The organism is Streptomyces sp. NPDC005266 (assembly GCF_040607655.1).
GTDB lineage: Bacteria > Actinomycetota > Actinomycetes > Streptomycetales > Streptomycetaceae > Streptomyces.
This window is the reverse complement of record NZ_JBEXHC010000002.1, coordinates 112295-224989: the sequence shown is the minus strand read 5'-3', so window position 1 is coordinate 224989 and position 112695 is coordinate 112295. Positions and strand designations below refer to the sequence as shown.

The 112695-nt window shown below is 71.4% G+C and carries 103 protein-coding genes and 5 pseudogenes (2 of these 108 only partly in view); 50 read left to right on the top strand and 58 right to left on the bottom strand.

The genetic code is table 11. The annotated features are described in order from the left end of the window. The 4 genes from bioB to ABZU99_RS04595 all read left to right on the top strand — a co-directional run. On the top strand, positions 1-416 hold the end of the coding sequence (gene bioB / locus ABZU99_RS04610) for a biotin synthase BioB (RefSeq protein WP_356049047.1). The gene continues 841 nt to the left of window position 1, outside the view; only the last 416 of its 1257 coding nucleotides appear in the window; the start codon falls outside the window, past its left edge; it ends in the stop codon at positions 414-416. Continuing rightward, positions 409-1731, top strand: coding sequence for an adenosylmethionine--8-amino-7-oxononanoate transaminase (locus tag ABZU99_RS04605; protein ID WP_356049046.1), 1323 nt, complete (start codon positions 409-411; stop codon positions 1729-1731). The genes bioB and ABZU99_RS04605 overlap by 8 nt, the downstream gene beginning before the upstream one ends. A 59-nt stretch (positions 1732-1790) precedes the next feature. Further along, complete coding sequence (gene bioD, locus ABZU99_RS04600; protein WP_356049045.1) at positions 1791-2495, top strand: dethiobiotin synthase; 705 nt, start codon at positions 1791-1793, stop codon at positions 2493-2495. 70 nt (positions 2496-2565) lie between these two features. Next, complete coding sequence (locus ABZU99_RS04595; protein WP_356049044.1) at positions 2566-3264, top strand: class I SAM-dependent methyltransferase; 699 nt, start codon at positions 2566-2568, stop codon at positions 3262-3264. On the opposite strand, the gene ABZU99_RS04590 is transcribed toward ABZU99_RS04595, so the two are convergent. Both ABZU99_RS04590 and ABZU99_RS04585 read right to left on the bottom strand, forming a co-directional pair. Beyond that, positions 3261-3632 carry a fic family toxin-antitoxin system, toxin component gene (locus ABZU99_RS04590; protein WP_355954627.1) on the bottom strand — a complete coding sequence of 124 codons (372 nt, stop codon included), beginning with the start codon at positions 3630-3632 and terminating at the stop codon, positions 3261-3263. The two genes, ABZU99_RS04595 and ABZU99_RS04590, sit on opposite strands and share 4 nt — an antisense overlap. Next, positions 3629-3856, bottom strand: coding sequence for an antitoxin (locus tag ABZU99_RS04585; protein WP_355954624.1), 228 nt, complete (start codon positions 3854-3856; stop codon positions 3629-3631). The genes ABZU99_RS04590 and ABZU99_RS04585 overlap by 4 nt, the downstream gene beginning before the upstream one ends. Before the next feature lie 101 nt (positions 3857-3957). Between ABZU99_RS04585 and ABZU99_RS04580 the strand changes: the two genes are divergently transcribed. From ABZU99_RS04580 to ABZU99_RS04555, 6 genes are all read left to right on the top strand, one after another. Next, the gene (locus ABZU99_RS04580; protein ID WP_356049043.1) at positions 3958-4773 is read left to right on the top strand and encodes an ABC transporter ATP-binding protein; all 816 of its coding nucleotides are present in this window, start codon (positions 3958-3960) and stop codon (positions 4771-4773) included. A 7-nt stretch (positions 4774-4780) separates the two neighbouring features. Further along, positions 4781-7366, top strand: a complete 2586-nt coding sequence (locus ABZU99_RS04575) for an ABC transporter permease (protein ID WP_356049042.1) — start codon at positions 4781-4783, stop codon at positions 7364-7366. Further along, positions 7363-7488 (top strand): hypothetical protein, encoded by a 126-nt coding sequence (locus ABZU99_RS04570; RefSeq protein WP_356049041.1) that lies wholly within the window; start codon positions 7363-7365, stop codon positions 7486-7488. The genes ABZU99_RS04575 and ABZU99_RS04570 overlap by 4 nt, the downstream gene beginning before the upstream one ends. A 50-nt stretch (positions 7489-7538) precedes the next feature. Then, on the top strand, positions 7539-7964 hold the full coding sequence (locus ABZU99_RS04565) for a GNAT family N-acetyltransferase (protein WP_356049040.1): 426 nt from the start codon (positions 7539-7541) through the stop codon (positions 7962-7964). A gap of 159 nt (positions 7965-8123) precedes the next feature. After that, positions 8124-9479 carry a hemolysin family protein gene (locus ABZU99_RS04560; RefSeq protein WP_355954613.1) on the top strand — a complete coding sequence of 452 codons (1356 nt, stop codon included), beginning with the start codon at positions 8124-8126 and terminating at the stop codon, positions 9477-9479. Continuing rightward, positions 9476-10486 carry a hemolysin family protein gene (locus ABZU99_RS04555; protein WP_355954610.1) on the top strand — a complete coding sequence of 337 codons (1011 nt, stop codon included), beginning with the start codon at positions 9476-9478 and terminating at the stop codon, positions 10484-10486. Before ABZU99_RS04560 ends, ABZU99_RS04555 begins: the two co-directional genes overlap by 4 nt. A gap of 48 nt (positions 10487-10534) precedes the next feature. On the opposite strand, the gene ABZU99_RS04550 is transcribed toward ABZU99_RS04555, so the two are convergent. Then, a complete protein-coding gene (locus tag ABZU99_RS04550; protein ID WP_355954657.1) occupies positions 10535-10759 on the bottom strand; it encodes a hypothetical protein in 225 nt (74 codons plus the stop codon). Between the two features lie 128 nt (positions 10760-10887). Next, complete coding sequence (locus ABZU99_RS04545; RefSeq protein ID WP_355954607.1) at positions 10888-11100, bottom strand: hypothetical protein; 213 nt, start codon at positions 11098-11100, stop codon at positions 10888-10890. Positions 11101-11164: 64 nt separating this feature from the next. On the opposite strand from ABZU99_RS04545, the gene ABZU99_RS04540 reads away from it, so the two are divergent. Continuing rightward, positions 11165-12076: an SGNH/GDSL hydrolase family protein gene (locus ABZU99_RS04540; protein WP_356049039.1), complete on the top strand. Its 912-nt coding sequence runs from the start codon at positions 11165-11167 to the stop codon at positions 12074-12076. A 309-nt stretch (positions 12077-12385) separates the two neighbouring features. Here the strand turns inward: ABZU99_RS04540 and ABZU99_RS04535 are convergent, their stop codons facing one another. Continuing rightward, the gene (locus ABZU99_RS04535; RefSeq protein WP_355954601.1) at positions 12386-13498 is read right to left on the bottom strand and encodes a catalase family protein; all 1113 of its coding nucleotides are present in this window, start codon (positions 13496-13498) and stop codon (positions 12386-12388) included. 487 nt (positions 13499-13985) lie between these two features. Between ABZU99_RS04535 and purB the strand changes: the two genes are divergently transcribed. The 3 genes from purB to ABZU99_RS04520 all read left to right on the top strand — a co-directional run bounded on the left by purB (position 13986) and on the right by ABZU99_RS04520 (position 18443). Beyond that, positions 13986-15419: an adenylosuccinate lyase gene (gene purB, locus ABZU99_RS04530; protein ID WP_356049038.1), complete on the top strand. Its 1434-nt coding sequence runs from the start codon at positions 13986-13988 to the stop codon at positions 15417-15419. After that, positions 15416-15964, top strand: a complete 549-nt coding sequence (gene mug, locus ABZU99_RS04525) for a G/U mismatch-specific DNA glycosylase (protein WP_355954655.1) — start codon at positions 15416-15418, stop codon at positions 15962-15964. Before purB ends, mug begins: the two co-directional genes overlap by 4 nt. 763 nt (positions 15965-16727) lie before the next feature. Next, complete coding sequence (locus ABZU99_RS04520; RefSeq protein ID WP_355954596.1) at positions 16728-18443, top strand: IPT/TIG domain-containing protein; 1716 nt, start codon at positions 16728-16730, stop codon at positions 18441-18443. Positions 18444-18707: 264 nt separating this feature from the next. On the opposite strand, the gene ABZU99_RS04515 is transcribed toward ABZU99_RS04520, so the two are convergent. Continuing rightward, a complete protein-coding gene (locus tag ABZU99_RS04515; RefSeq protein WP_356049037.1) occupies positions 18708-19112 on the bottom strand; it encodes a helix-turn-helix domain-containing protein in 405 nt (134 codons plus the stop codon). A gap of 132 nt (positions 19113-19244) precedes the next feature. Here ABZU99_RS04515 and ABZU99_RS04510 point away from each other — a divergent pair, with 132 nt between their 5' ends. Continuing rightward, positions 19245-20057: an MBL fold metallo-hydrolase gene (locus tag ABZU99_RS04510; RefSeq protein WP_356049036.1), complete on the top strand. Its 813-nt coding sequence runs from the start codon at positions 19245-19247 to the stop codon at positions 20055-20057. Here the strand turns inward: ABZU99_RS04510 and ABZU99_RS04505 are convergent. Then, on the bottom strand, positions 20043-20921 hold the full coding sequence (locus ABZU99_RS04505) for an IS5 family transposase (RefSeq protein WP_356049035.1): 879 nt from the start codon (positions 20919-20921) through the stop codon (positions 20043-20045). The two genes, ABZU99_RS04510 and ABZU99_RS04505, sit on opposite strands and share 15 nt — an antisense overlap. A 167-nt stretch (positions 20922-21088) precedes the next feature. Between ABZU99_RS04505 and ABZU99_RS04500 the strand changes: the two are divergent. Continuing rightward, positions 21089-21918: pseudogene (locus ABZU99_RS04500) on the top strand (IS5 family transposase). Positions 21919-21994: 76 nt separating this feature from the next. Then, positions 21995-23041 carry a hypothetical protein gene (locus ABZU99_RS04495; RefSeq protein ID WP_356049034.1) on the top strand — a complete coding sequence of 349 codons (1047 nt, stop codon included), beginning with the start codon at positions 21995-21997 and terminating at the stop codon, positions 23039-23041. Between the two features lie 107 nt (positions 23042-23148). On the opposite strand, the gene ABZU99_RS04490 is transcribed toward ABZU99_RS04495, so the two are convergent. Both ABZU99_RS04490 and ABZU99_RS04485 read right to left on the bottom strand, forming a co-directional pair. Further along, positions 23149-23580 carry a hypothetical protein gene (locus ABZU99_RS04490; RefSeq protein ID WP_355955321.1) on the bottom strand — a complete coding sequence of 144 codons (432 nt, stop codon included), beginning with the start codon at positions 23578-23580 and terminating at the stop codon, positions 23149-23151. Between the two features lie 24 nt (positions 23581-23604). Beyond that, the gene (locus ABZU99_RS04485) at positions 23605-24849 is read right to left on the bottom strand and encodes an RNA-guided endonuclease TnpB family protein (protein WP_356227716.1); all 1245 of its coding nucleotides are present in this window, start codon (positions 24847-24849) and stop codon (positions 23605-23607) included. Positions 24850-24889: 40 nt separating this feature from the next. Between ABZU99_RS04485 and tnpA the strand changes: the two genes are divergently transcribed. Then, complete coding sequence (gene tnpA / locus ABZU99_RS04480) at positions 24890-25348, top strand: IS200/IS605 family transposase (protein WP_356047995.1); 459 nt, start codon at positions 24890-24892, stop codon at positions 25346-25348. A gap of 67 nt (positions 25349-25415) precedes the next feature. Here tnpA and ABZU99_RS04475 read toward each other — a convergent pair whose 3' ends face one another. Together ABZU99_RS04475 and ABZU99_RS04470 are read right to left on the bottom strand one after the other, a co-directional pair. After that, positions 25416-26153: an ABC transporter permease gene (locus tag ABZU99_RS04475; RefSeq protein WP_356047993.1), complete on the bottom strand. Its 738-nt coding sequence runs from the start codon at positions 26151-26153 to the stop codon at positions 25416-25418. A gap of 3 nt (positions 26154-26156) precedes the next feature. Then, positions 26157-27107 carry an ATP-binding cassette domain-containing protein gene (locus tag ABZU99_RS04470; protein WP_356047991.1) on the bottom strand — a complete coding sequence of 317 codons (951 nt, stop codon included), beginning with the start codon at positions 27105-27107 and terminating at the stop codon, positions 26157-26159. 185 nt (positions 27108-27292) lie between these two features. On the opposite strand from ABZU99_RS04470, the gene ABZU99_RS04465 reads away from it, so the two are divergent. The 3 genes from ABZU99_RS04465 (at position 27293) to ABZU99_RS04455 (ending at position 30604) form a co-directional block, all read left to right on the top strand. Then, positions 27293-28567, top strand: coding sequence for a histidine kinase (locus ABZU99_RS04465; protein WP_356048000.1), 1275 nt, complete (start codon positions 27293-27295; stop codon positions 28565-28567). Between the two features lie 9 nt (positions 28568-28576). Further along, on the top strand, positions 28577-29230 hold the full coding sequence (locus tag ABZU99_RS04460) for a response regulator transcription factor (RefSeq protein WP_355950994.1): 654 nt from the start codon (positions 28577-28579) through the stop codon (positions 29228-29230). Between the two features lie 135 nt (positions 29231-29365). After that, complete coding sequence (locus tag ABZU99_RS04455) at positions 29366-30604, top strand: ROK family protein (protein WP_355950992.1); 1239 nt, start codon at positions 29366-29368, stop codon at positions 30602-30604. A 31-nt stretch (positions 30605-30635) separates the two neighbouring features. Here the strand turns inward: ABZU99_RS04455 and ABZU99_RS04450 are convergent, their stop codons facing one another. Next, complete coding sequence (locus ABZU99_RS04450; protein WP_355950989.1) at positions 30636-31382, bottom strand: GntR family transcriptional regulator; 747 nt, start codon at positions 31380-31382, stop codon at positions 30636-30638. Between the two features lie 173 nt (positions 31383-31555). Between ABZU99_RS04450 and ABZU99_RS04445 the strand changes: the two genes are divergently transcribed. Then, complete coding sequence (locus ABZU99_RS04445; protein ID WP_355950986.1) at positions 31556-32302, top strand: SDR family oxidoreductase; 747 nt, start codon at positions 31556-31558, stop codon at positions 32300-32302. On the opposite strand, the gene ABZU99_RS04440 is transcribed toward ABZU99_RS04445, so the two are convergent. Beyond that, positions 32303-33187 (bottom strand): RNA polymerase sigma-70 factor, encoded by an 885-nt coding sequence (locus ABZU99_RS04440; protein ID WP_355951012.1) that lies wholly within the window; start codon positions 33185-33187, stop codon positions 32303-32305. It lies immediately after the preceding gene. A gap of 130 nt (positions 33188-33317) precedes the next feature. On the opposite strand from ABZU99_RS04440, the gene ABZU99_RS04435 reads away from it, so the two are divergent. Next, positions 33318-34148, top strand: coding sequence for an alpha/beta fold hydrolase (locus ABZU99_RS04435; RefSeq protein WP_356047989.1), 831 nt, complete (start codon positions 33318-33320; stop codon positions 34146-34148). Between the two features lie 30 nt (positions 34149-34178). Here ABZU99_RS04435 and ABZU99_RS04430 read toward each other — a convergent pair. Beyond that, positions 34179-35042 (bottom strand): annotated as a pseudogene (locus tag ABZU99_RS04430) (DMT family transporter); the annotation flags it as partial. Positions 35043-35089: 47 nt separating this feature from the next. On the opposite strand from ABZU99_RS04430, the gene ABZU99_RS04425 reads away from it, so the two are divergent. The 4 genes from ABZU99_RS04425 (at position 35090) to ABZU99_RS04410 (ending at position 40392) form a co-directional block, all read left to right on the top strand. After that, positions 35090-36553 carry a PLP-dependent aminotransferase family protein gene (locus ABZU99_RS04425; RefSeq protein WP_356047987.1) on the top strand — a complete coding sequence of 488 codons (1464 nt, stop codon included), beginning with the start codon at positions 35090-35092 and terminating at the stop codon, positions 36551-36553. 95 nt (positions 36554-36648) lie between these two features. Next, positions 36649-38223 (top strand): alkaline phosphatase D family protein, encoded by a 1575-nt coding sequence (locus ABZU99_RS04420; RefSeq protein WP_356047985.1) that lies wholly within the window; start codon positions 36649-36651, stop codon positions 38221-38223. 99 nt (positions 38224-38322) lie between these two features. Then, on the top strand, positions 38323-38856 hold the full coding sequence (locus ABZU99_RS04415) for a DUF1990 domain-containing protein (protein ID WP_356047983.1): 534 nt from the start codon (positions 38323-38325) through the stop codon (positions 38854-38856). Positions 38857-38982: 126 nt separating this feature from the next. Continuing rightward, positions 38983-40392 carry a GNAT family N-acetyltransferase gene (locus ABZU99_RS04410; RefSeq protein WP_355950971.1) on the top strand — a complete coding sequence of 470 codons (1410 nt, stop codon included), beginning with the start codon at positions 38983-38985 and terminating at the stop codon, positions 40390-40392. Here ABZU99_RS04410 and ABZU99_RS04405 read toward each other — a convergent pair. After that, a complete protein-coding gene (locus ABZU99_RS04405) occupies positions 40331-41557 on the bottom strand; it encodes a PLP-dependent transferase (RefSeq protein WP_356047981.1) in 1227 nt (408 codons plus the stop codon). The two genes, ABZU99_RS04410 and ABZU99_RS04405, sit on opposite strands and share 62 nt — an antisense overlap. Positions 41558-41616: 59 nt before the next feature. On the opposite strand from ABZU99_RS04405, the gene ABZU99_RS04400 reads away from it, so the two are divergent. From ABZU99_RS04400 to ABZU99_RS04380, 5 genes and pseudogenes are all read left to right on the top strand, one after another. After that, positions 41617-42111 carry an Lrp/AsnC family transcriptional regulator gene (locus ABZU99_RS04400; protein ID WP_355950966.1) on the top strand — a complete coding sequence of 165 codons (495 nt, stop codon included), beginning with the start codon at positions 41617-41619 and terminating at the stop codon, positions 42109-42111. A 143-nt stretch (positions 42112-42254) separates the two neighbouring features. Further along, positions 42255-43937 carry a DUF885 domain-containing protein gene (locus ABZU99_RS04395; protein WP_356047979.1) on the top strand — a complete coding sequence of 561 codons (1683 nt, stop codon included), beginning with the start codon at positions 42255-42257 and terminating at the stop codon, positions 43935-43937. A gap of 78 nt (positions 43938-44015) precedes the next feature. After that, positions 44016-44555 (top strand): GNAT family N-acetyltransferase, encoded by a 540-nt coding sequence (locus ABZU99_RS04390; RefSeq protein ID WP_356047977.1) that lies wholly within the window; start codon positions 44016-44018, stop codon positions 44553-44555. A gap of 88 nt (positions 44556-44643) precedes the next feature. Beyond that, a complete protein-coding gene (locus ABZU99_RS04385; protein WP_355950958.1) occupies positions 44644-45090 on the top strand; it encodes an Lrp/AsnC family transcriptional regulator in 447 nt (148 codons plus the stop codon). Positions 45091-45117: 27 nt separating this feature from the next. Continuing rightward, positions 45118-45234, top strand: a pseudogene (locus ABZU99_RS04380) (Lrp/AsnC family transcriptional regulator); the annotation flags it as partial. Here the strand turns inward: ABZU99_RS04380 and ABZU99_RS04375 are convergent. From ABZU99_RS04375 to ABZU99_RS04365, 3 genes are all read right to left on the bottom strand, one after another. Next, positions 45224-48481 (bottom strand): SMC family ATPase, encoded by a 3258-nt coding sequence (locus ABZU99_RS04375; protein WP_356227713.1) that lies wholly within the window; start codon positions 48479-48481, stop codon positions 45224-45226. The pseudogene ABZU99_RS04380 and the gene ABZU99_RS04375 overlap by 11 nt on opposite strands. Then, positions 48478-49659, bottom strand: coding sequence for an exonuclease SbcCD subunit D (locus ABZU99_RS04370; protein WP_356047974.1), 1182 nt, complete (start codon positions 49657-49659; stop codon positions 48478-48480). Before ABZU99_RS04370 ends, ABZU99_RS04375 begins: the two co-directional genes overlap by 4 nt. 420 nt (positions 49660-50079) lie before the next feature. Then, positions 50080-50706, bottom strand: a complete 627-nt coding sequence (locus ABZU99_RS04365; RefSeq protein WP_355950951.1) for a YigZ family protein — start codon at positions 50704-50706, stop codon at positions 50080-50082. 105 nt (positions 50707-50811) lie between these two features. Here ABZU99_RS04365 and ABZU99_RS04360 point away from each other — a divergent pair, with 105 nt between their 5' ends. Continuing rightward, positions 50812-51636 (top strand): LLM class F420-dependent oxidoreductase, encoded by an 825-nt coding sequence (locus tag ABZU99_RS04360; protein WP_356047972.1) that lies wholly within the window; start codon positions 50812-50814, stop codon positions 51634-51636. 557 nt (positions 51637-52193) lie between these two features. On the opposite strand, the gene ABZU99_RS04355 is transcribed toward ABZU99_RS04360, so the two are convergent. Together ABZU99_RS04355 and ABZU99_RS04350 are read right to left on the bottom strand one after the other, a co-directional pair. Continuing rightward, positions 52194-52571, bottom strand: coding sequence for a DUF2267 domain-containing protein (locus tag ABZU99_RS04355; RefSeq protein WP_355950945.1), 378 nt, complete (start codon positions 52569-52571; stop codon positions 52194-52196). A 99-nt stretch (positions 52572-52670) separates the two neighbouring features. Next, entirely contained in the window at positions 52671-54485 is a 1815-nt protein-coding gene (locus ABZU99_RS04350) for an APC family permease (protein WP_356047970.1), read from the bottom strand. 342 nt (positions 54486-54827) lie between these two features. Between ABZU99_RS04350 and ABZU99_RS04345 the strand changes: the two genes are divergently transcribed. Further along, on the top strand, positions 54828-55277 hold the full coding sequence (locus ABZU99_RS04345; RefSeq protein ID WP_355950939.1) for a DUF1931 family protein: 450 nt from the start codon (positions 54828-54830) through the stop codon (positions 55275-55277). A 148-nt stretch (positions 55278-55425) separates the two neighbouring features. Here ABZU99_RS04345 and ABZU99_RS04340 read toward each other — a convergent pair whose 3' ends face one another. The 14 genes from ABZU99_RS04340 to ABZU99_RS04275 all read right to left on the bottom strand — a co-directional run bounded on the left by ABZU99_RS04340 (position 55426) and on the right by ABZU99_RS04275 (position 73053). Further along, the gene (locus ABZU99_RS04340; protein WP_355951009.1) at positions 55426-55857 is read right to left on the bottom strand and encodes a DUF2267 domain-containing protein; all 432 of its coding nucleotides are present in this window, start codon (positions 55855-55857) and stop codon (positions 55426-55428) included. Positions 55858-55934: 77 nt separating this feature from the next. Beyond that, positions 55935-56429 (bottom strand): Hsp20/alpha crystallin family protein, encoded by a 495-nt coding sequence (locus tag ABZU99_RS04335; RefSeq protein WP_355950936.1) that lies wholly within the window; start codon positions 56427-56429, stop codon positions 55935-55937. After that, positions 56426-58258: an FAD-dependent oxidoreductase gene (locus ABZU99_RS04330; RefSeq protein WP_355950933.1), complete on the bottom strand. Its 1833-nt coding sequence runs from the start codon at positions 58256-58258 to the stop codon at positions 56426-56428. The genes ABZU99_RS04335 and ABZU99_RS04330 overlap by 4 nt, the downstream gene beginning before the upstream one ends. Then, positions 58258-58521: a UBP-type zinc finger domain-containing protein gene (locus ABZU99_RS04325; RefSeq protein ID WP_355950930.1), complete on the bottom strand. Its 264-nt coding sequence runs from the start codon at positions 58519-58521 to the stop codon at positions 58258-58260. Before ABZU99_RS04325 ends, ABZU99_RS04330 begins: the two co-directional genes overlap by 1 nt. Positions 58522-58526: 5 nt before the next feature. Continuing rightward, entirely contained in the window at positions 58527-58991 is a 465-nt protein-coding gene (gene trxA, locus ABZU99_RS04320; RefSeq protein ID WP_355950927.1) for a thioredoxin, read from the bottom strand. A 6-nt stretch (positions 58992-58997) separates the two neighbouring features. Further along, positions 58998-61661: an ATP-dependent chaperone ClpB gene (gene clpB, locus ABZU99_RS04315; RefSeq protein ID WP_355950924.1), complete on the bottom strand. Its 2664-nt coding sequence runs from the start codon at positions 61659-61661 to the stop codon at positions 58998-59000. After that, the gene (locus ABZU99_RS04310; protein ID WP_355950921.1) at positions 61652-62032 is read right to left on the bottom strand and encodes a chaperone modulator CbpM; all 381 of its coding nucleotides are present in this window, start codon (positions 62030-62032) and stop codon (positions 61652-61654) included. Before ABZU99_RS04310 ends, clpB begins: the two co-directional genes overlap by 10 nt. Continuing rightward, on the bottom strand, positions 62029-62997 hold the full coding sequence (locus tag ABZU99_RS04305) for a DnaJ C-terminal domain-containing protein (RefSeq protein ID WP_355950918.1): 969 nt from the start codon (positions 62995-62997) through the stop codon (positions 62029-62031). The genes ABZU99_RS04310 and ABZU99_RS04305 overlap by 4 nt, the downstream gene beginning before the upstream one ends. A 6-nt stretch (positions 62998-63003) precedes the next feature. Continuing rightward, positions 63004-63600: a nucleotide exchange factor GrpE gene (locus ABZU99_RS04300; RefSeq protein ID WP_355950915.1), complete on the bottom strand. Its 597-nt coding sequence runs from the start codon at positions 63598-63600 to the stop codon at positions 63004-63006. Positions 63601-63610: 10 nt separating this feature from the next. Then, positions 63611-65533, bottom strand: a complete 1923-nt coding sequence (gene dnaK, locus ABZU99_RS04295; RefSeq protein ID WP_355950912.1) for a molecular chaperone DnaK — start codon at positions 65531-65533, stop codon at positions 63611-63613. A 224-nt stretch (positions 65534-65757) separates the two neighbouring features. Continuing rightward, positions 65758-66927 (bottom strand): glutathione-independent formaldehyde dehydrogenase, encoded by a 1170-nt coding sequence (locus ABZU99_RS04290; RefSeq protein WP_356047965.1) that lies wholly within the window; start codon positions 66925-66927, stop codon positions 65758-65760. Positions 66928-67165: 238 nt separating this feature from the next. Then, positions 67166-69553 carry a SpoIIE family protein phosphatase gene (locus ABZU99_RS04285; RefSeq protein WP_356227711.1) on the bottom strand — a complete coding sequence of 796 codons (2388 nt, stop codon included), beginning with the start codon at positions 69551-69553 and terminating at the stop codon, positions 67166-67168. Between the two features lie 4 nt (positions 69554-69557). Further along, positions 69558-70760, bottom strand: a complete 1203-nt coding sequence (locus ABZU99_RS04280) for a PP2C family protein-serine/threonine phosphatase (RefSeq protein ID WP_356047961.1) — start codon at positions 70758-70760, stop codon at positions 69558-69560. Positions 70761-70830: 70 nt separating this feature from the next. Continuing rightward, positions 70831-73053, bottom strand: coding sequence for an FUSC family protein (locus tag ABZU99_RS04275; RefSeq protein WP_355950900.1), 2223 nt, complete (start codon positions 73051-73053; stop codon positions 70831-70833). Positions 73054-73274: 221 nt separating this feature from the next. Here ABZU99_RS04275 and ABZU99_RS04270 point away from each other — a divergent pair, with 221 nt between their 5' ends. The 5 genes from ABZU99_RS04270 to ABZU99_RS04250 all read left to right on the top strand — a co-directional run bounded on the left by ABZU99_RS04270 (position 73275) and on the right by ABZU99_RS04250 (position 77819). Then, positions 73275-74915: a helix-turn-helix domain-containing protein gene (locus tag ABZU99_RS04270; protein ID WP_356047959.1), complete on the top strand. Its 1641-nt coding sequence runs from the start codon at positions 73275-73277 to the stop codon at positions 74913-74915. A gap of 26 nt (positions 74916-74941) precedes the next feature. Then, positions 74942-75574 (top strand): MEDS domain-containing protein, encoded by a 633-nt coding sequence (locus ABZU99_RS04265; RefSeq protein ID WP_356047957.1) that lies wholly within the window; start codon positions 74942-74944, stop codon positions 75572-75574. 41 nt (positions 75575-75615) lie between these two features. Next, positions 75616-76749 carry an acetate/propionate family kinase gene (locus ABZU99_RS04260; RefSeq protein ID WP_356047955.1) on the top strand — a complete coding sequence of 378 codons (1134 nt, stop codon included), beginning with the start codon at positions 75616-75618 and terminating at the stop codon, positions 76747-76749. 88 nt (positions 76750-76837) lie between these two features. Next, positions 76838-77245 carry a CoA-binding protein gene (locus tag ABZU99_RS04255; protein WP_356047953.1) on the top strand — a complete coding sequence of 136 codons (408 nt, stop codon included), beginning with the start codon at positions 76838-76840 and terminating at the stop codon, positions 77243-77245. Positions 77246-77621: 376 nt separating this feature from the next. After that, positions 77622-77819 carry a GNAT family N-acetyltransferase gene (locus ABZU99_RS04250; RefSeq protein ID WP_356047951.1) on the top strand — a complete coding sequence of 66 codons (198 nt, stop codon included), beginning with the start codon at positions 77622-77624 and terminating at the stop codon, positions 77817-77819. A gap of 16 nt (positions 77820-77835) precedes the next feature. Here the strand turns inward: ABZU99_RS04250 and ABZU99_RS04245 are convergent, their stop codons facing one another. Then, complete coding sequence (locus tag ABZU99_RS04245) at positions 77836-78390, bottom strand: YbaK/EbsC family protein (protein WP_356047949.1); 555 nt, start codon at positions 78388-78390, stop codon at positions 77836-77838. Positions 78391-78428: 38 nt separating this feature from the next. Beyond that, positions 78429-79001, bottom strand: coding sequence for an XRE family transcriptional regulator (locus ABZU99_RS04240; RefSeq protein WP_355950879.1), 573 nt, complete (start codon positions 78999-79001; stop codon positions 78429-78431). Between the two features lie 93 nt (positions 79002-79094). Between ABZU99_RS04240 and ABZU99_RS04235 the strand changes: the two genes are divergently transcribed. Beyond that, positions 79095-79961 (top strand): EamA family transporter, encoded by an 867-nt coding sequence (locus tag ABZU99_RS04235; protein ID WP_355950877.1) that lies wholly within the window; start codon positions 79095-79097, stop codon positions 79959-79961. 31 nt (positions 79962-79992) lie between these two features. Here ABZU99_RS04235 and ABZU99_RS04230 read toward each other — a convergent pair whose 3' ends face one another. Beyond that, on the bottom strand, positions 79993-80733 hold the full coding sequence (locus ABZU99_RS04230; RefSeq protein ID WP_356047947.1) for an alpha/beta hydrolase: 741 nt from the start codon (positions 80731-80733) through the stop codon (positions 79993-79995). Between the two features lie 150 nt (positions 80734-80883). Here ABZU99_RS04230 and ABZU99_RS04225 point away from each other — a divergent pair, with 150 nt between their 5' ends. Together ABZU99_RS04225 and ABZU99_RS04220 are read left to right on the top strand one after the other, a co-directional pair. Next, positions 80884-81387, top strand: a complete 504-nt coding sequence (locus tag ABZU99_RS04225) for a methylated-DNA--[protein]-cysteine S-methyltransferase (protein WP_356047945.1) — start codon at positions 80884-80886, stop codon at positions 81385-81387. 68 nt (positions 81388-81455) lie between these two features. Then, positions 81456-82187 (top strand): 2OG-Fe(II) oxygenase, encoded by a 732-nt coding sequence (locus ABZU99_RS04220; protein ID WP_356047943.1) that lies wholly within the window; start codon positions 81456-81458, stop codon positions 82185-82187. A gap of 492 nt (positions 82188-82679) precedes the next feature. On the opposite strand, the gene ABZU99_RS04215 is transcribed toward ABZU99_RS04220, so the two are convergent. The 3 genes from ABZU99_RS04215 to ABZU99_RS04205 all read right to left on the bottom strand — a co-directional run bounded on the left by ABZU99_RS04215 (position 82680) and on the right by ABZU99_RS04205 (position 84612). Further along, the gene (locus ABZU99_RS04215; RefSeq protein WP_356047941.1) at positions 82680-83219 is read right to left on the bottom strand and encodes a gamma carbonic anhydrase family protein; all 540 of its coding nucleotides are present in this window, start codon (positions 83217-83219) and stop codon (positions 82680-82682) included. 88 nt (positions 83220-83307) lie between these two features. Further along, complete coding sequence (locus ABZU99_RS04210; RefSeq protein ID WP_356047939.1) at positions 83308-83991, bottom strand: DedA family protein; 684 nt, start codon at positions 83989-83991, stop codon at positions 83308-83310. Positions 83992-84159: 168 nt separating this feature from the next. Next, positions 84160-84612, bottom strand: a complete 453-nt coding sequence (locus ABZU99_RS04205; protein ID WP_355950862.1) for a DUF4442 domain-containing protein — start codon at positions 84610-84612, stop codon at positions 84160-84162. A gap of 83 nt (positions 84613-84695) precedes the next feature. Between ABZU99_RS04205 and ABZU99_RS04200 the strand changes: the two genes are divergently transcribed. Further along, positions 84696-85805, top strand: coding sequence for a hypothetical protein (locus ABZU99_RS04200; protein ID WP_356047937.1), 1110 nt, complete (start codon positions 84696-84698; stop codon positions 85803-85805). Positions 85806-85871: 66 nt separating this feature from the next. Beyond that, positions 85872-87209, top strand: coding sequence for an MFS transporter (locus tag ABZU99_RS04195; protein WP_356047935.1), 1338 nt, complete (start codon positions 85872-85874; stop codon positions 87207-87209). Between the two features lie 19 nt (positions 87210-87228). Here the strand turns inward: ABZU99_RS04195 and ABZU99_RS04190 are convergent, their stop codons facing one another. From ABZU99_RS04190 to ABZU99_RS04180, 3 genes are all read right to left on the bottom strand, one after another. After that, positions 87229-88074 (bottom strand): fused MFS/spermidine synthase, encoded by an 846-nt coding sequence (locus ABZU99_RS04190; RefSeq protein ID WP_355950854.1) that lies wholly within the window; start codon positions 88072-88074, stop codon positions 87229-87231. Positions 88075-88276: 202 nt separating this feature from the next. Next, positions 88277-89458 (bottom strand): elongation factor Tu, encoded by a 1182-nt coding sequence (tuf, locus tag ABZU99_RS04185; protein ID WP_356047933.1) that lies wholly within the window; start codon positions 89456-89458, stop codon positions 88277-88279. A gap of 97 nt (positions 89459-89555) precedes the next feature. After that, positions 89556-89723: a hypothetical protein gene (locus tag ABZU99_RS04180; protein WP_356227708.1), complete on the bottom strand. Its 168-nt coding sequence runs from the start codon at positions 89721-89723 to the stop codon at positions 89556-89558. A gap of 205 nt (positions 89724-89928) precedes the next feature. Here ABZU99_RS04180 and ABZU99_RS04175 point away from each other — a divergent pair, with 205 nt between their 5' ends. After that, on the top strand, positions 89929-90669 hold the full coding sequence (locus ABZU99_RS04175; protein ID WP_356047930.1) for a TVP38/TMEM64 family protein: 741 nt from the start codon (positions 89929-89931) through the stop codon (positions 90667-90669). A 3-nt stretch (positions 90670-90672) separates the two neighbouring features. Here ABZU99_RS04175 and ABZU99_RS04170 read toward each other — a convergent pair whose 3' ends face one another. After that, positions 90673-92190 carry an MFS transporter gene (locus tag ABZU99_RS04170; protein WP_355950842.1) on the bottom strand — a complete coding sequence of 506 codons (1518 nt, stop codon included), beginning with the start codon at positions 92188-92190 and terminating at the stop codon, positions 90673-90675. Positions 92191-92469: 279 nt separating this feature from the next. On the opposite strand from ABZU99_RS04170, the gene ABZU99_RS04165 reads away from it, so the two are divergent. After that, positions 92470-93342 (top strand): undecaprenyl-diphosphate phosphatase, encoded by an 873-nt coding sequence (locus tag ABZU99_RS04165; protein WP_355950839.1) that lies wholly within the window; start codon positions 92470-92472, stop codon positions 93340-93342. 232 nt (positions 93343-93574) lie between these two features. Here the strand turns inward: ABZU99_RS04165 and ABZU99_RS04160 are convergent, their stop codons facing one another. The 8 genes and pseudogenes from ABZU99_RS04160 to ABZU99_RS04125 all read right to left on the bottom strand — a co-directional run. Then, the gene (locus tag ABZU99_RS04160) at positions 93575-94213 is read right to left on the bottom strand and encodes an HAD-IIIA family hydrolase (RefSeq protein WP_355950837.1); all 639 of its coding nucleotides are present in this window, start codon (positions 94211-94213) and stop codon (positions 93575-93577) included. A 116-nt stretch (positions 94214-94329) separates the two neighbouring features. Further along, positions 94330-94938, bottom strand: a complete 609-nt coding sequence (locus ABZU99_RS04155; RefSeq protein ID WP_355950834.1) for a flavin reductase family protein — start codon at positions 94936-94938, stop codon at positions 94330-94332. Positions 94939-95422: 484 nt separating this feature from the next. Beyond that, positions 95423-96616 (bottom strand): acyl-CoA dehydrogenase family protein, encoded by a 1194-nt coding sequence (locus ABZU99_RS04150; RefSeq protein WP_356047927.1) that lies wholly within the window; start codon positions 96614-96616, stop codon positions 95423-95425. 155 nt (positions 96617-96771) lie between these two features. Next, on the bottom strand, positions 96772-97530 hold the full coding sequence (fabG, locus tag ABZU99_RS04145) for a 3-oxoacyl-ACP reductase FabG (RefSeq protein ID WP_356047925.1): 759 nt from the start codon (positions 97528-97530) through the stop codon (positions 96772-96774). Positions 97531-97815: 285 nt separating this feature from the next. After that, positions 97816-98013 (bottom strand): hypothetical protein, encoded by a 198-nt coding sequence (locus tag ABZU99_RS04140; protein ID WP_356047924.1) that lies wholly within the window; start codon positions 98011-98013, stop codon positions 97816-97818. A gap of 1276 nt (positions 98014-99289) precedes the next feature. After that, positions 99290-100609, bottom strand: a complete 1320-nt coding sequence (locus ABZU99_RS04135; protein WP_356047922.1) for an aldehyde dehydrogenase family protein — start codon at positions 100607-100609, stop codon at positions 99290-99292. Positions 100610-100735: 126 nt separating this feature from the next. After that, the gene (locus ABZU99_RS04130) at positions 100736-101440 is read right to left on the bottom strand and encodes a type 1 glutamine amidotransferase domain-containing protein (protein ID WP_356047920.1); all 705 of its coding nucleotides are present in this window, start codon (positions 101438-101440) and stop codon (positions 100736-100738) included. A 90-nt stretch (positions 101441-101530) separates the two neighbouring features. Next, a pseudogene (locus tag ABZU99_RS04125) lies at positions 101531-101644 on the bottom strand (zinc-binding dehydrogenase); the annotation flags it as partial. A gap of 117 nt (positions 101645-101761) precedes the next feature. On the opposite strand from ABZU99_RS04125, the gene ABZU99_RS04120 reads away from it, so the two are divergent. Beyond that, positions 101762-102226 carry a MarR family transcriptional regulator gene (locus tag ABZU99_RS04120; RefSeq protein ID WP_356047918.1) on the top strand — a complete coding sequence of 155 codons (465 nt, stop codon included), beginning with the start codon at positions 101762-101764 and terminating at the stop codon, positions 102224-102226. Between the two features lie 253 nt (positions 102227-102479). Here the strand turns inward: ABZU99_RS04120 and ABZU99_RS04115 are convergent, their stop codons facing one another. Both ABZU99_RS04115 and ABZU99_RS04110 read right to left on the bottom strand, forming a co-directional pair. Beyond that, positions 102480-105152, bottom strand: coding sequence for an NACHT domain-containing protein (locus ABZU99_RS04115; protein ID WP_356047916.1), 2673 nt, complete (start codon positions 105150-105152; stop codon positions 102480-102482). Positions 105153-105254: 102 nt separating this feature from the next. After that, positions 105255-106718, bottom strand: a complete 1464-nt coding sequence (locus ABZU99_RS04110) for a protein kinase (protein ID WP_356047914.1) — start codon at positions 106716-106718, stop codon at positions 105255-105257. 147 nt (positions 106719-106865) lie between these two features. Between ABZU99_RS04110 and ABZU99_RS04105 the strand changes: the two genes are divergently transcribed. Next, a complete protein-coding gene (locus ABZU99_RS04105) occupies positions 106866-106994 on the top strand; it encodes a hypothetical protein (protein WP_355950802.1) in 129 nt (42 codons plus the stop codon). A 445-nt stretch (positions 106995-107439) separates the two neighbouring features. On the opposite strand, the gene ABZU99_RS04100 is transcribed toward ABZU99_RS04105, so the two are convergent. Beyond that, the gene (locus ABZU99_RS04100; protein ID WP_355950800.1) at positions 107440-107796 is read right to left on the bottom strand and encodes a helix-turn-helix domain-containing protein; all 357 of its coding nucleotides are present in this window, start codon (positions 107794-107796) and stop codon (positions 107440-107442) included. Between the two features lie 226 nt (positions 107797-108022). Here ABZU99_RS04100 and ABZU99_RS04095 point away from each other — a divergent pair, with 226 nt between their 5' ends. Further along, positions 108023-108352 carry an STAS domain-containing protein gene (locus ABZU99_RS04095; protein ID WP_356047912.1) on the top strand — a complete coding sequence of 110 codons (330 nt, stop codon included), beginning with the start codon at positions 108023-108025 and terminating at the stop codon, positions 108350-108352. Further along, positions 108349-108717: pseudogene (locus ABZU99_RS04090) on the top strand (formate dehydrogenase accessory sulfurtransferase FdhD); the annotation flags it as partial. The gene ABZU99_RS04095 and the pseudogene ABZU99_RS04090, both read left to right, overlap by 4 nt. 352 nt (positions 108718-109069) lie before the next feature. Here ABZU99_RS04090 and ABZU99_RS04085 read toward each other — a convergent pair. The 3 genes in view from ABZU99_RS04085 to ABZU99_RS04075 are tightly spaced (at most 41 nt apart) and all read right to left on the bottom strand, a layout consistent with a single transcriptional unit that may run on beyond the window. Next, positions 109070-110500, bottom strand: a complete 1431-nt coding sequence (locus ABZU99_RS04085) for an NAD(P)/FAD-dependent oxidoreductase (protein ID WP_356047910.1) — start codon at positions 110498-110500, stop codon at positions 109070-109072. Beyond that, positions 110497-112314, bottom strand: coding sequence for a DUF3556 domain-containing protein (locus ABZU99_RS04080; RefSeq protein WP_356047908.1), 1818 nt, complete (start codon positions 112312-112314; stop codon positions 110497-110499). Before ABZU99_RS04080 ends, ABZU99_RS04085 begins: the two co-directional genes overlap by 4 nt. A 41-nt stretch (positions 112315-112355) precedes the next feature. Then, positions 112356-112695 carry the 3' portion of an AMP-binding protein gene (locus tag ABZU99_RS04075; protein WP_356047906.1) on the bottom strand. Its footprint extends 1160 nt past the window's final position, so 340 of the gene's 1500 nt are visible here — the last part of the coding sequence; its start codon lies off the right edge, out of view — the gene reads right to left on this strand; its stop codon occupies positions 112356-112358.

Here is a 112695-nt window from a genome sequence, read left to right as displayed (position 1 = left end):
TGCGGTCGCTCCAGCCGCTCGCCCTGAACCTGGCGAACTCGATCTTCCTCGGTGACTATCTGACCACCGAGGGCCAGGCGGGCAAGGAGGACCTGGCGATGATCGCCGATGCCGGGTTCGAAGTGGAGGGCACCGACGCCACGACGCTGCCCGCGCACCGCGCTGACGCGCTCGCCGCGGCCGGCTGCGGGTCGCACGGCGCGGAGGGCGGGGGCTGCGGCCCGTGCGGTGACGCGGCGCCGGTCGAGGAGGCACCGGCCGTGGCAGCACCCGCCGTCGAAGCACCGGCCGTGGCAGCATCCGCCGGGGCAGCACCGGCCGGGGACGCTCCTGTCGCCGCGGCGGCGGAGGGGCACGCCGGTCTTGTCGCGGTGCGCCGCCGGGGCGTGGGCACGGACCTGCCGCCCAATGCCTGAGTCCGCGTCCCTGACCCCCGAAGAGCTGCGGGCGCTGGACCGGCAGCACGTCTGGCATCCGTACGGCCCGATGCCCGGCCGCCAGGACCCGCTCGTCGTCGAGTCCGCGGCCGGAGTACGGCTGCGGCTCGCCGAACCGGCGGAGGGCCGGCGGGAGCTGGTGGACGGGATGTCGTCGTGGTGGTCCGCCATCCACGGCTACAACCACCCGGCGCTCAATGACGCGGCCCGGGGCCAGCTGGAGCGGATGAGCCATGTGATGTTCGGCGGGCTCACTCATGAGCCCGCCGTACGGCTGGCCGCCCGCCTGGTGGACATCACGCCGGAGCCGCTGCGCCATGTCTTCCTGGCCGACTCGGGTTCGGTGTCGGTCGAGGTCGCGGTCAAGATGTGTCTGCAGTACTGGCGGTCGCTCGGCCGGCCCACCAAGCGGCGGCTGCTGACCTGGCGCGGCGGCTACCACGGCGACACCTGGCAGCCGATGGCCGTGTGCGATCCGGACGGCGGAATGCACCGGCTGTGGTCGGGGGTGCTGCCCGAGCAGATCTTCGCGGACGCGCCGCCGCCCGGCTTCGACGCCGCCCCGGACCCGGCGTACGAGGCCCAGCTGCGCGAGCTGGTGGCCCGCCACGCGGACGAGCTGGCCGCGGTCATCGTGGAGCCGGTGGTGCAGGGCGCGGGCGGAATGCGCTTCCACTCCCCCGCCCTGCTGCGGCTGCTGCGCGAGGTGTGCGACGAGCACGACCTTCTGCTGATCTTCGACGAGATCGCCACCGGTTTCGGCCGCACCGGAGCGCTCTTCGCGGCCGAGCACGCGGGGATCAGCCCGGATGTGATGTGCGTGGGCAAGGCCCTGACCGGGGGTTACCTGACCCTGGCCGCGACCCTGTGCACGCCGCGGATCGCGGACGGCATCTCGCGCGGCGAGCTGCCGGTGCTCGCCCACGGCCCGACCTTCATGGGCAATCCGCTCGCCGCCGCCGTCGCGGGCGCCTCGATCGACCTGCTGCTGTCCTACGACTGGCGGCAGGAGGTCAAGCGGATCGAGACCGGGCTGCGCGACGGTCTGGCGGAGGCCGCCGGGCTGCCGGGCGTACGGGACGTACGGGTGCTCGGCGCGATCGGCGTCGTCCAGCTGGGCCGTCCCCTCGACGACGCGGGGATGGCGGCGGCCACCCGGGCCGCGCTGCGGGAGGGCGTCTGGCTGCGGCCGTTCCGCGATCTGCTGTACACCATGCCGCCGTACATCACCGGCAACGACGATGTGGCCCGGATCTGCGCGGCGGTACGGGCCGCGGCGCGCGCGGCGGCGTAGGGCGGAATTTCCGAAGACGGTCCCTCGATCAAGGGGATCAGGCGAAAGGCACGACGCACATGGCAGTTCTGTTCGTCACCGGCACCGGGACGGAGATCGGCAAGACCGTCACCACGGCGGCCGTCGCGGCTGCGGCGCTGGGGCTCGGCCGGTCGGTAGCGGTGCTCAAACCCGCGCAGACCGGGGTCGCGGAGGGCGAGCCGGGCGACGCCGCGGAGGTGGCCCGGCTCGCCGGGCCGGTGACCGTCCGCGAACTCGCCCGCTTCCCCGAGCCGCTGGCCCCCGCCACGGCAGCCCGCCGCGCCGGCCTGGCGCCGGTGCGGCCGCACGAGGTGGCCGAGGCCGCGGAGAAGCTGGCCACCGAACACGATCTGGTCCTGGTCGAGGGCGCGGGCGGGCTGCTCGTCCGCTTCGACGAGACCGGCGCGACGCTCGCCGACGCGGCCCGGCTGCTCGCGGCCCCCGTGCTGGTGGTGGCCCACGCGGGCCTGGGCACGCTCAACGCGACCGCGCTCACGACGGAGGCGCTGCGCGCACGTGCCCTGGACTGCCCCGGTGTCGTCATCGGCAGCTGGCCCGCCGACCCCGACCTCGCCTCCCGGTGCAACCTGGCCGACTTCCCCGAGTCGGCGGGCGTCCCGCTGCTGGGGGCGCTCCCGGAGGGGGCGGCCGCCCTTCCGCCCGCGGACTTCCGCGCCGCGGCGCCCGGTTGGCTGGCGCCGCGGCTGGACGGGGTGTGGGACGCGGCCCGCTTCGCGGCGTAACGGCACCCCTGGCAGGGGCAGAATCCCGGTACCGGTTACCGACCGTCCCGCCGGGAAAGGGATGTCACCCATGCCCGTACGCCGCAAGTCCCCACGTGACGCCGTCCACCATCCGCTCTTCGCCCGCTGCTACGCCAGACTCGGCCCGCTGGCCGACGAGCGGGCGGGGGTCGGTGAGCTGCGGCAGGAGCTGCTGGCCGGGCTGTCCGGCCGGGTCATCGAGATCGGCGCGGGAGGTGGCCTGAACTTCCCTCACTACCCGGGCACCGTCTCGGAGGTCGTCGCCATCGAGCCCGAGCGCCATCTGCGCCGGCTGGCCACGCGTGCGGGGCTGCGGGCCGCGGTGCCGGTGGATGTGGTGCCTGGGGTGGCGGAGGCGCTGCCGGTCAAGAGCGAGGCCTTCGACGCGGCGGTGGCGTGTCTGGTGCTCTGTTCGGTACGGGACGTCCAGCGTGCGCTGGGAGAGCTGCTGCGGGTCCTGCGGCCGGGCGGCGAGCTGCGCTTCCTCGAACACGGCCGCGCGGACGGCCGGGTCCTGGCGATGACGCAGCGGGCGCTGGACCGGACGGTGTGGCCGCTGGTGTTCGGCGGCTGTCACACGGGGCGTGAGGTGCGGTGGGAGGTGGTGAGGGCGGGATTCGAGCCGATCACCCACCGCCGCCTGCGGATCCCCGACCGAGGTCTGCCGCTGCCGACGTCCCCCTGTGTGCTGGGGGCGGCGCGGCGGCCGGGCGGCGAACGCCAGGGCACGTCCGACCCGGACCTCTAGACGCTCCAGGTGCGCAGCTCGTCGGCGATGGCGTGCACATCCGCCGTGCCGTCCTTCACCAGTCGCGCCAGATCCCGCACCCGTTCCGGTGATGTCGCGATCTTCAGCCCGCTCGCCACAAGGTAGGCGTAGGCGACGGCCGTGGCGAACAGCGCGTTGGACCGCTCCAGCGCCGGGACCAGAAGCAGCAGTTGCAACAGGGCGGCGGCGCGGGTCTGGGGATCGGTATAGATGGGGGTGCCGAATATCTCCGCCTCGTGGCGGCTCACGGCGGCCACGAGCGCACCGTAGTCGATGACCCGGGGGTCTCCCGGAGTGTTGTGTTCGGCGATCATCAGAAGCCAGGCAAGGTCGATACGCACATTCAAGGGCGCGCTTCGCCCTCCTTGCCGAACTCCTCGTCGAAGACGGACTGATACTGCTTCATGAAGTCGGCGGCGGCCTCCACAAAGGTATGACCCGCCTCGCCCGCGTCCTGCCGGACCAGCTCTTCGATATAGCGGTTCATGCTGATCCCCCGCTGCAGCGCGCGCTCCCGGGCCACCTCCGCGGTGACCTCGTCGACCCGGACGTTCAGCTGTGTCTTCGGCACGCCTTCACGCTAGCGCAAATATGCTAGCGACAGCAAGCGCGCGGAGCCGGAGCCGAATCCCTACCATCGAGGGGCAGACCGTTCCGATACGGGGAGGCATCGTGTCCACACCGGCGGCGACGAAGACGGACGGGTTCGCGGACGACGGGTCCCGAGCGGCGGCCCGGGCGGCGGCCCTGACGAAGGCGTACGGCAGCGGCGAGACGGCGGTGCTCGCGCTGGACGCGGTGGATGTCGAGATCGAGCGGGGCAGATTCACCGCGGTGATGGGCCCGTCCGGCTCCGGCAAGTCCACGCTGATGCACTGTCTGGCAGGTCTCGACACGGTCTCCGGGGGCCGGGTCTGGCTGGGCGACACCGAGATCACCGGGCTGGGCGACAAGGAGCTGACCCGGCTGCGCCGCGACCGGATCGGCTTTATGTTCCAGTCGTTCAATCTGCTGCCCACGCTGAACGCGGCCGAGAACATCACCCTGCCGATGGACATCGCGGGCCACAAGCCGGACCCGGAGTGGCTGGAGCGGGTCATCGACACCCTCGGGCTGCGGGACCGGCTGAAACACCGGCCCGCCCAGCTGTCCGGCGGACAGCAGCAGCGCGTGGCCTGCGCCCGCGCGCTCGCCTCCCGTCCCGAGCTGATCTTCGCGGACGAGCCGACCGGCAATCTCGACTCACGAGCGGGCCTGGAGGTGCTGCGCTTTCTGCGGGAGGCGGTCGACGAGCTGGGCCAGACGGTGGTCATGGTCACCCACGACCCGAGCGCCGCCGCCCACTCCGATCTGGTGCTCTTCCTCGCCGACGGCCGGATCGTCGACCGGATGGCGCGCCCCACGGCCGACGCCGTCCTGGAGCGCATGCAGATCTTCAGCCACGCCTACACCTCCACGTCCGGGGGCGGCCCGGACCCGCTGAGCTGAGCCCGAGGTGCTCCGGGCCACGCTGCGCGGCTTCGTCGCCCACAAGGGCAGACTGCTGCTGTCCTTGCTCGCGGTGGTGCTGTCGGTGGCGTTCGTCGCCGGCAGCCTGGTCTTCTCCGACACCGTCACCCGCACCTTTGACGGGCTCTTCGCCTCGACGTCCGCCGATGTGACGGTGGCGCCGAAAACGGAGTTCGACGAGGGCGGGCGCTACGGTTCGGGGCGCACCGCCACCCTGCCCGCCTCGCTCCAGCGGCGGGTGGCCGCCGTCGACGGCGTGGCCGCCGCCTACGCGGACACCACGGTGCGCGATGTCACCGTGGTCAACTCCCGCGACCAGGAGGTCGGGCCGACGACCGGCGCCCCGACCATCGCCTCCGACTGGCACCCCGGGGAGCGCAGCCCGGTCCGGCTGACCTCCGGCCGTCCGCCGCGCGGCGCCCATGAGGCCCTGATCGACGCCGATACGGCGGACAAGCGGCAGCTGGCCATCGGCGACACCCTGCGGGTGGTCGCCGCCCCCGGCACTTTCCCGGTCCGGCTGGTGGGCATTGTCACCTTCACCACCACCAACCCCGGCGCGGCCATGGTCTTCCTGGACCCGGCGACCGCCCCAAAACAGCTGCTGGGCAAGGCCGGCGCCGCGACCTCCGTCAAGGCGGACGCCACCCCGGGCGTGACCGACGCGGTCCTCAAGCGGCGGATCGCCGCCGCGCTCACGAGCACCGGCGGCGCGTACGAGCTGAGGACCAGCGCCGAGCAGGCGACGTCGGACGCCGAGTCCTTCGGCCGGTTCCTCGAGGTCATCAAGTATGTGATGCTCGGCTTCGCCGGGGTGGCGGTGCTCGTCGGCATCTTTCTGATCGTCAATACGTTCTCCATGCTCATCGCCCAGCGCACCCGCGAGCTCGGGCTGCTGCGCGCCCTCGGCGCCGACCGCCGCCAGGTGCGCCGGTCGGTGCTCACCGAGGCGGTGCTGCTGGGCCTCGCGGGCTCGACGCTGGGGCTCGCGGCGGGGATCGGGCTCGCCGCCGGGCTGGTCAGGCTGCTGGGCCTACTCGGGATGAATCTCGACGCCGCGCGGCTGGTCGTTCGGTGGCCGACCCCGGTGGCGGCGTACGCGGTGGGCATCGGGGTCACCTTCGTCGCGGCGTATCTGCCCTCGCGCCGCGCGGCGGCCGTCTCCCCCATGGCCGCGCTGTCCGATACGGAGGTGGCGGGCGCCGGGCAGCCCCTGCGCACGCGGGCGGCGTGGGGGGCGGCCGTCGGGGCGGCCGGGGTCGCGGCGCTGGTGGGCTGTGCGCTGAGCGGCCGGACCGGAACGGCGGCCGTGCTGTTGGGGCTGGGGGTGGCGCTGACGCTGATCGCCACGGTGGTCGCGGGCCCGCTGCTGGTGCGTCCGCTGGTGCGGGTGCTGGGAGCCGCGTTCCCGCGGGTGTACGGCCCGGTGGGGCTGATGAGCCGGCGCAACGCGCTGCGCAATCCACGGCGTACCGGGGCCACGGCCTCGGCGCTGATGGTCGGGCTCGCGCTGGTCACCGGGATGGCGGTGGCCGGGTCGTCGATGACGAAGTCCTTCGACGAGCAGGTCGGCAAGGTACTCGGGGCCGACTTCGTGCTCCAGGACTCCCGGTTCGGCAGCCCGTTCCCCCAGGAGATCACCGCACTGGTCCGGGGCGTGGCCGGGGTCGGCACCCTGGTACGCCAGCGGACCGTGCCGATGAAGCTGGCGCTGCCGGACGGCAGAACGGTCCGGACGCAGGGCTCGGCCTACGACCGGGGGCTCGACCGCGTCGTCCATCTCACCTACACGGCCGGAAACACGGCGTCCGCCCTCGCCGACGACCGGATCGGCATGGAGCGGAGCTTCGCCGCACGGCATCACGTACGCGTCGGCAGCCGTATCGCGGTGACGTTCCCGGAGGGCCGCACGGCCCGCCTCACCGTCGGCGCGCTCAGCAAGCCGGTCTCCGGCAACGGTGTGTTGGGCCCCGAGGGCGGCATCACCCTGGGGACGGCCACCGCACAGCGGTATCTGCCCGGCGGCCAGGACTCGGCGCTCTACGTCCGCGCCGCGCCCGGCGCCGACCCACAGCGGCTGCGGACGGGCCTGGAGCGTGCGCTGACGCCGTTTCCGCAGATCAAGGTCCGTGACCAGGCCGACTACAAGCGGCTGATCCATGACCAGATCGCCGTGCTGCTCTACCTGGTGTACGCGCTGCTGGGGCTCGCGATCGTGATCGCGGTGCTCGGCGTGGTCAATACGCTCGCGCTGGCGGTCATCGAGCGCACCCGCGAGATCGGCCTGTTGCGGGCGATCAGCCTGTCCCGCCGGCAGACGCGCCGTATGGTCCGGCTGGAGTCGGTGGTCATCGCGGTGTTCGGCGCGGTGCTGGGGCTCGGTCTCGGGCTGGTGTGGGGTGTGGCGATGTGGCGGGTGCTGGTCCTGGAGGGGATGAAGGCGCTGGCGATCCCGTGGTCGACGGTCGTCACCGTCGTCGTCGGCTCGGTCGTGGTGGGGCTGGTCGCGGCGGTGCTGCCCGCACTGCGGGCGTCGCGGATGAACGTCCTCGCCGCCATCGCCCATGAATGAGCGGCGCATCATGCCAAACGGAGTGGTTCTCCGGTACGTTCGCGGTATCCGTTTACTTCACCGTGCTGGACCCCGCCATGGAGGCGCTCGCCCCGGTCATCGAGGAGCTGCACGGCGGCTGATACAGGGAATCCCGTCGACCGCGCGGGCCGCCGGATGATGGGATGCGGCCATGGATGATCTTCGGATACGGCCCGCGGTGGCCGCGGACCTCGGCGAGGTGCTGGCCTTCTGGACGCTGGCGGCGGAGGGCACCAGCATCAGCGACGACCGGGACGGGGTGGCCCGGCTGATCACCCGCGACCCCGAGTCGCTGTTGCTGGCCGAGCGGGACGGCGCGCTCGCCGGAACCGTCATCGCGGGCTTCGACGGCTGGCGCTGCCATCTGTACCGGCTGGCCGTCCACCCCGGGCACCGCCGCCGGGGGGTGGCGACCGCGCTTCTGGCGGCGGCCGAGGAGCGGTTCACGGCGCTGGGAGGACGGCGCGGGGACGCGATGGTGCTGGACGAGAACGCACTCGCCCACCACGCCTGGAGCGCGGCCGGCTATGCCCGTCAGCCGCAGTGGAGCCGCTGGGTCAAACCGTTGGACTCCTGACGCCCGGCACCCCAACCACCCCACTTTGCTGATCCTTTACCATGGATGCAGTCATCCGCCGAGTGAAAGGTGTGAGCGTCCGCCCATGGGCGAGCCTCCCAGTAGTCGACATCGCGCATTCCTCCGGTCCCTGCCGGATCATGGGACGGAGGTGAACCGATGACCGAAGTCCTCCTCCTGGCCGTGGCGCTTCTCCTGGCGCTCGCCTGTGGCGCCTTCGTCGCGGCGGAGTTCTCGCTCACCACGGTCGAGCGCGGCGAGCTCGAACGCGAGGCGAAGCGCGGGGACCGGCGCGCGGCGAGCGCGCTGAAGGCCGTCCGGAGCCTCACGTACCAGCTCTCCGGCGCCCAGCTCGGCATCACCGTCACCAACCTGGTCGTCGGTATGCTCGCCGAGCCGTCCATCGCCGTGCTGCTCGCCGGACCGCTGGGGGCGATCGGCGTGCCCCCGTCCGCCGTCCACTCCGTCGCGCTGGTGATCGGCACCATGCTGTCGACCGTCGTGCTGATGGTCGTCGGCGAGCTGGTCCCGAAGAACTGGGCGATCTCCCGGCCGCTGACGGTCGCGAAGGCCGTCGCCACCCCGCAGCGGGTCTTCAGCGCCGCCTTCCGCCCGCTGATCAGCCACCTCAACAACACCGCGAACCACATGGTGCGCCGGATGGGCCTGGAGCCCGCCGAGGAGCTGGCCTCCGCGCGCGGCCCGCAGGAGCTGGTCGCGCTCGCCCGGCACTCGGCCAAGGAGGGGGCTCTGGAGAAGGACACCGCCGAGCTGTTCGTCCGCACCCTCAACCTGGCCGAGCTCACCGCGCAGAACGTGATGACCCCGCGCGTACGGGTCGTGGCGCTGGAGGTACGGGCCACCGCCGAGGACGTCGCCAACGCGACCCGAGCCACCGGGCTGTCCCGCTTCCCCGTCTACCGCGGCAACCTGGACACCGTCGTGGGCATCGTCCACATCAAGGACGTGCTGAGGATCCCCGCCGAGCAGCGGCTCCGCCACCCGGTGTCCGAGCTGATGCGCGAGCCGCTGTTCGTCCCGGAGTCGCTCACCGTGGACCGGCTGCTGGACCGGCTCTCGGGCAAGCACACCATGGCCGTGGTGATCGACGAGTACGGCGGCACGGCCGGCGTCGTCACCGTGGAGGACATCGTCGAGGAGGTCGTCGGCGAGGTCCGCGACGAACACGACCCCAAGGAGAGGCCCCAGCTGGCCCCGGCGGGCGCGGACGCGGAGGGCCGCGCGCTGTACGACGCGGACGGCGCGACCCGCATCGATCAGCTGGAGGAGATCGGGCTGGAGGTCCCTCCGGGCCCCTACGAGACCCTGGCCGGGCTGATCGCGAACCATCTCGGCCGCATCCCGGCCGTCGGCGACACCGTCGAGCTGGCGGGCTGGGTTCTGGAAGTGGTGAACGCGGCGGGTCACCGGGCCGCCCGGGTACGCCTGCGGGCACCGCTGCCCGGCGCCGAGGAGACGGAGCGCCATGACGGCGGCGAGGGGGCGGACCGATGACCGTGGTGCAATTGCTGATCGGCCTGTTGACCCTGGTCGTCAACGCCTTCTTCGTCGGCGCCGAGTTCGCCCTGATCTCGGTGCGGCGCAGCCAGATCGAGCCGTACGCCGAGCGGGGGGACCGCCGGGCGCGGGCCGTGATCTGGGGCCTGGAGCATGTCTCCGCGCTGCTGGCCGCGGCGCAGCTGGGCATCACGCTGTGCACCCTGGTGCTGGGTGCGGTCGCCGAGCCGGCCATCGCGCATCTGCTGGAGCCGGTCTTCCATGTGGTGGGGGTGCCGCTCGGCCTGGTGCACCCCGTCTCGTTCGTCATCGCGCTGACCGCGGCGACCTATCTGCACATGCTGTTCGGCGAGATGGTGCCCAAGAATGTGGCGCTGGCCGAGCCGGTGCGCACCGCGATGCTGCTGGGCCCGCCCCTGATCGGGCTCGCACGCGCCCTGCGTCCGGTGATCTTCGCGGTCAACGCCTTCGCGAACGGACTGCTGAAGCTGTTGCGGGTCGAGCCCACGGGCAAGGTCGCTGCCACGTTCTCGGATGACGAGCTGGCCCGTATGGTCTCCGACTCCAGCCAGGCCGGCCTGCTGGACGACCGGGCCACCGAGCGGCTGCGGGACGCCCTGGAGCTGGGCCGCCGGCGGGTACGGGATGTGGTGCTGCCCATGGACCGGGTGGTCTCGGCCCGGCTCGGGGTGACCCCCGAGGAGCTGGAGCGGCTGGCGGCCCAGTCGGGCTTCTCCCGGTTCCCGGTGGTCGACGACTCCGGGCGGATCCTTGGCTATCTGCACGTCAAGGACGCGCTCGACGCCATACCGCGCGACCGGCCGTTCCGCCCCGAGCAGCTGCGCCCGATCCCCCAGGTGCGGTCCCAGACGCCGCTGGACGACGTGCTCACCGCGATGCGCGACAGCGGCACCCATCTCGCGGCGGTCATCGACGCGAACGGCCGGCTGGAGGGGCTGGTCACGATGGAGGACGTGCTGCGCGAGCTGGTCGCCCGACCGTGAGCCCGGGTGGCCGAGGGGCGCGATGCCCCTGGCCCCCGGGTCCCTCACTCACTCCTCGCCGCGTCTGGACTCATGGGCGATGATGCACGCCTGCCAGTGCGCGAGCGCCTCCTCCCGGCCGCCTCCGCCCTCCTCGGCCACCGCCAGCAGCGCGTCGGCGGCCATCGCGGCGAGCCGGACGGCGACCCGGGCCACATCGCGCGTCCCGAGCGGCTCCAGGAGGGCCGCCGCGCCCTCTCCGTCGTCGGCGAGCGCGGCGGCGACGATGGCCATGGTCGTACGGTCGCATTCAAAGGCATCCACCCGACCAGACTGCCCCGCTCCGCCCCGCCGGGAACCCGGCACGGGCCAACCGGGGTATCCGTCGCATGCCCGCGCGAGGTCGCGCGAGGCCCGGGGGCTCAGGTGCGCGGCCCCGGCCGGGTCCCCGAGGGGTCGTAGCGGAAGACGACATACTCGATCCGCCCGATGACCCTGGTCCGGTTCGTCCGCCGGTACAGCTCGGGCGGCCGGAAGATGTTGTCGTCGTAGATGTCCGCGCCGGGCTCCACATTCCAGCTGACGGTAGTCCCGTTCCGCGCTCCGCCCTCGAAGTAGATGTGGGTCATCGCCATGCGGCTCATCATGCTCGCGCGGGGCGGGAACAGCCACGCGGCACGGGATAGGATCGCCCGAGCCATGCAGACGAACATCCCCTACACCAGTTTTGTGGCGCTCGGCGACTCCTTCACCGAAGGCATGTCCGACGCGCTTGCGGACGGCGCCTACCGCGGCTGGGCGGATCTGCTCGCCGAACGGCTCGCGGCCCACACCCCCGGATTCCGCTACGCCAATCTCGCGGTGCGCGGCAAGCTGATCGGTCAGATCCTCGACGAGCAGACGGGGCCGGCGGCGGCGATGGGCGCCGACCTGGTGACCCTGGTCGGCGGGCTGAACGACATCCTGCGGCCCAAGTGCGATGTGGGCCGGGTGTGCGGGGCGCTGGAGGAGGCGGTGGAGCGGCTCACGCCGAGCTGCAAGCAGCTGGTGCTGATGCGCAGCCCGGGGCGGCGCGGACCGGTGCTGGGACGGTTCCGGCCGCGGATGGAGGAGCTGTTCTCCTTCATCGACGAGCTGGCCGCGCGGCATGACGCGACCGTCGTGGACCTGTTCGCCTCCGAAGCGGTCGGCGACCCCCGGATGTGGGCCGACGACCGGCTGCATCTGAACGCCGAGGGGCATCGGCGGGTCGCCGAGGCCGTATGGCAGGCGCTCGGCCAGGAGCCGGAGGCCGACTGGGACGCACCACTGCCGCCCCCGGTCCGGCCCGGGTGGATCGCCCGCCGCACCTCGGACGCCCGGTTCGCGCGCGAGTACCTCGGGCCGTGGATCGCCCGACGGCTGACCGGCCGTTCCTCGGGCGACAACGTTACGCCATTGATGGTCCCATATTGGGACAAGCCCATCTGTGCAGACCATTGCGGAAAAATAGACTGCTACTGGACATGGGCCGATCTCTGGGCTGAGGGACCGCCACAGTCAACTCCCCACACTCACAGAGAAGTTGGCCCCACAGAGCGGTGCGTCCTCTGTACCGAATCGGCCGGGTGACAGGCAAACGAGAGCGCCCCCAACAGCCGTTGAGCAGGTCGTAAATCAGATCTGTTCCCTGCCCGGCCGTTCCTTGGGCACCGAAGCTAGAAGCGGTACCGGTCGGCCCCGTGGCGCCTGTCGTGGCGTCCAGTATCACGCCGCGCGGCTGAACTCGTTGCCCGCACGGCAGGGCGCCCCGGCCGACGAACAGCAGTGGGACGGCGTCGAGGACGTCGAGCCACCGGCCGGGGCTTTGCTGCATGTCGTGCCGCACGGCCGCGATCCGGATGGCTTCTGTGCAGGGCGGCGGAAAGCGGCCCCGACAGCTCAGCCCAACAGCTCCCCACTGCCAGCCGGTTCGCGTCGCTCCTGGCCATTGATGTGGTGCCGTTCGATGGACGAGCGCCGGTAGACCTCTTGCCGCACCCGCTGGATCTCGCCGATGGGCCGGTGTTCCTCGCGTGTCCGCCACGGTGTGATCGATGTGGCGTCGGCGGCAGCCAGGTTGTCGTCCCCGCTGATGTCCTGGCGGGGGAGATCCACACGCGCGACCGTCACCCAGGGCGACAGGTCCTCGGACCACTTCACGGAGGTGTTGTCCACCGGCATCCGGGCCAGATCGGTGTTGAGCTGCACCTGTAGCTCGAAGGAGTGGTCTCGCTCCGCGACCTCGGGAACGAGGGTGTGGCGGAATGCCTCGTTGTCCGCGTGCACGTCCACGATCTGGTGCGTGAGGGAGGCAAGGGATCCGGCTGTCGGCACGGTACGGATCTTGGCGATGTGTTCGCCGTACCGGAAGGCACCCATGCTGTTGTAGCTGTACGACAGCAGGTTCCTGCGGGGGACGGCGGTGAACGACAACATGGCGAGCAGTTCGTCCCACAGCCAGCTGCCGGGATCGGTGAGTGTCCCCCGCCGGGTCAGGAAATCCGCCATCCAGGTCTTGCGGCGGGCGGGGTTCACCAAAGCCTCGGGCAGTTCGGCGAACAGGTCCTCGATGACCATGTAGTCGTAGGCGGTGTTCGCGAAGAAGACCTCATTGTTGATCAGATTGAGGTCGAAGGTGCCACTGTCTCGTTCGTCGTCCAGCAGAGAGGTGCCCGGAACTCCGAACAGCTTGATGCCCATGCCGCACGCCGCGCCCAGTTGGTGGTCGGGACGGAGGTGGCCCAGGCCGTTCGAGTAGCGGACGACGGCGTCGTACACGGTCTGCCGGGCGAAGATGCCCTGGCCGTACAGGCCGGGGTTGTCACCAACCGTGACTGTCGCCTTGAGGAGGCCGTAGGTCTTGCCGTGGGCGGTGCGGACAGCGTGACCGACGGCCTCGCGCTCGACGGAGGCGCGGGTACGACGCACCACCTGCCTCAACACTGCGTCCAACTCCTGTTGGTACGTCGGAGATTCGGTGGGACGGTAGTCCTCGTAGCGGACGGGATTCATGGCGTCGCCTCCCTGTCGTGATCGGATGATCACAGATGCTAGTGTGCAATTAGATTGTGTACAACGTAACTGACTGTGGTGAATCACACGTGGCCGGAAGTGCTTCCGTCGCCAGGTAGCGTCGGTGCGCCAGTGCTCTCATTGCGCAAGGGCCGACATCGCAGGTGATCGGCCCGGCCACCCCTGCCGCGGCGCATCGCACATATCCGAGGGCGCACCGGACCGTATTCGGACGCCGTGCGGCCTCGGCAAACTCGGAGCATCGGCATGGGCCTGTACAAGCGCCGTAACGAGGTCGAGGCTGACCCCCGAAGCGCGAAGAGGCCCCACCCGGGTGGGGCCTCTTCATGTGGGGCGGTCTCACCGTCGTCTCACACACATCTCACACACTGTTCGCGCCCTACTCGCCTGCGGACCTTTGACCTGGACTTTCTCGGACTGTGTGGACGTGAACGACCGCCATGGACGACAGGTAAGCTCTTGTCACGTGACTGGTAAGCCGCGCATCCCGAACGTCCTGGCCAACCGCTACGCCTCCGCGGAGCTGGCCGTCCTGTGGTCCCCGGAGTACAAGGTGACGCTGGAGCGGCGGCTGTGGCTCGCCGTGCTGCGCGCCCAGAAGGACCTCGGCATCGAGGTGCCGGACGCCGCCCTCGCCGACTACGAGCGGGTCCTGGAGACCGTCGACCTGGCCTCGATCGCCGAGCGCGAGAAAGTCACCCGGCACGATGTGAAGGCCCGGATCGAGGAGTTCAACGCCCTCGCAGGTCATGAGCACGTCCACAAGGGCATGACCTCCCGCGATCTCACCGAGAACGTCGAGCAGCTCCAGATCCGGCTCTCCCTGGAGCTCGTACGGAACCGTACGGTCGCCGTGCTGGCGCGGCTCGGCAAGCTGGCCGCCGACCACGCCGAGCTGGTGATGGCGGGCCGGTCGCACAATGTCGCCGCGCAGGCCACGACGCTCGGCAAGCGGTTCGCGACCGCGGCCGACGAGCTGCTGGTGGCGTACGGGCGGCTGGACGATCTGTTGGGCCGCTACCCGCTGCGCGGCATCAAGGGCCCGGTCGGCACCGCCCAGGACATGCTGGACCTCCTCGGTGGCGACACGGAGAAGCTGGCCGAGCTGGAGCGGCGGATCGCCGGGCACCTGGGCTTCGCCCAGGCGTTCACCTCGGTCGGCCAGGTCTACCCGCGCTCGCTGGACTACGACGTCGTCACCGCCCTGGTGCAGCTGGCCGCCGCCCCGTCCTCCTTGGCCAAGACGATCCGGCTGATGGCCGGGCACGAGCTGGTGACCGAGGGCTTCAAGCCGGGCCAGGTCGGCTCGTCCGCGATGCCCCACAAGATGAACACCCGCTCCTGCGAGCGCGTCAACGGCCTCGCCGTCATCCTGCGCGGCTACGCCTCGATGACCGGCGAGCTGGCGGGCGACCAGTGGAACGAGGGCGACGTGTCCTGCTCGGTGGTGCGCCGGGTCGCGCTGCCGGACGCGTTCTTCGCCTTCGACGGACTGCTGGAGACCTTCCTGACCGTGCTGGACGAGTTCGGCGCCTTCCCCGCGGTCGTCGCGCGGGAGCTGGACCGCTATCTGCCCTTCCTCGCGACGACGAAGGTCCTGATGGGCGCCGTGCGGGCCGGGGTCGGCCGGGAGGTGGCCCACGAGGCCATCAAGGAGCACGCGGTCGCCGCCGCCCTGGCCATGCGCGAGCAGGGTGCCGAGCGCAATCAGCTGCTCGACTCGCTCGCCGCCGACGAGCGGATCCCGCTGGACCGCGCGGGGCTGGAGGCGCTGATGGCCGACAAGCTGTCCTTCACGGGCGCCGCCGCCGACCAGGTCGGGGCGGTGGTCGCCCGGATCGAGGAGATCGTCAAGCAGCACCCGGAGGCCGCGGCCTACACCCCCGGGTCGATCCTCTGACCCCCGAGGAATTGCGGGCCGCCCGCGACCGCCTGGTGCCGGATGTGGTCGCGGACGGCCTGCGCGTCCTGTTCTGCGGTATCAATCCAGGGTTGATGACCGCCGCGACCGGCCACCACTTCGCCCGCCCCGGCAACCGCTTCTGGCCCGTCCTCCACCTCTCCGGCTTCACCCCGCGCCGACTCCACCCCTCCGAGCAATCGGAGCTGCCCGCCTACGGGCTCGGCATCACCAATGTGGTGGCCCGGGCGAGCGCCCGCGCCGATGAGCTGAGCGAGGAGGAGTACCAGGAGGGCGGCCGGATCCTGGCGGAGAAGGTACGGCGGCTGCGGCCACGCTGGCTCGCGGTGGCGGGCGTAACCGCCTACCGGGTCGCGTTCGGCGACAAGCGGGCGAAGATCGGGCCGCAGACGAGGACGATCGGCGAGACCCGGATCTGGGCGCTGCCGAATCCGAGCGGGCTCAACGCACACTGGACACTGGCGACGATGGCGGAGGAGTTCGGCCGGCTGCGGGCCGCTGCCGAGGCGGAAGACACCTCCTAGGCCCATCCTCCGCACTTGACCTGTTCGGATGAAGTGATGATGTGGCCGGTATTTCGGTGGGGGTGGGGCGTTGGGTAGGGCGTGCCGATATCTCGTTCGCGTCGTTCCCGGGTCCAGCGTCCTCGCATGAGTGTGGAGTTGGCTTCTGTGGTGGAGAGGCGTCTGGGCGCTCTGCCTGCCTCTGCCGAGTTTCTGCGCCGGCTGGACGTGGCCGGGATCATCGACGAGCTGTGCCCGGTGCGGGATGTGGCGGCTGCCAGCGTGCAGGGTCCTTGTCAGCTTTCGACTGTTGGAGCGGGCGGAGACCGCGTCGAGCCGCGAGTGGGTGAGGTCGTTGGCGCATGCGCGGCGGTCCTGGGTGCTCCACTGCGCCGCGCCGGACGCCAGGCCTCCTTGAGGGGGACGACGTGGTCGATGTCCAGCTGGGCGGCGCCGTTGGCCGTCACGCCGTCGTACGACGAGACCCAGTTCCCGGACACCGCACGGCACTGGCCGTCCCGGTCGACGTCTTTGGCCGGATGTCAAAAGACGTTCCGGGAGCGGAAAGCACTGTCTCCCTGGCGCCCAGTCGCTCTCCTCTGCCGCGCCGCAGTGCTGAGCCGTTTGGGTGATGTGGTGCGGCTGGCCGTTGTCACCCGTTCAGCGTTGCGTCTTACTTGAAGCATGGGCACTCGGCGGAGCCCTCCCCTGCAGCTGCTTGGACTTGTGCTCTTGCCGCCAGCCTTGGGCCTTGTTTCCCGTACGTGCTCAGGGGGCCTGGGACATGACAACCTTGAACTTGCCTCATCCGCTGCTGGCAGTCGGCACGGCAGCATCGGAAAGCTCCGTGCCGCTGGCCTCTGCTGGCGTCACCGTCCCCGTCGGCGGCGGACCGCTCGGAGTGGCGCTGACCCCGAGCGGGCAACGTGCCTACGTCGCGAACCAGTCCACGAACGACATCAGCGTGATCGACACCGCCACGAATACCGTCACGGTCACCATCGCAGCACCCGGCGGGACAACCGTGCCGACCGTCTTTCCGGACGGCGCCCGCGCGTATGTGACCTTGTTCAACGACGGCAACGTCGTCGTGCTCGACACCACCACCAACACCATCACCGCCACCATCCCGGTCGGCGCCGGAGCCGTCCAGGCGGCGCTCACCCCCGATGGCACCCGCGCCTACGTCACCTGCCAGAACGCCGACGTCGTCAGCGTCATCGACACCGCCACGAACGCGGTGACCGCCACAATTCCCGGTATCAGCGGGCCGACCGGGGCAGCGGTTTCTCCGGACGGTACCCGCGTCTATGTGGCCGGCGTCGGCACCGGCACCGTGGCGGTGATCGACACTGCCACCAACACCGTCACCACCAGCATCCTCGTCGGCGACGTGCCCGTACTGCTCGCCCTTACCTCCGACGGCTCCCGCGCCTACGTCAGCTGCGCCGGTGAGAACGCCGTGAAGGTGGTGGATACGACCACCAGCACCGTCACGGCCTCTATCCCCGTCGGCAACGGCCCGCGCATGGTGGCTATGAACCCGGACGGGAATGCGGCCTACGTGGCCAACCTCGGCGCCAACACCGTCACCGTGATCGACACCGCGACCAACACCGTCGTCGACGCCATCCCGGTGGGCAACGGCCCGATCGGCGTCGCGGTCTCCCCGGATGCGACGCGACTGTATGTCACCAATTCCCTCGACAACACCGTCAGCGTGATCGCGCTGACCCTCGGTCCCGGCCAGGGCTCCACGGCGGGCGGGACCATCGTGACCATCCGCGGCCACAACCTGGCGCCGGCCACCGCCGTGTACTTCGGCAGCAAGGCCGCCACGATTCTGTCCAACACCGCGACCTCGATCACCGTCAGAACCCCGGCCGGATCGGGCGCGGTCCCGGTCACGGTCACCACCCCCGGCGGCACCAGCCGACTGGGCACCTTCTACTACCGCCCCGCCCCGCTGCTGTTCGACATCACCACCACCAGCAACCCCCACGGCGGCGCGGGACCCGCCATGGGCCCCTTCGGCGGCGGAGGCACCGCGGTCATCACCGGCATCAACCTCTCCGGCGTCACGACCGTACGCTTCGGTCCCACCCGAGCCACCGTCCAGTCGGTCACCGACACCGCCGTCACCGTCAGTATCCCCGGCGCCCCCTCCTCCGGCCCCGTCCCGGTCACCGTCATTACCCCTGGAGGCACCGCCGGCGGTCTCACCTTCACCTACCTCGACGCTCCCACCCTGACCGAGGTCAACCCCACCGCCGGGCCGACCTCCGGCGGTACAGAAGTCACCCTCACCGGCACACACCTCGCCACCACCCACACCGTCACCTTCGACACCACCTCCGCACCCTTCACCACCCTCTCCGACACCACGGTCATCGCCACCGCCCCGCCTCACTCCGCTGGTGAGAACATCCCCATCACGATCAACACCCTCGGCGGCAGCTACTCCTGGAATATGTACTCCTACCAAGACGTCCACATCTGATCCCGGTCCGCCCACCCGCCGGTCACCGCCTTGCGGGCCGTCCACCGATCCGGTGAGCGCCAGTTCCACCTCCGCCGCCCAGCGCTCACCCAGATGCCCGGTTCAGGTGACCGCGGCAGCACCATCCACCGGAAGCTGTCCCTGGGAAGCGGCACCTCAACCGACACACCGTCACCTGACCGCCCCCCCATTCCTGCTTACAGGAGATGCACCATGCGCCACCTCAAACGGTTTGGTCTAGGCCCTGTCCGACGGTTCGCGTGATCAACTGCGAGCGTTCCGTTCCGCCATGCCCCACTCCCACATGCTGCGTACCACCGGCTCTAGCGCCCGGCCCTGGCGAGTGAGGACGTAGTGGACCCGGGGAGGCCAACCGGGGGTGCGGTGGCGCTCGGTGACGCCCGCACGGGTCAACTGGGCCAACCGGTCCGAGAGGACTTTGTCCGAGAGGGTCGGCAGGGCGGCGGACAGCTCGGAGTACGTGGCCTGACCGCGGCGCAGGAACTCGCGGATCACCAGCGGCGTCCAACGGCCGCCCAGCGCGGCGAGGGTGATGTCGATGGGGCACTGCGGTTCATCGTCCGGCGGAACGAGGGCGCTGTCCGGGCAGTCCGCCAGCGGGCCGTCCTGATCACTCGTCTGTGCGTGTCCAACCGTTTGGTGAGTCACGAAGGCCCCATTTAACGTCCGTCGGAAACAGCCGCCCACTCGTCTCCAGGGGGCCTAGTGCGTATCCACCACCTCAACTGCGGTTCCCTTCGGAAGATTCCGCCGATCGGCGACGAGCCTGCGGCAGGCGTTGTGAACCGGGAACTGGCCGCTGTCTGCCATTGCCTGCTCATCGAGACGGACGCGGACGGGCTCATCCTGGTCGATACCGGCCTTGGCACCGCCGACCTCAAGCACCCCGACCGATCGCTCGGTGCCGACTGGGTGGCCTACGCCCAGCCCGCGCTGGACCCAGAGGAGAGCGCACTGCGCCAGGTCGTCCGCCTCGGGTACGCGCCACAGGACGTACGGCACATCGTGCTCACGCACCTGCATCGCGACCACACCGGAGGGCTGCCGGACTTCCCCCACGCACGGGTGCACGTGCACCCCGACGAGTACCGGGCCGTCACGGATTCGGCGACAGCACATCACCGGCACAGCCTCGACCGGTTCATGCCGGCCCACCGGGCACACGACCCGTTGCTCACCCCCGCCTTCGTGGACAAGCCCACGGAGTGGTTCGACTTCCCCGGCGTGGCGCGCCCGCAAGGGCTCGCATGCGAGCTGCTGCTCGTACCACTGCCTGGCCACTCGGCGGGGCACGCAGGCGTCGCCGTACCCGACAGCGACGGACGGTGGCTGCTGCACGCGGGCGACGCATACATGTACCACGGCGAGATCGACCACACGCCCCCTCTCTCTCACCCCGCCCTCGACCCAGTCCAGCAGGGAGCACAGACCGAGGCTGCGGCTCGCCTCGCCACGCGTGACCGAGTGCGCGCCCTCCACCGTGACCACGCGGCCGAGGTCACCGTCTTCAGCGCACACGACCCGTGGGAGCTTGCCCTTCTCACCAAGCCCACCGACCGAAGACTGTCGGGGCGGTCCTCATCGGAGCCATAGCCGGATCGCGGCGAGGGTTACGGTGCCGTGGAAGACATACGCTCTCTTGTCGTACCTGGTCGCCACGGCTCGTGACTCCTTGAGGGCATTCACGGTCCGTTCAACCTCGTTCCTGCGGCGATACACCCCGCGGTCGAATCCGGTGGGCCGGCCCCCTCGGCTGCCGCGGTGCCGTCTGTTGGCCCGCTGATTCCTCGGTTCGGGAATGGTGTGCTTGATCTGGCGGCGGCGCAGGTAGCGGCGGTTGCGACGGGATGAGTACGCCTTGTCTCCGCTGAGATGGTCAGGCCGGGTGCGTGGGCGACCACCACCCAAGCGTGGTACGCAAATGCGCTCAAGTACCGGAATCAGCTGAGGCGCGTCGCCCCACTGCCCTGGCGTGATCAGCACCGCCAGGGGGCGGCAGCCGCCGTCTCCGGCCAGATGAATCTTCGTGGTCAGACCTCCCCTGGACCGGCCAAGGGCCTCATCGGGACGGTGCTGAGCGGGCCGAATTCGTTTCCCTGGAATCCGCGGCGGACGCCTTCGAGCCCCGGCCGCATGCTGATGGGCCCGGCAGGTCGTTGAATCAATGCCGACCATGCTCCAGTCGATACGGTTCTCGGCATCGGCGTCGGTTTGGACGGCGCGCAGGACCCTCTCCCAGGTGCCATCCGCCGACCAGCGCCGATGCCGGTCGTGGCAGGTTTTCCACTTCCCGAAGCGCGCCGGCAGATCCCGCCAGGGGATGCCGGTCCGCTGGCGGAAGAGGATGCCGTTGATCACCTTGCGATGGCACTTCCACCGCCCGCCCCGCCCCGCGTTCGTCGGAAGGTGTGGCTCCAACCGAGCCCACTGCACGTCGGATAAATCACCCCGCCCCACATCAACCGGAACGATCCCGCCGGTCGCCGGTCACGTGACCCATCGGACAGGCTCTAGGCACGCTCACCGCCCTGGCCACTGCCCTCTACTGCTCTCCCCTGGCATCAGCCGCCACACCAACTCCCGGCACACCTGGACCCCTCCATGGACAGGAGGAGGTCTTCAACCTGACAGCGAGACCGACTCAGACCAACTTCGTCGATGTGGCGCCTGCTTGGGGTGGCCGCTGGCGGGACCACCGTGAGGTGATCGACGCGATCGCCTTCAAGTTCCGGACGGGAACGCAGTGGGTGCATCTGCCGGAGAGGTACGGCAATTGGCGGGGCGTCTACAACCGGCTGCGGATGTGGGCCGTCGATGGCACCTGGGAGCGGGTGTTCACGGCGCTGATGGCCCAGGCCGACGCCGACAAGGAGCTTGACTGGGTCGTCTCGGTGGACTCCACCATCGTCCGCGCTCATCAGCACGCCGCCGGGGCCCGTAAAAAAGGGCGCCAGCGGCCGAGCCGCACGACCACGCCATCGGCCGGTCGCGCGGGGGACTTACAACGAAAGTCCATCTTGCTGCCGACGGTCGCTGTCGTCCCCTCGCATTCGTCCTGACCGGCGGCCAAGCGGGCGACGCACCCACCTTCATGGACGTCATGGCCGGCCTCCGTGTACCGCGTCGCCGCGGACGGCCCCGAACCAGGCCGGACGTAGTCGTAGCCGACAAGGCATATTCCTCCCGCGCCATCCGCACTCACCTGAGTAAGCGCGGCATCCGTGCGGTGATCCCCGTGCCAGCAGATCAACGTGGCCATCGGCTGCGTCGGGGCAGCCGGGGCGGGAGACCGCCAGCGTTCGACCGCGAGACTTACAAGCAGCGCAACACCGTCGAACGGTGCATCAACCGCCTGAAGCAGTGGCGCGGCATCGCCACGCGCTACGAGAAGACCGCGACCATCTACCTGGCCGGACTCCATATCGCCGGCATCTTCCTCTGGTCCGCCTGCTGACCCAGGGAAGCTGTGCAGTGTCACATGACGTAGGTCGGTACACCCATTGTCGGACGCTGCTGGCAGCATCACCGCTATGAACGCCATATTCACCACCCCGCCGCGGCCGTTCGACATCACCGCGCTCTTCCCTGAACTGGCCCCGCTGGCGCGCACGGCGACCCGACTGCACCCGCGCCCCGGGTCGCCGACCGTGCACGACAGCTCCGTCGGGGGGCCGCTCCTGTGGCCCGCCAACGAGCCGTGGCCGTACTGCGACGAGCCGCACGACAGCCGCGCGGCGCCGGTGGTCCACTTCCCGGACGACGTCCGGCTCCTCCGTCAGGACCGTGCCGCAGCAGCCGAGCGGCGGCGCCTCGACCCCGAGGCACCCCAATGGACTCCCGAGGAACGGGCCACCTGGGAGCGGCTCTCGGACCGCCCGTGGTTCGACGGCCCGATCCCCCTCCTCCCCGTCGCCCAGCTCTACGCTCGCGACATCCCCTTCCCGCGCCCGCCCGACGCGGACCTCCTCCAGGTCCTCTGGTGCCCCTTCGACCACGCGGAACATGCCAGCCCCAAAGCCGCACTGTTCTGGCGCTCCTCCGCCACCGTCACCGACGTTCTCGACGCACCGCCCGAGCCACCCATCATCCAGCGGGACTGCTACCTCCCTCAGCCGTGCCTTTTCTCACCGGAGCAGGTCACCGAATATCCCCACCCCTCGGAACTGAGCAATGAGCTTCAGGACCAGCTGGACGACGAGAGCCGCTGGCAGACAATCGACCCCGAGCGGTACCAGGCGTACGCGGACGACCCGGGCGAGCTCTATCTGAACAACGTCTCCACCGCGCCCGGCTGGAAGACCGGCGGCTGGACCTGCTGGAGCCGCACCGATCCCAAGCCCCTTCCCTGCCCCGAGTGCGGCACCGAGCAGGTCCCGCTCCTCACCATCGCCTCCTGGGAATGGGACGGCGGCAGCGGGACCTGGATCGCCGAGGAGGATCGGACGGACCCGGCCCCGCCTCCCCTGGGCGCCCAGGACGGCAACTTCACGCTCATCGACATCGTCGGCGGCTACAACCTCCAACTCCACGCCTGCCCCGCCGACCCGTCCCACCCCCACATCGAACTGGTCCCGTGAGGTCTTGCGGAAGTCCTCCGCGCCGACGCGCACGCCACAATCGGCACGGCGATCGACTCTCCAGTCAGCAGCCTTGGCCAACTACCAGATGATCCGAACGACGGGCCCTAGGTCTCGCCTATCGCCACCAGTAGTTGGAACGGCAGCTCGCGGTCGCCCTGGCCCACCCCCAGGCCGACCCAGCGGCCGTCCACGCGCCAGATGTGCAGCTCGGGTACGTATCCGCACAGCGCGTCCAGTGGGGGTGGCACCGGCTCGCCCATGGCCTGGCGCTCCAAGTGGTCGGTGAGGTCGAGGACTTGGGGGGCGCCCCACCGTAAGGTCAGCGCCTGGACGAGGACGCTCAGCTCGGCCTCGAACTCCTCCAGCGCCTCCTCCACCCGGGTCAGATCCGCGTCCCAGAAGTCCTCGCTGACCCGCAGATCGGCCACATGGAAGCCGGGGCCGCTCTCCACCCGCCCGGCCGTGCCCCGCCGCGCGGGGAAGTCCCGGAGGCGCAGCTGATCGATCGTGGCCAGGTGGTTCGCCGTACTGGTCATGCTGTCATTGACGTGCTCCCTGGCCTAAAAGTCCAGGGATTTTGGCCTGGGTCGTCTGACCCTGCCGGGGCTTCCTGCTTCCACGCGCTGTGCGGGCACGTGTGCCCGTCTTACCGGCACTCCACAGGCGTTTGGCGTCTCCACCCGTCCGGTGGCGACGATTCGGCGTCCTTCGCAGAGGACGTTGCGGGCTGCGTTGTGGTCGCGGTCGTGCATGGTGCCGCACTCGGCGCACGTCCACTCCCGGACGTGCAGGGGCTTGCGGCCCTCCCTAAATCCGCAGACCGAGCAGACCTGAGAGGACGGGAAGGCCCGGCCCACCTTGGCGAAGGTGCGGCCGTGCTTGACCGCCTTGTACTCCAGCATGCCGACGAACGCGGACCATCCCGCGTCGTGCACGGACTTGGCGAGCCGGGTGCGCCCGAGGCCGGACACCGCGAGGTCTTCCACGTACACCGCTTGGTTGTCGCGAATGATCTGTGTGGATGCCTTGTGGTGCCAGTCCCGGCGCCGGTCCGCCACCTTGGCGTGCTGGCGTGCGACCTTGATGCGGGCCTTGGCCCGGTTCTTCGATCCCTTGGCCTTGCGGGACAGCTCCCGCTGAAGGCGCTTGAGTTTCTTCTCGGCCCGGCGCAGGAAGCGGGGGCTGTCGATCCTGCGTCCATCCGACAGGACGGCGAAGGCGGACAGACCGAGGTCGAGACCGGCGTCGGTCTCAAGGCCGGGGAGGATGTCCGGCTCGGTGTCCACGACGAAGCTGAGGAAGTACCGGCCGGAGCTGTCCTTGGTGACGGTCAGGGACGTGGGGGCGGCCGGAAGCCGGCGGGACCACGTGACCTTGAGGTTACCGGCCTTGGCCACGTACACCGTGCCGTCGTCCTGGAGGGAGAAGGCATTGGTGTTGAGGCGGATCGACTGCCGGGTGTCTTTCTTCGATTTGTAGCGGGGAGGGCCGGCCCTGCGGCCCTCCCGCTTGCCCTTGACCGCGTCGAAGAAGTTCTTGTAGGCGGTGTCCAGGTCCCGCAGAGACTGCTGCAGAACGACCGCCGACACCTCGGCGAGCCAGGCGCGTTCGCCGGTGCGCTTGGCCTGGGTGATGCGCAGCCGGGACAGCTCGGCCGACTTCACATACGGCAGCCCTGCCGCGTGTGCTTCCCTCCGGTCGCGCAGGCAGTCGTTCCACACCACGCGGGCGCATCCGAACGCCCTCGCCAGCGCACGGCGCTGGGAGGCGTCCGGGTAGGCCCGGTAGTTGTAGCGCAGCTGCACACCCACGATCCTACGACGATTGGTCTCATGGATGGGCAGAATGGGGCGGAACGACTACAGGCGGGGCAGACACGTTGTTTCGGCGATGCATGTCCACGTGGTCTTTGTGACGAAGTACCGGAGCGGGGTGTTCAACGACGAGATGCTGACGCGCTGCGAAGAGATCATGCGCAAGGTCTGCGAGGACTTCGAAGCGGAGTTGAAGGAGTTCAACGGCGAACGCGATCACGTCCACCTCCTGGTGCACTACCCGCCCAAGGTCGCCGTCTCGAAGCTGGTCAACAGCCTCAAGGGGGTCTCCGCCCGCCGGATACGGCAGGAGTTCACCGGCCGGATCAACCGCGCCATCATGCACGGGCACCTGTGGTCGCCCTCGTATTTCTCCGCATCGTGCGGCGGACCACCGCCCGCGATCGTCCGCCAGTACATCGAGCAGCAAACACGTCCGCTCCAAGGTGCACGTCAGAGCAGCCTTGAGATGCGTTCATCCCCGGCGTGAACGCCGGGGCTTTCTGCAAGAGCCCCGGTAAACAACCGGAGTCTGACATGTGGCCGCCCGTCAGGCATCAGGCGTCGCGCCGCTTGAGCGCCAGCCAGCCGCCCCACACGGCAACCCCCGCCCAGGCCACCAGCCCCGAGAGCCCCGTCCAGGCGCCGAGGGTGCCCTCGGGGGCGGTGTGCAGGATCTGCTGGCCCGCCCGGTCCGGGAGGAACGGCGTCACGGGTCCGTCACCCAGCACCGGGGAGAGGAAACAGACCAACGGGGTGAGCACACCGATCGCCCCGACCGCGCTGCGCAGCACGGCGCCGACTCCCGCGGCCATCACCGTGAGCAGCGCGAGATAGAGCCCGCAGCCGACGGCCGCGCGCAGGGCGCCCGGGGCGCCGAGGCCCACGCCGTGCTCGCCCAGCAGCGCCTGGCCGCCGAGCAGCGAGGTGAAGCCGGTGAGGAGGCCGACGGCAAGGGCCGAGCCGCCGACGACGGCCAGTTTGCAGCCGTAGTACAGCCCGCGTCGGGGTACGGCGGCCAGCCAGACGCGGAGGGTGTACGAGCCGCCGGAGTACTCCCCCGCGACCGCCAGCACACCGAAGCAGATCGCCGCGACCTGGCCGAAGTTGAGGCCGAAGAAGGAGAAGAAGACGGGGTCGAAGTCCGCGCCCGCCCTCTCCCGGTCGCCTGCCGTCGCGCACGCCAGTGCGGTGATGCCGGTGGTGGCCGCCAACCCGCTGAACAGGCACACCATCAAGGAGCGCAGGGAGCGGACCTTCATCCACTCAGAGCGGAGTACCGCGGTGACCGACATCTCTCACACCTCCTGTGCCAGGGCCGCGAATTCGGCCTCGTCCGCCGTGAGCCGGAGATACGCCTCCTCCAACGACGCTTTGCTGTCAGCGAGTTCGAGGACGGCGATGCCGTGGCGCGCGGCGATCGTGCCGATGTCCTCCGGCGCCGCGCCGTCCACCGTCCAGAACCCCGTCCCGTCCCGGTCCGGTACCGCCTCGAACCCGGCGCGGGCGAGTTCGGCGCGCAGCCGTTCCGGTTCGGTGGAGCGCATGCGTACCCGGGGGTGGCTGTGCCCCCGGATGAAGCTCTCCATGGCGGTGTCGGCCAGCAGCCGGCCGCGGCCCAGTACGACCAGGTGGTCGGCGGTGAGCGCGGTCTCGCCCATCAGATGGCTGGAGACGAGGACGGTACGGCCCTCCCCCGCCAGCCGCTTCATCAGGGTGCGGATCCAGACGATGCCTTCCGGGTCGAGCCCGTTGGCCGGTTCGTCGAACATGAGCACCGGTGGATCGCCGAGCAGTGCGGCGGCGATGCCCAGCCGCTGTCGCATTCCCAGCGAGAAGGTCCGGATGCGCCGGCCCGCGGCGGTGGCGAGCCCGGCCTCTTCCAGGACCGTGTCGACCCGGGCGGCCGGGATCCGGTTGCTGTGGGCCAGACACCGCAGATGGTCGCGGGCGGTGCGGGCACCGTGTGCGGCTCCCGCGTCGAGCAGCGCGCCGACGTGACGCAGCGGCTCGCCGAGTTCCGGGTACGGGCGGCCGCCGAGGGTCGCCGATCCGGCGTCGGCCCGGTCCAGGCCGACGACGATCCGCAAAGTGGTGGACTTGCCGGCGCCGTTGGGGCCGAGGAAGCCGGTGACCCGGCCGGGCAGCACCCGGAACGTCAGCCGGTCGACGGCGCGTACGGCCCCGTATGCCTTGGTCAGTTCCTGGACGTCGATCGACGGTGCCGACGTCATGGTGGTCGTGGTCATGGGCTCGACGGTGCCGTGCGGCGGTGGGGCGCGGCTTCCCCCGCGCGAGGGTTCCCGCTCCCCCGCGCGAGGGTTCCCGCTCCCCCGCGCGGGGGAGGCCGCGGACGTGCGGCGCACGGCACGATGGGCGCGTGCTCCTACCGTCAGCCGTCCCCGCCGCGCCCCTCGTACGTGTCCTCGGCGTGGTGCGCGCCGTGCTCCGCCCGCTGACCCGCGCGGTCACCTACACCCGCTGGCTGCATCTGATGACGGGTGCGGTCGTCGCGGCCGTCTGCGGCATGATCTACCCCGGCTTTGTCGACAGCCGCCCCGTCGAGCAGCTGTGGCTGCTGGTGCTGCCCGTTCCGCCGCTGATCGCCGTCGCGATGGTGCCGGGCACCCGGCTGGCGGAGGGCGTTCAGGCGCGGCTGCTGCTCGTCTCCGGTGAGCACGCCCGCCACCGGCACGGCGATCCCGACTCGGCGATCGCGGCCGCGCCCTCCGCGTCCTGGGGCGACCGGGGACGCACCGCGCTGTGGCTGGTGCTCCGCCTGGAAGCGGGCTGTGTGGTCGCCCCGCTGAGCTTCGTACTGCTGCCCGGCCTGACGTTCGCCCTCATCGACGCGGCCACCGGTGGCACTCCCGAGCCGGTGCTGGAGCTGCGGATCCCCGGCCACCACTGGTGGTACGGGCTGCTCGCCCCGCTGCCCCTGATCGTCCTCATGGCGCTGGTCGTGGGCGCCGGGACGCTGATGGCCACGGTCGCCGCGCGGCTGCTCGGCCCGTCGGCGGCGGAGCGGCTGGCCGCTCTGGAGGAGCGCACGGAACGGCTGCTGGAACACAATCGGCTCGCACGGGAGTTGCATGACTCGATCGGGCACGCGCTCACGGTCGCCGTCGTCCAGGCGGGCGCGGCGCGCGCCGCGGGGTCGGCGGAGTTCACGGACCGGGCGCTGGGCGCGATCGAGGAGACCGGGCGGCGCGCACTGGAGGACCTGGAGCGGGTGCTGCGGCTGCTGCGGGAGGAGACGGGCCGGCGCCCGGCCGACCGGCCCGGACTCGCCGACGCCGAACGGCTCCTGGAGTCGGCGCGGGCGGCGGGCTGCGCGCTGGAGGCGGAGGTGACCGGTCCGTTGGGCGCCCTCCCGGGGCCGGTGTCGCGCGAGGGCTACCGCATCCTCCAGGAGGCGCTGACGAATGTGCTGCGGCACGCGGGCCCGGTGCCGGTCACCGTGCGCGTCGCCGTCGCCGCCGATACGGGCACGCTGGAGCTGGATGTCCGCAATCCGCTGGGTGGACCCGCCACGTCCCCGGCGGCCGGGCGTACCGGCGGCGGGCTGCGGGGCATCCGCGAACGGGCGGCGCTGCTGGGCGGCGAGGCGCAGGCCGGTCCGTACGACGGCGGGTGGCGGGTGAGCGTGCGCCTCCCCGGGCACGGCGGCGCGACGGTGGCGGCCGGGCCTGCCGGTGCCCTCAACTAGGGTGGTCGGGTGCCGATATCCGTTCTCCTCGTCGACGACGAGCAGTTGGTGCGCGCCGGGCTGCGCGCGATCCTGGAGGCTCAGCCGGATATCGAGGTCGCCGGTGAGGCCGCGGACGGCGCCGCCGTGGTCCCCCTGGTGCGGCGGCTGCGGCCGGACGTGGTCGCCATGGACGTACGGATGCCGCTGCTGGACGGCATCGAGGCGACCCGGGCCGTGCTGCGGACCGTTCAGGATCCGCCGAGGATTCTGGTCATCACGACCTTCGAGAACGATAGTTACGTCTACGAGGCGCTGCGCGCGGGGGCCGACGGCTTCCTGCTCAAGCGCGCCCGCCCCGCCGAGATCGTGCACGCGGTGCGGCTGGCCGCGGAGGGCGAATCACTGCTGTTCCCCGCGGCCGTGCGGTCACTGGCGGCGACCCACGGCGGCAATCCACACGCCCGCGAGGCGATGGACCGCGCCGCGCTGACCGAGCGAGAGGCGGAGGTGCTGCGGCTGATGGCGCGCGGTCTGTCCAACGCCGAGATCGCGGGCAGTCTGATCGTCGGCACCGAGACGGTGAAGACCCATGTCAGCGCGGTGCTGGCGAAGTTGGGTGCGAGGGACCGCACTCAGGCGGTGATCGCCGCGTATGAGTCGGGGTTTGTCGCGCCGGGCTGAGCCGCCGGACCGGGGCGGGCGGGCCGGGACGGACGGGCCGGACGAGGGGCGGGCCGGGCCGGACGAGGGTTCACTCGTCGCGTCCGCGTCCAGCAGATACGATCCGGCACATAAACAGTGGGAGGGAGGCCGACGTTGGGGCGGCTCACCGGCGGGGATCCGTCTCTGCTGCGGCGCATCAACTCCGCCGTAGTACTGCACGCACTGCGCGCCGCGACCGCGTCCGGCCCCGCGGCCGGCCCCGCGGCCGGCTCCCGCACCCCCGGCAGCTCCCCCGACGCCTCCCCCGGCTGTGCGAGCCTCACCGATCTGACGCGGGTGACCGGCCTGTCCCGGCCCACCGTCGAGGGCGTCATCGACGGGCTGATCAGCAGCGGTCTCGCGGTCGACGTCCCCGCCGAGGAGGGCGGGGTGCGCCGCCAGGGCCGGCCCGCACGCCGCTTCCGCTTCCGGGCCGAGGCGGGACATCTGCTGGGCATCGAGATAGGCGCGCACCGCGTCGCCGCGCTGCTGTCGGACCTCGACGGCCGCCCGCTCGGCTCGACGGTGCACGAGGTGTCCGAGAAGGCGTCGGCGGAGGAGCGGCTGGATCGGGTACGGACCACCGTCGCGGATCTGCTGCGCCGCGCGGGGGTGGCCCGCTACTCGCTGCGCGCGGTCGGGGTGGGCAGCCCCGGGATCGTCGAGGCCGGCGGCACGGTTCATCTGTGCACCGCCCTCCCCGGCTGGACGGGCCTGCGCCTCGGCGAGCGGCTGCGGCGGTCCTTCCGCTGCCCGGTGCTGGTCGAGAACGACGCGAACACCGCCGCCGTCGCGGAGCACTGGAAGGGGGCGGCCGTCGGGTCGGACGATGTCGTCTTCGTGCTGGCCGGGCTGAGCCCCGGGGCCGGATCCCTGATCGGCGGCCGGCTCCACCGCGGCTTCGGCGGCGCGGCCGGCGAGATCGGGGCGCTCCATCTGCTGGGCCGCGAGGCCACCCCGGAAGAGGTGCTCTCCACGACCGGGGAGCCCCTGAGATCCCTGGACGAGGAGCAGGTCGCGCGCGTCTTCTCCCTGGCCCGGGGCGGTGATACACGGGCACGCGCCGCGGTGGACCGCTTCATCCGCCGGCTGTTGCACGACACGGCGGCGCTGGTGCTGGCGCTCGACCCCGAGGTCGTCGTGGTGGGCGGCTGGGCCGCGGGCCTCGACGAGGTGCTGGGCCCCCTGCGCGACCAGCTGTCCCGCTACTGTCTGCGGCCCCCGCAGGTCGCCCTCTCCCTGCTCGGCGAGGCGGCGGTGAGCACGGGGGCACTGCGGCTGGCCCTCGACCACGTGGAAGCGGAGCTCTTCGCGGTGGAGAGCACGGTGACGGCGCGCCGCGCCGGGCGCTGACGCCTCGGGCGGGGCGGCCGGGGCCCGGCCGTCAGCCCGCCAGCAGCTCCTCGCCCGCCGGGTCGCCGAAGGTGAGACGGCAGGTGTCGGCCCGGTAGGTGGCCACGGCGACCGCGGCGGTGCGGCCGGACGCCGCATAGCGGGTGGTGACGACGAGGACGGGGGCGCCGGGCAGCCGGTCGAGCTCCTTGGCGTCCTCCGCGCGGGCCGAGCCGAGCTCCACGGACTGCTCACGGCCCTCCAGCTCCAGCCGGCTCAGCTCACGCAGCACGGCGCGGGCGCGGGCCAGACCGCTGGGGGCGTCGATGGCGGCGAGGCCGGGAACGGACTCGGCCGGTACGTAGAGCAGCTCGGCGGCGAGCGGTTGACCCTGGCTCATCCGGGTGCGGCGGACGCGGTGCACCGGGGTATCCGGGCCGGTCTCCAGAAGCCGGGCGATCGCCGCGGGCGGAACCGTCTGGACACTGTCGACGGACTGCCAGGTGTCGTCGCCCGCCGTGTCCGTCCAGCTGTGGGCGTACTCGCCGACGGCCACGCCGACCCGGGGCGGGGCGACGGTGGTGCCGACACCACGGCGGCGCTGCAGCCTGCCCTCCAGCTCAAGCTGTTCGAGGGCCTGCCGAAGGGTGGCACGGGCGACGCCGAAGCGGGCCGCCAGCTCACGCTCGTTGGGCAGGATCTCCCCGACCGCGAACTCCGAGTCCAGAGCGTCGCTGAGCACGGTCTTGAGGTGCCAGTACTTCGGCTCCGGCACCGGTTCGAGCTGCGTCGTCCCCACCCTGTCCCCCTTGTCCTCCGCAACAGCAGTTTTGCGCGGTTGTTTATTAAAGGTTGTTGCAGTATCACTGCGACCATAAGACGGTGCGGGAACTTGGTCAAGACCAATCCTCGATCGGCTATCGTCGGTTGATCATCTGATGCGACTGGCGGTTTGAGGCAGGGATTGAGGCAATGGACCAGGTCACGGTGGTCACCGGCGGCAGCCGCGGCATCGGCGCGGCGGTGGCGGTGCGGCTCGCCCGCGCCGGCCACAGCGTCGCCATCGGCTACGAGCGCGCCCGGGACGCGGCCGAGTGCTGCGCCGCCGCGGTGCGCGCGGAGGGCGTCCGGTCGGTGATCGTCCAGGCCGACACGAGCGTCACGGAGCAGGTCGAGGCGCTGTTCGACACGGTGCGGGAGGAACTGGGCCCGATCACCGGCCTGGTCAACAACGCCGGGATCACCGGGCCGCTGGGCCGGTTCACCGAGACCTCCCCGGAGGTCATGCGCCGCGTCGTGGACGTCAACGTGACCGGCGCCCTGATCTGCGCCCGGCGCGCGGCGCGCGAGATGTCCACCCGCCACGGCGGGCAGGGCGGCGCCATCGTCAACATCTCCTCGGGCGGGGCGACGACCGGCAGCCCCGGCGAGTACGTCCACTACGCGGCCAGCAAGGCGGCCGTCGACGCGATGACGGTGGGCCTCTCGAAGGAGCTGGCGGCGGAGGGGATCCGGGTCAACTCCGTCCAGCCAGGCATGACCCTGACCGACATCCACGCCCAGATGGGCGACCCGGAACGGCCGTGGCGCAACCCTGACCGGGTGCCGATGGGGCGGCCCGGGGAGCCGGAGGAGATCGCGGGGGCGGTGGCCTGGCTGCTGTCGCCGGAGGCGTCGTACACCACGGGAGCGGTGCTGCGGGTCGCGGGCGGCTTGTGATCAGCGCGCGAACGCCGTGAGCTTGGCCGGGTTCCGCACGATGTAGATCGACTGAATCCGGCCGTTCACGACATCGACGCTGAGGACCGAGTCCGGTTTGCCACGCGACATGACCAGCAGCGCAGGCCCACCGTTGACCTCCGTCATCAGCAACTCCGGTTCGGCGATGGGTTGGCCCATGACCGCGTGGAGGAAGCGCCCCACCTTGTCCGCCGTCTCCAGCACCCGCAGCGGCGCCTTCGCCTTGCCGCCGCTGTCGCCGACCAGGCGTACGTCGGGGGCCAGCAGGGCGAGCAGTTGCCGGAGGTCGCCACCGGTGGACGCGGCGAGGAACTTCTCCGTCAGCTCGCGCCGCTGCTCCGGGTCCACCTCGAAGCGCGGTGTGCGCTCCTCGACATGGCGCCGGGCCCGCCCGGCCAACTGCCGGACGGCCGCCTCGCTCCGGTCCAGCACCTCGGCGATCTCGCCGTGGGGAAAGCCGAACGCCTCGCGCAGCACGAAGACCGCACGCTCCAGTGGCGAGAGCGACTCCAGCACCACCAGCACGGCGAACGAGACGGTCTCGGCCAGCAGCGCCCGCTCGGCGGCGTCCGGGGCGGTGCGGCCGAGGTCGGTGGCGATGGGCTCGGGGAGCCAGGGGCCGACATACGACTCGCGGCGGGCCTTGATCTGCCGCAGCCGGTCGATGGCGAGCCGGGTGGTGGTGCGCACCAGAAAGGCACGCGGCTCGCGCACCTGCTCGCGGTCGGCGCCGGACCAGCGCAGCCACGCCTCCTGGACCACGTCCTCCGCGTCGGCGACCCGGCCCAGCATCCGGTACGCCACCCCGGTGAGTACGGAGCGGTGCTGCTCGAAGACGTCGGTCGCGGTATCGGCGGAGGCCACGGACCCATCCCAGCCGACATCGCGGCCGTTGTCCAGGCCACGCGTCCCGCTGAGGGCTACCGTGCGGTAACTCCTGCTGAGATGCTGTCTCACACCCCGTCCAGGATGCCGATCGCAAGGAGCCCTTCCGATGCCCGCGACGCTCTCGTTCCCCGTCGACACCCCCGGTGGCCCGCGCACCGCGCGGATCGTCCATGAACGGCGTGGCACCGGGCGGCCCCTGGTGCTGCTGCACGGGGTCGGCCACCACTGGCAGGCGTGGGAGCCGGTCCTGGACATCCTCGCGCTCGACCGCGATGTCATCGCCATCGATCTGCCCGGCTTCGGGGCGTCGGACCCGCTGCCGGCCGGTATCCCCTACGACCTGGGGGGTGTCATACCGGTGCTGGGCGCGCTCTTCGACGCGCTCGGGGTCGAGCGTCCCGACGTCGCCGGGAACTCGCTCGGCGGGCTGATCGCCCTGGAGCTGGGCCGGGTCGGACTCGTACGATCCGTCACCGCGCTCTCCCCAGCCCGGTTCTGGAGCGACGCGGAGCGCCGCTATGCCTTCGGGGTGCTGAGCGCGATGCGGACCGGCGCACGGACGCTGCCGGAGCCGGTCGTGGCCTGGCTGGCCCGCAGCGCGGCCGGGCGGGCCGCGCTGACCGGCGCCATCTACGCCCGGCCCACGCGGCGTTCACCGGCCGCGGTCGTCGCCGAGACCCGGGCGCTGCGCGAGGCCGTCGGCTTCGAGGCCACTCTCGCCGCCGGGGGCGCCGGGCTGTTCACCGACGACATGCCCGATGTGCCGGTCACCATCGCCTGGGGCACGCGCGACCGTCTGCTGCCGCGCCGTCAGGGCGTCCGCGCCAAGCATGTGATCCCGGGGGCGCGGCTGGTGCGGCTCCCCGGCTGCGGGCATGTCCCCATGAACGACGACCCGGCGCTCGTCGCCCGCGTCATTCTCGACGGCAGCAGGTGATCCGAGAGCCACACCGGTGGCGACACCTGCGGCGACCAGCAGGCTGCCTATCGCCTGTGGCGGCCCGTAGCCACCTGTGCCGACCAGCGGCGCGGTGACGGCGGCGGAGACCGGGATCAGGCCCGAGAAGAGCGTGGCCCGCTCGGCGCCGATCCGCTGGATGCCGGCGTACCAGCAGACGAAGCCGATGACCGTGACGACCGCCGCCTGCCACAGCAGCGCCGCCGCCTCGCCCACGTCCGGCATCCGCGGTCCGTCGCCCTGGACCAGGGCGAGCAGCGCCGACTCCACGGCGGCCACACCGCACGCCGCGGCGGACAGCAGCGCGGGCCCCAGCGGCCGCAGGACGGGGACCGCCAGCACCGCGAAGCCCACCTCTCCCGCGAGCGCCCCCATCGACCACCACAGCCCGGCCGCGTCCGTACGCCCCCACCCCTGCACCGTGAACGCGCCCGCCGCCACGAGCAGCGCGCCGCGCACCACGGCCGGGGCGGGACTGCGGCCGTCCAGCGCGGGCACGAGCACCGCCACCACGACCGGCGCGCAGCCGACGAACACCCCGGGTACGGCGGGTTCCGCGGTGCGCTCCGCCGCGAGCACCGCGAGGTTGAAGCCGACCATGCCGATCGCGGCGAGCGCCCCGAGCCGCCCCCACCCGCGAGCGGTGAGCTTCCGCAGCGGGGCGGTGCCGCCTCGGCTCAGCAGCGGGAGGAGCAGAAGGCAGGCGAGGCCGTAGCGGAGGGCCTGACCGGCGGCGTTCGGGTAGTCGCCGAGCACGCTGTTGGCGGTGAACGAGGCGCCGACCAGGAAGCAGGCGGCCGCGGCGAGCAGTGCGCCCGTCCGATGCGGCCGCGCGGTCGGGTCCGGCCTGTCCGGAAGATCGCTGGGTTTCATGGCTGTGACGCTAGGCAGCGGACCGGTACCCCTTAAGGTCCAATCCGATGACCGATACGGGGACCACTTCCGATACCGGCGGCGGGTGGACGGCCGCGTGGGAGCTGCTGCTGCCCACCGCCGCCGCGCCGCCCCGCCGCCGTGGCCGGGTACTGCAGTCCGCGCTGCGTGAGGCGGTCCGTTCGGGCCGGATCGCCGCCGGGACCCGGCTGCCGTCCAGCCGGGAGCTCGCCGCCGACCTCGGGGTGTCGCGCGGCCTGGTCACCGACGCGTACGAGCAGCTGACGGCCGAGGGCTATCTGCGCACCGCCCGGGGCGCGGGCACCTGGGTGAGCGCCATCGTGACGACCGTAAGGGCGTCCGCGCCGCCGGGCGGCCAGGAGCGGGCGACGCCGGGGGCCGATCCGGGGTCCGGCTTTCTGCCCGGCACCCCCGATCTGTCGCTCTTCCCGCGCGCCGCCTGGTCCGCGGCGCACCGCCGGGCGCTGGGGCGCCTTCCGCACAGCGGACTGGGATATCCGGATCCGCGCGGGCTGCGGGAGCTGCGGGTCGCCGTGGCCGGGCTGCTCTCGCGGCGCCGGGGGGTGGTGGCGGATCCGGAGCGCGTGGTGATCTGCTCGGGCGTGGCGCAGGCGATGACGCTGCTCGGCCTCACCCTCGGCGAGCTGGGCCACCGTGCCGTGGCGGTCGAGAGCCCCGGCAGTCCGGAGCACACGGCGCTGCTCACGGCGGCGGGGATGGCCGTGGTGCCCGTGCCGCTCGATGCGGAGGGGCTGGATCCGGGCGCGCTTGCCGGGTCCGGCGCGCGGGCGGCCCAGCTGACGCCGTCCCATCAGTTCCCCTCCGGCATCGCCTACTCGGCGCGGCGCCGCGCCGAGCTGCTCGACTGGGCGCGCGCCGTCGACGGGCTGCTGATCGAGGACGACTACGACGGCGACTTCCGCTACGACCGGGCGCCGGTCGGCGCGTTGCAGGGCCTCGATCCGGCGCGGGTCGCCTACGCCGGTTCGGTCAGCAAGTCGCTCGCCCCGGGGCTGCGGCTGGGCTGGCTGGTGGTGCCGGACCGGCTGGCCGCCCGGGTCGTGGAGCGCAAGCGGACGATGGACCTTGGCAATCCGGCGCTCGACCAGGCGCTGCTGGCCGAGTTCATCACGCGCGCAGACTACGACCGGCACCTGCGCCGCTGCCAGCGCGCGTACCGGGAGCGGCGCGATGTGCTGGTCGCCGCCCTCGGCGAGCGCTTCCCGGGGACGGAGGTCTCGGGCATCGCCGCCGGGCTGCACATCATCGCGCGGCTGCCGCGCCGATATGGCCCGGAGCGGGCCTTCCTGGGCCGCGCTGCCCGGGCCGGGGTGGGGCTGCGGCCGCTCGCCGCCTTCGCGCACGAGCCGGCCCGGGACGACGGCCGGGTCGCCCTGGTCATGGGCTACGCCCATCTGCCGCCCGCCCGGATCGTCCGGGCCGTCGGCCTGCTGGCGGATGCGGTGGTGTCCCCCACTTCCCGCGCGTAGGCGCCGAGTTATTCACTGTCCGTTCGGGAATGAGGCACCTCGCACCGGTAGCAACGGAACCACACAGCTGTCCCACGAGCATCAGGAGGTTCACCATGGCGCGGGAATCCGGCAGAGGGATCGGTCGGCGCACGGTATTGCAGGGGTCGGCGGCGGCGTCGGCCGCGCTCGCGCTGCCCGCCGTGGCAGCGGCCGCCGCACCCGCGCAGGCGCTGTCCGGGCGCCCGAGCGCCCGGTGGGGCGTCCAGGTGGGTGATGTGACGACGTCGTCGGGTCTGGTGTGGGTGCGCTCCGACCGTCCGGCCCGGATGATCGTCGAGACCTCCGCGACCGAGTCCTTCGCGCGCCCCCGCCGCTGGCGGGGCCCGCTGGTCGGCCCCGGCACCGACTTCACCGGCCGCACCGCGCTGCACGGGCTGCCCTCCGGCTCCCAGGTGCACTACCGCGTGCTGCTGGCCGATCCGGAGGACCCGCGCCGCACCGGTGAGCCGGTGTACGGGACGTTCCGTACGGTCGCGCAGCGCCGTCAGGACGTGCGCTTCGTCTGGTCGGGTGACCTGGCGGGGCAGGGCTGGGGCATCAACCCGGATCGCGGCGGCTACCGCATCTTCGAGGAGATGCGCCGCCGGAACCCGGACTTCTTCCTGTGCAGCGGCGACAACATCTACGCCGACGGCCCGATCACGGAGAGCGTCACGCTGCCGGACGGATCCACCTGGCGGAACATCGTCACCCCGGAGAAGGCCAAGGTCGCCGAGACGCTCGACGAGTACCGCGGCAATTTCCGCTACAACCTCCTCGACACCAACCTGCGCCGCTTCCACGCCCAGGTGCCGACCATCACCCAGTGGGACGACCACGAGGTCCTCAACAACTGGTACCCGGGCGAGATCCTGGCCGACGACCGCTACACCGAGAAGAACGTCGACGTGCTGGCGTCGCGCGCGCGCCAGGCGTTCGCCGAGTACTTCCCCGTAGGCACGCTGCGCCCGGACGCGAGCGGCCGGGTCTACCGGGTCCGGCACCACGGCCCGCTGCTGGACGTCTTCGTGCTGGACTGCCGCACCTACCGCGACGCCAACTCGCCGGGCCGGCAGCCGGATGACACCCAGGGCATCCTGGGCGCCGAGCAGCTTCGGTGGCTCAAGCGGGAGCTGTCGCGGTCGCGGGCGGTGTGGAAGGTCATCGCCTGCGACATGCCGCTGGGCCTGGTGGTCCCGGACGGGAAGACCGACTTCGAGGCGGTCGCGCAGGGCGACCCGGGCGCCCCGCTGGGCCGTGAGCTCCAGATCGCGGAGCTGCTGCGGCACATCAAGCACCAGAAGATCACGGGCACGGTGTGGCTGACGGCCGATGTGCACTACACCTCCGCGCAGCACTACGACCCCTCGCGGGCGGCGTTCAAGGACTTCGCGCCGTTCTGGGAGTTCGTCTCCGGCCCGCTGAACGCGGGTGCCTTCCCGGCGGTCAAGCCGGACGGGACCTTCGGGCCCGAGCAGCCCTTCGTCAAGGCGCCCGCCCGGGCGAACGTCTCCCCCGCCGAGGGCTTCCAGTTCTACGGCGAGGTGGACATCGACGGCGACAGCGCCGAGATGACGGTCCGGCTGCGCGAGGAGGGCGGCACGGTGCTGTTCACCAAGGTGCTGCGGCCGGGCCTGGTGGGCCAGTAGTCCTCCCGGCGGCGGCGTCCGGTCGGCCAGGGGCCGGCCGGACGCGCGGTGCGCGGTCCCGGCGGGGTCCGGGCGTACGGGGCCGCGTACCGTACGGGCATGGCACCGGCCCATGGCCCCGACGCGCCCGCTCGCCTCACCTACCCCGAGGTGGGCGCCACCCGCCGGTGGCCGCTGCCCGCCGGCTACCACCATTTGCGAGTGCGTACCCGCGTCGGGCACGGCCGCGCGGTGTTCGAGGCCGCGGGCCGGGCGGTCATGGACTGGCGGATGCACCGCGCGGTCGGGGTCTCGATCCGCACGGGGGTGCCCGTCGCCACCGCCGGAGAGCCGGTGCTCGTCGGTCTCGGGGCAGGGCGGCTGCGGCTGCCCGCGCCGTGCGAGGTGGTGTGGACGGTGGCGGACGAGGAGCGGATCGGCTTCGCCTATGGGACACTTACCGGACATCCGGAGCATGGCGAGGAATCGTTCGTGGTGAGCTTGGAGCCGGACGGGTCCGTGGTGCTGACGGTGACGGCGTTCAGTCGCCCGGCGGCCTGGTTCTCCCGGGCATGCGGGCCGCTGGTGCCGCTCTTTCAGCGGGCGTACGCACGGCGCTGCGGCAGCGTCCTGCGGCGGTTGGCGGCGCGGTGAACGCGGCTGCCAGGTTTGCAAGTTTTTGTTTTCGGACATAAGAAGCTTCTGGGACCAGACGCCGCCTTAACCGATCGGCCACAGTCCGTTTGTGACGGCGCAACACCTTTGCGCAAAGCTGTTCCCATGACTTCCCAAGCGACCCCCGAGCACCCCGCCCGTCACCGCCACCGCTGGCGGCGCGACCTGGTCGAGCTGGCGGCCCTGTTCACGGCGGTGGCGGTCGCTGACACCCTGGCAATCACCGTAGTCCCCGGTCCCGACGGACCGTTCCTGCTCATCGCGTCGGCGGTGGCGCTGCTCGCCACGGCCGGCTTCCACATCCGATGGTCACGACGCCACGGTCACGCGCCGCCGACGGCGTCAGCCTCGCCCACGGTCGGCGCGCACACCGTCGCCGCCCCCGCGGGCGCCCCCCGAGCCGAGGACCGCGAGGCCACCACGCTGTGGCGGATGCGGACGACCGTACGGGACGAGCCGGGCTCCCTGGCCGCGCTGTGCGCGGCACTGGCCCAGCACCGGGTGGACATCCTCTCCCTGCAGACCCACCCCCTGGGGAACGGGACCGTGGACGAGTTCCTGCTGCGCGCCCCCGAGGCCCTGCCGGCCGCCGAGCTGACCCGCGCCGTGACGGACGGGGCCGGCAGCGGCACCTGGGTCGAGCGGGCCGACACCCACGACCTGGTGGACGCCCCGACCCGGGTGCTGACCCTGGCCACCCGCACCGCGCTGGACGCCGCCGAACTTCCGCTGGCACTGCGCCAGTTGCTCGGCCGCTGCACCATCCACTCGCTTCCGGCGAAGTCCCTGACCGGCCGCCGTCTCGACGGCACACCGCCGGTCGAGGGCGTGCTGGAGGAGACCGTGATGCGGCTGCGCGATCCGTCCGGCGGTGCGATCACCATCGAGCGGCCGTATCTGCCGTTCACCCCGACCGAGTTCGCGCGGGCCCGCGCCCTGGTCGAGCTGGACGCCCGGCTCGGCCCGCGCGTCCCGCACCGCAGCGATGTGCTGACGCTGCCCGAGGGCAACGCCATCACCGTGCGCCGCGCCGACCTCGGCGATCTGGACCCGGCCCTGGAGATGCACGACCGCTGCTCCCCCGCGACACTCGGCCGGCGCTACCACGGCCCGGTCGGCGACGCCGACCGCTACCTCGGCCATCTGCTGAGCCCGCGCTTCGGCCGGACGCTCGCCGCGTACACCGCCTCCGGCCGCCTGGTCGCCCTCGGCCACCTGCTGTGGGACGGCGACGAGACCGAGGTGGCGCTGATCGTCGAGGACGAGTGGCAGCGCCGCGGCGTCGGCGGGGAGCTGCTGCGCCGGCTGGTGGCGATGGCCGCCGAGACGGGGTGCGAGAGCGTCTACGCCGTCACCCAGTCGGCCAACACCGGGATGGTCGCAGCGATGCGCTCGCTCGAACTGCCGCTGGGCTACCAGATCGAGCAGGGCACCCTCGTGATCACCGCCCGGCTCACTCCGGCAGCGGCGCCCGCTCCGCTCCCGCCGCTGCCGGCGCCGCCGGGCAGACACTGAGCACCCGAGCCCGATCCGCGCCGAGCGCCTGGTCCAGGTCGCGCCACAGGTCCTGGGCGTCCTCCAGGCCGACGGACATCCGCAGCAGCCGGTCGCTGATCCCCGCCGAGCGGCGGTCCCCCTCGGCCACGATGCGGTGGCTGATGGAGGCCGGGTGCTGGATGAGGGTGTCGACACTGCCGAGGCTGACCGCCGGGGTGATCAACCGCACCCCGGCGATCACCTCGTGCGGATCGCCGCGGGTCTCGAAGGCGACCATCGCACCGCCGAGCCGCGGATAGTGGACGCGGGCCACCCGCGGATCAGCGGCCAGCCGCCGGGCGAGCTCGGCGGCGGTCGCCGAGGCGGCACGCATCCGCACCGGCAGCGTGGACAGGCCGCGCAGCAGCAGATACCCGGCGAGCGGATGCAGCACCCCGCCGGTGGCGAACCGCACCTGGCGCAGCGCCCGCGCGAACTCCTCGTCGCAGGCCACCACCCCGCCCAGCACATCGCCGTGTCCGCCGAGGTACTTGGTCGCGCTGTGCAGCACGATGCCCGCGCCCTGCTCGGCCGGGCGCTGGAGCACCGGGGTGGCGAAGGTGTTGTCGGCGAGCAGCGGCACGGCGCCGCAGGAGCGGGCGACGGCCCGCAGATCGAGTTCGGCGAGCGTCGGATTGGCCGGGGACTCGACCATCACCAGGCCGGTGTCGGGGCGGATGGCGTCCGCGATCCTGGCGGGATCCACCCAGGTCACCTCGGTGCCGAGCAACCCGCCGTCCAGCAGATGGTCGCTGCAGCCGTACAGCGGGCGGACCGCGACGACATGGCGCAGCCCGCGCGCGACCCGAACCAGCAGACAGGCGGTGAGCGCCGCCATACCGCTGGCGAAGGCGACCGCGCTCGCGGTGCCCTCCAGCCGGGCCAGGGCCGTCTCGAAGCGGGCCACGGTCGGATTGTCGAGGCGGGCGTAGACGGGCGGGCCGTCCGGCCGGGCGCCGGTGGCGGCGAAGGCGTCGATCCGGGCGGCTTCCTGGCGGCTGTCGTACGAGGGGTAGGTCGTCGACAGATCCAGCGGTACGGCGTGCAGGCCCATGCCCGCGAGGTCCTCGCGACCGGCGTGGACGGCCTCGGTGGCGAGCGTGTGGCGGCCACCCCTGCCCTGCGTGCTCTCCGTGATCTCCATGAGTGCAGGGTGAACACATCCGGGGCCGTGGCGGGATCCTCCCGTGCTACGTTCGGCCGATGGCCGATAACGTCGCTCTGGATCCGGTGGATCTGCACATACTGCGGCTCCTGCAGAACGACGCCCGGACCACCTACCGCGATCTGGCCGCCCAGGTCGGCGTGGCGCCCTCGACCTGTCTCGACCGGGTCGCCCGGCTGCGCCGCTCGGGGGTGATCCTCGGCCATGAACTCCGCCTGGACCCGGCCAAGCTGGGGCGCGGTCTGCAGGCGCTGCTCTCCGTCCAGCTGCGGCCGCACCGCCGGGAGCTGGTCGGTCCGTTCGTGGAGCGGATCCGGGCGCTGCCCGAGTCGCGGGCGCTGTTCCATCTGGCCGGTCCGGACGACTACCTGGTGCATGTCGCGGTGGCCGGCACCGCCGATCTGCAGCGGCTGGTGCTGGACGAGTTCACCTCACGCCGCGAGGTGGCCCGGGTCGAGACCCGGCTGATCTTCCAGCAGTGGGAGTGCGGACCGCTGCTGCCGCCCGCGCCCGGTGGCTCATCAGCCCCGTAGCACACTCCCGCAGCAGTGGGAGTGCGGACCGCTGCTGCCGCCCGCGCCCGGTGGCTCATCAGCCCTGTAGCACACTCCCGCTCGGCCACGTCACACCCCACATGCTGCTGACGGCGTGCCCCTGATCGTACGAGGATGGCCACATGTCCGAGACCAAGAACGCTCCGCTGCCCCGTCAGGTCGCCGACAGCTATGTCGACGCCCTCATCGAACTCGATCCGATCACCGGCACCTACCTGGGCGTTCCCGAAAGCTCCCGGCGCCTTCCGGACTTCTCCCCCGCCGGAGCCGAGGCCGTCGCCGACCTCGCCCGCACCACCTTGGACCGGCTGGCCGAGGCCGAGGCGCGCCCCGGAGCGGACAGCGACGCCGAGCGGCGCTGCGCCCGCCTGCTGCGGGAGCGGCTGACCGCCGAGCTCGCCGTGCACGACGCCGGCGAGGGGCTGCGCGCCGTCAGCAATCTGCACTCCCCGCTGCACTCGGTGCGCGGCATCTTCACCGTGACGCCCGACGACACCGAGGACGACTGGGCGGCGATCGCGGCGCGGATGCGCGCCGTACCGGCCGCGCTGGAGGGCTACCGCGCCTCGCTCGCCGAGGGGCTGCGGCGCGAGCTGCTCGCCGGTCCCCGGCAGGTGATCACGGTCCTCAGCCAGTCGCAGCAGTGGATCGGCAAGGACCGCAGCTGGTTCGCCGACTTCGCCGCAGAGGGGCCGCAGGCGCTGCGCGCCGAGCTGGACGAGGCGGCGGCCGTGGCGACCGCCGCGCTCGTCTCGTTCCGCGACTGGCTGCGGGATGTGTACGCACCGGCCGTCGAAGGCGCCCCCGACGTCGTCGGACGCGAGCGCTACGGCCGCTGGGCCCGGATGTGGAACGGCACCGATCTCGACCTGGACGAGGCGTACGCGTACGGCTGGTCGGAGTTCCACCGCATCCACGCGGAGATGCGCGCCGAGGCCGAGAAGATCCTCTCCGGCGCCACCCCCTGGGAGGCGCTGCGCCATCTCGATGACCACGGCGCGCACATCGAGGGGGTCGAGGAGACGCGCGTATGGCTGCAGGAGCTGATGGACGAGGCCATCGAGCAGCTGAACGGCACCCACTTCGACCTGGCCGACCGGGTCAAGCGGGTCGAGTCGATGATCGCCCCGCCGGGCAGTGCGGCGGCACCGTACTACACCCAGCCCTCGGTGGACTTCTCCCGGCCGGGGCGCACCTGGCTGCCCACCATGGGCGAGACCCGCTTCCCGGTCTACGACCTGGTCTCCACCTGGTACCACGAGGGCGTGCCCGGCCACCATCTGCAGCTCGCGCAGTGGGCCCATGTCGCCGACCAGCTCTCCCGCTACCAGGCGACGGTCGGCATGGTCAGCGCCAACGCCGAGGGCTGGGCGCTGTACGCGGAGCGGCTCATGGACGAGCTGGGCTACCTCTCCGACCCGGAGCGGCGGCTGGGCTACCTCGACGCGCAGATGATGCGCGCGCTGCGCGTGATCGTCGACATCGGCATGCATCTGGAGCTCGAGATCCCGGCCGACTCGCCCTTCCACCCCGGTGAGCGGTGGACCCCGGAGCTGGCCCGGGAGTTCTTCGGGCTCCACTGCGGCCGCCCGGCGGACTTCCTCGACAGCGAGCTGGTGCGCTACCTGGGCATGCCGGGCCAGGCCATCGGCTACAAGCTGGGCGAGCGCGCCTGGCTGACCGGCCGCGAGGCGGCCCGTAAGGCGCACGGCGACGCGTTCGACGCCAAGAAGTGGCATATGGCGGCGCTGTCGCAGGGCTCGCTGGGGCTGGACGACCTGGTCGCGGAGTTGTCGGCGCTCTGACGCGGGCGGGCGCGGGGCCGTGGGGACCATGTTGCCGCGGCCCGCGACCGCTGTGACCCGAGGAGGGAAGGGCTCCACATGGCATACCGGACAGCCTGTGAGGACGGCCGGTTCGTACTGGGGGACGGCCGGGTGACGCTGCGAGAGCACTCCCCCGAGGACGCGGCGGTACTGGCCGACGGCAAACCCGGCGAGCTGCGCTGGATCGACGGAGAACCCGGCGAGGAGTCGATCGGGGCCGCCGGGATGACCGTACGGGCCTCGATCGCGGGCCGGTACCGCTCGCCCTGGGGCATCTTCGCCATTCTGCGGGCCGAGGACGGTGTGGCCCTGGGCAGCATCGGCTTCCACGGCCCGCCCCTGCCCTCGGGGCCCTCGGGGGGCGAGGTGGAGGTCGGCTACGACCTGTCGCGGTCGGCCCGCGGGGCGGGCTGGGCGACCGACGCCGTGCGGCTGCTGGTGGGGTGGGCGCTGGAGCAGCCGGAGGTCCGTACGGTCCTGGCGACCACCGAGCCGCGGAACGGCCCCTCCCAACGGGTGCTGGCCCGGGCGCGGTTCGAGCGGATCGCGGACCGTGGCGCGCTGTGGGCGTACGCGCGCACAAGCGCCGAGCCATGACGAAATCCGCTCAGCAACCGCAGTCGCGCCGAGCACATCACAGGCCCAGCCCTTGTACGGCCGGGGTTTCCACTGCTAGACAGCGGCTATGACCGGGTATTCCCCAGACGCCATCGACTGGCGCATCCTCGACGCCCTGCAGAGCAATGGCCGCGCGGGGTACGCCGAGCTGGCGCGCACCGTGAACATGTCCGCGAGCACCGTCACCGAACGGGTCCGGCGCCTCGAGGAAGCCGGGGTGATCTCCGGGTACACGGCCGTGCTGGATCCGGAACGGCTGGGTCTTCCGGTCCTCGCCTTCGTGCGGCTCCCCTGTCCGAACGGGAAGGACAAGCCCTTCCACGATCTGATCGCCACGACGCCGGAGATCCTGGAGGCCCATCACGTCACGGGCGAGGACTGCTTCGTCATCAAGGTCGCGGCGCGGTCGATGCGGCATCTGGAGGAGGTCTCGGGGCGGATCGGCGCGCTCGGCCCGGTGACCACCAGCGTCGTCTACTCCTCGCCGCTCGCCCGCCGCGCCCTCAGCACCTGACGCCTCCGCTCGCCGGGACGCGATGGCGCACCGAAGACCCCTCGCGCGCTGGAGGAGGTCTCGGGGCGGATCGGCGCGCTCGGCCCGATGACCACCAGCGTCGTCTACCCCTCGCCGCTCGCCCGCCGCGCCCTCAGCACCTGACGCCTCCGCTCGCCGGGACGCGATGGCGCACCGCCGACCCCTCGCGCATCTTCACCACCTCCAGCTGGGCCGGGATCCGCCGGCGCAGATCCGCGACATGGCTGACGATGCCGACCGTACGGTCCCGCTCGCGCAGCGCGTCCAGCACATCCAGGACCTCGTCGAGAGTCTGCTCGTCCAGGCTGCCGAACCCCTCGTCGATGAAGAGGGTGTCCAGGCGGACGCCGCCCGCCTCGTCCGTGACGACATCGGCGAGGCCGAGAGCGAGCGCGAGCGAGGCGAAGAAGGTCTCGCCGCCGGAGAGGGTGGCGGTGTCGCGCTCGCGGCCGGTCCAGGCGTCGATCACATGCAGGCCGAGGCCGGAGCGGCCGCGGCCGCCCGAGCGGGCGTCGGAGTGCACCAGCGTGTAGCGACCGGAGGACATGTGCGCCAGCCGCGCGCTTGCCGCGGCCGCGACCTGCTCCAGCCGGGCGGCCAGGACGTACGCCTCCAGCCGCATCCGGCGCTCGTTCTCGGCGGAGGTGCCCGCGGCGAGCGACGCGAGGCGGGCGACGCGCTCGTACTCCTCGCGCAGCGGGGCGAGTCGGCGGGCGTCGGCGACCACCTGTGCGGAGAGGGCGTCCAGGTCCTCACAGCGCTTTCGGGCCGCCGCGTCCGCGGCCGAGGCCTCGCGCAGGGCGCGAGTGGCCGCCTCCGCCGCCGCCTCGGCCGCCGCGGGGTCGGCGGGCGGCTCCTGCGCGGCGGCCAGCACGCCCGGATCCGCCAGCTCGGCCGCGACCGCCGCCGACTGCGTCTGCCACGCGTCGAGGCGATGGCGGGCCTCGCGCTGCCGGTCCGGGCTGAGTACGGCGTCGGCGGCCTGCTCCGGGGGCGCGAACCCCGCCCGGTGCGCGGCCTCGGCGAGCCGTGCGCCCGCCTCCTCCAGCCGGCGCGTGGCGGCTTCGGCACCCCGCGCCGCCTCGGCGGCCCGCGCCACCAGCCCGGCCTGCCGCTCAAGCCGGGCGGCGCGCTCCGCCACGGTGGCGTCCCCGTCCCGGGCCTGCTCCAGCTCCGCCAGCAGCGCCGTCCGCTCCCGGGCCAGTGCCTCGCGGCGCGACGTACGGGCCGCCGCCCGCCGCTCGGCCTCCTGCCGCTGGGCAAGGCGCCGCTCGTGCTCCCGCTCGGCCCGGTCCAGGGCGGCACGGGCGTCGTGGCCATCGGCCCCCGCGGCACGGGCCTCGGCGAACGCCGCCCGCACCTCGGCCAGCTCCCGGTCCAGCTCATCGGCCTCGGCGGCGCCGGCCGTCGCCTCCGCGCCCGCGAGCGCCTCGCGCAGCGTCTGCAGCGTGCGCTCGGCCTCCTCGCGGCCGGCCTCGGCGCGCTGATAGCCCTCCAGCGCGGCCTCCTCCGCCGCACGGTCCACATGCCCGGCCTCCGGGCGGGCGGGGCTCGGGTGCTCCGTCGCCCCGCAGACTGCGCAGGGCTCCCCCGCGCTCAGCCCGGCCGCCAGCTCGGCCGCGATCCCCCGCAGACGCGCCTCCTTGAGATCGAGCCAGCTCTGCCGCGCGGCAGCGGTCTCCTCCCGGGCCCGCAACAGCTCCTCCCGCGCCCGCTCCGCCTCCCCGGCCACCCGATCCCGCTGCCGGGCGGCCTCCAGCCGCCGCTCGGCGGGCTCGATCCGCGCCCCGAGCTGCTCGGCGCGGGTGGCCGCCTCCTGCGCGACGTCGATCCGCCGCTGATGCGCCCCGCGGGCCGCCTCCCAGCCGCTGAGCCACTCGGCGGCCTCTTCGATCACCTCGTCGTCGGCCCGCGCCTCCCGGTCGAGAGCCGCGATCTCGGCGACAACGGCCTCGACCCGCCCCTCTCCTCGCCGAGCCGCGGCGAGTGCCCCCACCGCCTCCCGCAGCCGTCGCTCCACCACGGCCAGCCACTCGGCGTCCGCCTCGGCGAGGCTGCCCGACGCCCTGGACACCGACTGACCCGGCACGCCCGCGTCGGCGCGCCCCGCTGCCTCTGTCCGGGCAGCGGCGCCCCGCCCGCCGGCGCCCGCGTCCGGGGGGCGCGCACCCGAGGCGGTGTCCGCTTCGCCACCGATGTGCGCGGCGGCAGGTGCCCTGCGCTGCTCGGGGATCTCCGCTACGGGGGCGAAGGCCGGCGCGTCCAGGCCGGGTTCGGTGGCCAGGCGGGCTCGGGCCTGGCGCTCGGCGGTCAAGGCGGTGCGGTGTTCGTGGGCGGCGGAGGTGTGGAGGTCGAGGGCCGGGGCCACCGCGTCGGCGGCGCGGGCCCGTTCGAGCAGGTCGTGGACCCGGTCGCGGTCGGCCCGCCGGCGTTCGAGGTCGTCCGCCCGGCGCCGGGCGTCGGCGTGGCGCTGCTGCAGCTGGGCCCGTTCGCGTGTCGCGTCGGCGGCCCGCTGGGCCGTCCGGTGGGCGGCCTCGGCGGCCTGTACCGCGGCGAGCGCGATATCGCGTCGCTCCCGGGCGCCCGTGCGGGCGAGGGCGGCCCACTCCAGGACGGCGTCGGCCAGCCCCGGTTCGCCGGGGGCGAGTTCGGGCAGGGGATGGTCGTCGAGTTCGGGGGTGTCCCCCGCCGCCTGGGCCATCCGGTGGGCAAGCGCGAGAAGCCGCTCGTCCCCGCCGGAGACCCGCTTCTCCGCGGCCCGCCGCAGCTCGGCGAGCCGATCCTCGACCGCGGCGAAGCGGCTGGTGTCGAACAGCTTGCCCAGCAGCTTGCCGCGCGCCAGCTCGTCCGCGCGCAGAAAGCGGGCGAAGTCGCCCTGCGGCAACAGCACCACCTGGCAGAACTGCTCCCGGCTCATGCCGAGCAGCTGCCCGATCTCCTCACCGATCTCCTGGTGGGAGCGGCTGAGCGCCTTCCACCCGCCCGCCGATCCGTCCGCCCCGGGGACGTACTCGCGCAGCAGGGACCGCGCCTTCTCTCGCGTCGTTCCCGTGCCCCGCTTCTTGGGCCTCGGCTGCTCGGGGCGTCGGGTGATCTCCAGGCGCCGTTCGCCGACGGTGAGTTCGAGGACGACCTCGGTGGGGGTGGGCGGATCGGCGTGGTCGCTGCGCAGGGAGAGTCCGCTGCCCTGCCGGGCGCCGGGCACCTGGCCGTACAGGGCGTAGCAGACCGCGTCGAGGACGGAGGTCTTGCCGGCGCCGGTCGGCCCGTGCAGCAGGAAGAGCCCGGCTGCGGACAGCTCCTCGAAGTCGATCTCCTGGGTGGTGCCGAACGGGCCGAAGGCCGTCACGGCGAGCCGGTGCAGCCTCATCGCGCCGCCTCCCCGGTCCCCAACGCCCTCTCCTCGTGCCGTACGGCCTCGAGCGCGTCACCGAGCAGCCCCCGCTCGCCCTCGTCCGGGCCGCGCCCACCCCGCACATGGGCCACGAAGTCCTCGGCGATGTCCCGGTCCGAGCGGCCGCGCAGCCGCTGGGCGTAGGAGGCGAGCGGGTCCTCGGGGGGCCGCTCGGGGTCGAAGACCAGGGTGAGCACATGCGGGAAGCGGCGCGCCAGCCGGGCCATCGGCTCGTACGGACGGACCGCGTCGGTGAGGGTCGCCTCGACCCATGCCTCCTCGTGGCGGGCCAGACCGGGATCGGCCAGCAGATCCTCGATCCGGCCGCGGATACGGGCCAGCGGGCGGGGCACCGGGCAGTCGATCCGCTCACAGACCGGCGGCTCACCGCCCGTCTTCCCCAGCTCGACGAGCCACATGGACTTGCGGTGGGCCGTTTCGGAGAAGGAGTACGCGAGTGGGGAGCCCGAGTAGCGGATCCGCTCGGTGAGGGTCTGGCAGCCGTGCAGATGCCCGAGCGCCACATAGTCGACGCCGTCGAAGATCTCGGCGGGCACGGAGGCGACACCGCCGACGGTGATGTCCCGCTCGCTGTCGCTGACCGCTCCGCCGGTGACGAAGGCGTGGGCGAGAACGACGGACCGGGTGCCGGCGGGCCGGGCGGCGAGGTCGGCGCGCACCCGGTCCATGGCGGCGCCCAGCACCGCCGTATGCCCGGCGGCCGGGGCGCCCAACGTCTCGCGTACCAGGCCGGGTTCGAGATACGGCAGCCCGTAGACGGCCACCTCGCCGTGGTCGTCGGTGAGGACGACAGGGCTGGCGCATCCGGCCGGGTCGGTACGGAGATGGATGCCGGCGCGCTCGATGAGCCCGGCGCCGACGCCGAGGCGGCGGGCCGAGTCATGGTTGCCGGAGATCATGACGGTCGGCACGCCGAGGTCCGCGAGCCGGTGCAGGGCGTCGTCGAAGAGTTCGACGGCGGCGAGCGGCGGCACCGCGCGGTCGTAGACGTCCCCCGCGACCAGAACCGCGTCGACCTGCCGCTCCCGCACGGTGGCGACGAGGTGGCCGATGAACTCCCGCTGCGCCGCGAGGAGGTCGACCCGGTGGAAGGACCGTCCGAGATGCCAGTCGGAGGTGTGCAGAATTCTCACAAGCAGTCTCCGACCCGCACGTGTGTCCTTCCTCCGCCCCAGTGGCCAGCGTCACACCCGGACCGGATACGCGCGGTGCGGGCACCGACCACGTTAGCCGCGGCCGGTGCCCCGCTCCTCAGGGACCTCACTTTTGCCGGGCGTGTCTAGGGACGGGCATCCCACCACTGGGCCTCCTCGGAGTCCTCGGACCTCTCGAAGGGGCGGGTGTCGAGGTAGTACCACTCCGCGGTGGCCACCTTGGCGGCGGCTCCCGGCGGCGGCCTCGAAGCCTCGGTCCGGCTGCGCCCCGCGGCGGCCCGCGCCGTCCCGGCCCGTGCCGCCAGGATCACTGCGCCGCAGGCCGACGGGTCAGCCAAAACCCCCGGAGCCCTCCGCCCAGCGCACTTCCGCCGAGGAGGGTGTGTCGCCGGGGGGCCGCTACGCGTCCTGGTACGCCTCGCCGCCCAGCTCCAGGGCCGCGGTCCCGGCGGTGGTGTCCGCCAGCCAGTCACGGAAGGCGTCCACCTCGGTCTCGGGCAGTCCCAGCTCGATCGTCACGGCCTCGGCATAACGGACATCGCGCACCGCCCGTCCCGTGGCCCGCAGATCGTTCTCCAGCTTCCCGGCCCGCTGATGGTCGACGGTGACGGTGACCAGCCGGAACCGCTGCCGGACCACGGTGCCCAGTGCGTCCAGCGCCTCGCCGACCGCGCCGCCGTAGGCCCGGATCAGCCCGCCCGCGCCGAGCTTGACGCCCCCGTAGTACCGGGTGACGACGGCCACCACGTACCGGATTTCCCGGCGCAGCAGCATCTGGAGCATGGGCACCCCGGCCGTGCCGCCCGGCTCTCCATCATCGCTCGCCTTCTGTACCCCGCCGTCGGCTCCGATGACGTAGGCGAAGCAGTTGTGCGTGGCGGTGTGGTGCTCCTTCCGGACGCGCTGGATCACCTCCTGCGCCTCGTGCTCGCTCGCGGCGGGGGCGAGGGTGCAGAGGAAGCGCGACTTGTTGATCTCGATCTCGTGCACGCCCTCGCGCGCGATCGTCCGGTACCGCTCCTGCATCCGGCCACCCTAATCCGTGCTGGTGTCCCGGCCTGTTGTGGTGAGCGAACAGCGGGGTACCCATAGGGCTGTATGAGGCATTTGCACGCCTTCCAAGGAGCCGCTGTGAAAATTGGTGTGTCGACCTTCGTCACCGACCATGGCATCAGGCCCGTTCCGTTGGGCCGGGCCCTGGAGGAACGGGCCTTCGAGTCGCTCTTCATCGCCGAGCACACCCATATCCCGGTGGAGCGCCGCTCGCCCTACCCGGGCGGCGGAGAGCTGCCGGAGGAGTACTACCGCACGCTCGACCCGTTCGTCACCCTGAGCACGATGGCCGCCGTCACCGAACGGCTGCTGCTGGGCACCGGCATCGCCCTGGTGGCCCAGCGGGATCCGATCATCACAGCGAAGGAGGTGGCCTCCCTGGACCTGGTCTCCGACGGGCGGGCCGTCTTCGGGGTCGGCATCGGCTGGAACCGCGAGGAGATGGAGAACCACGAGACGGACCCGAAGACGCGGGGCCGGCTGGTGGATGAGCGGCTGCAGGCGATCCGTGAGCTGTGGACGAAGGAAAAGGCCGAGTTCCATGGGGAGTTCGTGGACTTCGACCCGGTCTACATGCGGCCCAAGCCCGTCCAGCGCCCGCATCCGCCGATCTTCGTGGGCGGCGGCGAGGGGGCGTTCCCCCGCATCGCCGCCTACGGGGACGCCTGGCTGGCCAACAGCGCGTCGCCGGACGAGCTGGCCCCCCAGCTGGAGCGGCTGCGGAAGGTGGCGGGCCGGGACGTGCCCGTGACGGTGTACGCGGCGCCGGAAACACCCGAGGCAGTCGAGGGTTACCAGCGGCTGGGAGTCGAGCGGGTGCTGTTCTATCTGCCGACGATGCCGGAGGCGGAGACGCTCGAGCACCTCGACACCATGGCCGAGGTCGCCGCCCGGTTCCGCTGAGTTCCGCCTGATCCGCCGGGCGGCACCAGATCCGCCGGGCGGCACCCTCCGGCGCGGGCGGGCCGCCCGGCACGGTCCGCGGGTCCGCGGGAGCGGGCCCCCGGCACGGTCCGCAGCAACGGGCCACCCAGCACGGTCCGCGGGCGGTCCGAGCGGGCCCCCCGGCACAGTCCACGCGAACGGGCCCCCGGTCCGCCGCAGGAGCAGGCCCCCCGGCACAGTCCGCAGCAACGGGCCACCCGACACGGTCCGCAGGGGCGGGCCCCCGGTCCGCAGGAACGGGCCCCCGGTCCGAGCGGGCCCCCCGGCACGGTCCACGGGAACGGGCCCCCGGTCCGCCCGCGGGAGCAGGCCCCCGGCACGGTCCGCAGGAGCAGGCCCCCCGGCACAGTCCGCAGCAACGGGCCACCCGGCACAGTCAGCAGGAACGGGCCCCCCGACACGGTCCGCAGGGGCGGGCCCCCGGTCCGCAGGAGCGGCGGCCCCGGTCCGCGGGAGCGGGGGCCCCGACACGGTCCGCCGGGGGCGGGCCCCCCGGCACGGTCCGCGCCCCGCCGTCAGCTCGTGGTCTCCGCCATCCTCGCGTACTCGTTGCCGAGCTGGGACATGGCGTGCCGGTACTCCTCCTGGGACACGGCCTCCCGCAGCGTGGCGAGGACGGCCCGGACCCCTCGGTCGGCCTCCGCCATGGACAGTCCGGTGCGATCGTGCACCCTGCGGATCGACTCCTCGGGGTCGAGGAGCTCCATCTCCCGCCGCCCCCGGTGAAGATATTCCCGAAGGTGTTCCGGAAGCTCCAGGGCGAGATCGCGCGCCTCGCCGTCGCTCAGCCGAAGCGCCAGCACGTCGAGAGTGGCGCGGGTGAGGTCGGCCGCTTCCTGCCGCGAGAGCTGCGTACGGTCCGCCACCTTTTGAAAGAACTCTCTTTCGTCCATGCGGGCCTCCTTACCGGAGTCGAGGACGTCATCCTCCACCTTGCCACGTACGCATCCCCCACGCGAGGCACCACGAGCCCCCGACGAGCGGGGTCCCGGTCACAGACCGAGGCGGTACGGCATCATGCAGACGACGACATCGGTGCGCGCCCTGAGGACCGTGGCCAGCAGCAGGCCGCGCTGGTTCTGGAGGATCTTGTAGCGCCGGTGCCGGGGCTCGACCTCGGGGATGAGCACGGCGACCTCCCGGCCGCCCCCGGCCTCGCGCCGCACGTACGCGACCATCGGCTGCACCAGGGAGCGGTGCGGGCTGTCGATGATCTCCAGGCGCACCCCGGGATTCCAGCGCTCCCAGGTGTCCTGCAGCGCCCGCGCCTTCGCGGGCTCGGCCTGGACGCTGACCGCCACGACCTCGTCGCCCAGGGCGAGCGCCGCCGTCAGCGCGCGCTGCGCGAGCCTGCTGACGTCGCCGAGCGGGACGATGACCAGGCTCATGGTGCGCACCGGTGGCGGCGGGATCCGCCCGAGCCCGAGTTGCTCGCCGGCCGCCGTGTAATAGCGCTGGACGCGGGTGAACAGCAGCATCAGCAGCGGCACCGCGACGACGACCGCCCAGGCCCCTTCGAGGAACTTGGTGGTCAGCAGGACCAGACCGGCCACGGTGGTCAGCACGGCCCCCAGAGCGTTGATCATCGCCCGGCGCAGCCACCCTTCCGGCTGCTCGGTCGCCCAGTGCCGTACCAGCCCGACCTGGCTGATGGTGAAGCCGGTGAACACCCCGATGGCGAACAGCGGGATCAGCCGATGGGTCTCGGCCCCCACCGCGTTGAGCAGCACGGCCGACAGCAGCGCCAGCGCCACCACGCCGTACCGGTACACCGGCCGCTCCGCGCGCAGCCCGAACAGGTGGGGCAGCCGGTCGTCCCGCGCCAGCACGCTCATCAGGACCGGGAGGCCGCCGAAGCTGGTGTTCGCGGCGAGCGCGAGGACAAGGGTGACGATGAGGTTGGTCGCGTAGTACTCCCATCCGGTTCCGTACGACCCGGCGGCGAGCTGGGCGAGGACCGTCACACCGCCGCGCGGCGCCACATGGTCGCGGCGGATCAGATACGCCATCCCGAGCAGCATCACTCCAAGGAGCATGCCGAGCATCAGCTCGGTGTGCTGGGCCCGCTTGACGCGCGGCTCGCGGAACATCGGCACGCCGTTGGCGATGGCCTCCACCCCGGTCAGGGCGGAGCAGCCCGAGGAGAACGCTTTCAGGATCAGCAGGACGCCCAGCGCCTCGGTGGCCCGGACGGGGTGGGCTGCGCCGACGACGGCCGCGGGGTGCGAGCGCAGGATCCCCATGACGACGACGCCGAGCATGCTGACGATGAACAGCACGGTCGGCAGCATCAGCACCCGGGCGCTCTCGGCCACTCCCCAGAGGTTCACGGCCGTGAGCAGGGCGAGCAGCACCAGGCAGACGGCGAGCAGATGCGAGGAGAGGATCGGGAAGGCGGAGGCGAGGCTGGCGGCGCCGGCGGCCAGGCTGACGGCGACGGTGAGGACGTAGTCGATGATCAGGCTCGCCGCGGCGAGCAGGCTCACCCGCTGCCCGAGGCTCTTCTTCGCCACCGCGTAGGCGCCGCCGCCGTCCGGATGGACGGCGATCACCTGGCAGTAGGAGATCACCAGCACGGTGAGCAGGACGGTGATGACGACGGTGATGGGCAGCGTGGCGGTAAGGGCCCCGGTGCCGGCGGCGACCAGGACGACCACGATGGCCTCGGGGCCGTACGCGACCGAGCTCAGCGCGTCCAGGGACAGCGCGGCCAGCCCCTCAAGGCTGGTGAGATGGTGCTTGTCGCCCTCCCCGTGGCGCAAAGGTACCCGTGGCCGCAATGCGCGGTGTGCCAGTCCGAACGCCATGGGGAACCTCGGGGCGGGGTTGTCGGGGGCCGTCCCGCGACAGTGTGCCCCGCCGTGGCGCCCGGCCACCTGAGGCATGCCCGACCAGCCGCCACTTGTCCGCCGCCTCCGTAACTTCCCTGACCTGACCGAGTGCTCCTCACGGCGCTCCCCGAGTGTCGCCGCGGCGGTGGGAGCCGCGCCCATAGCATGACCTGGCGCGGTCATCGACCTGTCGGCAGCAGGCCGGGCCGTGCGATTGGTTCCTGGGGGCCCATGCGGTCGCGCATCCGGCGAGCGAGGGTGGCGCTGACGAGGCGCGCCGGGTTACGCCCAGCGCCGGACGACTGGAGGTTGGTGACCATGACGGTGATGTCCGTGCCCAGGTTCGAGCGGTTCTTCCGGGTGGCGGCGGGACTTGATGTCGACAAGAACGACCTCAAACGCTACAGCGACTTCGTGGACGCCAAACTCTACGATCTGCTGCTCATCGCCGAGGCGGTCGCGAAGGCCAACACCCGGGACGTGATCCTGCCGTGGGATCTGCCGATCACCAAGGGGCTGCAGGAGAACATCCACCGCTTCCGGGACCTCGACCACGAGATCGAGTTGAAGCCCATCCTCGATCAGCTCGCCACGCACCCGCCGCTGGACCGCGCACCCGACGACGCGACGGAGGCGAGGTTGCCGGAAATCGTCGGCGGGCTCAGCCTGGCGCTCGCCAAGGCGTTCAAGACCATCTACCCGGACCTGAAGAACCCGCAGACCAAGCACTGGGAGACGGTCTGGCGGCTCTTCGATCTCCTGCTGTGACGCCGGGGTTGTGAATGCGGGGAGCGATGCGGTGACCGCCGGACCGGCTAAGCGGATGCGGTGAAGTTCGCCGCTGATCCCTCCCCGTTCGGCCTGGTCGAGGGCTTGGACGCCGAGAAGGATCAGCACTTGACTTCGCCGTAACCGCTCAGGAGGGCATGACTGCGGACATCGAGGCGGGCATACGCGCCTTGAGGTCCTTCCACTCGCCCGCGCTGACGTGGTTCTCGAGGACATGCAGGACCGTGCGCACCAGTTGCTCGGTGTCGCCCTCGATCGCGTACGGAAAGTCGTGCCGGACCCGCCGCAAGAATTCCTCGCTGTTCATTTTCACGGGCGTCTCCGCGGGTTTCCACCCGTCGTAGTAGACGCCGCGCAGCAAGGTCGGAAGCTGCGCTCCGAACTGCACGGCCTCATCGACCGACAGCCGGTCCCGCAGGTGGTGCAGGACCGCGCGCAGAGCGGCGTACGACTGCTTCCGGCGCTCCTTGGGCCACCCATAGGCGTGCTCGATCTCCTTCAGGACATGGTTGGCCTTGTCGACCATGGTGTCGAACGAGGAAAAGCCTGTCGCGACCATCATGTAGTCCTTCCGATGCCCGCGGCGGCGCCCGGCGGAGCGGGGCCGCCGCGGGAGAGAGCCGGATCCCGGCGGTCTCAGCCGCCTTGGCGTTCGCCGCTCTCGGTTATCTCGATGTGACGGGGCTTGGCGGACGCCGCCTTGGGGACGGTGATCGTGAGCACGCCGCTGGACATGCTCGCCGTGACGCCCTCGGTGTTCACTTCGCTCGGAAGCAGCAACCGGTACTCGAAGCGACCGGTACGGCGACTGCTGTGCCGCATGATGCCTTTGCGCTCCCGTTCCTTGATCTCCCCCGTTACGGCCAGCTCCTGGCCATTGACCTCGATGTCGACGTCCTTGCGGTCCACGCCGGGGAGCTCGAGTTCTATGTGATAGGCGTCGTCGGCTTCGGTCACATCGGCGGACGGCGTCCACGCCGCTACGGCGGGAGCCGCGCTTCCGACCGTGGATTCGAGCAGACCGCCCATCTGGTTGATGAGGTCGTCGAATTCGAGAAGTGGATTGCGCGCCCAGCCCCTGGGACGCTCCACCGTTCCCTGGCCTCGCTGTCGGCGAACCGGCATGTTCATCGTGCGTCCCTCCGGTCGTGTCGGTTGGTGAGTAGCGGATCTGTTGTGTGACCACCGCCCGGCTCGGCGAACCGGCCGGACGGAGCTTCTGTGTCATCGGGGTGGCGCGCGACGTCGACGGTGGTGGTGTGGCCGAGGTGCTCATGGACCTGATGGATGGCCATCGCCCCTTCACCGGCGGCGGAGGCCACCCGCTTGACCGAGCCGCTGCGCACGTCGCCCGCGGCGAAGACCCCGGGCAGGCTGGTCTCCAGCCCCAGACAGGCACGGCCCTGGCCCTCCCAGACCCTGCCACTCGCGCGGGCCTGCGCCGGGGCGCCGGTGAGCACGAAGCCACGGTCGTCCAAGGCGACCACGTCGCCGAGCCAGGCCGTACGGGGCTGGGTCCCGATGAAGACGAACATCGCGCGCACGACCAGCTTGCGGCGCTCCCCCGTTCGGTTGTTCTCCACCATGATGGCCCGCAGGGCATCGTCGCCCTCCACCTCGCGCACCTCGCTGTTCAGCAGCACATTCACCCGTGGATGGCGTTCGATCTGGTCGACGAGGTAACGGGACATCTTGGCGCCGAGGTCCGGGCCCCGGATCAGCAGATGGACGCGCGGGACGCGCTGCGCGAGGAAGAGGACGGCCTGGCCCGCTGAGTTACCGCCGCCGACCACCGCAACCGGATCCGCGCTGCACTGCTGCGCCTCGTACACGGTCGCCGCATAGTAGACGCTCGCCCCCTCCACCCGTTCGATGCCGGGCACTTCGAGCCTGCGGTACAAGGCGCCCGTTGCCAGCACGACGGTATGGCTCACCACATCGCCGCCGTCGGCGAAGGTGACGCGGTAGTAGCCGTCGTCCTCGGGCTTGAGCAAAGTCGCTTCCGCGGGAACCCACACCCGGGCCCCGAACTTGCGCGCCTGAAGCTCGCCCCGGTCGGCGAGGTCGGAACCGGAGATCCCGGTCGGAAAGCCGAAGTAGTTCTCGATGAGGGACGACGTGCTCGCCTGGCCGCCCGTGGCGATCGCGTCCAGGAGGGCCGTGGTCAGTCCCTCGGACGCGCCGTAGACGGCGGCCGCCAGCCCGGCGGGTCCGGAGCCGACGATGATCAGATCGCTGCGGGTCTCCTCGGCGGACGGAGGGGAGAGACCGATGAGCCGCGCCAGTTCGGCGTTGCTGGGGTTGCGCAGCACCCGCTGATCGCGCCAGATGACGATCGGTGTCTCCTCCGGGGGGATGGAGAAGCGGCGCAGCAGTGCCTCGGCCTCCTCGTCCGACTCCAGATCGATCCAGCGGTGCGGCAGCCGGTTGCGGGCCGCGAACTCGCGCAGCCGCCGGGTGTCGGGTGAGTAGCGCGAGCCGATGATGCGGAAGCCCGCGCCGACGCCGACGAGCAGCGCGCGGCGGCCCAGATAGGCACGGAGGATGAGGTCGCCGAGGATCGGATCGCGGGCGACCAGCACCCGCAGCCGGTCGACCGGAAGGGACAGCACTTCTCCCGGATCACGGGCCCGGGCGGTGTAGAAGGCCACCTGTCCCTGGAGAAGCCCCAACTCGCCGAGGAAGCGCCCCGGTCCGTGCACCCTCAGGACCCGCTCGTCGGGGGTGCCGTGGGCCTCTACGATCTCGATGGAGCCGCTGAGGATGACCAGAAAATCCGCACACCGCTCCCCCTCCCGGACCAGCACCTGGCCCGGCTCGACCCGGAAGCGCTCCCCGTGTTCGGCGAGGAACGCGATCTGGGCTTGCGACAGCCGGGGGTAGGCGCCGTACAGATCCGGGGTCTCGAACGGCACCGCCTCCTCGGGAGCGGCGTCGGGGGGCCGGTCGTCGCCTGCCATCAGGCCAGCGCCTCGTGGGCGTAGCACCAGCGCCAGTTCTCGCCCGGCTCCATGGGTTCCACGATGGGATGCTGCTCGGCGTAGGCGTGGGCTCGCGCGTGCTTGAGCGGTGAGGAGTCGCAGCAGCCGACGTGGCCGCAGGTCAGACAGAGCCGCAGATGCACCCACGGGGACCCCAGCCGCAGGCACTCCTCGCACCCCTCGGGGCTGCGCGGGGAGACCGGGCGCACCATGGACAGGTGCGGGTCGGGTTGGATTGCCATGGACGTCACCCTCTCTTGCTGTCCCGCCGGCCGGCCATCACCTGCTCGATCCACGAGCGCAGGGTGCCCGCCGGGGCGGCACCCGCGCGGCGGGCGACCGGCTCCCCCTTGTCCAGGATGAGCAGGGTCGGCACGGCCTGCACCTCGAACCGCTGGGCGAGGTGCGGATTGCGGTCGATGTCGACCTTGACGAGCTTGACCTTGCCCGCCAGCTCCGTGGCGACCTGCTCAAGTGCGGGGCTGACCATCCGGCAGGGCCCGCACCAGGTCGCCCACAGATCCACGACGACCAGGGGCGTCGCCTTCTCGGCGACCTCGGCGAAGTCGTGCTCGTCCGCGTCCACGATCCACGGCAGCGCCGACTTGCAATTGCCGCACCGGGGAGCGCCCTCGGCCGCCGCGGGGATCTTGTTCGCGCGTGCGCAGGTGGGGCACTTGATGGTCCGGGCTTTGATGGTCTGGCTTGGCATGGCTGGTCACGCGGCCTCTCCGACTTCCTGTCGGGCGCGCTCTTCGACGCGCTCGCCCGATGGCTGTTCGTAGGTGACCACCAGCACGCCGTGCTGGGCGTCGACCCGGACGGTGGTGCCCTCCTGGACGTCGCCCTTCAGCAGCGCACGCCCGACGAGGGTCTCGACCTCGTGGGAGATGAAGCGGCGCAGCGGCCGGGCGCCGTAGATCGGGTCGTAGCCCTCGTGGGCGATGACCTTCCGGGCTTCGGGGGTGAGTTCGACGCCGATCCTGCGCTCGGCCAGCCGCTTGCGCAGATCGTCGAACTGCAGCTCCACGATGCGCTCGATCTGGCGCTCGCCCAGCGGCTTGAACAGCACGATGTCATCGACCCGGTTGAGGAACTCGGGGCGGAAGTGCCCGCGCAGCTCGCTCAGTACCAGGCCCCGGGCGTCCGGCTTGAGCTCGCCCTCGGAGGTGACGCCGTCCAGCAGGTGCACGGAGCCGATGTTGGAGGTCATGATGATGACGGTGTTGCGGAAGTCCACCACATGCCCCTGGGCGTCGGTGATCCTGCCGTCGTCGAGGACCTGCAGCAGGGTGTTGAAGACGTCGGGGTGCGCCTTCTCGATCTCGTCCAGGAGCACGACCGAGTACGGCTTGCGCCGCACCGCCTCGGTGAGCTGGCCGCCTTCCTCGTAGCCGACGTATCCCGGAGGGGCACCGAGCAGCCGGCTGACGGTGTGCCGCTCCTGGTACTCGCTCATGTCGAGGCGGACCATGTTCTCCTCGGTGTCGAAGAGGGCCGCCGCCAGCGCCTTGGCCAGCTCGGTCTTTCCGACGCCGGTGGGGCCGAGGAAGATGAACGATCCGATCGGCCGGCGCGGGTCCCGGATGCCGGAGCGGGCGCGGATGATGGCGTCGGAGACGACCTTGACCGCCTCGTCCTGGCCGATGACGCGCTCCTGCAGGATCGTGTCCAGGCGCAGCAGCTTCTCCCGTTCGCCCTCCTTGAGGCGGGAGACCGGGATTCCGGTCCAGGCCGAGACGATGTCGCTGATCTCGTCCTCGGTGACGACCTCGCGCAGCAGCCGGTGCTCGCCCTGCCTGGCGGCCAGCTGGTCCTCCTCGGCGGCCAGCTTGCGCTCCAGCTCCTGGAGCTTGCCGTAGCGCAGTTCGGCGGCGCGGTTGAGGTCGTAGGTGCGTTCGGCCTCCTCGGCCTCGCGGCGCACCTCCTCCAGTTCCCTGCGCAGCTCCTGCACCCGGCGGATGGACTGCCGCTCGGCCTCCCACTGGGCGTGTTTGGCGTCGGCCTCGGCCCGCAGGTCGGCGAGTTCCTTGCGCAGTTCCTCCAGCCGCTGCCGGCTTGCCGGGTCGGTCTCCTTGGAGAGCGCGGCCTCCTCGATCTCCAGCCGGGTGACTCGGCGGGTGATCTCGTCCAGCTCGGCGGGCATGGAGTCGATCTCGGTACGCAGCCGGGCACAGGCCTCGTCGACCAGATCGATGGCCTTGTCGGGCAGGAACCGGTCGGTGATGTAGCGGTGGCTCATGGTGGCGGCGGCGACCAGGGCGGTGTCCTGGATCTTGACGCCGTGGAAGACCTCCAGCCGCTCGCGCAGGCCCCGCAGGATGGAGATGGTGTCCTCCACGCTGGGCTCGTCCACCAGCACCATCTGGAAGCGGCGCTCCAGCGCGGCGTCCTTCTCGATGTACTTGCGGTACTCGTCCAGGGTGGTCGCCCCGATCATGTGCAGCTCGCCGCGGGCCAGCATCGGCTTGAGCATGTTCCCCGCGTCCATGGCGCCCTCCGCCGCCCCGGCGCCGACCACGGTGTGCAGCTCGTCGACGAACAGCAGGATCCTGCCCTGAGCGGCCTTGACCTCGGCCAGTACGGCCTTGAGCCGCTCCTCGAACTCCCCGCGGTACTTCGCGCCGGCGACCAGGGAGCCCATGTCCAGGGCGAAGACGGTCTTGTCGCGCAGCCCCTCGGGCACATCACCGCGTACGATGCGCTGCGCCAGGCCCTCGACGATGGCGGTCTTGCCGACACCGGGGTCACCGATGAGCACCGGGTTGTTCTTCGACTTGCGGCTGAGGATCTGGGTCACCCGGCGGATCTCGGCGTCCCGGCCGATGACCGGGTCCAGCTTGCCGGAACGGGCCTCCAGGACCAGGTCACGGCCGTACTTCTCCAGCGCCTCGTACGCCACTTCCGGGTTGGCGGAGGTGACCCGCTGGCTGCCGCGGACCTGGGTGAGGGCGTGCAGGAACGCGTCCTTGGTGATGCCGTGCTCCTTGAGCACGCGTCCGGCCGCGGTCCCCGACCCCTCGTCGGTGAACGCGAGGACGAGGTGTTCGACCGATACGTACTCGTCCTTGAGCCGCTTGGCCTCCTGCTCGGCGGTGTCCAGCAGCTGGGAGAGGCGCTGGGTGATGAAGACCTGTCCGGGGGCGGCGCCGGGGCCGGTGACCTTCGGCTTGCGCGCCAGCTCGGCCTCCAGCATCGAGCGCATCGCCGCAGGGTCGGCGCCCACCTGGGTGACCAGCCGCGGGACCAGACCCTCCGGCTGGTCGAGGAGGGCGAACAGCAGATGCTCGCCGTCGACTTCGGTGTGCCCGAACCGCATCGCGGTGGTCTGGGCGTTCTGGAGGGCTTCCTGGGACTTCTCGGTGAGACGGTTCATGTCCATGGCGGTTGATCACTCCTCGCGCCGCTGCGGCGCAGTGCGTCTTCGAGCCGGTCGATGCGGTCGAGCAGATCGAGTACCAGACCGATGGAGGCGTAGTTCAGGCACATTCCGGCGTGCAGCCGCTCGATGCGGCCCAGCACCGCCGGGGCGGAGGGGGCGAACACCAGCCGCCCCGCATGGTCACGCTCGGCGTCGACGAGGCCGAGGGCGACGAACCTCGCCACCAGGCCGGGATGGAGCCCGGTGCGACGGGCCACGGTCTCAAGCGAGAGCCTGCGGGCGGGCACCAGGTCGTAGTGGATGGACGGGACAGGCGCGTACCTCGTGTCCGTCCGCGCCGTGGTCGGATGGTGGGCGGGGTAGCTGCTCATCGCTCACTCCTGGGATCGAAGGAGGAGGTGGCGGCGAGCGCTTCGAACAGCTCCCGCTCGCGGTCGGTGAGTTCGGGCGGCACCATGATGCGGATCTCGGCGTAGAGGTCGCCGTCCGGACCGCGGGGGCTGGGCATGCCCTCGCCGCGCAGCCTCAGCTTGCGGCCGCTGGAGGTGCCGGGGGGAACCGTCACCTTGGCGGTGCCGCCGGGGGTGGGCACGGGGACGGTCGCGCCGAGCGCGGCCTCCCAGGGAGCGACCGGAAGGTGGACATGGACGTTTCGACCGTCCAGCCGGAACCGCGGGTGCGGCAGGATCCGTACCCGCAGATACAGGTCGCCCGCCGGGGCGTCACCGGTGCCGCGGCCGCCCTGTCCGGCCAGCCGGATGCGCTGGCCGTCCACGACGCCGGGCGGGACGTCGACCTCGAAGCTGCGCCGGCCCGAGGGCCCGGCCAGGGTGACGGTGCGGCGGCCCCCGTGGTACGCGTCCTCGACGGTGAGCGGCAGTTCGGCCTCCTGGTCAGGGCCGGGGATGTCCACGCGGCCTGCGCCCCGGCCCCCCACGCCGCCGCCGAAGAACGAGCCGAACAGGTCCTCGAAGTCCACTCCGCCGCCCCCCATGTCGTCGCCGAAGCCACGGACGAACCGGACCCGGTCCCCGTCCCCGGACGTCGTCCAGCCGCGGAATCCGCCGCCACCGCCGCCGACACCGGCGCCGACCCGCTCCTCCCAGTCCTCGGGAACCTTGCGGTAGTCCTCGCCGAACCGGTCATAACGGGCACGGGTCTTCGGGTCGGAGAGCGCGGCGTACGCCTCGTTGAGCTCCTTGAAGCGCTCCTCGGCCTGGGGGTCCTTGTTCACATCCGGGTGGTACTTGCGGGCCAGCTTGCGGAACGCCTGCTGGATCTCGTCCTGGCTCGCGCCCCGGGAAACCCCGAGTACGTCGTAGAAGTCCCGTGCCATGGCCGGTCACTCCCGTTTGGCGACGGCGACGGCGACCGGCCTCAGCTGTTTGTCGGCCTTCCCGTAGCCGGGGCGCAGCACCTGCACCACCGTCCCCGGTTCCACGTCGGCGTTCTCGACCACGCCCACCACCTCGTGCCGGGTCGGGTCGAACGGCACACCCGTCTCGGCCTCCCGCTCGTAGCCGAGCCGGGCCAGGGCGTCCACGGCCTGGTCGTGCACGGCCCTGATGCCCTCCACGATCGCCTCGGGGTCGGATCCGGCGTGGGCCAAGGCGAGTTCGAGGTTGTCGATGACGGGCAGCAGCGCCGAGGCGGTGCGGGCCCGCTCGGCGGCCCGCTCCCGCTCCAGGTCCCTGGCGTGGCGCTTGCGCAGATTGTCCAGATCGGCCAGGGCGCGCCGCCACTTGTCCTCGAGCTCCGCCAGGGCCGCCTTCTGCTCGGCCCGCTCGCCCCCGGGCGGGGCGGGCCCCCCGGCCGCGTCCGGGCCGGGCTCCTGGGGCGGCTCCGCCTGCTCCTGGGGCTCGGGGGCGGGCAGATCCTGTTCGGGCTCCGGTGCCGCGCCCTCCGGCACCGGGTCTCGCTCCTGGGGTTGGTCGGACACGTCAGCCGCCTCAGCCCTTGTCGAACTCGGCGTCGATCACGTCTTCGTCGACGCCCTCACCGGCTTGCCCCGGCCCGGCGCCCTGGGGTCCGCCGGCCCCGGCCTCGCCGCCTGCCGCGCCCGCGCCCGCGGCGGCCTCCGCGCCATGGGCCTGCAGCCCGGCGTAGACCTGCTGGAGCTCGGAGATCAGCGGCCTGACCTTGTCCACGCCGGCCTCGTCCTTGACGGCCTGACGGGCCTCGGTCACCAGCATCTCGGCACGCGACTTCTCGTGCGAGGGCGCGGCGTCGCCCAGCTCCTGCAGCCGCTTCTCGACCTGGTAGGCGATGGCGTCCAGTTCGTTACGGGCATCCACGGCCTCGCGCAGCGCCTGGTCCTCGCCGCGGTTGCGCTCGGCCTCCTGGACCATGCGCTCGACTTCCTCGCGGTCGAGGTTGCCGGTCTCGCTGATCTGGATGGACTGCTCCTTGCCGGTGTCCTTGTCCCGTGCCGTGACATTGAGAATGCCGTTGGCGTCGATGTCGGTGGTGACCTCGACCTGCGGCTCACCGCGCGGCCCCGGGCGGATGCCGCTCAGCTGGAAGCGGCCGAGCACCCGGTTGTCGGCGGCCCGTTCGCGCTCACCCTGGAGGATCACCACATCGACGGCCTCCTGGTTGTCCTCGGCGGTGGAGAAGGTCTCCGTGCGGCGCACCGGAATGGTGGTGTTCCGGTCGATGATCTTCGTCATCACACCGCCGCGGGTCTCGACGCCCAGCGAGAGCGGGGTGACGTCCAGCAGCAGCACGTCCTTGACCTCACCCTTGAGCACCCCGGCCTGGATCGCGGCGCCCAGCGCCACGACCTCGTCGGGGTTCACGCTCATATTGGGCTCCTTGCCGCCGGTCAGCCGGCGCACCAGCGCCTGGACGGCCGGGATCCGGGTGGAGCCACCGACGAGGATGACCTCGTCGACATCGTTCTCGCTGACCTTGGCGTCCCCCATGGCCTGCTGGACCGGGCCGAGGCAGCGCTCCACCAGGTCGGAGGTGATCTGCTCGAATGTGGACCGCATGATCGTTTCGGTCAGGTGCTTGGGCCCGGAGGCATCGGCGGTGATGAACGGCAGATTGACCTGCGTCTGGGTCACCGAGCTCAGCTCCACCTTGGCCTTCTCCGCCGCCTCGAAGAGCCGCTGCAGCGCCTGCGGGTCCTGGCGCAGATCGATACCGGTGTCTCGCTGGAACTCGTCGGCAAGGTAGTCGACCAGGCGCCGGTCGAAGTCGTCGCCGCCGAGGTGGCTGTCGCCCGCGGTGGAGCGCACCTCCACCACGCCGTCGCCCACGTCGAGAATGGACACGTCGAAGGTGCCGCCGCCGAGGTCAAAGACGAGCACCGTCTCGTGCTCCTTCTTGTCCATGCCGTAGGCGAGGGCGGCCGCGGTCGGCTCGTTGATGATCCGCAGCACCTCCAGGCCCGCGATCTGGCCGGCGTCCTTGGTGGCGCTGCGCTGGGCGTCGTTGAAGTACGCGGGCACGGTGATGACCGCCTCGGTCACCCTCTCGCCCAGCTGCTTCCCGGCGTCATCGGCGAGCTTGCGCAGCACCAGGGCGCTGATCTCCTCCGGCGAGTACAGCTTGTCGCGCACCTTGAAGCGCGCGAGGCCGTGCTCGTCCTCGACGACGTCATAGGCGACCGCCTTCGCCTCGTCCGACACCTCGTCGAACTTGCGGCCGATGAAGCGCTTGGCCGAGTAGATGGTTCCCTTGGGGTTGAGGATCGCCTGGCGCCGGGCCAGCTGACCCACCAGCCGCTCACCGGTGTCGGTGAACCCCACGACAGACGGGGTGGTGCGGCTGCCTTCGGCATTGGGGATGACCGAGGCTTCACCGCCTTCCCACGCGGCGATGACCGAGTTGGTGGTGCCCAGGTCGATACCGACTGCCTTGGCCATGGCAACTCCTTCCGAGGCGGCCGCGGATATTCGGCCCCAGTGCCCGGTCGGGCGACGGGGTCGGGATTACGGGACCTACGTCGCAAGAGTGGCAAAACCGGGCACTTGTCCGCCTGCGCCTGCGGGGTCGAATTTCGCCGCCCCAGTCCGCCACCGAGGACAAAGTAAGAGCCGGGCGCGGGACGGGCGGCCCCGCGCCCGGGCAGACCGATGCCGCATTGCGGTCAGCCGGAACCGTCCGGGTGCAGGATGACCTTGGTCCAGCCCTCGTCCCGGCGGTCGAAGTGGTCGTAGCCGTTGGGGGCCTGGTCCAGTGGGAGCTCATGGGAGACCACCCAGCTGGGCTTGGCCTTGCCCCCGGCGATCAGGTCGCGCAGCTGGCGGTTGTACCTCTTCACCGGTGCCTGGCCGGTGCCGATCTTCTGGCCCTTGAACCACAGCTTGCCCCAGTCGATGGGCACCTGGCCCTTGGCCTCGAAGTCGCCGATCTGGGGCTGGGCTTCCCTGCCGCCCGGGTCCTCGGGGACGAACACGCCCACCACGCCGATGCAGCCGGTGAAGCGGACGTTCTCGATCAGGCCGTTCATGGTCATGGAGGCGTCCTCGCGGCCCGACGGGTCATGGGCCTGGTAGCCGACGCACTCGCAGCCGTTGTCGGCACCGAGCCCCAAGGTGGCTTCCTTGATGACCTCGCCCGGGTCCTGCTCGCGCATGTCGATCGGAATGGCGCCGATCTCCTCGGCCTTGCGCAGCCGATCGGTGTGGAAGTCGCACACCCACACCCGTCCAGCACCCTTGATCACCGCCGAGTAGGCCGCCATCAGCCCCACGGGACCCGCACCGTAGATGACGGTCTGGTCCCCGGGCTTGACGCCCGCCATCTCGGTGGCGTGGTAGCCGGTGGGGAAGATGTCGGCCAGCATCACGTAGTCCGTCTGGCGCTCTTCGGCGTCCTCGCCCAGCCGCAGCGCGTTGAAGTCCGCGTACGGCACGCGCAGGAACTCGGCCTGGCCGCCCTGGTACGGCCCCATGTCCGCGAAGCCGTAAGCGGCTCCGGCGGCCGAGGGCTCCGGCTGCATGGTCAGGCAGTAGTTGGTCAAGCCGCGCTCGCACTGTTTGCAGAAACCGCAGGCGATGTTGAACGGCAGCACCACATACATGCCGACCTTGAGCTTTCTGACCGCCGAGCCGACCTCGACGACCTGCCCCAGGTTCTCGTGCCCGAAGACGCGGCCCTTCTCGAACGACGTACGCCCTTCGTACATGTGCAGATCGGAGCCACAGATATTGGTGGTGGTGATTTTGACGATCGCGTCGCAGGGGTGCTCGATGCTCGGGTCGGGCTTCTCCTCGACCGCGACGTTCCGCGGTCCTTCGTATACAGCTGCTTTCATGATCACTCCTCGTCTCACCACCCCACGCCGTGCGCCCACTGTCGTCATCGGGCCCGAGGCCGCGAGTGATGGTGGATGGATGGTGGCGCGACCGTCGTGTCCGTGCGGCCGAAGTGCGTTGGCGGCACGTGCTGCCTGCTGTGGGAGACGAGTCGCCTCTTTCTCTCCACGGTCTCATCCGGTGTGCCCGAACGCGACCGCAGCCGGTGGGGGTGGGGGCGGCGCCCTCGGCCCCCGCTCAGTCGTCCGAGAGATCCTGCTCGGCCCAGATGGTCTTGCCACGGACCTCCAGGCGAGTGCCCCAGCGCTGGGCGAGTTGGGCCACCAGGAAGAGGCCGCGGCCACCCTCGTCAAGCGCGCGGGCCCGGCGCAGATGCGGTGCCGTGCTGCTGGAGTCGGAGACCTCGCAGATGAGCGTGCGGTCGCGGATCAGGCGCAGCCGGATGGGGGGTTGACCGTAGTGGATCGCATTGGTGACCAGTTCGCTGACGACCAGCTCGGTGGTGAAGACCAGCTTCTCCAGTCCCCAGTCCATCAGTTGGGCGGTGACCTCCCGCCGGATCCGGGAGACGACGGCGGGTTCCGGGGGGATCTCCCAGGTGGCGACCCGGTCGGGGCCGAAAGCTCGGGCGCGGGCGAGAAGCAGGGCGACATCGTCGTCGGGGCGGGCGGGGAGCAGAGTCCGCAGGACGGTGTCACCGAGGGCGTCCAGGGACGGGGCCGGTTGGGCGAGGGCGTCGCACAGCGCGTCGAGTCCCTCGTCGATCGCGCGGTCGCGGCTCTTGACCAGGCCATCGGTGTAGAGGGCGAGGAGACTGCCCTCGGACAGTTCGGTCTCGACCGCTTCGAAGGGCAGGGTGCCCAGTCCGAGGGGCGGGCCGCTGGGGAGGTCGAGAATGTCGGCGGTGCCGTCCGGGGTGACCACGGCGGGCGGGGGGTGGCCGGCGCTGGCGAGCGTGCAGTGGCGGGAGACCGGGTCGTAGATGGCGTACAGGCAGGTGGCGCCGGTGGCCCCGGGGATTTCGGAGTCCTCGTCGGCCGACAGGCGGGTGACGAGGTCGTCGAGGTGGGTGAGCAGCTCGCCGGGAGGCAGATCGATATCGGCCAGGGTGCGCATCGCGCTGCGCAGCCGCCCGCCGGCGGCGGACGCCTGGATGCCGCGGCCCACGGCATCGCCGACCGCCAGGGCGGCGCGGGCGCCGGAGAGCGGGATCGCGTCGAACCAGTCGCCGCCCACGCCGGCCCGGGCTTCGGAGGGCAGATAGCGCGAGGTGACCTCCATCGCTGTCAGGTCGGGCAAGCGCCGCGGCAGCAGGTTGCGCTGCAGGGTCATGGCCGTCATGCGCTCGCGCTTGTAGCGGCGTGCGTTGTCGATGGACACGGCCGCTCGGGCCGTGATCTCCTCGGCCAGCAGCAGGTCGTCCTGGGCGAAGGGCACCGGCGACCGGTGGCGGGCGTAGAACGCCACGCCGAAGGTGACACCGCGAGCGCGTATCGGCACCACCATCTCCGAGTGGATCCCGTACTCCCGGATCCGGGCGGCCCGGGCGGGGTCCTGGGCCTCCCATCGGGCCATGAGATCGTCGGTCACCTGGTACAGGGCGGCCCGGCCTTCGGCCAGGCACTCGGCCGACGGTGAGGACTCCGGGTGGATGTCCAGTTCACCCACGTCGACCACGGCCTCCGGGGTTCCGGGGAGGACGGACCGATGGGCGGCGCGACGCATGGTGATGGGGCCGGACAGCCGGTCCGAGGGCGGTACTTCGCCACGATCGAGGAAGGTGAGCAGGTCGACGCCGGCGAAGTCGGCGAGCCGGGGGACGGCCACGTCGGCCAGTTCACGGGCGACATGTGCCATGTCCAGGGTGCTGCCGATGCGCTTCCCCGCCTCGTTGAGCAGCAGCAACCGCTGCTGGGCCTGGTGCAGCCGGGTCGTGTCGTGCGCCGCGAAGCACACGCCGTACAGATGGCCGGTGTGGTCCTTGAGCGGCGCGAGGGAGACCGACCACGCGTGTTCGCGGCGCTCGCCCGGCACCCGCAGATATGCCTCCAGGGACTGCCGTTCGCCGCTTTCCACCACGCGGCGCATGGCCTGCTCGGTCTTCTCGCTGTCCGGGTGCGACCAGATCTGCGGCAGCCGCAGACCGCGCATCCGATCCTCCGTGAGGGCGGCGGCGGCCTCCATTTCGGCGTTCGCCCGCACCAGTCGCAGGTCCGTGTCGAAGACCGCCAGAATGCACGGGGCCTGGGCGAACGCTCCCAGCGCCGGCGCGTCGGCCTCGAGCGGCCACGGTTCCCGCGCCACGGCGGACACCAGGAGCCACCCGGTGGCCCCGCCGTCCGCCACCACGCGGTGCGCCAGCAGCTCCACGTCCACGCGGTGGCCGTCACGATGGCGCAGCGCCACCCGTCCGCTCCACCTCGACCGGCCGGCCAGGCATCGCCCGGCCTCCTCGGCGGCGGCCCCGGCGAGCAAATCGGTCACCGCTCGTCCCACGGCCTCCTCGGGCCGGTAGCCGAGCAGCTGCTGAGCCCCCTCGCTCCACCCGGTCACGACGCCGTGCTCATCCATCGTGGCCGTGGCCAGGTAGGCCACGTCGCGAACCTCGTTCACCACGGAGGACATCGTCTTACGGTCCCGGCGGTTGCCACTCGACCATCAGAATCGTGGCGTCGTCGCTGAGTTCGTTGCGCCGGTGATCGAGGATGGCGTGGATGAGCAGGCGGAGCACCTCCGTGGCGTTCTGCCCGGCGGCGGTCGACCGGATGATGTAGTCGGTGAAACGCTCCAAGCCGAATTCTTCGCCTCCCTCGTCGCGCGATTCCACGACACCGTCCGTGTAGAGCAGAATCCGGTCACCGGGTTCGAGGGTCGTCTCGTGTATCTGCCGCGGACCGCCGGTCAGGCTGGCGGGCAGACCCAGCGGAGGCTCGGAAGCCCGCTCCAGTTCCTTCTCGAGCAATCGGTGGCGGCGGATGAGCAAGGGTGACGGATGTCCGCAGTTGGACCAGCGCAGCACTCCGGTGGGCATGTGCAGCTGGGAGAAGATACCGGTGCAGAACTGATCCGGAAGCCATGTCGACAGCGCCTTGTCCACGGCGGTGACGAGCGCCGCCAGATCGGCGCCCGTGCGCCGGGCATTGCGGGAACCCGCCATGGCCACGGAGGTGGCGAGGCCGGACGCCAGGTCGTGGCCCATGGCGTCGAGGATCGTGGCGTGCAGCAGGTCCTCGGTGAACGAGTGGTCGAAGGCGTCGCCGGCCAGTTCGTAGGCGGGCTCCAGGACCGCGGTGGAGACTACCCGGCCGGTGCCGATCGAGCGTGGCGGGAGAAAGGCCCTCAGCATCTCCGTGGGCAGTTGCATGGGCCGGGTCCGTGTCCGCTGCGCGAAGGTGTCGATGTAGGTGCGCTTGGACGTGATCATCAAGCCGAGGAGCGACGCCATCGCCCGGCTCCGCCACAGCTTCAGCCCGTCCAGGCTGTCCATCCGCAGTCGCAGGACTCCCAGCCGCTCCGCCCCGTTGACCAGCGGCAGCCATACGGCCAGCCCGCCCGAGCCGTCCTCTTCCACCCGCAGGGAGTCCGTGCGGTAGGCCCATCCGGCCAGGGACGCGTCGACCCGCAGGTCCGGCTCGTCCTCGGCCAGCGGCATCAGCAGCCTCTGCTGGAGATCGATCAGATAGACGACGGCACGGCCCAGGCTCATGGCCCCGGCATAGCGGTTCAGGACCTCCGGCAGCTCCGCGGGGGAGGCCTGCTGGGCGGCCCTGACCAGCTCCTCCAGCAGTTTCTCGGCGGCCCCGGCAGAGGTCGACACGTCCGCGTCCACCATACGAGCAACTCTACGGCCACCCTTCGTGCGACGTCGTCCGCGACCATCCGGACGGCCCGCGGGGTGGGGCTCAGTCCTCCTCCGTAGGCGGCCGGGGCGCGGCCTCGCGTTCCCCGGGGCCCCTTGTTTCTTCTCTCTTCTCTTCCTCTGCCACTCTCTTCTCTTCCTCTGCCGCCTGTACGCGCCGCTCCTGCCGGGACGACTCGACGTCCCGTTCCAGTGGCGTGCGCCCTACGGCGGTCGTCAGCTCCTCCAGCGCCCGCACCAAAAGTTCCGCCCCACGCCGCACCACCGGCTCCTCTCCGCTGTCGGCACTCTCCCAGGCCTCGAGCGCCTCCTTGACCCGGTGCCAGTCCGGGTCCCGCCGTTCCCGCACATCCCGCGCTGCCTGCGCGGTGTCCGCCTCCAGGGCCTCCGCGAACCGCGCGGCTTCCGGAACAGGGCGCGTACCGCGTTCCGGAAGGTGGGTCTCCAGCAGCATCGCCGCCCGCCCGGACGAGTTGATCGCGTCCTCGGCCTCCTCCGCCTGGCTGGGGCTGAGTCCCTGATGACGCACGGGCTCCCGCTTGGCCCGCTCGAATGCCTCGTCCCACGCGGCGTGCGCCCTTCGGCCGGCGAGCAGCGCCCGCCGTACCCGGGCACGGTGCTGCCGGGGATCGGCATAGCCGCCGACCACGGCCGCCGCGTACCGACCGGTCGCGGCGAGCCAGTCAGCGAGCCGGTCGCGCAACCGCGGTGTCTCCCAGGCCGGGAAAATCACGTAGGCCACCATCGCGAGCACCCCGCCGAGCAGGGTGAGCAGGAGCCGGTCCCGCACGGTCTGGTGCCACTCCTGGCCGCCCATCCCGAGCAGGAAGACGACGTACGCCGCCGTGGAGGCCTGCGAGGCCGCGTACCCGGTGCGCATCAGCAGATACGTCAGCGCGGCCGAGGCCACGGCCAGCCCGCCGGCCAGGTAGGCGTGCGGGTGGGTCAGCTCCACCGCTCCCGTGGCCAGCCCGACGCCCACCGAGGTGCCGACGAAGCGGGCCACGGCGCGGCTGTAGGTCCGGTGGAAGTCCGGTCGCATCACCATCACGGAGGTGACCGGCACCCAGTAGCCATGGCCCAGCGGGAGCTCCGTACCGAGCAGATAGCCGAGGCTGGCCACCGCCGCGAGACGCACGGCGTGCCGGAACACGGGCGAGTCGCCGTGGAGTTCACGGCGCATCGCGCGGAGGACGACCGGCACCAGCTGGAGCATCGTCGGCCGTACCAGTGGCGGCCGGTCCGCCCCACCGGAGGTACGGCCGCTCACCACGTGGGTGTCGCCGCTGTCGGCGATCTCCACCACCTCGGTGAGCAGGTCGGCCAGTTTCTGAGCGGCCTGTCGCGCGGGCCCCTCCAACACCTCGTCCTCCTCGTCGATCCGCAGGACCTCCATGGCCTCGGAGGGCGTCCTGACCGGGGTGCCGCGACGGATCGAGCGGGCGGCGGAGTCCAGGATCCGGGCGGCCGCGCCCAGCAGCTCCCGTGCCCGGTCCCGTCCCGGCCCCTCCACCGGAGCACCGATCCGAGGGTCGGCGAGGGCGGCGACAACGGGGCGGACGCGTTCAGCCAGGCCGCGGGGGCCGTGCAGGACGGCGGGCCGATGGCGCGCCTGCCACGGCGTGAGCATGGCGGCGCTCCGGGCGGTCATCAGCGGTTCCGGGTCGAACGGGGCCACCGGGTCCTGCCTCAGCCGCCTGGCGTAGTCCGCCACGGCGGCGAGGGCGTCGGCCAGGGCGTCCCGGTGAGCTCCCCACCTGCGGATGGGGAACAGCAGGATGAGCGTCGCCTGCACCACACCGCCGAATGCGATGACCGCGGCGTGCTCCAGGGCCTGCTCGACCGTGGTAGGCAGGGTGACGGTCACCAGCATGATGCCGACCGTCGCCGTCGCGACGATCCCGGCGGTCGGCCCCGCGGCCCAGGCCATCCCCGCGAGAAACGTCCACGCGGCGAGCAGCAGGAGGAAAAGCACCAGGTGCGCCCCCGCGAGATAGCCCAGGAAGGTGCTGACGGCCAGGCCGGCGCCCGCCGCCAGCGCGATCACCTTGCGCGGCCGCCAGCTCCGCTGGAACGTCGCGGCACCGGCCGAGAAGGCGCCGAAGGCGGCGGAGGCGGCATATGTCGGGGAGACGGCCCACAGCGCGAGCCCGATCACGATGGCCACTCCGGCCGCCGCCCGCAACGCGACCAGGGGTTCGAGCCGGTTGCGCTCGATCATTAGCCCGGACCGCACAATCTCCTTCAGCGATTGCGCCCACGTCACGCAGCCGAGCCTAGGCGGAAGCGGCGGCGGTCCGCGTCAGCCGCACCGGGGCTGTCGCGACCCCGGAGAGGAATGTATCGGCGCAATCTGGACATGGGTGAGTAGCCTGGGTGACGGCAGTCGGGGGAACAGTTCTCCAGGAAGGCGCCGGAATCCTCACCATGACCGCGATCTCGGGCAGGGCTGACGGATCTCAGCGGGAGGCCTGGGGGCGGGAACACGTGGCCAACCTCTTCAGCCTGTTCGTGCTTTCCATGATCATGAACGACGGCCAGGACGAGCGTGACATCCTGCGGCTCGCACTGAGCTCGGTGGGCGCACTCGGTCCCTGCCGGGCCGAGGCGGGCTTCCTCACCCTCGGCGAGCCCCCGGTCCGTACGCCCGTCGAATGGCCGCACGCCATCTCCGACTTGGACGACCAGCTTCAGCACCTGCGTGGCCAGGAAGGGCCGATCCGGGTGCCGGGCCGGAAGTGGGGGCGGGCCGTCGCCCTGCACACGAGGAACGGGGGCATCGGCTATCTGGTGGTCAGCGCGCCGACGCGGCCCGCCGGCGACGATGTCTTCCTGATCCATGTTCTCGCCCAGCAGACCGCGGCGGCCCTGATGAACGCCACGGCCCGGCGGAGCGAACGCGATCACGCCCGGGAGCTGCGGGAGCTCAACGAGGGCCGCGCGGCCGTGAACGCCCGGCTGGCCACCTCAGTCGCCGAGCTGGAGCACCAGCGCACCGTCCATGAGGCACTCAGCGAGGCGACGGCGAGCGGTGGCGGTGTGGCGGGCATCGCCGGCGCCGTACACCGGCTCACCGGATACCCCGTCGCCGTCGAGGACCGCTTCGGCAACCTCCAGGCCTGGGCGGGACCGGGCCGCCCCGATCCGTACCCGAAACCCGACGCCACCCAGCACGAGGAACTGCTGCAGGAAGCGGCGCGCCGGCTGTGCCCGGTGCGGGTGGGTAAGCGGCTCATCTCCCTGGCCGCCTATCGCGGCGAGGTCCTCGGTGCCATGGCCCTGGTCGACACGGCGGGAAGCGCCGGTGAGCGGGAGGAATTCACCCTCGACCAGGCATGCGCCGCGCTGTCCCTGGAACTGGCCCACCTGCGCAACCTCGCCGAGGTCGAGCTCCGGCTGCGCCGTGAGCTGGTCGACGATCTGATCACCGGCACCGATGACGAGAGCGGCTACGCCCGGGCCGCCGCCGTCGGCCATGATCTGCACGGCCCTCACTATCTCGCCGTGGTGCAGTGGGCGGGCAGGGCGGCCGACGACGCGTTCGTGCAGGCCGTCGCCCGTGCGGCCGCGAGTCTGCGGATGCGGTCGTTGCCGGCCAGAAGGCCGGGCATGGCCGTCCTCGTATGCCAGGGGCGGCCGCGCGGAGAAGCGCTGCACCAGGCGGTGGTCCGGGAACTGGGCTCACCCACCGGTTCGATCGGGGTGGGGGGCCGCTGCGACACTCCGGGCGAGATACCGCGCTCCTTCAGTGAAGCGCTGCGGGCACTCGAGGTCCGGCAGCGCTCGGGGTCGCCCAACGGCACGACGGCCTTCGACGAACTGGGCCTCTACCGCATCCTCGGGCCGGGAGGCGACTACCGGGAGGTCAAAGAGTTCGTCCGGGTATGGCTCGGCCCGCTCCTGGACTACGACGCCGCACACCACGCGGATCTGACCCAGACCCTCTCCCAGTACTTCGAGTGCGGCGGCAACTACGACGGGACGGCCGCCGCCCTCGGAATCCACCGCAGCACGCTGCGCTACCGGCTCCAGCGCATCCGCGACGTCAGCGGCAGCGACCTCGCGGACGTCGACAGCCGGCTGAATCTGCACGTCGCCACCCGGGTGTGGAAAGTCCTGGGCGGCTAGTCCCGATCGGAAAGAGACCGATGGCCATGGACAGAGAGGAAGCCGGACCGGCGGCCGTCGCCTCGGTGGGCGGAGTGCCCCTGACCGCCGGCGACCATGTCTGCGCGCTGTACCGGGGACACGCCGAGCGGGACCAGCTCCTCTCCCCGTTCTTCGCGGACGGCCTCCGCGACGGACACATCTGCCTCCTGCTGGCCGCCCGGAACGACGGCGGGGCATTCTCCGACGCACAGGCCGCGGAGCTCCCTTCGGCCGACGGCACGCCCGGCCACCTCCAGATCAAGGAACCGCAGGAGAGCTATCTGCTGAACGGGACCTTCGACGGCGACGGCATGCTGGATCTGCTCCACACCTGGTCCGCCGGCTTCCGGCACGAGGCCGGCCGCTTCGCCCGCCTGGCCGCCGATATGAGCTGGGCCGGGCCCCTGGTGCAGCCTGCCTTCATCCAGGAGGTTTTGCGGTACGAGACAAAGGCGACCCGGTGGCTCAGGTCCAATCCACTGGTGGGAGTCTGCATGTACGACCTTGAGCTGTTCAGCGGCGACCTGATCATCCCCATGGTCAAGGCCCATCCGAAGGTCTGGTTCGGCGGCCGGGTCGTGGAGAATCCGTACTGTCCGGCCCCTGGGACGGAATCCGGCCCGACCGCCCGCGGATGACCTCCGGCGTCCGCGACCCACGGCCTGACGAGACGTCAGCGATGCGTACCACCCTGTCTCCCGACGAGCCGGTTCTGGTCCTCGCCGCCGGCTCTTCCAGCCTTCAGCTCGCCCTCTTCGCGGCGGACGGCACGCGGATCGCCGGGCGTGCCACCGAGACCGCCCCCGGGCCCGACACGGCCGAGGAGTTGCGTGGCTTCCTGGCCGGCGTGCCGGCCCCCGCCGCGGTCGGACACCGTCTGGTGCACGGCGGCCCGCATCTGACGGAGCATGCGCTGGTGGACGCGCGGGTGCGCGCGCTGCTGAAGGAGGCTTCGAGGCTGGCACGCCTGCATCTGCCTCCCGCGCTCGCGGTCGTGGACACCGCCATGGAGCTTCTGCCCGACATTCCGCACGTGGCGTGTTTCGACACGGTCTTCCACCGGAGCCTGCCTGCCGCCGCGTACGAGTACGCCGTCCCGGAGCGGTGGCGCGTCGAGTACGGGCTGCGCCGCTACGGATTCCACGGGCTCTCCTACGCCTGGACGCTGGAGCGGGCCGCCGAAGCGCTGGACCGTCCGGTCGGCGATTTCCAGGCCGTTCTCGTCCACCTGGGCGGCGGCTGCTCCGCCTGCGCCGTGCGCGACGGCCGCAGCGTGGACACCACCATGGGGTTCACCCCGTTGGAGGGTCTGGTGATGAGCCGTCGCAGCGGCAGTGTCGATCCGGGGGCGCTCCTGTGGCTCCAGCGCCATCACGGCTTGAGCGCCGAGGAGCTCGAGGACGCCCTCCACCGGCGCTCCGGACTGCTGGGTCTCTCCGGCACCTCCGGAGACACCCGTGACCTGGTGCGGGCGCGAGCGGAGGGGGACGCGCGCGCCGCCGGCGCCCTGGCCGTCTTCGTCCACAGCTGCCGTCGCGGCATCGCGTCCATGGCCGCCTCACTGGACCGGCTCGACGCCCTGGTCTTCACCGGCGAGATCGGCGAGGACCAGCCCGAGGTGCGGGAGGAGATCTGCTCGGGCCTCCAGGTCCTGGGCGTAGGCGGCCACCTGTCCGTTCCGCCGCTGAAGGATCTGCGCGACGAGGGCACACGCAGAATCCACCACCCCGGAGCGGACGTCCCGGTGGTGGTCGTCGCCACCGGTGAGACCCAGCAGATCGCAGCCGAGACACGACGGCTCCTGAGGGGCTAGATCCACCAGCCGAGGCGCCGGGGAATCTCGCGGACGCCGCGTCCGTTGCTTTCCGAACAGGCCGGTTCGCGCACCACAGGAGGCAGGCATGTACAGCGACCCAGCGACGGTCCGCACGATCCTCACGGAGCTGGGGGACACCTGGGCGGTGGTCGGACTCTCCGCCAATCAGCGGCGCGCGGCCTACAGCGTGGCGGGCGTCCTCCAGCGCTACGGGAAGCGGATCGTGCCCGTACATCCCAAGGCCGAGACGGTGCACGGCGAGCAGGGGTACCCGACGCTCTCCGCGGTCCCGTTCGACGTGGACGTCGTGGACGCCTTCGTCAACAGCGACCTCGCGGGCGCGGTGGCCGACGAGGCCGTCGCCATCGGCGCCAAGGCCGTCTGGTTCCAGCTCGGGGTCATCGACCCGGCGGCCTACGAGCGCACCCGGGCCGCGGGGCTGCACATGGTCATGGACCGCTGCCCGGCCATCGAGATCCCGCGGCTGGGCTGAGAAATCGGGTGTGGCCGGCTCCGGCCCCTGCGCTGGCGTCGGCCCATGATCGCGATACGTGCCGCCCGCCCCTCCGATGCCGCCGAACTGATCCGGCTGCGCCGTCTGATGTTCCGGGCGATGCGCGGCCGGGACGAGCCGGGGACCTGGGAACGGAGCGCCGAGGAGTCGGTGCGGCGGCAGCCGGCGGAGCCGGGGGGCCGGCTCGGCGCGTTCGTGGTGGCCGGGGAGGCGGAGCCGGGGGGCCGGCTCGGCGCGTTCGTGGTGGCCGGGGAGGCGGCCGGGGCGCCGCGTCTGGCAGCGTGCGCGGTCGGGCGGGTGGAGGAGCGGCTGCCCGCGCCCCGCCATCCCACGGGGCGCTTCGGGTTCATCTTCAATGTGTGCGCCGATCCCCGCTACCGAAGCCGCGGTTACGCGCGCCACGACCGAGGCGCTGCTGGACTGGCTCTCCGGGCAGGGCGTCACCCGCGTCGATCTGCACGCCACGGACGACGCCGAGCGGCTCTACCGGAGCCTCGGCTTCACCGAGCACTCCCTCGCACTGTCCCTGGTCCTCTCCCGGCGCGACGCCTGAGTCCACGGGCGGTACGTCAGACGCCGAGCCCCTCCAGCACGACCGCACCCGGGAGCCCGGCGAGCACCTTGCCCGGTGCGATGAGCTTGCCGCGCCGGCTGCCGCTGCCGATGAGCGCGTACGGAATGTCGGCGACGGCGGCGTCCAGCAGCAGCGGCCAGCCGGCGGGCAGCCCGATCGGGGTGATGCCGCCGAACTCCATGCCGCTCTCGCCGGTCGCCGTCTCGATCGGGGCGAACGACGCCTTGCGCGCACCGAGATGGCGGCGTACGACGCCATTGACGTCCGCCCGGGTGTGCGCCAGGACCACGGCGGCGGCCAGGGTGACGTCACCGCCCCGCTTGCCCGCGACGACCACGCAGTTGGCGGACTGTTCCAGCAGCCAGGAGCCGTAGTTCTCGACGAGTACGGCGGTGTCGGCCTTGTCCGGATCCGTGTCCACGTACAACACCTGCTCCACCGGGTCCGGGCCGCGCCAGCCGCGCAGCGCCTCGGCAACCGGAGGGGTCAGCAGATCCAGGCATTCGACGGCGGGGCGGACCTCGTCGAAGGCGTCCATCGGCGTACTCATGCGGCCAAAACTAGCACCGCCTGGTGAGACGGCCCGTCTCAGCGGGCGGGCGGCACCGACACCGCCATGGTCATCTCCACCGGCGTCTCACCGTCGTTGCGGTAGGTGTGCGGGGTGTTCGCCTCGAAGACGGCCGAGGCCCCGGTGGGTACGGTGTGCGCCTCACCGCCGACCACCAGGGTCAGCTCCCCCGCCGTCACATGGAGCAGCTCGGCCGTGCCGAGCGGATGCGGATCGGATTCGCTGCTGTCCCCGGGCATCAGCCGCCATTCCCACATCTCCAGCGGGCCGTGCGCCTCCGTGCCGACCAGCAGCGCCGTGTAGCTGCCCGCGTCGGTGGACCACATCCGCACCGCCTGGTCGGCGGGGACGAGCCGGACCTGCGGCCCCTGTTCGTAGTCGAGCAGTGTGGTGATGCTCACCCCGAGCGCGTCGGCGAGCTTGACGGTGGTGCCGACGCTCGGGTTCGTACGGGCCTGCTCGATCTGGATGATCATCCCGCGGCTGACCCCGGCGCGGGCCGCGAGGGCGTCGAGGGTGTAGCCGCGTTCATTGCGCCAGCGCTTGAGGTTGCGGGCGAGCGACTGGGTGAGCTGATCGAGGTCCGTCACGGTCCGTCCAATATTCTCAATGGCACAGTCGAACAGATTGCACTACCGTGTAGTGTACTCCCACGTCCATCACACTGTACGGCGAGGTTTCCCATGTCCGCACTCTTCGCTCTGGCCACCAGCCTGCTGTGGGGGCTGGCCGACTTCGGCGGAGGCCTGCTCACCCGGCGTACGCCCGTGCTCACCGTGGTCGTCGTCTCGCAGACCATCGCGGTCGCCATCCTAGGCGCCATCGTGGTGGCCACCGGCGGCTGGTCCGAGGCGGGGCCGCAGCTGTGGTTCGCCGCGGCGGCCGGCGTGGTCGGCCCGGCCGCGATGCTGTGCTTCTACCGGGCCCTCGCGCTCGGCCCCATGGGCGTCGTCTCCCCGCTCGGCGCGCTCGGCGGGGTCGTGGTGCCGCTCGGCGTCGCGCTGCTGCTCGGCGAGCGGCCGGGTCTGCTGCAGATCGCCGGGATCGCGGTGGCGGTGGCGGGCGTCGTCCTGGCCAGCGGGCCGCAGACCGGGGGCACGCCCGTCCAGCGGCAGACCCTGGTGCTCACGCTGGTCGCCGCCCTGGGATTCGGTTCCGTCATGGCGCTGATCGCCGAGGCGTCGACCACACTCACCGGGCTCTTTCTCGCCCTGTTCGTCCAGCGGGTGTGCAATGTGGCGGTCGGCGGCGCCGCGCTCCTCGCCTCCGTACGGCGCGGAAACCCGGGGCTGCCCGAGGGCGGATGGCGTGTGGTGAGGGCGTCCCTGCCCGCGCTCGCCTTCGTGGGCCTCGCCGACGTCGCCGCCAACGGTACGTACAACCTGGCCGCCCACCACGGCCCGGTCACCGTCGCCGCGGTGCTCGCCTCCCTCTACCCCGTGGTGACCGCGCTCGCCGCCCGCGGACTGCTGGGCGAGCGGCTGCGCGCGGTCCAGGCCACGGGCGCCGGGCTCGCCCTGGCCGGGACGCTGCTGCTGGCGACCGGCTGAGGCCGGCCGGGCACGCGACCGGATACCCGGCTCACCGGCCGAGGAGCGCCCGGACGAACCGCCCGCGGCCCCCCGGCCGGTCCCGGAACCAGCGACCGAGCCAGTGGTCGGCCTCGGACAGGACGAGAGGGGTGAAGTCCGACCGCTCGCTCAGAGCCGCCGCGACCGCCTCGGTCACCTCCGCCGGAATCACCTCGTCCAGCGCGGGCACCGCGAGTACCGCCCGCGCGGTGAAACCCCGGAAGACGTCGAGGGCCGCGGAGGAGCGCCAGCTGCCCGGCGTCCGGATGATCTCGGTGAACCCCGACCCGGCCCCGAAGGGCACCGGCCACGCCCCGCGCGCATAGACGGCCGGGGCGCACAGGCCGACCGCCCTGACCCGGGGGCCGTAGTGGGCCGCCAGATCGGCCACCGTCTGACCGCTCATGCTGAAGCCCACCAGGACCAGTTCGTCGGAGGCGGGCGCCCACCGGTCGACCAGGGCGCGGGCCTGGGCGAACCGCCGCTCCAGGCTCAGCGCGCTCAGCTCGCCGGAGCTCTCGCCATGCCCGGAGAAGTCACAGGCCACGGCCCGATGACCATGGGCGGCCAGATCGCCCATCAGGGGGATCATCCGCTCCTTGTCGCTGGTCCCCGCACCGTGCAGCACCACGGCGGTCGCGGCCACCGGCGGCCCGGCGGGGGCGAACATCGCACAGCCGAGCTTCTCGCCGTCGCACTCCAGGAAGAAGCGGCGCAGCGGCTCGCGGTCGTCCCGTCCTCGTGTCTCCACGGACAGCAGGACGCCTGGCCGATTCCGCCGGTTCCCCGCCTCGGTGCGCTCACGCCCGCCGCGCCAGCGTGACGTCCGAATCCCGCCAGCAATCACCGCGTCGACGCCTCATGGTCGAAAGGGAAGACACCGAACGAGAGGCACGCGACCATGACCGCGTACACCACGACGAGCAGCCCGCTGGGCGTACTGCTGCTGGTGGGCGAGGAGACCCCGGACGGCACCACCTTGACCTCGCTGTCCATGCCGGGCCAGAAGAACGCTCCGGCCGTACAGCCCGGATGGCGCCACGCCCCCGAGGCGTTCCACGAGATCACCCGGCAGCTCGCGGCGTACTTCGCCGGCGAACTCACCGAGTTCCACATCGGGTACACGCCCACCGGTACGCAGTTCCAGCAGCGCGTGTGGCACGCGCTGGAGGAGATCCCCTACGGCGCCTCGACCACCTACCGCGCCATCGCCGAGCGACTCGGCGTGGACCGGGGCCAGGTGCAGGCCGTGGGCGCGGCGATCGGCGCGAACCCGCTGCTGGTGGTGCGCCCGTGTCACCGGGTGATCGGCGCGGACGGGACCATGCGCGGCTATGCGGGCGGCGTCGAGCGGAAGGTCCGGCTCCTGACCCACGAGGGCGCCCTGCAGCCGACGCTCATCTGACGCGCCGCACGTATCTCTGTCCGGCCCCTGTCCGGTCCCGTCCGGCCGGAGCGAGGAGGTTCCGCAGGATGACCGAGACCACGCACCCCGCGAGCCGGGTGGCCGACCGCGTCGCGGCAAGCGACTGGGGCGCCGTCGCCGGCGAGCTCGACGCCTACGGCCACGCGCTCACCGGCCGGCTCCTCACCCCCGGCCGGTGCCGTGCGATCGTCGGCCTCTACGACCAGACCGAGCGCTTCCGCACGACCGTCGACATGGCCCGCCACCGCTTCGGCTCCGGCCAGTACCGCTACTTCACCCACGATCTGCCGGAGACGGTGCGCGAGCTGCGCGAGGCGTTCTATCCGCAGCTGCTGCCCATCGCCCGCGACTGGGCCGCGAAGCTGGGCCGGCCCGCGCCCTGGCCCGACAGCCTGGACGAGTGGCTGGCCATGTGCCATGCGGCAGGACAGGCCAAGTCCGCCCAGATTCTGTTGCGCTACGGCCCCGGCGACTGGAACGCCCTGCACCGTGACGTGTTCGGCGACATGCTCTTCCCGCTCCAGGTCGTCATCGGCCTCGACGCCCCGGGAGCCGATTTCACCGGCGGCGACTTCATCATGACCGAGCAGCGCCCGCGCGCCCAGTCCAGGGGATCGTCCACCACCCTGCCCCAGGGCCATGGGCTGATCTTCACCACGCGGGACCGCCCCGTGGCCTCCGCGCGCGGCTGGTCCATCGGCCCGATGCGGCACGGTGTGAGCACGGTCCGCTCCGGGCGCCGCCATACGCTCGGCCTGGTCTTCCACGACGCCTCATGAGCGGGAGGCAGCGCACCCCCGCGCCGAGCGGCCTCACCGGGGGGCGGCCACAGCCGTCCCCCTCTCCCCTGATCGGCGCCGAGCCGTCCTGCCCGAGGAATTCGGCCGCGTACGGAGATCCACCACGCCCCGGACCGGACCCCCGACGCCGAACGCGCCGTCCTCCTCGGCTTGTTGACGTCGCCGACGCCACGCGTCGGGACCGTCGCGTCGGTCACAGCCGCGACGCCGCCTCCCGCGCCGCCGCCGGAGCCTTCGCGGCCCGGCCCGCGGCTACGCCCTCGCCCCCTCGCGGGACCCCCGCCTTCCGGCGCTCGCCGGGCCGGACACCCTGCACGGTCTGCGTGGCGCCACCGCCGAGGGCGAGACCTGGAAGGTGGACCACCGCTGGGTCACGGTCGGGAGCGCGCGCCGGGCGCCGTGGCCGAGCGGCCCGGCCGCGGCGTGCGGACGGACGCGCACGGCCTCCGGTCCACGGCGCCCACGGACCGCTCACCCTTCGTCTGCCGGGAACGCCTCTCGATGCTGCTTCGCCCGGTCCACATACACCGCGGCGTTCAGTCCGATGAGCTCTCGTTCCTCATCGGTCAGCTCTCGCTTGACCTTCGCCGGGACGCCGGCGACCAGCGAGCCCGGCGGCACCCGCATGCCCTGCGGCACCAGGGCCTGCGCGGCGATCAGCGAGCCCGCCCCGATGTGGGCGCCGTTCAGAATCGTCGCCCCCATGCCGATCAGCACATCGTCCTCGACGGTGCAGCCGTGCACCACCGCGTTGTGGCCCACCGTCACCCGTTCGCCGATCGAGACCGGAAATCCGGGATCGACATGCACGGTGCAATTGTCCTGAATATTGCTTTCCGCGCCGAGGACGATCGGCCCGCCGTCGCCGCGCAGCACCGCCTGGTACCAGACGCTCGACCCCGCACCCAGGACGACATCACCGATGACGACCGATGTGGGGGCGACAAACGCGTCCGGCGCGATCGTCGGCTCCTTGCCGCCCACCGCCGCGATCAGTGCTCGTGGAACCATCTCCCCGCCCACCCCTCGTGGAACCATCTCCCCGCCCACCCTCTGCGCGCCCTGATCCAGGCGCTCCGTTCCATGCCTTTACAGACTCTTATTCGCCGGCCGCCCGGACCGGCTCCGGCTCGGCCGCTTCCGGCCCGGCATCCGCCGTCGCCACCGGCGCGGCCTTGCCCTGGGCCTTCTTCGAGCGCCACTTCATCATCAGCATCGAGCCGAGGCCGAAGAGCAGCGCCAGGACGAGCCCGAGCAAGGAGAACTGCCTGAGCCAGTCCTCCGCGACCTTGCCGACGGAGTAGATGACCGCGGTGGTGCCGCCCGCCCAGACGATGCCGCCGAGGACGTTGGCGATGAGGAACTTCCAGTACGGCATGCGCAGCACGCCCGCGAGCGGGCCCGCGAAGATCCGCAGCAGCGCGATGAAGCGGCCGACGAAGACCGCCCACATCCCCCACTTCTGGAAGGACCGCTCGGCGGTCGCCACATGCTCGGCGCTGAAGTGCTTGGGAAATTTACGGCCCAGCCAGTCCAGCAGGGGCTGGCCGCCCTTGCGGCCGATCAGATAGCCGATGGAGTCGCCGATCACCGCGCCGGCGATGGCGCAGGCGCCGAGGATGTAGGGGTTGATGTGGTCCTGTGAGGCCGCCAGCAGGGTCGCGCTGACGAGGACGATCTCTCCAGGAAGCGGGATGCCCAGGCTCTCCAGGCCGATGACCAGACCCACGAGAAGATAAACACTGACCGCGGGTACGGTCTCGAGCCATTCCTCGATGTGCAACGCCGGTTCCTCCCCGTATGCCGATCTCTTCGCCAACGTGCGCCGATTTCGGCGCACGTTTCGGGAAGCCTACTCAATCAGGGCGCGGTCGCCATCATCCCCAGGTCGTGCTCCGGGGTCGCGTCGGCCCCCTGCCGGGGCCGACGGACCGGGGCCGGGAGCGCCGGCTCAGGACTGGGGACGCAGCGTCCAGATGATGGACATCTCGCCGGTCACCGCGCCGTCCTCGCGCGTAATCTCGATGTTCACCGGGAATTCGGGACGCTCCCCCGCGTCCAGCTCGGCGACTACCTCGGCAGTGGTGCGGCCGAGCCGGGCGGTTGCGGTGACGGTTCCCTTGGCGAGCTTCTTGTAGCCGATCTCGGCGCGCACGGCGAGCGGTACGGCCCGGCCGAGCTGGTCGCCGAACGCGGCGAGGACGATCGCACCGCTCGCGGACTCGGCGAGCGTGAACATCGCGCCCGCGTGCGGGCCACCGACATGGTTGTGGAAGTCGGGCTGGTCCGGCAGGCGCAGCACGGCGCGCTCGGCCGACGCCTCGATGAACTCCAGGTTCAGGGTGCGCACCATGGGCACTGTGGCGGCGAGCATCTCGCCGACGGAGGGCAGGGTCTCTGACATGCCCGGAAGTTACCACTCAGTAGCAAACGGTGGGAAGGGGCAGACGTGGCACCTGTCGTCACCCCCCTCTATGGTTACTGGCCATGTGGCCAGGACAGCAGCCGCCCGGGGGCGAGCAGAACCCGCACGACCAGAACCAGAGTCAGAACCCCTACCAGCAACCGGGGTACAACCAGCCCAACCCGTATCAGCAGCCGGGTTATCACCAGCCGAATCCGTATCAGCAGCCGCCGCAGCAGCAGCCGGGCCCGCCCGGTCAGCCGCAGCAGCCGGGTCAGCACCCGGGCTACGGACCGCCGCAGGACCAGCCGACCCAGAACTGGGGCGCGCCGTCCGCGCCGCCCGGTGCGCCGCAGCCGCCACGTGACGGCAAGAAGCGCACGGCGACCATCGCGATCGCGGTGGCGGTGGCGGTCGTCGCGGCGGCCGTGATCACCGGTGTGCTGGTGCTGGGCAAGGACGACAGCGAGAGCGACGAGTCGAAGAAGGGCGCGGACAAGAAGCCCGCCGCCTCCTCGTCTGCCCCGGCCTCGTCCGCCCCGGCCGAGGACCCCTCCGCCGGCGGCTCGGACAACCCGCGTGCCGGTGGCGACGAGGGCACCGTCAAGCCGGTCATACCCGGCTGGAAGACGGTCGTCAGCGCCAAGCGGCACAACGCCTTCGACGTACCGCCGAACTGGGTGGTCGAATCTCCGGACCTGAGCACCGGATTCGAGGACGACAAGGGCAAGCCCCTCGTCATCATGTCCGCCCCGGCCAGGTACAAGGAGGACTACTGCACCATCAAGCGCGAGGGCGGCTACGAGGACAAGAGCGATGTGGCCGGCGTGGGCAGCAAGGGCGCCCAGGGAGCCAAGAGCGAGGCGTCGGCCGCCAAGATCGAGGCCGAGAACTGGGTGTTCGCCGCCTTCGACCAGAAGCAGACCGGCAAGCGCGTGGTCACCCCCGCCAAGAAGTTCAAGAGCGACCACGGGCTCAAGGGTTACTCCTCGTCGGCCACCGTCACCGGGGTCAAGAAGACCGACAAGTGCACCACGGACGGCAAGGCGTTCACCGTCACCTACACGGACACCAACGGTGACTACGCGACCTGGGTGCTCTACTCCGCCAAGGGCATCAAGGACGAGGTCCCGGACGCCACCATCAAGAAGATCATGAGCACCCTTCGCCCGGTGAAGTCCACCGACTCCTGATCATCCCGGTCACCGCGGCCGGAATCCGGTTGGACGCCGGGGTCCGCCCCCAGGGATAGTCCGTGCGTGACGACTCCCCCGGCCCCGCGCCCCCGACCGCGCCGACCCGCCTGGGCCGGCCGCAACTACACCCTGCTGACCACGGCCGCCGTGGTGACGGGCCTCGGAAACGCCGGGGCCCTCATCGCGGCGGCGTTCGCGGTGCTGGAGGCCGGCGGGGACGGCGGTGACGTCGGGTTCGTCGCCGCGGCCCGTACGCTCCCGCTCGTCGTCTTCCTGCTGATCGGCGGCGCGCTGGCGGACCGGCTGCCGCGCCACCGGGTGATGGTCGCCGCCAACACGCTCAACTGTCTGTCACAGGCGGCCTTCGCCGCGCTCGTGCTGTCCGGCGAGGCACAGCTGTGGCAGATGGCCGCACTCGCCGCGCTCGGCGGCACCGGGCAGGCGTTCTTCTCCCCCGCCGCCGAGGGCATGCTGCTCTCCACCGTCACCGGCGAGCAGGCCGGCCGTGCCTTCGCGCTCTTCCGGATGGGCATGAACGGCGCACAGATCGGCGGCGCGGCACTCGGCGGCGCCCTGATCGCGATCGTCGGGCCGGGATGGATGCTGGCCCTCGACGCCGCCGCCTTCGCCGTGGCGGGCGCCCTGCGTGCCCTCCTCGACGTCAGCGGCGTCGCCCCACGGGAGCCCGGCGGCGGCATGCTGCGGGATCTGCGCGACGGCTGGCGGGAGTTCATCGGACGGCCCTGGCTGTGGGCGATCGTCGTGCAGTTCTCGGTCATCAACGCCGTGGTGGGAGCGGCCGAGGCGGTGTACGGGCCGCTGGTCGCCGAGGACCATCTGGGCGGGGCGCGGCCCTGGGGGCTGGCCCTCGCGGCGTTCGGCGCGGGCACCCTCCTCGGCGGGCTGGTCATGATGCGCTGGCGTCCGCGCCGGCTGCTGCTGGCGGGCTCCCTGTGTGTGCTGCCGTTGGCCCTGCCGTCGGCCGCCCTCGCCGTCCCGCTGTCCGTCCCGCTCCTGGCCGCGGTGATGTTCGGGGCCGGGGTGGCGATCGAGGTGTTCGGCGTGTCCTGGATGAGCGCGCTGCACCAGGAGATCCCCGAGGACAAGCTCTCCCGCGTCTCGGCGTACGACTGGTTCGGCTCCGTGGCCATGCTGCCCCTCGCCACGGCGCTCGCGGGCCCGGCCGAGTCCGTGTTCGGGCGGGCGGCCTCCCTGTGGGGCTGCTCGGCGCTGATTTTGGCGCTGACGCTGGCGGTGCTGACCGTACCGGACGTACGGCAGCTGCGGCGGCGCGAGACGGCGACCGTCGCCGAGGGCGGACCGGCCGCTCCCGGCGACACGGCCCAAGCGACGGAGCGCCCGGCCATCGCGGCGAAGTCCCGCCCCTCCCCCGGCGATTGAGCTCGGCTGCCGAGCCGGGTCAGCCGACGCTGAAGGCCCCGCGCGGCGGCTCCGGCGACGGCACCGCGTCCTCGTCCCGCACAGGCGCCGCCTCGCTCGTGAAGCGCTCCAGCGCCTCCCCGTACGCGACGCGGGCCGGAAAGGCGTCGGCCGCGGCGCGCCGGGCCAGTACACCCACCGGCAGCTCCGTCTGCGCGGCCACCAGCACGGCGTTTCCGAACCGGCGGCCGCGCAGCATCGCGGGCTCGGCGATCAGGCACAGATGCGCGAAAAACGCACCGAACGTCGCCACTTGGGAACGGAGGAAGGCGAACGGCGCGCCGTCGGCCAGGTTCGCCGTGTACCGGCCGCCCGGCCGCAGCACCCGCGCGGCGGCGCGGGCGTACGCGACCGAGGTGAGATGCGCGGGCACCCGCGAACCGCCGAACACATCGGCCACGATGACATCGGCCGATGCCTCCGGCGCGGCCTCCAGCGCGGTGCGGGCGTCCGCCCGCCGCACCGTGATGCCCGACCCCTCCGGCAGCGGCAGATGCTCGCCGACCAGATCCAGCAGCCCGCCGTCGGCCTCGATCACCTCCTGGCGCGAGCCGGGGCGGGTGGCAGCCAGATAGCGCGGCAGCGTCAGCGCTCCACCGCCCAGGTGCAGTACGTCGAGCGGGCCGCCGGGGTCGCCGGTGGCGTCGAGGACATGCGCGACCCGCCGCACGTACTCGAACTCCAGGTGCTCGGGGTCGTCCAGGTCGACGTACGACTGCGGGGCGCCGTCCACCGTGAGCAGCCAGGCGCGCGGACGGTCCACGTCCGGCATCAGCTTGGCGGTGCCGCCGTCCACGGCGCGGGTCACGGGTATGGGCTCGTCCACGCTCTCATTGTGCCGGGCCCAGGGGTGCCGCGCCGCGGCTTCGCCCACCGGCGCCCTCGCGGGGCGGGCGGGCGAAGCCGCGCGCGGCAACGGCTACCCGGCTGAGCGGATGCGGTGAAGTTCGCCGCTGATCCCTCGCCGTTCGGCCTGGCCGAGGGCTTGGACGCCGAGAAGGATCAGCACTTGACTTCGCCGTAACCGCTTAGTCGGCGAGGGTGGTCACCGTGCCCGCGCCCACCGTGCGGCCGCCCTCCCGGATCGCGAAGCCGAGCCCCGGCTCCAGCGGCAGGGCGCGGCCGAGCTCGACCGTCATGGTGACGGTGTCGCCCGGACACGCCACTCCGGCGGCCCCGAGGTCCACCTCGCCGGACACATCGGCCGTCCGCAGGTAGAACTGCGGGCGGTAGCCGGTGGCCAACGGGGTGCGCCGGCCGCCCTCGGCCGCCGACAGCACGTACACCCGCGCGGTGAACCGCCGCCGGGGCACGACGCTGCCGGGCGCCGCGACCACCTGGCCGCGGCGCACCGCGTCCCGCGCCACCCCGCGCAGCAGCAGCGCGACATTGTCGCCCGCCTCGGCCACCTCCATCGGTTTGCCGAAGGTCTCGACGCCCGTGACGACCGTGGCCACCCCGGCGCCGGGCACCTCGACGCTGTCGCCCACGCACACCGTGCCGCGCTCGATCGCTCCGGTGACCACCGTGCCGCGTCCGGTGATGGTCAGCACGTTCTCCACGGGCAGCAGGAAGGGCGCGTCGGTGTAGCGCACGGGCGTCGGTACGTAGATGTCCACGGCGTCCAGCAGCGCTTCGATCGCGCCGGTCCAGCGCGGATCGCCATCCAGCGCCCGCAGCCCGGAGACCCGTACGACCGGCGTGGTGTCGCCCGGGTAGCCGTGTGCGCAGAGCAGCTCGCGCACCTCCAGCTCGACGAGGTCGGCGAGTTCGGGGTCGCCGGTGTCGGCCTTGTTGAGGGCGACGACGATGTGGTCGACGCCGACCTGACGGGCCAGCAGCACATGCTCGGCGGTCTGCGGCATCACGCCGTCGAGCGCGGAGACGACGAGGATCGCCCCGTCGAGCTGGGCCGCGCCGGTCACCATGTTCTTGATGAAGTCGGCGTGTCCGGGCATGTCGACATGGGCGTAGTGGCGGGTGTCGGTCTCGTACTCGACATGCGCGATGTTGATGGTGATGCCGCGCGCGGCCTCCTCCGGCGCCCGGTCGATCCGGTCGAACGGCACATAGGCGGAGCCGGCGCCGGAGCCGCGCTCGCTGAGCACCTTGGTGATGGCTGCGGTCAGCGTGGTCTTGCCGTGATCGACATGGCCCATGGTGCCGATGTTCAGATGCGGCTTGGTGCGCACATAGGTCTGCTTGGACATGGTGAGCGGTTCCTCCTCGGAACAGCGGTGGAATGCACGGACCCCAGGGCCTGGCCGACCCTCCCTTCGCGGGATCCGTCGGAATGTCCGAGGAGAGTCAGACTCGTGCGCCGTCGAGGCAGGCGGCCGCGGGGAGGCAGGCGACCGCGGGCGGTGTGCAAGCGGTGGTCACCACGGGGACCGTGGCCGCGGCGAGGGGAAGGACGGCAGCCTTCGGCGCGTCCGCGGCAGCGGACGGCGGGGCGCGGAAGGCGTACCGGAACATGTGGTGATCATTGCGCACTGTACGGTCCGCGTCGAATGGTTTTCGCTGCGCACGGGGCCGGTGCGGCGGAGATGAACCCCTGGTGAGTGTGGGGTTGTTGCTCAGGTCCGCGTTCTGTTCCGAACCGCCGGCGAACGGCCGACGATCCGACGACAACCCGGCGACATCACAGCGGCGGCCCAGCCCCGTCCGTTACGCTCCACCGGTGCTCGATGTCGCCGTCCCCTCCCCGAAACCGGCTCCGCGCCGCGCCCGCGCGGTGCTGCTCTCGCCGTGGTCACGGCTGGGGCTGCTCGCCGCGCTGCTGGCGGGCTCCGCGCTCGCGGTCTGGGCGTGGCAGCCCCAGCGGCTGCTGGCCGACGGCTGGTCGCCGCAGCTGTCCGGCGCGACGGCCGTCGCGGTGTTCACGGCCGCGTACGGGCTGTGCACCGCCGCGCTGGTGCCCCGGCCCCTGCTGAATCTGGCCGCGGGCGCGCTCTTCGGCTCCCAGACCGGGCTCGCCACGGCCATCGGCGGCACCGTGATCGGCGCCGGCATCGCCTTCGGTCTCGGCAGACTGCTGGGCCAGGACGCGCTGCGCCCGCTGCTGCGGGGCCGCTGGCTGACCGCCGCGGACCGACAGCTGAGCCACCACGGCTTCCGGTCCATGCTGGCGATCCGGCTCTTCCCCGGCGTACCGTTCGCCGCCGCCAACTACTGCGCGGCCGTCTCGCGCATGGGCTGGCCCTCCTTTCTGCTGGCGACGGGGTTGGGCAGCGTGCCGAACACCGCCGCGTACGTCGTGGCGGGCAGCCACGCCACCACGCCCACCTCGCCCGCGTTCCTGCTCGCGATGGCCTTTATCGCGGTGCCCGGTCTCGCCGGGCTCACGGTGGCCTGGCGTAAGCGCGGCCGGCTGCGGGCCGGGCGCGGCGCCGAGGGCGCCGCCGGGCAGCCGGGGGCGTAACGGTCAGTCGTCCGGGCCGGCGGCCGAGGTTGCCGCGGCGCGGGCCGACAGCGGTTCGGCGATGTCCTCCAGCGCGCGCTGTTCCGCCGGGATGGCCAGGAAGGCGGCGACGAGGCCGGCCCCGGCCATGAACGACGCCCCGATGCGGAAGGCCAGGACGGTGTCGCCGACGACGCCACTTCGGGTCAGCTCGGCGAAGATCAGCGGTCCGGTGATGCCTCCCGCGGCCGTGCCGAGGGCGTAGAAGAAGGCGATGGCCATGGCCCGCGTCTCCATCGGGAAGATCTCACTGACGGTCAGATACGCGGAGCTCGCGCCGGCCGAGGCGAAGAAGAGCACGACGCACCAGCTGGCGGTCATGGTCGACGCGTTGAGCCGGCCGGCGCTGAACAGCCAGGCGGTGAGGAACAGCAATGCGCCGGAGACGAGATACGTCCCCGCGATCATCGGCCGGCGGCCGACCGTGTCGAAGAGATGGCCCAGCAGCAGCGGCCCGAGGAAGTTGCCGGCCGCGATGACCGCGAAGTAGTAGCCGGTGTCACCGGTGGGCACGTCGAAGAACTTCACCAGGATGGAGCCGAAGCCGAAGGTGATGGCGTTGTAGAGAAACGCCTGACCGATGAAGAGGGCCAGCCCGAGGAGCGCGCGCCGGGGGTAGTGGGCGAAGAGCGTACGGGCGATCTCGACGAAGCCGGTGCTCTCGCGCGTCCTGATGGTGATGGCCTTGTCCGGCTCCGGCAGCGGTTGCCCCTTCTCCGTCTCGATGCGGCGCTCGACCTCCTCGACCAGCCTCTCGGCCCCCTCCGCCCTGCCGTGGATGAACATCCAGCGCGGGCTCTCGGGAACATTGCGCCGCACCAGGAGGATCACCAGGCCCAGCACGACACCGAGGGCGAAGGTGAGCCGCCATCCGATGTTCAGGGGGAAGAAGTCGGTGTTCAGCATCACCACGGAGAGCAGCGAGCCGCCCACGGCACCGAGCCAGAAGCTCCCGTTGATGATGAGATCGACACGGCCCCGGTACCTGCTGGGGATCAGCTCGTCGATCGCGGAGTTGATGGCCGCGTACTCCCCGCCGATGCCGAAGCCGGTGAGAAAGCGGAAGAGGAAGAACCACCAGACGGAGAAGGAGATGGCGGTGAGCGCCGTGGCGGCGAGATAGACCCCGAGCGTGATGAGGAAGAGCTTCTTGCGGCCGTATCGGTCGGTGAGCCAGCCGAAGACCAGCGCACCGCAGCAGGCTCCGGTGACGTAGAGGGCCGCCGCCATGCCGGTGACCTGGGTGTCGGTGATCGGCAGACCGCTGCCGGGCTCGGAGAGGCGGCTGGCGATATTGCCGACGACGGTCACTTCGAGGCCGTCGAGGATCCATACGGTGCCGAGGCCGATGACGATCATCCAGTGCCAGCGCGACCAGGGCAGCCGGTCGAGCCGCGCCGGTACCTTGGTGGTGATCGTCCCACCGCCGCCCCGTCCTTCCGGCGCTCTTCTCGACGATCCACTGGGCCCGGTCGCGGTCATGGCGCTCCTCAGCGGCTTCTCGGCAGCTGTCCCGGCTGCTTCTTGACAGTGTGAACAGTGTGAACGCGCTGATTCCCGGGTCCCCCATGATCAAACCGATAAACCGGCGGTCTGACCGGGCCCTTGGTGGGCGGCTCACCCGGGGGCGCTACGCTGCCCCCACAACCCGGTCGTCGATCCTCGACCGCCGGGCTTCCCCTTGGCCACCCGCCTGATCCGGTCATGCGCATCGCCATGTACCGGTCAGCCCATGACCAGCCTTTGGATAGCGTAGACGCAATGTCGTGGTTTGAATCATTCATCCTTGGGCTCGTCCAAGGGCTGACCGAATTCCTGCCCATCTCCTCCAGCGCCCATCTGCGGCTCACCGCCGCCTTCGCGGGCTGGAACGACCCGGGGCCCGCCTTCACCGCGATCACCCAGATAGGCACCGAGCTCGCGGTCCTCATCTACTTCCGCAAGGACATCGCCAATATCGTCTCGGCCTGGTTCCGCTCACTGTTCAGCAAGGAATGGCGCGGCCACCACGACGCCCAGATGGGCTGGCTGGTGATCGTCGGCTCCATACCCATCGGTGTGCTCGGCATCACCCTGCAGGACCAGATCGAGGGCCCCTTCCGCGATCTGCGGCTGATCGCCACCACCCTGGTCGTCATGGGTCTGGTGCTGGGCTTCGCGGACCGGCGGGCGGCGCGCGACGAGACGGGCGGCCGACACCGTGTCGCCAACCAGCGCAAGACACTGCAGGAGCTCAGCGTACGAGACGGCCTGATCTTCGGCGTCTGCCAGGCGATGGCCCTGGTACCAGGCGTCTCCCGCTCGGGCGCCACGATCAGCGGCGGTCTGCTGATGGGCTACACCCGGGAGGCGGCGGCCCGCTACTCCTTCCTCCTCGCGGTGCCCGCGGTACTGGCCTCCGGGGTCTTCGAGCTGAAGGACGCGTCCGAGGGCCATACGGAGTGGGGCCCGACGATCTTCGCGACGGTCATCGCCTTCGTCGTCGGCTATGCGGTGATCGCGTGGTTCATGAAGTTCATCTCGACGAAGAGCTTCATGCCCTTCGTGATCTACCGGATTCTGCTGGGCCTGGCACTGTTCGCGCTGGTCGGCTTCGGAGTGCTGAGCGCCCACGCCGCCGAGTCGGCGGGCTGACGCCACACGACGCTGAAGGAAGAAAAGGAAGAAGGGGGATGGGCCGCCGGCCGAGGAGGGAGGGGAGTCCGGCGGCCCCTTCGCTCAGGTCTGGCGCCCCCTGAGCGGTATGTGACGAGTCAATCGCCGGGTGGGGCCCGGAGGGAAGGGTGTGCGGTAGATATATGCAAGCACTCTGGTCACACGGGGTGTGAATTCCTCACACAGCGCACATCCCTGCCCTGAGCTGCCGCTATCCGCCGGCGATGTCCACAAGCTCGGTGAGCGTGGTGATCCGCCAGTCCGCCATGGCCGCGTCGGCCGTATCGGCCCACAGATGCCCCCACGGCCCCCGCCGGATATGCGCGGCCCGCAGCCCCGCGGCCTTCGCCGGGCGGATGTCCATCGCCGGATAGTCACCGACGTACACGGTGCGCTCCGGCGCGGCGCACGCCACCTCCCGCATCCGCCGGAAAAACCCCGGCTCGGGCTTGGCGACCCCCCACTCGGTCGAGGTGGCGACGGCATCCACCGGCAACCCCAGCCCCCGCAGCAGCTCCCCCGCCCGCGCCGACTGATTCCCGGCCAGCACCACCCGTACCCCCAGCTCCCGCAGCGCACCGAGCGCGGACCGCACATCCGGGTACAGATCGGACTCGTCCAGCCACTCCCCACACCCCGCCGCCTCCCGCGCCCGGCGCTCGGCGGCGACATCCGCCCCCGGCCTCACCAACCGGATCGCATCCCCATCCGGCCGTCCCTGCGCCACAACGGCCCCCACCAGCGCGGAAAGGGTATGCCGCGGAACGCCGAGCCAGTCGGCCCACGAGGCCCAGTAACGATCCTCGCGGACGAGGGTCGAGCCGACGTCCAACACGATGGTCTCCATCACCGCAGCACCCTACGGCTGCGGGCTCGCCCGTCCCAGGAGGCGCCCTCCGAGGAGGCGCCCTGGGACGGCCCCTCCCGGAGGATGGACGTCCCGGCCGCCCCTTCCCCGTAAAGTCCCTACAGCCGACCCTCCCAGTCCGCGTAACGGATCCGAGCGATCTCCAGCACCTGGCCGACCGTGCCCCACTCGTTCTTCCCCAGCCGGGACAGCGGCCGCAGCTTGGTGAACTCGGGATGGCCGTCGACCATCACCGCCTCGTCGACCGCGGCATGCACCACCCGCCCGAACACCACCGTCGAGTCCCCCAGCCCCACCGTGCTGTGCAGCACACACTCCAACGCCACCGGCGACCCTGCCACCCGCGGCGGCTTCACCCGGACACTGGCCTCCTGCTCCACCCCCACCGCCCCGAACTCACTGACCCCCCGCGGAAAGTCCGTCGCGGTCGCGTTGACCTGCTCAAAGAGATCCTCGGGAGCGAGATTCACCACGAACTCACCGGTGTCCTCAACATTGCGCAGCGAGTCCTTCCGCCCCACGGACGTGAACTGCACGATCGGCGGGGAGACGCACGAGACGGTGTAGAAGGAATGCGGCGCGAGATTGGCCGTCCCGTCCGCCGGCATCGTGGACACCCAGGCGATCGGCCGCGGCACGACCACCGAGGTCAGCAGCTTGTAGAAGGGGGTCCGGTCCATGGCCTCGGGATCAAAATCGATACGCATGCCGCCAGTATCCGCGCATACGGCGGCCCATCCCAACGACGGACCCCGGCCTCACCCCTGGCAGTTCCACGGAAGGTGCCCGGTCCGGAGCTGAGCACCTCCATGCCCACCCTGGCCGGTCGGACTCTCTTGCTGATGGGCCGCCAGACAGTGAGTGTGAGGTCGAGGCGAGTCAGGTGGCTCGTGCGGTCTCGGTCGAGTGGGTTGCCGATCCGCCGGGCCCCGTTCTGGAACCCCGCAGGGCTCGCTCGAACGCCGCCTGCGCCTTTGCGGTCATCCGGGTTTCCCTCCTCATTGAGCGGTGTCCTGTACGGACCTGTTCGCGAGCTGGTGGCGCAGCCCACGTGTGATTCCCTGGGACCGTTACGGGGGCGGGATGGCGGTTATCCGTGCGGCCTGGTCGAACCGGCTCAATCGCCGCGAGCTGGACGTCCGCCCCGTGCTCGTACGCGAGAGGCCGAGCCGCCGGCTCCGGCCGCGTCCGCTATCCACGGAACGCGCTGTGCCCGGTGAACGCCTGGCCGAGCACCAGCTGGTGGATCTCGGCGGTGCCCTCGTAGGTCAGCACCGTCTCGAGGTTCACCATGTGCCGGATCACCGGGTACTCCAGGGAGATGCCGTTGCCGCCGAGGATGGAGCGCGCGGTCCGGCAGATCTCAAGTGCCTCGCGCGTGTTGTTGAGCTTGCCGAAGCTGACCTGTTCGGGACGCAGGCCGGTCCTGTCCTTCTGACGACCGAGGTGCAGGGCCAGCAGCAGGCCCTTGTTCAGCTCCACCGCCATGTCGACCAGCTTGGCCTGGGTGAGCTGGAAGCCGGCGATCGGCTTGCCGAACTGCGTACGCTGCTTGGCGTATTCGAGCGCCGCCTGCCAGGCGGACCGGGAGGAGCCCATGGCGCCCCAGATGATTCCGTACCGCGCCTCGCTCAGGCAGCCCAGTGGTCCGGAGAGCCCCTTCGCCCCCGGCAGCATCGCGCTGTCGGGCAAACGGACGTCGTCCAGCACCAGTTCGCTGGTCACCGACGCCCGCAAGGAGAGCTTGTGCTTGATCTTGTGGGCGCTGAATCCGGGCGTGTCGGTCGGTACGACGAAACCACGGATCCCGTCCTCGGTGGACGCCCAGACCACGGCGACGTCGGCGATGCTGCCGTTGGTGATCCACATCTTTCGGCCGTTGAGGACCCAGTCCGTGCCGTCGCGCCGGGCCCTGGTCATCATCGAGCCCGGGTCGGATCCGGAGTCGGGTTCGGTCAGACCGAAGCACCCGATGGCCTCGCCGGCGGCCATACGCGGCAGCCACTCCTGCTTGTGCTCCTCCGAACCGTTCGCCCAGATCGCGTACATCGCCAGTGAGCCCTGCACGGAGACCATCGAGCGGATGCCCGAGTCGGCGGCTTCCAGTTCCAGGCAGGCCAGACCGTAGTGCACCGCGCTCGCGCCACCGCACCCGTAGCCCTCGAGGTGCATGCCGAGCACGCCGAGCCTGCCGAACTCCTTGGCGAGTTCACGTGCGGTCGGCAGATCACCGGCCTCGAACCAGTCCGCGACGTAGGGGGTCACGTGTTCCGCACAGAACTTCCGGACGGTGTCGCGGACGTCCAGTTCGTCCTCGGAGAGCTGGGAGTCCAGGCCCAGCGGGTCAATCGGGTCGAACGGAGCGAGAGTATCGCTGTTGCTCACTGAGCTTCCTCACTGCTGATGTGACGGACATCGAAACGCTGTCTCGACCAGGTGGAGACGAGAACAGCCCGAGAAGCAGACCGCAGGGGCGCGGCTGAATCGGCTGCGACCGTGTCACGGGGACGTACGGTCGACTTCACCGGCGCGGCCCGGTGTCAGCGGGCTCCGCCGTTGACGTACAGAGTCTGGCCACTGACGTACGAGGCATCGTCGCTGGCGAGGAAGGCGACCACGGCGGCAATCTCTTCCGGCTGCCCGACGCGGCGCAGCGGGGTGCGCTCGGCCGCCAGCCGCTGGTGCTCCTCGGGTACGGAGCCGACCCGCTCGGCGGTGGCGGCGGTCATGGCGGTGGCGATGTAACCGGGGGCGACCGCGTTGACGTTGACGTCGTACGGGCCCAGTTCGATGGCGAGGGTCGCGGTGAGTCCCTGGATACCGGCCTTGGCGGCGGCGTAATTGGCCTGACCGCGGTTGCCCAGAGCGGAGCGACTGCTGAGGGAGACGATCTTGCCGTAGCGCTGCTTCACCATGTACGTCTGTGCGGCCTGGGCGCAGTTGAAAGCGCTGGTGAGGTTGACGGTGAGGACAGCGTCCCAGTCGGCCTTCGGCATCTTGAAGAAGAGGTTGTCGCGGGTGATACCAGCGTTGTTGACCAAGATGTGCAGCCCGCCCAGCTCCTCGGCGATCCGTGCGAAGGCGGCCTCGACGGCATCGAGGTCGGCGACGTCGCATCCGTACGCGCGGGCGACGCCGCCCTTCTCCCGAATCTGCGCCGCGACGGTCTCGCCACTCTCGGCGGTCAGATCGACGACGGCGACGGCGGCGCCCTCCTCGGCCAGGCGCAGGGCGGTGGCCGCGCCGATGCCCCGGGCGGCTCCGGTGACGACAGCGACCTTGTCAGTGAACCTGCTCATGAACGTGTCTCCCATCGGTGATGCCTTGTGAGGGGTGGGTGTCAGCCGCGGTCGACGACCACGGCGCTGCCCTGGCCGACGCCGACGCACATGGTGGCCAGCCCGCGGCGCGCGCTGGCTGGGCGCGAGTGGGTGTGGAACGGGCAGCTCGACCGATGGGGCCGGCACCGGTGAAGGCGGGTGCGATGAGCGGCTTGTGGATCTGGCTGATGCCCTCACCGATGCGGTCAGCGACCCGCCAGGTCGCCGACCGGGCGGCGCCGAGGACGACGGCGGTGTCCTCGATCATCTTCTGGACTCGATCGTCTTCTGGAGCGACTGGTGCCCGGCGGTCGGCGTGCCGGACCGCTTGCACTCCCCCGGGTGCCGCACGGCCGCCTCCGATCCGGCCCGGACCATGTCGGCACAGCCCGCCGGGAAACGGCATCCGGCCCTTGGCCAGGTCGCGCCGATGACCTGCTCCGGTGTGAGTTCACGATGCATGGGAGTACACCTCGCGGTCGGGTGCAAGGGAGCGCGTTGAGCGGGGACGCGCCTCGGAATTAAAACTAGCGCTGGAAGTTTTTGGGACTGTAGCCCGTGTCGCGGCCGGCTGTGAAGGGGGGTCGCCCCGAACACCCACTCGAAGCTTGCACGGCCCAACCATCTCCGCCCGGCCGAGGCGGCGGCCACGGCGGAGCCTCGGCCAACAGCGTTCCGTCATCGGTTCACGACGCCGCGCACGGCGGGATCCGTTGGACGTCTCACCGCAAAGGCCCCGGCGCCGGCGGTCGGCGTCACCCCGTCCCATGGCCGGCAACCGCACACGCACCATCAACACTGTGTTCGAATGCGCGATCACGCTGATCTGACCAGCCGGCGACGAGTACACCCGGCCCCATGGGGACGATGGCGCCCCACCTGCGTGAAGATAGTGCAGTGCCTACATGAAAAGGAGGCGAGGTGCCCCGAGTCGAAGGACTCGCCCAGAAGGTGCTGCACGACCTTCACTGGGCAGGCGTCGCAGAGGAGCCAACTACCACATACACCGAGTCAAGCGCGGAAGGGTACGTGGATATTCTGGTCTCCGACAGCTCGGGTATGGGGGTCGGGTTCTCCGTCGACGGCAACGGAACGGATGCGAACATCCTCTTCCAGCTCGCCGACCGAATCCCGGACGCCTACGTCGAGCTCTGCTCCGTGGGCCTTCCACTGGTTCCTGGTAGTCACCGGCCGGCCAGGCCTCGCCTCACACAAGACGAGGTCATCTGGGAAGACCCTGATGAATCGGGCACCTGGCAATGCCGAGTCGGTGCTTACCCCGGAACAAGCACCGGCAGTTCGCCCTCCGCCTGAACTGCCCAGTGAAGGCCGACTTCGTCACACAGGCTTCCGCGAGGCTGACGAAGGAGTGCTTGTTCCCGGTCGACATGACCAGGAACAAGGACTACGGGCAGTTGCGGGCGCCGGGCGCGGCGATCCGTCGGCGCCCTACGCAGGTGGCACCCATGGCCCGCGACAAAAGCCCGGCGGCCACCGCGCGATGCTCCGAGTACGGCCAAGCGCTCGGAGTGTGCGGTGGCCGCCACCGCGGCACCCCGTTACCGCCCCGGTACGCCGTGCCCGCCTGCTTGCGGTTCGATCCGCGGCCAGCGGAGGCGGCCGTGACCTGCGTAGGTCCCCTGTCGAGTGAGGTTCTCACCCAGGCCCCGCGTGTAAGTGGAGGTCAGCAGCTGGGCAGCGCGCCGTCAACGGCACGAGATGCCGCGGGCGGGCCGGGTCAGCTGAGGGGCTTGGCGAGGACGGCTTTGCGGTGGCTGAAGGTCTCGATGGAGTAACGGCCGTGGTAGCTGCCCATACCGCTTTCGCCGACGCCACCGAACGGCAGGTCCGAGACGGTGAGATGGGCCACCGGCAGACCGATTCCGAGGCCGCCCGAGGAGGTTTCGGCCGCCAGCCGTTCCCGGGTGGTGTCCGATTCGGTGAACGCGTACAGGGCCAGCGGCTTGTCGCGGTCGTTGATGAAGGCGATGGCCTCGTCCAGCCCGGCCACCTCTACGATCGGCAGGATCGGGCCGAAGATCTCCTCTCGCATGACCGGTGCGTCCGGGGACACCTCGGCCAGCACGGTCGGAGCGATGTACTTGGCGTCCCGGTCGTACCCGCCGCCGATGACCCGCCGTCCCGAGTCGAGGAGGGCGGTCAGCCGGCCGAAGTGGCGGTCGTTGACGATGCGGCCGTATTCCGGGGACGCGGCCGGGTCGGGCCCGTACAGCGCGTCGACGGCCTTGGCCAGGGCGGTTTCCAGAGCGCGAGCGGTTCCGGGGTCGGTGATGACGTAGTCGGGCGCCACGCAGGTCTGTCCGGCGTTGAGAAACTTCCCCGCCGCCAGCCGGGCGGCAACCTTGTCCACATCGGTGCCGCGGTCCACGAACGCCGGTGACTTCCCGCCCAGTTCGAGGGTGACGGGGGTGAGATGCCTGGCGGCCGCGGCCATCACGATGCGGCCCACGGTGCCATTGCCGGTGTAGAAGATGTGGTCGAAGCGCTCTTCGAGGAGAGCGGTGGTCTCCGGGACGCCGCCTTCGACCACGGCGACCGCGTCGGTGTCGAGGTAGCGCGGCAGGAGGCGGGCCAGAACCGCGGAGGTGGCCGGGGCCAGTTCGCTGGGCTTGGCCACCACGGTGTTGCCTGCGGCCAGGGCACCGGCCATGGGCGCGAGCAGCAGCTGCGCGGGGTAGTTCCAGGGGGCGGTGATCAGGACGACGCCCAGCGGGTCGTACTGCGTCCACGCGCTCGCCTCTCCCAGATGCGCAGGGACCGGGGCGGGTTCCGGCCGGAGCCAGCCCTCGAGGTGGTCGAGGGTGTGGTCGATCTCGCGGATGACGAAGTCGATCTCGGTGCGGTACGCCTCGGAGGCGCTCTTCCCCAGATCGGCGCGGAGGGCGGCGGCTATGTCCTCACCATGCTCGGTGAGCAGCGTGCGCATCTGGTGCAGCTGACCAGTACGCCAGGTCAGAGGCTTCGTAGTGCCGGCGCGGAAGGTGGCACGCAGCCGCGCGTTGAGCTCGGCCGGCTGCTCGGGTGCGGAAGTAGTCATGATGGCCTCTCAGATGAGGTGGATGGGCGAGGACCTGTTGTCGGCGCAGCGGTCACGGCGCGGGCAGGCGCCGGTTGCCCGCGCGGCGCCGGCGCCACGGGGCGGGCCTGGGCGCCGGCACGGGGTTCAGGCGCGGTTCAGGATGCTGATGAGGGATTGGGCGAGCTGCGCGGAGGAGGCGGGGTTCTGGCCGGTGTGCAGGTTGCGGTCCGCCACGACGTGTGCGCTGAACGGGGCGGCGGCGTGGAAGTCGGCACCCAGTTCCACCAGGCGGTCCTCGAGCAGCCACTTGGCCTTGTCGGCGAAGCCGGCTGCGGTCTCCTCATCGTTGGTGAAGCCGGTCACACGGTAACCGGCGAACGGCCAGGTGCCGTCCTCGCGCCGGGCGGCGAGCAGGGCCGCGGGGGCATGGCACAGCACAGCGAGCGGTTTGCCGGAGTCCAATGCGGCGGTGAGGAGGCGACCGGAGTCGGCGTTGACGGCGAGGTCCTCCATGGGGCCGTGGCCCCCGGGATAGAGGACGGCGTCGTACGCGTCGAGGTCGGCCTCTTCGAGCTTGCCCGGGTTCTCCAGGTCGGCGCGGATGGACTCGAGGTACGTGGCGATGGCGTCGGCCTGGTCCCTGCCGCCGGTGGACTCCGGAGTGAGACTGGCGGCGTCGACCGTCGGTGTCACGCCCCCCGGTGTGGCGATGGTGACGTCGAAACCGGCTTCGCGGAACAGCCGGTGCGGTGCGGTGAGCTCCTCCGCCCAGTAGCCGGTGGGATGCTGGGTGCCGTCGGCGAGTGTCCAGTGGTCGGCGCCGGTAACGACGAACAGAACCGCGGTCATGTCTATCTCCTTCATATGGGGCGCGCAAGGGCGCACGATGGTGGCGGTGGCTTCTTGGGTGCCGGGCATGGTGCCCAGGCGAGCGGTGGCTCAGGCGACAGTGATGACGATCTTGCCGCGGGTGTGGCCCTCGCGGCTCATCCGCTGCGCGTCGGCGGCCCGCTCGAGCGGGAACGTGGCGGCCACTTCCACCCGCAGCTCCCCGCCGTGTTCAGCTCAAAATAGGTAGATTCACAATAGGTAGATGCTTGACGCACTCAAGCAATGGAACCGACCGTAGGGTCAATGGTTGAGGAAGTCAAATACTGCTATACTCGGGGCATGGCCTCCCGCCCCTCCGCTCCGCATCCAGCCCCCACCCCGCAGGGCGACACCCCTACCCCCGTCGCCCTCATGGAGCGGTTGGCACGCGCCGCCGCCGGCTACTACCGGGACCTCACCGCGGCCGCCGCGGCACAGGGGCTCACCATGACACAGGCCAAGATGCTCATCCTGCTGCGGCAGCCCCTGCCCATGCGGGCCCTCGCAGGACTGCTCACCTGCGACGCGTCCAACATCACCGGGCTCGTCGACCGACTGGAGGCGCACGGGCTGGTCTCGAGACATCTCGACCCCACCGACCGACGGATCAAGAACGTGGTCGCCACACAAGAGGGCAAGGACGTCGTCCGCCGGATCCGCGCCGATATGCGGGCCACCTCGGCGGCCCTCACCCGCCTCGACGAGGAGGGCCGCCGCAGCCTCTATGAGCTGCTGGGGCGCATGCACCCGGACGAGACGGCCTGACCGTGGCCGGGTGGCGCCGTGAATGTCATATGGTTCCAGCGGCGCAGCTGACGGGACTGTTGCCCCTCGGGCGGCAGCCCCGGCAGCCGGGCCGGCGCTCAGTCCGGGCAGTACTGCTCCCCCGTGGGCGCCACCGCGGCGACCGTCGACGGACGGCCCGGGAAGTGCTTCATGGGGCAAGGATGGCCGGGCTCGGTGGGGTACAGCTCCGGTAGCGCAGTCTGCCGGTGGCCGTTGTACACCTTCACCAACCTCAAGGCCCGGGCCGGTGGCGAGTGGGTACGAACCAGGGCGACCGCGCCCGTGGGACACCCGGGGCTGCTGCCGGGGGTTCGTTCGGTGGCGCCGGCATGGCGAGATGGTGTTGCAGATCGACATGGCGGAACTGGTGGACTGCTCCCACCTGCCGTAGTACGCCGCGTCGTTCGTGTGCGTCTGCCAGGAAGGTCGTCAGGTCGCGAGGTACGCACCGACGCAGTGCCAGATGGTGACGTGCGAGGTCGTAGTACCACCACGCGGTCTGGCTGAGTGCGGCAGCGAAGCCGATCGTCGCCCCGTACGCCAGGCCGCGGACGAGAATGTGGGCAGGGTTGAGCGCCATCCCCTCCGTGTGTGCGGTGCCGCGGGTGATGCCGTAAGAAAGTCCGCCGTTGAGTAGGTACGCGGCGCCGTAGCAGAGAAGGAACGCACTGCCCACCGCGAGCCCGACCGTGATCCACAGCTTCCGGAAGGTGCACCGGTCCTGGGCGAGGAGCGCGGCGGGACCGACGGCCGTGGCGAGGTCGGCGGGTTTGCCCCTCAGTCCGCGGGCAAGGCCGACGGCAAGGCCGTAGGCGCACACGAACGAGAGCATGTCCGCGTAGGAGTAGGCGGATTGGTCGTTGATCCGGGCCTGGATCTCGAGGACCGCCCAGTGGGTGACGCCCACGGCGGGGCCACTGACGCTGCCCACGGTGAAACCGCGCCAGTCCCAGGACCATTGCGTCCGGATCGCCGGTGCCGGATGGGGACGGCCCGCGGAGAGAGTGCTCGCCAGGGCGCCGGTGGCCCCGCCCGCCAGGCCGTACACCACCGCGTTCACCAGTGCACCGACGCTCGCGGCCGCGGGGCCGAAGACGGGCCGGAAGGAGAACCAGAGGGCACCGCCGGAGACGAGACCCACGGCGAAGCCGCGCCAGTCCCAGGACCAGCGCGGCTGGGATGCCCGGATCGCTCCGGCGCGCCGAGCCGTCAGCCTGCTGGACAGAGCGCCGACCACCCCGCCGGCGAAGCCGTACGCGAGTCCGTTCGCGATGGTGGTCATGAGCCCATGCGCATGCCCGGTGACGAGCGCGTTCGTCAATCCTTCCGCGACGCCTCCGGTAAGCCCTGCGGCAAGCCCGCAGCCGATGCCGCCCGCGATCCCGCCCGCCAGCCCCGCCACGACCGCGGCGGGCGGTCCGGTGAGCCATCCGCTGTCCAGGCCGACCACTGCGGCGATCAGCCGGCCCATCACTCCGGCGGTGAACCATGCCATGATCCCGACCGCCGCTCCGGCGGCCAGTTGGGCGGCGCGGGGCGGCAGAGCCCGGTGCAGCTGCCACCACGCCAGGTCGGTCGTTCCGCCGAGGGTGTGGGTCAAAAGTCGCGCCAGACAGGCGAGAGCGTGCCGGGCTCGCTGTGGAGACCACCGGCACGGATACCGGGGGTGCGGGCGGTAGGCCGCGGTGAGAAACGCGTCGAACAGGTGGGTCCGTACGGCCGCGCTGTCGGGGAAGCGTACGCGGTCACACAGCCGAGCCGGGTCGGGGAGCGTGGCGTCGTGCTCGCCTGGCCGCGGGTTGTACACCGTCCTGGCCAGGAAGAGCATCAGCGGTGTGTTCAGGGCCTCGGCCACGGGGGCCGGTGTGCCCAGGCGGCTGATCACCGGCTCCCAGCGGGCCGCCGCGGCGCCAGGTCCGCCCGCGTCCCTTCGCAAGTAGCCGGCGATGTCGGCGGCGGCTAGCGGCCGCAGCTCTACGGCGGCCGCGCCCACCAGCCGGATCGGTACTCCGGTGGCCGGGGTGAGCGTGTCGCGGTATTCCGCCACGCGGCTGGACAGCACGAGCGCCTGGCCGGGCGGAAGAGAGGTGTTGATCACGGCGAGTGCCTGGCCGCGTAACGATTGGGGGATCTCGTCAAAACCGTCCAGGATCGGCAGGATCAGTCCGCGCTCCAGCAGTGTCCGGGCATGGCTTGACTGGTCCGCGTGGGATGCCCCGGCGGGGCTGCCCAGGCCCGCGTAGTCCCGAGCGAGCCGTTCCGCCATCCAGGCGTCAAGGGGCTGCTCGGTGGGGTTCCAGGATGCCAGCGGGAACAGAACGGGGACCGCGCCGCCCTCCGCACGCTCCCCGATCAGGGCCAGCAGCAGGCGGATGAGCAGCACCGTCTTACCGGTTCCCGGTGGACCGAGGATCAGGAGCCGGCGGGTGGGCGTACGGCGCAGGAACACATCGGCGATCTGTCCGCCCGCCCCCGCCAGCCCGGCCGGGTCGGCCGCCCAGCCGGAGGGGTCGCAGGACCGTCCCGACGGCCACTGCGAGGCCATCTCCCGCAGCAGCGGCCAGGGTTCGGCCAGATCCGCGTGGGCGGCGTGCCAGGAAACCGGCAGCGGATAGGGGTCACTGATGCGCCGTACCCTAGCCTCGGCCTCCCACTGTCCACGCACCGCGACCGCCAACTGATCGGCGATGTACGGCGGTTCCCGGTCTGCTTCGCCGTCGGCATGGTCGGAACGGAAGGCCGCCCAGGACAGATACAGGCTCCCCAGAGACGGAAGGAGAGCCGTGACAATCCCAGCCGGCTGGAGATCGAAGCGGTGCGCCACCCATACGGCGGCGGCCGCCCCGCCTACTGCCAGGAGGATGAAGATGACACCGTCCCGCCGAGTCCGCCCGCTCATGCCCATGGCGGCATTGTCCGGTCGGGGTCAGGGGCGCATACGCGAAACGAGCCTTGCGCCCCACGTGGGGGTGACGGCCGGCCTGCTGGGCCCGTAGCTCCCGGGAGATCATTTTCCGTGCTTTTTCCCGGGATGGTGCTTGGGCTTTGGTTTCTGCTTGGGCGGCTTGTGGTGTTCAGGTTGTCCGGTTGCGGGGCTTTCGGGGTGTGGGGCTGTCGAATCCTGGGGTTTGACGTCAGGGGCTGGACCCGACGGGGTCAGGGGGCTGTGAGCCCGCGGGGGGGAGCCGGAGGGCGGTGCGGTCGGTTGGGGATGCGTCTTCGGAGCGCTCTCCGCTTCCGTGGTGGTCGGCGGCTGGGCGGTCGAGGTGGCCCGGTCGCCCCTGGTGGGCCGGTCGCCCCTGGTGGGCCGGTCGGCGCTGGTGGGCCGGTCGGCGCTGGTGTCACCGTGGTCGGTGGAGAGGGCCAGGGTCGCCCCCAGGACCGCCGTGAGGACTGCCGCGGCCGGGACCAGCACCCTGCGACGGGCGCGGCCGGGGCCTTGGCCACGCTGTGGCGGGGTGCCCGGCTTGGCCGTCGGCCGGGCGGGGGCCGGCCTGTTGGGTGTCAGCGCGGGCGAGAGGCTCCGGCCTCCCGGGGCCGTTTGCTGTCCGGTAAGCGGTCCGGTGTCCCGTCCGTCCATGCTCTCAACGGTGAGGGCGGTGCCGGGGTCGGCGAATCCTGCCGCAGGTGGTACGGGGCCCGGACCACGACCGAGGGCGTACAGCGCTTGGGCGCACCGGCCGGCGTTGGGACGTGCCTCCGGGTCGAGTGCTGTCATGGCACCCAGGAGGCGGGCCAGGCCCGGGGGCACCGAGGAGGGAATTTCGGGCTGTCGGTGAAGGCGAGCGATGGCGGCTTCCCATGGGGTTCCGTCGTATTCCAGTTGCCCCTTCAGACATTCCAGCAGCACCAGGCCGAGCGCGTAGACGTCGGCGGACGGCCCTGTGCCCTCGCCCCGGACCTGCTCCGGTGCCAGATACGCCGCGGTGCCTATCAGCGCTCCGGAGTCGGTGTGCCGGGTCGCGCCGATCATCCGCGAGATGCCGAAATCAGCCAGATGTGGGTTGCCCTCGGCGTCCAGCAGGACATTCGAGGGCCTGACGTCACGGTGCACGATTCCGGCGGTGTGCACATGGGAGAGAGCGGACGCGAGAGCGGCGCCGAGCTCGGCGACGTGCTCGGACGTCATGACCCCCGTCGATATGCGCTGGCCCAGAGTGGGGCCCTTGACCAGTTCCATGACCAGGTAGGCACGCTCTTTGTGCCGTCCCGCGTCGTAGACCGTGACCAGTCCCGGGTGCCGCATGCGCGCCAGAAGGACGGCTTCGTCGGCAAAGCGCTCTTCCATCTCCGCGTCGGAGCCGGGCCGGAAAATCTTGACGGCCACCGGTCGCCTGAGGCGAAGATCCACCCCTTGGTACACGTCGGCGACGCCTCCTGTACCGATTTTGGCGTCCAACCGGTATCGTCCGCCCACGACGTCGGCGGACACGCGGAGTGCCGACGGCACGATTGATCGGTGCGCCCTCATCTGGTCTCCGTTACTGTCACTACGAGCAGGTCCGAGCATCGACAATGCTTCGCGCCGTGTACCCACTTCGGCCCCGCACATCCACCCGAACCGGCCTCTGGTGCGGTGACCACATACGTTCACCGGACTCGGTGCCAGGGTTGTGGCATGACGTACACGGTGCTGATGTACGCCGATCCCGCAGCGACCGAAGCGATGTCTGCCGCAGAGCGCGCCGAGGTGTTCCGAGACACGAAGCGCAGCCCCTGGCCTCATCCGCGACAGGCTCTCGACTGACGGCCGTCGTCGACGCCGCGTTGGTCGACAAACCCGGCATAGAGATCACGACAGCCGCAGAACTGGCCGACGCGCTGGAGATGGCGGTCTGAGGGGCGCCCTGTCGGCGTCTCCACGAACGTCCATGGCTTGGCCGGGGCGGGCAGTGAGCGCGCTGTGCCGGGTGCCGGCGCCGGGGCCGGGGCCGGGGTCGACCGCACGGGCGTGATCCGCGTCGAGGATGCGCGTCGAGGATGCGCGACCACAGCAGATGACCGGCGTCCGAGGCCAGGGTGTCGGCGCGGCGGCCCTCACCATCCAGGGCCAGGAAGCCGACTCCCGGGATCCAGAAGTCGCCATGGAACCGCTCACGCAGCTGGGGGCGGCGGCGCCCTCGAGCTGTACCGCGGCGCAGGGCGTCGTAGGTGTAACCCCTGGGCCACGGCGATGGCGCCGGCGGAATGGGTCAGGAGGCGGCGTGGTGCCCGCCGGCGGATGGCTTCCCGGCGTCCTCCGCACGGTGGGCCTCGTCCTCGACGAGCAGGGAGAGCAGAGAGGCCACAGTGAGCCCGGCTTCGGCCGGGTGGCGCAGGACCTTCCCCGGCTCGATGCGATACGTGTTCGTGCGTCCCTCACGTGTGTGAGACAGGTAGCCGTCCTGCTCCAGGTCGGAAATGATCTTTTGGACGGCACGCTCCGTGAGCCTGCAGTGCGCGGCGATATCGCGAATGCGCACGTTCGGGTCATCGGCGATGGCAGCCAGCACGCGGGCGTGGTTGGTCAGGAACGTCCATCCAGTGTGCGGTTCAGGCACTCCGTCCATGGCTAGATGATATTGCCACAGACGCACGTACGTGAAAACATGAACCAGAGTTCGTGTAAATCTAGTCGTGTTACGTGCGCGGGGTCACCTTGGAAGGGGAGGCAGACAGGTGGGCACAGGAGAGGCCGCCACGCCGGAGTCCGGACATGGACCCCGGACGACGCCCAGGGATGCCGCCTCCGCGGGATCAGACGACTCGACCGCCCGACGCCAGCGGCAGACCTTCGTGACCGAGAGCTATCCGGAGGGGGCCCGGGTGGTGGTCGTGGTCCGTGGCGAATTGGACTACGACGCCATTGCCCCCCTGACGTACACCCTGCGGAACGCCCTCCACCGTTCTGTCCGAGGTGTTGATGTGGACCTGAGAGCGGTGAGGTTCTGGGACTGCTCAGCCCTCAATGTGCTGCTGCGCCTGCGTCAAGAGGCGCTGGCGGACGGCAGGACCGTCGCCATTCGCTCCCCCAGCCCCATAGTCAAGCGAGTGCTCGCGCTGACCGGCACATCGCCGCTGTTCGCCCATTCCAGAGGCGAAGCGGAGACACATCAGGAGATGTGACAGCAGCTGATGCCGACTGTTCGATATTCCTGGTGGGCGAGGGCGTGGTGCACGCCGCCGACGACGTGGCCGGGATCCGCTACTGTGCGGGCGCCACGGCCGACGGCGGCAACACCTACAACGTGGTGGACGTCGCCCTGGCCCGAGGCGTGGCCGCCCCCGACGCGTCGCTGGAGCGGAACCTCCACACCACATCCTCGTGTGGACTGTGTGGCAAGGCCGGCCTGGACGCGGTACGCACCTCGGCGGCGTGGTCGGTTGCCGAGGACCGGCTGCGCATCGGACCGGAGGTACTGGCGGCCCTCCCCGACCGGCTGCGGGCGGCCCAGCGGGTGTTCGACAGCACCGGCGGTCTGCACGCCGCCGGGTATGTGCTGCTGACCGGGGCCGTGCAGGTGCGCCAGGTGCTGGACGAGCTGTCCGCCGAGGCCCGGTTACGGCCGTCACCCCGGGTCGAGAGCGATTCAGTGGCCGCACTGTTCGCCCACGTCAGGACCGGCCGGTGGGCGGGCATGGTGCCGCACACCTGGCCGCACGTCTTCGGCATCCCGCACGGCATGCGGGCGGTGCCACTGGTCGAGCCCGCCCGGACGGGGCGGCCGGACCGGTGATCACCGCCCGGGAGCCGGGATCGGTCATGGCCCGCGCCCTGACCAAGATCGCACGGCACACCGAGGTCGCCGCCGCCCTGGAACGCCTCCCCGGGGATCCCGGGCCTCAGTGAATACCGGGTTGGATTCCGAGGTGGCGCAGTGCGGATGTTGCCGCTCCGGCGCCGCACATGCCGTGGGCTCCGGGGCCGGGCGGGGTGGCAGCCGAGCACAGGAACACTCCGGGCAGGCCGGTGCCGTACGGGTCGAGCGCGGGGCGGGCGCCGAGGAGGAGTTGGGCGATGGTCTTGGCTCCGGTGAGAATGTCGCCGCCGGCGAAGTTGGGGTTGGCCGCGGCGAAGTCGGCGGGCCGGGTGACCTGCCGGCCCACGATGCGTTCGCGAACGCCGGGGGCGAATCGCTCGATCTGCTCGAGGATCACTTCGGTGGCGTCTCCGTCGTAACCGTGCGGAACGTGGGCGTAGGCCCAGACGGGGTGTACGTCGCCGACCGACCGAGAGGGATCTGCCAGGTACTGCTGGCCGACCAGGACGAAGGGACGCCCGGGCATCCGTCCGGCCGCCACGTCTTTCTCCGCTTGAGCTACTTCGGCGAGCGGGCCGCCGAGGTGCACGGTGGCGGCACGTCGTGCGTGCTCGTTCGTCCAGGGCACGCCGCCCTCGACGGCAAGATCGATCTTGAACGCGCCGGGACCGCGGCGGAAGCGTTGGTAGGCGGCCCGCACACGGGCCGGCAGCCGGTCGCCGTAGATGGCGGCGACCTGGCCGGGGTCGAGGTCGAGGAGGGTCACGTCGGCGGGCGGGATCTGCGTGCAGCTGGTGATGCGCACGCCGGTGTGGATCGTGCCGCCGTGCTTGCGCAGCACGTTCTCCATGCTGCGGGCGATGGACTGTGAGCCGCCTTCGGCGACGGCCCATCCGGCGGCGTGGCCGGCGGTGAGGATGCCGAGTCCGACTGCCGAGCCGAGCGGGTGGGACAGCGGGCGGAATGCGTGCGTCGCGACGCCGGCCCACAGGGCTTGTGCCTGGGGGGTTGTGAAAAGGCGTGCGAGGACGGTGGCGGGCAGTACGGTCGGCAGACCGAAGCGCGCGAGCAGAATCGGGTGCGTTGGGATCCGCAGCAGGGGGCCCATCACGTCTTGGGCGAGCGCGTCCCAGTGGCGCACCGACGGCTCGATGAGTGCCCGGTAGCGGTTGCCGTCGGCTCCGAGCATGCGGGCGGTGTCCTCGACGGAGCGCAGGAGTACCCCGGCACTCCCGTCGTCCAGCGGGTGCACGCAGTCGATGTCCGCCAGCCGCCAGCGCAGCCCGTGACGCTCCAGGTCCAGAGAGCGAAGCGCCGGTGAGGTTACGGCCATGGGGTGGATGGCCGAGCAGTGGTCATGCAGCAGTCCGGGCAGGATGGCCTCGTGGCTGCGGGTGCCGCCGCCGACCTCGTCGGCGGCTTCCAGGAGGGTGACCTGCAGGCCGGCTGTGGCGAGCAGGGCCGCGGCGGCGAGCCCGTTGGGCCCGCCGCCGACGATGGCCGCGGACGTCATGACGCCGTGTCCAGGGGCGGCACGCCCGCGACGGAGCCATCGGCTTCCGCGGACCGCGCTTCGTTGGGCGTCGGCCGGAGCGGATGCGCAGACTGGACGCCGTAGACGGGGTAGTTGGGGCCGTCGGTGGGCCAGGGCTGCCGGGTCAGCATGTCGTGCACCTTGACGTGGCCGCGTTCGAGCAGGCCGAGGGCGGCGTCGTGGATCTCGTACGCCTGAGTCTGACGGTGGATGGGCTGGCCCTCCAGACAGATCACCCGGACGTCGCCGGGAGCGAAGCCGCACCGGGCCTGGACGGCGCGCAGCAGCTGGTCGTTGTGGAGGTGGCCCTCGCCGAAGTTCCAGCCGATCGCGAATCCGGCGATCAGTTCCCCGTCTACCACAACGACGTCGTCCTGGCCGGCGGTGACGCGGTCTATGAGTCCGTTGTGGGCGCGGCCGTGGGAGTGCATGGATCGCCAGCTCTGCGCCTTGCCGGCCATGAGCAGAGCGGTGTCAGCGTCGTAGAGGGCCTCCAGCTGGTGGGTGGGAAGCCGGCACGCCGCGGTCAGACCTCCTTCCAGGCGCGCCAGAGCATCGCCCGTGAACACCCAGGCGCTGGTGGCCCAGTTGCCCGCGTAGTAGCGCATCGCGGGCAGGAAAGACACGAGGTCGGGCCGTACGTTGCCGAGGATGGGCAGGAGCAGCAGGCTCGGCAGGATCACGGCGAGCAGCCAGGGCGATCGCAGGTCCCAGATCGTCAGGTCGCCGTGGGCACCGAAGAGGTAGAAGAGCGAGAAGATGAAGAAGAGATTCCATTCCAGTGGCACGCCCATGGGTACGGTCGAGAGGATATGGAGGTGGAAGACCGTCATGTAGAGCAGGGCCGCCCACGTCCACCAGCCGCCGTCGCCGAAGAACACCAGGTAGAGCGGGACGCCGTACTCGGTGGCGGTACCGACATGGGCGAGCACGAACGGCAGACGTGAGGGGCGCAGGTCGCGGGGGTAGTCGCGATAGAAGACCCGCTTGAGGCGGCCGGAGGGGATCAGCGGTGCGTTGCTCATCATGGTCGCCACCACGAACGGGAAGTGGTGGTTGAGCTTGGAGGTCGCCGCCCCCCACCACAGCGCCAGCATGACGAGCTGGAAGCCGATGAACATGTCGCCATAGGGGAAGAAGAAGATCAGCAGCGACAGCCAGTACTGCTCGCCACGCGCCCCGAGGAAGGCGGTCTTGTCCCGCAGGCCCAGCACCGCCAGACACGCGATGAGCGGCACGGCCGCCGGCGGATCGAGCAGGCCGACGTCACCGAAGCCTTCGATTCGGCTTCCGTCACCTGGCCGGCTCAGCAGCCACACACCCGAGGCGAGAACAGCGGCGTACAGCAGGACATCGACACCGGTACGGCGGTCACCGCGCGTCAGCGGTACCTTGTCCGGCCAGGGAGGGAGCCGGATTGTCCCCGGCCGAAGCCAGTACAGGATCGATGCGATCGGCGGGTTGAAGCGGGACGAGAGCGGGCCGGATCCGCAGCCCAGGCCGACCACCTCCCACAGGAGCGTGAAGACGATCAGCTTCTGGTAGACGATCGGTTCGGACCACCAGGAGGCGGCCTCGGCGACCGGTCCCAGCCCCGGGGTCAGCGAGATCACGAGCGCCGCGCCCCCGGCATAGAGCAGGCATTTGGCGACGTAGAACAGGTACACCGCGTAGGGGCTGCCGAAGCCGTGCTCGACCCAGTGCCGGGTGAGCAGCTTCAGGCGCTCCTGGCGCGGCAGGGTACGGAATGTGTCGGCGTCGACCGGCGGCAGCTGGGGTTTCATGAAGCCCATGACGATTACACCTTTGCGTCTCGTTGGGGCCGTGCCGAGGCTCAGTGGGCGGGCATGAGCGCCTGGCGGCGCAGCATGGGCTTGTCGATCTTGCCGACGGGGTTCTTCAGGACCTCGGGGACGATGAAGACCTCGGCAGGCTGCTTGTAGGGGGCGAGTCGCGCCGTGAGGAACGCGGTGATGCCGGCCGGGGAGGTCTCTGCGCCGTCCCGCACGGACACGAAGGCCACCGGCACTTCACCCAGCACGTCGTCGGGGCGTCCTACCACGGCGGCCTCGAGAACGGCCGGGTGGTCGTGCAGGACGGTCTCGATCTCCTTGGGGTAGATGTTCTCCCCGCCTCGGATGATCATGTCTTTCACGCGGTCGACGAGGACCAGA

Coding starts and splice junctions, on each gene's coding strand:
- ABZU99_RS04565 (WP_356049040.1), top strand. CDS start 7,539: ATGGATGATCTTCGGATACGGCCCGCGGTGGCCGCGGACCTCGGCGAG.
- ABZU99_RS04330 (WP_355950933.1), bottom strand. CDS start 58,258: ATGGCAGGCGACGACCGGCCCCCCGACGCCGCTCCCGAGGAGGCGGTG.
- dnaK (WP_355950912.1), bottom strand. CDS start 65,533: ATGGCCAAGGCAGTCGGTATCGACCTGGGCACCACCAACTCGGTCATC.
- ABZU99_RS04220 (WP_356047943.1), top strand. CDS start 81,456: ATGACCGAGACCACGCACCCCGCGAGCCGGGTGGCCGACCGCGTCGCG.
- ABZU99_RS04445 (WP_355950986.1), top strand. CDS start 31,556: ATGGACCAGGTCACGGTGGTCACCGGCGGCAGCCGCGGCATCGGCGCG.
- ABZU99_RS04395 (WP_356047979.1), top strand. CDS start 42,255: ATGTCCGAGACCAAGAACGCTCCGCTGCCCCGTCAGGTCGCCGACAGC.
- ABZU99_RS04255 (WP_356047953.1), top strand. CDS start 76,838: ATGTACAGCGACCCAGCGACGGTCCGCACGATCCTCACGGAGCTGGGG.
- ABZU99_RS04305 (WP_355950918.1), bottom strand. CDS start 62,997: ATGGCACGGGACTTCTACGACGTACTCGGGGTTTCCCGGGGCGCGAGC.
- ABZU99_RS04170 (WP_355950842.1), bottom strand. CDS start 92,190: ATGACCGCGACCGGGCCCAGTGGATCGTCGAGAAGAGCGCCGGAAGGA.
- ABZU99_RS04535 (WP_355954601.1), bottom strand. CDS start 13,498: ATGAATCCCGTCCGCTACGAGGACTACCGTCCCACCGAATCTCCGACG.
- ABZU99_RS04390 (WP_356047977.1), top strand. CDS start 44,016: ATGGCATACCGGACAGCCTGTGAGGACGGCCGGTTCGTACTGGGGGAC.
- ABZU99_RS04420 (WP_356047985.1), top strand. CDS start 36,649: ATGGCGCGGGAATCCGGCAGAGGGATCGGTCGGCGCACGGTATTGCAG.
- ABZU99_RS04130 (WP_356047920.1), bottom strand. CDS start 101,440: ATGACCGCGGTTCTGTTCGTCGTTACCGGCGCCGACCACTGGACACTC.
- tuf (WP_356047933.1), bottom strand. CDS start 89,458: ATGTCCAAGCAGACCTATGTGCGCACCAAGCCGCATCTGAACATCGGC.
- ABZU99_RS04400 (WP_355950966.1), top strand. CDS start 41,617: ATGGCCGATAACGTCGCTCTGGATCCGGTGGATCTGCACATACTGCGG.
- ABZU99_RS04605 (WP_356049046.1), top strand. CDS start 409: ATGCCTGAGTCCGCGTCCCTGACCCCCGAAGAGCTGCGGGCGCTGGAC.
- ABZU99_RS04545 (WP_355954607.1), bottom strand. CDS start 11,100: ATGGCGATGACCCACATCTACTTCGAGGGCGGAGCGCGGAACGGGACT.
- ABZU99_RS04410 (WP_355950971.1), top strand. CDS start 38,983: ATGACTTCCCAAGCGACCCCCGAGCACCCCGCCCGTCACCGCCACCGC.
- ABZU99_RS04520 (WP_355954596.1), top strand. CDS start 16,728: ATGACAACCTTGAACTTGCCTCATCCGCTGCTGGCAGTCGGCACGGCA.
- ABZU99_RS04215 (WP_356047941.1), bottom strand. CDS start 83,219: ATGGTTCCACGAGCACTGATCGCGGCGGTGGGCGGCAAGGAGCCGACG.
- ABZU99_RS04110 (WP_356047914.1), bottom strand. CDS start 106,718: ATGAGGGCGCACCGATCAATCGTGCCGTCGGCACTCCGCGTGTCCGCC.
- ABZU99_RS04550 (WP_355954657.1), bottom strand. CDS start 10,759: ATGGCCATCGTCGCCGCCGCGCTCGCCGACGACGGAGAGGGCGCGGCG.
- ABZU99_RS04470 (WP_356047991.1), bottom strand. CDS start 27,107: ATGACCACGACCACCATGACGTCGGCACCGTCGATCGACGTCCAGGAA.
- ABZU99_RS04555 (WP_355954610.1), top strand. CDS start 9,476: ATGACCGTGGTGCAATTGCTGATCGGCCTGTTGACCCTGGTCGTCAAC.
- ABZU99_RS04085 (WP_356047910.1), bottom strand. CDS start 110,500: ATGACGTCCGCGGCCATCGTCGGCGGCGGGCCCAACGGGCTCGCCGCC.
- ABZU99_RS04375 (WP_356227713.1), bottom strand. CDS start 48,481: ATGAGGCTGCACCGGCTCGCCGTGACGGCCTTCGGCCCGTTCGGCACC.
- ABZU99_RS04335 (WP_355950936.1), bottom strand. CDS start 56,429: ATGAACATGCCGGTTCGCCGACAGCGAGGCCAGGGAACGGTGGAGCGT.
- ABZU99_RS04325 (WP_355950930.1), bottom strand. CDS start 58,521: ATGGCAATCCAACCCGACCCGCACCTGTCCATGGTGCGCCCGGTCTCC.
- ABZU99_RS04235 (WP_355950877.1), top strand. CDS start 79,095: ATGTCCGCACTCTTCGCTCTGGCCACCAGCCTGCTGTGGGGGCTGGCC.
- ABZU99_RS04475 (WP_356047993.1), bottom strand. CDS start 26,153: ATGTCGGTCACCGCGGTACTCCGCTCTGAGTGGATGAAGGTCCGCTCC.
- ABZU99_RS04560 (WP_355954613.1), top strand. CDS start 8,124: ATGACCGAAGTCCTCCTCCTGGCCGTGGCGCTTCTCCTGGCGCTCGCC.
- bioD (WP_356049045.1), top strand. CDS start 1,791: ATGGCAGTTCTGTTCGTCACCGGCACCGGGACGGAGATCGGCAAGACC.
- ABZU99_RS04425 (WP_356047987.1), top strand. CDS start 35,090: ATGACCGATACGGGGACCACTTCCGATACCGGCGGCGGGTGGACGGCC.
- ABZU99_RS04105 (WP_355950802.1), top strand. CDS start 106,866: ATGACGTACACGGTGCTGATGTACGCCGATCCCGCAGCGACCGAAGCG.
- ABZU99_RS04435 (WP_356047989.1), top strand. CDS start 33,318: ATGCCCGCGACGCTCTCGTTCCCCGTCGACACCCCCGGTGGCCCGCGC.
- ABZU99_RS04115 (WP_356047916.1), bottom strand. CDS start 105,152: ATGGGCATGAGCGGGCGGACTCGGCGGGACGGTGTCATCTTCATCCTC.
- ABZU99_RS04080 (WP_356047908.1), bottom strand. CDS start 112,314: ATGGGCTTCATGAAACCCCAGCTGCCGCCGGTCGACGCCGACACATTC.
- ABZU99_RS04180 (WP_356227708.1), bottom strand. CDS start 89,723: ATGTTCCGGTACGCCTTCCGCGCCCCGCCGTCCGCTGCCGCGGACGCG.
- ABZU99_RS04260 (WP_356047955.1), top strand. CDS start 75,616: ATGCGTACCACCCTGTCTCCCGACGAGCCGGTTCTGGTCCTCGCCGCC.
- ABZU99_RS04165 (WP_355950839.1), top strand. CDS start 92,470: ATGTCGTGGTTTGAATCATTCATCCTTGGGCTCGTCCAAGGGCTGACC.
- ABZU99_RS04495 (WP_356049034.1), top strand. CDS start 21,995: ATGAACGCCATATTCACCACCCCGCCGCGGCCGTTCGACATCACCGCG.
- ABZU99_RS04345 (WP_355950939.1), top strand. CDS start 54,828: ATGACGGTGATGTCCGTGCCCAGGTTCGAGCGGTTCTTCCGGGTGGCG.
- ABZU99_RS04250 (WP_356047951.1), top strand. CDS start 77,622: ATGTGTGCGCCGATCCCCGCTACCGAAGCCGCGGTTACGCGCGCCACG.
- ABZU99_RS04570 (WP_356049041.1), top strand. CDS start 7,363: ATGAGCGGCGCATCATGCCAAACGGAGTGGTTCTCCGGTACGTTCGCG.
- clpB (WP_355950924.1), bottom strand. CDS start 61,661: ATGGACATGAACCGTCTCACCGAGAAGTCCCAGGAAGCCCTCCAGAAC.
- ABZU99_RS04310 (WP_355950921.1), bottom strand. CDS start 62,032: ATGAGCAGCTACCCCGCCCACCATCCGACCACGGCGCGGACGGACACG.
- ABZU99_RS04155 (WP_355950834.1), bottom strand. CDS start 94,938: ATGCGTATCGATTTTGATCCCGAGGCCATGGACCGGACCCCCTTCTAC.
- fabG (WP_356047925.1), bottom strand. CDS start 97,530: ATGAGCAGGTTCACTGACAAGGTCGCTGTCGTCACCGGAGCCGCCCGG.
- ABZU99_RS04595 (WP_356049044.1), top strand. CDS start 2,566: ATGCCCGTACGCCGCAAGTCCCCACGTGACGCCGTCCACCATCCGCTC.
- ABZU99_RS04540 (WP_356049039.1), top strand. CDS start 11,165: ATGCAGACGAACATCCCCTACACCAGTTTTGTGGCGCTCGGCGACTCC.
- ABZU99_RS04355 (WP_355950945.1), bottom strand. CDS start 52,571: ATGGACGAAAGAGAGTTCTTTCAAAAGGTGGCGGACCGTACGCAGCTC.
- ABZU99_RS04245 (WP_356047949.1), bottom strand. CDS start 78,390: ATGAGTACGCCGATGGACGCCTTCGACGAGGTCCGCCCCGCCGTCGAA.
- ABZU99_RS04280 (WP_356047961.1), bottom strand. CDS start 70,760: ATGGTGGACGCGGACGTGTCGACCTCTGCCGGGGCCGCCGAGAAACTG.
- ABZU99_RS04140 (WP_356047924.1), bottom strand. CDS start 98,013: ATGCATCGTGAACTCACACCGGAGCAGGTCATCGGCGCGACCTGGCCA.
- trxA (WP_355950927.1), bottom strand. CDS start 58,991: ATGCCAAGCCAGACCATCAAAGCCCGGACCATCAAGTGCCCCACCTGC.
- ABZU99_RS04415 (WP_356047983.1), top strand. CDS start 38,323: ATGGCACCGGCCCATGGCCCCGACGCGCCCGCTCGCCTCACCTACCCC.
- ABZU99_RS04200 (WP_356047937.1), top strand. CDS start 84,696: ATGTGGCCAGGACAGCAGCCGCCCGGGGGCGAGCAGAACCCGCACGAC.
- ABZU99_RS04385 (WP_355950958.1), top strand. CDS start 44,644: ATGACCGGGTATTCCCCAGACGCCATCGACTGGCGCATCCTCGACGCC.
- ABZU99_RS04135 (WP_356047922.1), bottom strand. CDS start 100,609: ATGACTACTTCCGCACCCGAGCAGCCGGCCGAGCTCAACGCGCGGCTG.
- ABZU99_RS04405 (WP_356047981.1), bottom strand. CDS start 41,557: ATGGAGATCACGGAGAGCACGCAGGGCAGGGGTGGCCGCCACACGCTC.
- tnpA (WP_356047995.1), top strand. CDS start 24,890: ATGGGGCGGAACGACTACAGGCGGGGCAGACACGTTGTTTCGGCGATG.
- ABZU99_RS04350 (WP_356047970.1), bottom strand. CDS start 54,485: ATGGCGTTCGGACTGGCACACCGCGCATTGCGGCCACGGGTACCTTTG.
- ABZU99_RS04285 (WP_356227711.1), bottom strand. CDS start 69,553: ATGTCCTCCGTGGTGAACGAGGTTCGCGACGTGGCCTACCTGGCCACG.
- ABZU99_RS04100 (WP_355950800.1), bottom strand. CDS start 107,796: ATGGACGGAGTGCCTGAACCGCACACTGGATGGACGTTCCTGACCAAC.
- ABZU99_RS04225 (WP_356047945.1), top strand. CDS start 80,884: ATGACCGCGTACACCACGACGAGCAGCCCGCTGGGCGTACTGCTGCTG.
- ABZU99_RS04490 (WP_355955321.1), bottom strand. CDS start 23,580: ATGACCAGTACGGCGAACCACCTGGCCACGATCGATCAGCTGCGCCTC.
- ABZU99_RS04265 (WP_356047957.1), top strand. CDS start 74,942: ATGGACAGAGAGGAAGCCGGACCGGCGGCCGTCGCCTCGGTGGGCGGA.
- ABZU99_RS04290 (WP_356047965.1), bottom strand. CDS start 66,927: ATGAAAGCAGCTGTATACGAAGGACCGCGGAACGTCGCGGTCGAGGAG.
- ABZU99_RS04205 (WP_355950862.1), bottom strand. CDS start 84,612: ATGTCAGAGACCCTGCCCTCCGTCGGCGAGATGCTCGCCGCCACAGTG.
- ABZU99_RS04340 (WP_355951009.1), bottom strand. CDS start 55,857: ATGGTCGCGACAGGCTTTTCCTCGTTCGACACCATGGTCGACAAGGCC.
- ABZU99_RS04120 (WP_356047918.1), top strand. CDS start 101,762: ATGGCCTCCCGCCCCTCCGCTCCGCATCCAGCCCCCACCCCGCAGGGC.
- ABZU99_RS04365 (WP_355950951.1), bottom strand. CDS start 50,706: ATGCAGGAGCGGTACCGGACGATCGCGCGCGAGGGCGTGCACGAGATC.